83 protein-coding genes, 4 tRNA genes, 1 rRNA gene and 1 pseudogene (1 of these 89 only partly in view) are annotated in these 93,490 nt (G+C 38.0%); 61 read left to right on the forward strand and 28 right to left on the reverse strand.

All coding sequences use genetic code 11. The features are described from left to right. From BQ4443_RS01335 to erpA, 5 genes are all read left to right on the forward strand, one after another. Window positions 1-349: the 3' portion of an IS481 family transposase gene (locus BQ4443_RS01335; protein WP_071057811.1), read on the forward strand. 686 nt of this gene lie to the left of the window's left edge; the window shows 349 of its 1,035 coding nt (coding positions 687-1,035); the start codon falls outside the window, past its left edge; it ends in the stop codon at window positions 347-349. Between the two features lie 313 nt (window positions 350-662). Then, window positions 663-1,091 carry a 50S ribosomal protein L13 gene (rplM, locus tag BQ4443_RS01340; RefSeq protein ID WP_023953361.1) on the forward strand — a complete coding sequence of 143 codons (429 nt, stop codon included), beginning with the start codon at window positions 663-665 and terminating at the stop codon, window positions 1,089-1,091. Window positions 1,092-1,100: 9 nt separating this feature from the next. Then, window positions 1,101-1,493, forward strand: coding sequence for a 30S ribosomal protein S9 (gene rpsI / locus BQ4443_RS01345; protein ID WP_023953358.1), 393 nt, complete (start codon window positions 1,101-1,103; stop codon window positions 1,491-1,493). Between the two features lie 291 nt (window positions 1,494-1,784). Beyond that, window positions 1,785-2,831, forward strand: a complete 1,047-nt coding sequence (gene argC, locus BQ4443_RS01350) for an N-acetyl-gamma-glutamyl-phosphate reductase (protein WP_071057812.1) — start codon at window positions 1,785-1,787, stop codon at window positions 2,829-2,831. Between the two features lie 128 nt (window positions 2,832-2,959). After that, complete coding sequence (erpA, locus tag BQ4443_RS01355; RefSeq protein WP_023953354.1) at window positions 2,960-3,322, forward strand: iron-sulfur cluster insertion protein ErpA; 363 nt, start codon at window positions 2,960-2,962, stop codon at window positions 3,320-3,322. Window positions 3,323-3,495: 173 nt separating this feature from the next. On the opposite strand, the gene BQ4443_RS01360 is transcribed toward erpA, so the two are convergent. Continuing rightward, window positions 3,496-4,608, reverse strand: coding sequence for an anhydro-N-acetylmuramic acid kinase (locus BQ4443_RS01360; RefSeq protein WP_071057882.1), 1,113 nt, complete (start codon window positions 4,606-4,608; stop codon window positions 3,496-3,498). A gap of 156 nt (window positions 4,609-4,764) precedes the next feature. On the opposite strand from BQ4443_RS01360, the gene tyrS reads away from it, so the two are divergent. The 10 genes from tyrS to BQ4443_RS01410 all read left to right on the forward strand — a co-directional run bounded on the left by tyrS (window position 4,765) and on the right by BQ4443_RS01410 (window position 12,713). After that, window positions 4,765-5,988 carry a tyrosine--tRNA ligase gene (gene tyrS, locus BQ4443_RS01365; protein WP_023953351.1) on the forward strand — a complete coding sequence of 408 codons (1,224 nt, stop codon included), beginning with the start codon at window positions 4,765-4,767 and terminating at the stop codon, window positions 5,986-5,988. 29 nt (window positions 5,989-6,017) lie between these two features. Beyond that, window positions 6,018-6,650, forward strand: coding sequence for a YbhB/YbcL family Raf kinase inhibitor-like protein (locus BQ4443_RS01370; protein ID WP_071057813.1), 633 nt, complete (start codon window positions 6,018-6,020; stop codon window positions 6,648-6,650). Window positions 6,651-6,680: 30 nt separating this feature from the next. Further along, complete coding sequence (gene glyA / locus BQ4443_RS01375; protein WP_071057814.1) at window positions 6,681-7,925, forward strand: serine hydroxymethyltransferase; 1,245 nt, start codon at window positions 6,681-6,683, stop codon at window positions 7,923-7,925. Between the two features lie 61 nt (window positions 7,926-7,986). Then, window positions 7,987-8,439, forward strand: coding sequence for a transcriptional regulator NrdR (nrdR, locus tag BQ4443_RS01380; protein WP_071057815.1), 453 nt, complete (start codon window positions 7,987-7,989; stop codon window positions 8,437-8,439). Between the two features lie 26 nt (window positions 8,440-8,465). Then, window positions 8,466-9,614 (forward strand): bifunctional diaminohydroxyphosphoribosylaminopyrimidine deaminase/5-amino-6-(5-phosphoribosylamino)uracil reductase RibD, encoded by a 1,149-nt coding sequence (gene ribD, locus BQ4443_RS01385; protein ID WP_071057816.1) that lies wholly within the window; start codon window positions 8,466-8,468, stop codon window positions 9,612-9,614. 29 nt (window positions 9,615-9,643) lie between these two features. Then, complete coding sequence (locus BQ4443_RS01390; RefSeq protein ID WP_071057817.1) at window positions 9,644-10,258, forward strand: riboflavin synthase; 615 nt, start codon at window positions 9,644-9,646, stop codon at window positions 10,256-10,258. Between the two features lie 49 nt (window positions 10,259-10,307). After that, window positions 10,308-10,395, forward strand: a tRNA-Ser gene (locus tag BQ4443_RS01395). A gap of 386 nt (window positions 10,396-10,781) precedes the next feature. Then, window positions 10,782-11,063, forward strand: a complete 282-nt coding sequence (locus BQ4443_RS01400) for a type II toxin-antitoxin system RelB/DinJ family antitoxin (RefSeq protein ID WP_023953338.1) — start codon at window positions 10,782-10,784, stop codon at window positions 11,061-11,063. Further along, window positions 11,056-11,346 (forward strand): type II toxin-antitoxin system YafQ family toxin, encoded by a 291-nt coding sequence (locus BQ4443_RS01405; protein ID WP_071057818.1) that lies wholly within the window; start codon window positions 11,056-11,058, stop codon window positions 11,344-11,346. Before BQ4443_RS01400 ends, BQ4443_RS01405 begins: the two co-directional genes overlap by 8 nt. Window positions 11,347-11,939: 593 nt before the next feature. Beyond that, window positions 11,940-12,713 (forward strand): helix-turn-helix domain-containing protein, encoded by a 774-nt coding sequence (locus BQ4443_RS01410; protein WP_023949775.1) that lies wholly within the window; start codon window positions 11,940-11,942, stop codon window positions 12,711-12,713. 101 nt (window positions 12,714-12,814) lie between these two features. On the opposite strand, the gene BQ4443_RS01415 is transcribed toward BQ4443_RS01410, so the two are convergent. The 3 genes from BQ4443_RS01415 to BQ4443_RS01425 are packed head-to-tail and all read right to left on the reverse strand — an operon-like array spanning window position 12,815 to window position 15,790. Continuing rightward, the gene (locus BQ4443_RS01415) at window positions 12,815-13,123 is read right to left on the reverse strand and encodes an AtuA-related protein (RefSeq protein ID WP_031274193.1); all 309 of its coding nucleotides are present in this window, start codon (window positions 13,121-13,123) and stop codon (window positions 12,815-12,817) included. A gap of 6 nt (window positions 13,124-13,129) precedes the next feature. Beyond that, window positions 13,130-14,467 (reverse strand): acyclic terpene utilization AtuA family protein, encoded by a 1,338-nt coding sequence (locus BQ4443_RS01420; RefSeq protein WP_023949779.1) that lies wholly within the window; start codon window positions 14,465-14,467, stop codon window positions 13,130-13,132. A gap of 12 nt (window positions 14,468-14,479) precedes the next feature. Then, window positions 14,480-15,790 (reverse strand): CitMHS family transporter, encoded by a 1,311-nt coding sequence (locus tag BQ4443_RS01425; RefSeq protein ID WP_071057819.1) that lies wholly within the window; start codon window positions 15,788-15,790, stop codon window positions 14,480-14,482. Between the two features lie 100 nt (window positions 15,791-15,890). Between BQ4443_RS01425 and BQ4443_RS01430 the strand changes: the two genes are divergently transcribed. The 4 genes from BQ4443_RS01430 (at window position 15,891) to BQ4443_RS01445 (ending at window position 22,360) form a co-directional block, all read left to right on the forward strand. Continuing rightward, a complete protein-coding gene (locus BQ4443_RS01430) occupies window positions 15,891-16,796 on the forward strand; it encodes a LysR family transcriptional regulator (RefSeq protein WP_083331817.1) in 906 nt (301 codons plus the stop codon). A gap of 87 nt (window positions 16,797-16,883) precedes the next feature. After that, window positions 16,884-17,960, forward strand: a complete 1,077-nt coding sequence (hemE, locus tag BQ4443_RS01435; protein ID WP_071057821.1) for a uroporphyrinogen decarboxylase — start codon at window positions 16,884-16,886, stop codon at window positions 17,958-17,960. Window positions 17,961-18,197: 237 nt separating this feature from the next. After that, complete coding sequence (locus BQ4443_RS01440) at window positions 18,198-20,330, forward strand: primosomal protein N' (RefSeq protein ID WP_071057822.1); 2,133 nt, start codon at window positions 18,198-18,200, stop codon at window positions 20,328-20,330. Further along, a complete protein-coding gene (locus BQ4443_RS01445) occupies window positions 20,327-22,360 on the forward strand; it encodes a UvrD-helicase domain-containing protein (RefSeq protein ID WP_071057823.1) in 2,034 nt (677 codons plus the stop codon). Before BQ4443_RS01440 ends, BQ4443_RS01445 begins: the two co-directional genes overlap by 4 nt. A 136-nt stretch (window positions 22,361-22,496) precedes the next feature. Here the strand turns inward: BQ4443_RS01445 and BQ4443_RS01450 are convergent, their stop codons facing one another. After that, the gene (locus BQ4443_RS01450; RefSeq protein WP_023949789.1) at window positions 22,497-22,808 is read right to left on the reverse strand and encodes a DUF4298 domain-containing protein; all 312 of its coding nucleotides are present in this window, start codon (window positions 22,806-22,808) and stop codon (window positions 22,497-22,499) included. A 74-nt stretch (window positions 22,809-22,882) separates the two neighbouring features. Here BQ4443_RS01450 and BQ4443_RS01455 point away from each other — a divergent pair, with 74 nt between their 5' ends. Next, window positions 22,883-23,584 carry a fumarylacetoacetate hydrolase family protein gene (locus BQ4443_RS01455; protein WP_023949791.1) on the forward strand — a complete coding sequence of 234 codons (702 nt, stop codon included), beginning with the start codon at window positions 22,883-22,885 and terminating at the stop codon, window positions 23,582-23,584. Between the two features lie 237 nt (window positions 23,585-23,821). Here the strand turns inward: BQ4443_RS01455 and BQ4443_RS01460 are convergent, their stop codons facing one another. Next, entirely contained in the window at window positions 23,822-24,187 is a 366-nt protein-coding gene (locus BQ4443_RS01460) for a rhodanese-like domain-containing protein (RefSeq protein ID WP_023949793.1), read from the reverse strand. 169 nt (window positions 24,188-24,356) lie between these two features. Here BQ4443_RS01460 and asd point away from each other — a divergent pair, with 169 nt between their 5' ends. The 3 genes from asd (at window position 24,357) to BQ4443_RS01475 (ending at window position 28,499) form a co-directional block, all read left to right on the forward strand. Next, complete coding sequence (gene asd / locus BQ4443_RS01465) at window positions 24,357-25,253, forward strand: archaetidylserine decarboxylase (protein WP_023949795.1); 897 nt, start codon at window positions 24,357-24,359, stop codon at window positions 25,251-25,253. A gap of 70 nt (window positions 25,254-25,323) precedes the next feature. Further along, a complete protein-coding gene (yegQ, locus tag BQ4443_RS01470) occupies window positions 25,324-26,718 on the forward strand; it encodes a prephenate-dependent tRNA uridine(34) hydroxylase TrhP (RefSeq protein WP_023949797.1) in 1,395 nt (464 codons plus the stop codon). Between the two features lie 65 nt (window positions 26,719-26,783). Further along, window positions 26,784-28,499 carry a DUF262 domain-containing protein gene (locus tag BQ4443_RS01475; RefSeq protein WP_071057824.1) on the forward strand — a complete coding sequence of 572 codons (1,716 nt, stop codon included), beginning with the start codon at window positions 26,784-26,786 and terminating at the stop codon, window positions 28,497-28,499. Between the two features lies 1 nt (window position 28,500). Here the strand turns inward: BQ4443_RS01475 and BQ4443_RS01480 are convergent, their stop codons facing one another. From BQ4443_RS01480 to pgaB, 4 genes are all read right to left on the reverse strand, one after another. Beyond that, window positions 28,501-29,694, reverse strand: coding sequence for a sugar transporter (locus BQ4443_RS01480; protein ID WP_023949801.1), 1,194 nt, complete (start codon window positions 29,692-29,694; stop codon window positions 28,501-28,503). Between the two features lie 169 nt (window positions 29,695-29,863). Then, complete coding sequence (gene pgaD, locus BQ4443_RS01485) at window positions 29,864-30,343, reverse strand: poly-beta-1,6-N-acetyl-D-glucosamine biosynthesis protein PgaD (RefSeq protein ID WP_023949803.1); 480 nt, start codon at window positions 30,341-30,343, stop codon at window positions 29,864-29,866. A gap of 8 nt (window positions 30,344-30,351) precedes the next feature. Further along, the gene (gene pgaC, locus BQ4443_RS01490) at window positions 30,352-31,641 is read right to left on the reverse strand and encodes a poly-beta-1,6-N-acetyl-D-glucosamine synthase (protein WP_071057825.1); all 1,290 of its coding nucleotides are present in this window, start codon (window positions 31,639-31,641) and stop codon (window positions 30,352-30,354) included. Between the two features lie 5 nt (window positions 31,642-31,646). Further along, window positions 31,647-33,764, reverse strand: coding sequence for a poly-beta-1,6-N-acetyl-D-glucosamine N-deacetylase PgaB (gene pgaB, locus BQ4443_RS01495; protein ID WP_083331818.1), 2,118 nt, complete (start codon window positions 33,762-33,764; stop codon window positions 31,647-31,649). Window positions 33,765-34,098: 334 nt separating this feature from the next. Between pgaB and BQ4443_RS01500 the strand changes: the two genes are divergently transcribed. Beyond that, the gene (locus BQ4443_RS01500; RefSeq protein WP_071057826.1) at window positions 34,099-35,685 is read left to right on the forward strand and encodes an inorganic phosphate transporter; all 1,587 of its coding nucleotides are present in this window, start codon (window positions 34,099-34,101) and stop codon (window positions 35,683-35,685) included. Window positions 35,686-35,811: 126 nt separating this feature from the next. Here BQ4443_RS01500 and BQ4443_RS01505 read toward each other — a convergent pair whose 3' ends face one another. After that, the gene (locus BQ4443_RS01505; RefSeq protein ID WP_083331819.1) at window positions 35,812-36,324 is read right to left on the reverse strand and encodes an exonuclease domain-containing protein; all 513 of its coding nucleotides are present in this window, start codon (window positions 36,322-36,324) and stop codon (window positions 35,812-35,814) included. Window positions 36,325-36,519: 195 nt separating this feature from the next. Beyond that, on the reverse strand, window positions 36,520-37,554 hold the full coding sequence (locus BQ4443_RS01510) for an IS481 family transposase (protein ID WP_071057811.1): 1,035 nt from the start codon (window positions 37,552-37,554) through the stop codon (window positions 36,520-36,522). A gap of 294 nt (window positions 37,555-37,848) precedes the next feature. Here BQ4443_RS01510 and BQ4443_RS01515 point away from each other — a divergent pair, with 294 nt between their 5' ends. From BQ4443_RS01515 to BQ4443_RS01550, 7 genes are all read left to right on the forward strand, one after another. Beyond that, entirely contained in the window at window positions 37,849-38,334 is a 486-nt protein-coding gene (locus BQ4443_RS01515; protein WP_071057828.1) for a hypothetical protein, read from the forward strand. Window positions 38,335-38,570: 236 nt separating this feature from the next. Then, complete coding sequence (locus BQ4443_RS01520) at window positions 38,571-39,188, forward strand: AlbA family DNA-binding domain-containing protein (protein WP_071057829.1); 618 nt, start codon at window positions 38,571-38,573, stop codon at window positions 39,186-39,188. A gap of 66 nt (window positions 39,189-39,254) precedes the next feature. Further along, complete coding sequence (locus BQ4443_RS01525) at window positions 39,255-40,241, forward strand: Fic family protein (protein WP_071057830.1); 987 nt, start codon at window positions 39,255-39,257, stop codon at window positions 40,239-40,241. A 20-nt stretch (window positions 40,242-40,261) separates the two neighbouring features. Next, window positions 40,262-40,588 (forward strand): hypothetical protein, encoded by a 327-nt coding sequence (locus BQ4443_RS01530; RefSeq protein ID WP_071057831.1) that lies wholly within the window; start codon window positions 40,262-40,264, stop codon window positions 40,586-40,588. 22 nt (window positions 40,589-40,610) lie between these two features. Beyond that, window positions 40,611-41,713 (forward strand): IS3 family transposase gene (locus BQ4443_RS01540; RefSeq protein WP_143000517.1). Its coding sequence is split into 2 segments (ribosomal slippage): window positions 40,611-40,863 and window positions 40,863-41,713, totalling 1,104 coding nucleotides; the frame shifts between segments, so codons are not numbered across the junction. Between the two features lie 48 nt (window positions 41,714-41,761). Next, the gene (locus tag BQ4443_RS01545; protein WP_143000518.1) at window positions 41,762-41,998 is read left to right on the forward strand and encodes a hypothetical protein; all 237 of its coding nucleotides are present in this window, start codon (window positions 41,762-41,764) and stop codon (window positions 41,996-41,998) included. Window positions 41,999-42,535: 537 nt separating this feature from the next. Beyond that, window positions 42,536-43,810: an O-antigen ligase family protein gene (locus BQ4443_RS01550; RefSeq protein WP_083331820.1), complete on the forward strand. Its 1,275-nt coding sequence runs from the start codon at window positions 42,536-42,538 to the stop codon at window positions 43,808-43,810. Window positions 43,811-43,894: 84 nt separating this feature from the next. On the opposite strand, the gene galE is transcribed toward BQ4443_RS01550, so the two are convergent. Further along, window positions 43,895-44,905 carry a UDP-glucose 4-epimerase GalE gene (gene galE, locus BQ4443_RS01555; RefSeq protein ID WP_071057835.1) on the reverse strand — a complete coding sequence of 337 codons (1,011 nt, stop codon included), beginning with the start codon at window positions 44,903-44,905 and terminating at the stop codon, window positions 43,895-43,897. 105 nt (window positions 44,906-45,010) lie between these two features. On the opposite strand from galE, the gene BQ4443_RS01560 reads away from it, so the two are divergent. The 5 genes from BQ4443_RS01560 (at window position 45,011) to wbaP (ending at window position 50,501) form a co-directional block, all read left to right on the forward strand. Next, entirely contained in the window at window positions 45,011-46,252 is a 1,242-nt protein-coding gene (locus tag BQ4443_RS01560) for a lipopolysaccharide biosynthesis protein (protein WP_071057836.1), read from the forward strand. Window positions 46,253-46,263: 11 nt separating this feature from the next. After that, window positions 46,264-47,424, forward strand: a complete 1,161-nt coding sequence (gene pseC / locus BQ4443_RS01565; RefSeq protein ID WP_071057837.1) for a UDP-4-amino-4,6-dideoxy-N-acetyl-beta-L-altrosamine transaminase — start codon at window positions 46,264-46,266, stop codon at window positions 47,422-47,424. 273 nt (window positions 47,425-47,697) lie between these two features. Beyond that, window positions 47,698-47,862 (forward strand): SAF domain-containing protein, encoded by a 165-nt coding sequence (locus BQ4443_RS12090; protein WP_176752440.1) that lies wholly within the window; start codon window positions 47,698-47,700, stop codon window positions 47,860-47,862. A 103-nt stretch (window positions 47,863-47,965) separates the two neighbouring features. Further along, window positions 47,966-48,964: a UDP-N-acetylglucosamine 4,6-dehydratase (inverting) gene (gene pseB, locus BQ4443_RS01570; protein WP_071057838.1), complete on the forward strand. Its 999-nt coding sequence runs from the start codon at window positions 47,966-47,968 to the stop codon at window positions 48,962-48,964. A gap of 127 nt (window positions 48,965-49,091) precedes the next feature. Then, window positions 49,092-50,501: an undecaprenyl-phosphate galactose phosphotransferase WbaP gene (gene wbaP / locus BQ4443_RS01575; RefSeq protein WP_143000524.1), complete on the forward strand. Its 1,410-nt coding sequence runs from the start codon at window positions 49,092-49,094 to the stop codon at window positions 50,499-50,501. Window positions 50,502-50,509: 8 nt separating this feature from the next. Here the strand turns inward: wbaP and BQ4443_RS01580 are convergent, their stop codons facing one another. From BQ4443_RS01580 to BQ4443_RS01590, 3 genes are read right to left on the reverse strand one after another with little or no spacing between them, the layout of a single operon-like run. Then, window positions 50,510-51,508 (reverse strand): glycosyltransferase family 2 protein, encoded by a 999-nt coding sequence (locus tag BQ4443_RS01580; protein WP_071057840.1) that lies wholly within the window; start codon window positions 51,506-51,508, stop codon window positions 50,510-50,512. A 1-nt stretch (window position 51,509) separates the two neighbouring features. Next, the gene (locus BQ4443_RS01585) at window positions 51,510-52,868 is read right to left on the reverse strand and encodes a DUF6418 domain-containing protein (protein ID WP_143000519.1); all 1,359 of its coding nucleotides are present in this window, start codon (window positions 52,866-52,868) and stop codon (window positions 51,510-51,512) included. 8 nt (window positions 52,869-52,876) lie between these two features. Next, a complete protein-coding gene (locus BQ4443_RS01590) occupies window positions 52,877-53,848 on the reverse strand; it encodes a glycosyltransferase family 52 (protein WP_071057842.1) in 972 nt (323 codons plus the stop codon). A gap of 115 nt (window positions 53,849-53,963) precedes the next feature. Here BQ4443_RS01590 and glf point away from each other — a divergent pair, with 115 nt between their 5' ends. Both glf and BQ4443_RS01600 read left to right on the forward strand, forming a co-directional pair. Then, entirely contained in the window at window positions 53,964-55,106 is a 1,143-nt protein-coding gene (glf, locus tag BQ4443_RS01595) for a UDP-galactopyranose mutase (protein ID WP_071057843.1), read from the forward strand. Between the two features lie 3 nt (window positions 55,107-55,109). Further along, on the forward strand, window positions 55,110-55,904 hold the full coding sequence (locus BQ4443_RS01600; RefSeq protein ID WP_071057844.1) for a DUF4422 domain-containing protein: 795 nt from the start codon (window positions 55,110-55,112) through the stop codon (window positions 55,902-55,904). Window positions 55,905-56,017: 113 nt separating this feature from the next. Here BQ4443_RS01600 and pgi read toward each other — a convergent pair whose 3' ends face one another. Then, window positions 56,018-57,574: a glucose-6-phosphate isomerase gene (gene pgi / locus BQ4443_RS01605; protein ID WP_071057845.1), complete on the reverse strand. Its 1,557-nt coding sequence runs from the start codon at window positions 57,572-57,574 to the stop codon at window positions 56,018-56,020. 123 nt (window positions 57,575-57,697) lie between these two features. Here pgi and galU point away from each other — a divergent pair, with 123 nt between their 5' ends. From galU to BQ4443_RS12095, 7 genes and pseudogenes are all read left to right on the forward strand, one after another. Continuing rightward, window positions 57,698-58,537 carry a UTP--glucose-1-phosphate uridylyltransferase GalU gene (gene galU / locus BQ4443_RS01610; RefSeq protein WP_071057846.1) on the forward strand — a complete coding sequence of 280 codons (840 nt, stop codon included), beginning with the start codon at window positions 57,698-57,700 and terminating at the stop codon, window positions 58,535-58,537. A gap of 287 nt (window positions 58,538-58,824) precedes the next feature. Further along, complete coding sequence (gene pseC / locus BQ4443_RS01615; protein WP_071057847.1) at window positions 58,825-59,997, forward strand: UDP-4-amino-4,6-dideoxy-N-acetyl-beta-L-altrosamine transaminase; 1,173 nt, start codon at window positions 58,825-58,827, stop codon at window positions 59,995-59,997. Beyond that, entirely contained in the window at window positions 59,988-60,677 is a 690-nt protein-coding gene (gene pseF, locus BQ4443_RS01620; RefSeq protein WP_071057848.1) for a pseudaminic acid cytidylyltransferase, read from the forward strand. Before pseC (BQ4443_RS01615) ends, pseF begins: the two co-directional genes overlap by 10 nt. A 7-nt stretch (window positions 60,678-60,684) precedes the next feature. Further along, window positions 60,685-61,767 carry a UDP-2,4-diacetamido-2,4,6-trideoxy-beta-L-altropyranose hydrolase gene (gene pseG, locus BQ4443_RS01625; protein ID WP_071057849.1) on the forward strand — a complete coding sequence of 361 codons (1,083 nt, stop codon included), beginning with the start codon at window positions 60,685-60,687 and terminating at the stop codon, window positions 61,765-61,767. A gap of 1 nt (window position 61,768) precedes the next feature. Beyond that, window positions 61,769-62,410 (forward strand): formyltransferase family protein, encoded by a 642-nt coding sequence (locus tag BQ4443_RS01630; protein ID WP_071057850.1) that lies wholly within the window; start codon window positions 61,769-61,771, stop codon window positions 62,408-62,410. A gap of 44 nt (window positions 62,411-62,454) precedes the next feature. Next, window positions 62,455-63,495 carry a pseudaminic acid synthase gene (gene pseI, locus BQ4443_RS01635; protein WP_071057851.1) on the forward strand — a complete coding sequence of 347 codons (1,041 nt, stop codon included), beginning with the start codon at window positions 62,455-62,457 and terminating at the stop codon, window positions 63,493-63,495. Window positions 63,496-63,616: 121 nt separating this feature from the next. Next, window positions 63,617-63,780 (forward strand): annotated as a pseudogene (locus BQ4443_RS12095) (UTP--glucose-1-phosphate uridylyltransferase); the annotation flags it as partial. A 91-nt stretch (window positions 63,781-63,871) separates the two neighbouring features. Here the strand turns inward: BQ4443_RS12095 and BQ4443_RS01640 are convergent. After that, a complete protein-coding gene (locus BQ4443_RS01640; RefSeq protein ID WP_176752441.1) occupies window positions 63,872-64,948 on the reverse strand; it encodes an LPS O-antigen chain length determinant protein WzzB in 1,077 nt (358 codons plus the stop codon). Between the two features lie 201 nt (window positions 64,949-65,149). Here BQ4443_RS01640 and BQ4443_RS01645 point away from each other — a divergent pair, with 201 nt between their 5' ends. The 5 genes from BQ4443_RS01645 to BQ4443_RS01665 are packed head-to-tail and all read left to right on the forward strand — an operon-like array spanning window position 65,150 to window position 71,948. Continuing rightward, complete coding sequence (locus BQ4443_RS01645) at window positions 65,150-66,922, forward strand: ABC transporter ATP-binding protein (protein WP_071057853.1); 1,773 nt, start codon at window positions 65,150-65,152, stop codon at window positions 66,920-66,922. A gap of 20 nt (window positions 66,923-66,942) precedes the next feature. Further along, window positions 66,943-68,454, forward strand: coding sequence for an ABC transporter substrate-binding protein (locus BQ4443_RS01650; RefSeq protein ID WP_071057885.1), 1,512 nt, complete (start codon window positions 66,943-66,945; stop codon window positions 68,452-68,454). 7 nt (window positions 68,455-68,461) lie between these two features. Further along, on the forward strand, window positions 68,462-69,388 hold the full coding sequence (locus BQ4443_RS01655) for an ABC transporter permease (RefSeq protein ID WP_071057854.1): 927 nt from the start codon (window positions 68,462-68,464) through the stop codon (window positions 69,386-69,388). 2 nt (window positions 69,389-69,390) lie between these two features. Then, complete coding sequence (locus BQ4443_RS01660; RefSeq protein WP_071057855.1) at window positions 69,391-70,221, forward strand: ABC transporter permease; 831 nt, start codon at window positions 69,391-69,393, stop codon at window positions 70,219-70,221. Window positions 70,222-70,232: 11 nt separating this feature from the next. Beyond that, complete coding sequence (locus tag BQ4443_RS01665) at window positions 70,233-71,948, forward strand: M14 family zinc carboxypeptidase (protein ID WP_071057856.1); 1,716 nt, start codon at window positions 70,233-70,235, stop codon at window positions 71,946-71,948. 137 nt (window positions 71,949-72,085) lie between these two features. On the opposite strand, the gene BQ4443_RS01670 is transcribed toward BQ4443_RS01665, so the two are convergent. Then, complete coding sequence (locus tag BQ4443_RS01670; RefSeq protein WP_256330842.1) at window positions 72,086-73,507, reverse strand: argininosuccinate lyase; 1,422 nt, start codon at window positions 73,505-73,507, stop codon at window positions 72,086-72,088. Between the two features lie 389 nt (window positions 73,508-73,896). On the opposite strand from BQ4443_RS01670, the gene BQ4443_RS01675 reads away from it, so the two are divergent. Continuing rightward, entirely contained in the window at window positions 73,897-74,637 is a 741-nt protein-coding gene (locus BQ4443_RS01675; protein ID WP_023952957.1) for a glycosyltransferase, read from the forward strand. A 635-nt stretch (window positions 74,638-75,272) separates the two neighbouring features. Then, a complete protein-coding gene (locus BQ4443_RS01685) occupies window positions 75,273-75,884 on the forward strand; it encodes an LOG family protein (protein WP_023952959.1) in 612 nt (203 codons plus the stop codon). 134 nt (window positions 75,885-76,018) lie between these two features. On the opposite strand, the gene BQ4443_RS01690 is transcribed toward BQ4443_RS01685, so the two are convergent. Then, window positions 76,019-76,094: transfer RNA gene (locus BQ4443_RS01690), tRNA-Phe, on the reverse strand. A 199-nt stretch (window positions 76,095-76,293) separates the two neighbouring features. Here BQ4443_RS01690 and hemA point away from each other — a divergent pair. From hemA to BQ4443_RS01715, 5 genes are all read left to right on the forward strand, one after another. Continuing rightward, on the forward strand, window positions 76,294-77,592 hold the full coding sequence (gene hemA, locus BQ4443_RS01695; RefSeq protein ID WP_023952961.1) for a glutamyl-tRNA reductase: 1,299 nt from the start codon (window positions 76,294-76,296) through the stop codon (window positions 77,590-77,592). Between the two features lie 172 nt (window positions 77,593-77,764). Beyond that, window positions 77,765-78,844 carry a peptide chain release factor 1 gene (prfA, locus tag BQ4443_RS01700; protein ID WP_071057858.1) on the forward strand — a complete coding sequence of 360 codons (1,080 nt, stop codon included), beginning with the start codon at window positions 77,765-77,767 and terminating at the stop codon, window positions 78,842-78,844. Then, window positions 78,837-79,688, forward strand: coding sequence for a peptide chain release factor N(5)-glutamine methyltransferase (gene prmC, locus BQ4443_RS01705; protein WP_176752443.1), 852 nt, complete (start codon window positions 78,837-78,839; stop codon window positions 79,686-79,688). The genes prfA and prmC overlap by 8 nt, the downstream gene beginning before the upstream one ends. Before the next feature lie 175 nt (window positions 79,689-79,863). Further along, the gene (gene grxD, locus BQ4443_RS01710) at window positions 79,864-80,193 is read left to right on the forward strand and encodes a Grx4 family monothiol glutaredoxin (protein ID WP_031274248.1); all 330 of its coding nucleotides are present in this window, start codon (window positions 79,864-79,866) and stop codon (window positions 80,191-80,193) included. Continuing rightward, window positions 80,186-80,770 (forward strand): UbiX family flavin prenyltransferase, encoded by a 585-nt coding sequence (locus BQ4443_RS01715; RefSeq protein ID WP_023950010.1) that lies wholly within the window; start codon window positions 80,186-80,188, stop codon window positions 80,768-80,770. The genes grxD and BQ4443_RS01715 overlap by 8 nt, the downstream gene beginning before the upstream one ends. Before the next feature lie 95 nt (window positions 80,771-80,865). Here BQ4443_RS01715 and BQ4443_RS01720 read toward each other — a convergent pair whose 3' ends face one another. From BQ4443_RS01720 to hppD, 7 genes are all read right to left on the reverse strand, one after another. After that, window positions 80,866-82,191 carry a TRAP transporter large permease gene (locus BQ4443_RS01720; RefSeq protein ID WP_071057859.1) on the reverse strand — a complete coding sequence of 442 codons (1,326 nt, stop codon included), beginning with the start codon at window positions 82,189-82,191 and terminating at the stop codon, window positions 80,866-80,868. After that, window positions 82,188-82,715, reverse strand: coding sequence for a TRAP transporter small permease (locus tag BQ4443_RS01725; RefSeq protein WP_023950008.1), 528 nt, complete (start codon window positions 82,713-82,715; stop codon window positions 82,188-82,190). The genes BQ4443_RS01720 and BQ4443_RS01725 overlap by 4 nt, the downstream gene beginning before the upstream one ends. A 69-nt stretch (window positions 82,716-82,784) precedes the next feature. Beyond that, a complete protein-coding gene (dctP, locus tag BQ4443_RS01730) occupies window positions 82,785-83,861 on the reverse strand; it encodes a TRAP transporter substrate-binding protein (protein ID WP_083331822.1) in 1,077 nt (358 codons plus the stop codon). Window positions 83,862-83,890: 29 nt separating this feature from the next. Further along, the gene (maiA, locus tag BQ4443_RS01735; RefSeq protein WP_071057860.1) at window positions 83,891-84,529 is read right to left on the reverse strand and encodes a maleylacetoacetate isomerase; all 639 of its coding nucleotides are present in this window, start codon (window positions 84,527-84,529) and stop codon (window positions 83,891-83,893) included. Window positions 84,530-84,595: 66 nt separating this feature from the next. Continuing rightward, window positions 84,596-85,597 (reverse strand): fumarylacetoacetate hydrolase family protein, encoded by a 1,002-nt coding sequence (locus BQ4443_RS01740; RefSeq protein WP_023953393.1) that lies wholly within the window; start codon window positions 85,595-85,597, stop codon window positions 84,596-84,598. 12 nt (window positions 85,598-85,609) lie between these two features. Next, a complete protein-coding gene (locus BQ4443_RS01745) occupies window positions 85,610-86,155 on the reverse strand; it encodes a VOC family protein (protein ID WP_071057861.1) in 546 nt (181 codons plus the stop codon). Window positions 86,156-86,167: 12 nt separating this feature from the next. Further along, window positions 86,168-87,253: a 4-hydroxyphenylpyruvate dioxygenase gene (hppD, locus tag BQ4443_RS01750; protein ID WP_071057862.1), complete on the reverse strand. Its 1,086-nt coding sequence runs from the start codon at window positions 87,251-87,253 to the stop codon at window positions 86,168-86,170. 136 nt (window positions 87,254-87,389) lie between these two features. Here hppD and BQ4443_RS01755 point away from each other — a divergent pair, with 136 nt between their 5' ends. Then, window positions 87,390-88,295, forward strand: a complete 906-nt coding sequence (locus tag BQ4443_RS01755) for a LysR family transcriptional regulator (RefSeq protein ID WP_218118006.1) — start codon at window positions 87,390-87,392, stop codon at window positions 88,293-88,295. A gap of 247 nt (window positions 88,296-88,542) precedes the next feature. Here BQ4443_RS01755 and BQ4443_RS01760 read toward each other — a convergent pair whose 3' ends face one another. Next, on the reverse strand, window positions 88,543-89,298 hold the full coding sequence (locus BQ4443_RS01760; RefSeq protein ID WP_071057864.1) for an EI24 domain-containing protein: 756 nt from the start codon (window positions 89,296-89,298) through the stop codon (window positions 88,543-88,545). 1,793 nt (window positions 89,299-91,091) lie between these two features. On the opposite strand from BQ4443_RS01760, the gene BQ4443_RS01765 reads away from it, so the two are divergent. From BQ4443_RS01765 to BQ4443_RS01775, 3 genes are all read left to right on the forward strand, one after another. Next, window positions 91,092-92,628, forward strand: a 16S ribosomal RNA gene (locus BQ4443_RS01765). A 75-nt stretch (window positions 92,629-92,703) separates the two neighbouring features. Then, window positions 92,704-92,780 (forward strand) — tRNA-Ile (locus BQ4443_RS01770). Between the two features lie 148 nt (window positions 92,781-92,928). Continuing rightward, a tRNA-Ala gene (locus BQ4443_RS01775) sits at window positions 92,929-93,004 on the forward strand. The last annotated feature ends 486 nt before the right edge of the window (window positions 93,005-93,490 follow it).

Genomic DNA, 93,490 nt, shown 5'->3' on the forward strand with positions numbered 1-93,490 from the left:
ACGCATTCTGACAGATAGAGGAACAGAGTTCTGCGGTAAGGTAGAGCATCATGATTATGAGCTTTATCTAGTTATTAATGAAATTGAGCATACAAAGACTAAGGCTCGATCACCTCAAACCAATGGTATTTGCGAGCGCTTCCATAAGACCATTTTGCAGGAGTTTTATCAAGTAACGTTCCGCAAAAAACTCTATGCTGATTTAGATAGTTTGCAAAAAGACCTAGACGAATGGCTTGATTTCTATAATAATGAACGAACTCATCAAGGAAAGATGTGCTGTGGGCGAACACCCATAGAAACATTGATTGATGGTAAACAGATTTGGAACAGCAAAAAGCTGAGCTAAATCTAATCTGACAGACACCGCTTGTCAAACGGGGAACTGTCAGATGAAGTCTGAACTTCTACAAATAAGCCTAAGAGAAAGTATAAGATTTCTCCAGAAATTGTCTTTTTTTTGCTATCAATTCATCTATTTATTTGTTTTATATAGAAAAATTGAAAAATACGTGTTATATTTACTGGCTAACCCTGATGTACTGTCGAGTTGAAAGATTATTTTCAACACAATAACGGCACGGCATGGCAGTTTTAAAGTAGTTCTAGAGAGCACTTTGGGGCTGTAGGGCATTTTTAAATTTATTTAGGATACTAAAATCATGAAGACATTCGTGGCAAAACCGCATGAAGTCAAACGTGAATGGTATGTTATCGATGCAAAAGGCAAAGTCCTTGGTCGTGTAGCCAGCGAAGTTGCACGCCGTTTGCGTGGTAAACATAAACCTGAGTTCACTCCTCACGTTGATACAGGCGATTACATTGTAATTATCAATGCTCAAGATATCGTTGTAACTGGTAGCAAGTTCGAAGATAAGAAATACTTCCGTCATACAGGTTATCCTGGTGGTATTTACGAAACTAACTTCCGTAAGTTACAAGAGCGTTTCCCAGGTCGTGCAATCGAGAAAGCTGTTAAAGGCATGTTACCGAAAGGTCCTTTGGGCTACGCAATGATCAAAAAACTTAAGGTCTATGCAGGTAGCGAGCATCCTCACTCAGCACAGCAACCTAAACAGCTGGATATTTAAGGATAAATCATGATCGGTAATTGGAATTATGGAACAGGTCGCCGCAAAACTTCAGTGGCTCGTGTGTTCTTGAAAAAAGGTTCAGGTAACATCGTTGTAAATGGTAAAACAGTAGATGAGTACTTTGCTCGTCAAACTGGTCGTATGATTGTACGTCAACCATTAGTTTTAGTGGATATGCAAGAATCATTTGATATCCAAATTAATGTTCATGGTGGTGGTGAGAGTGGCCAAGCAGGTGCTGTTCGTCACGGTATCACTCGTGCATTAATTGATTACGATGCAGAATTAAAATCAGCTTTATCTAAAGCAGGTTATGTTACTCGTGATGCTCGTGAAGTTGAACGTAAAAAAGTTGGTTTACGCAAAGCACGTCGTCGCAAACAGTTCAGCAAACGCTAATCTTTTTGGCGATATTATCAAAAGCCCACAGTGTTTTCATTGTGGGCTTTTTGTTTTTCATCGTTGTGGAGCTGTGAACTAGTGTGAAAACGTGTTTTGGGAGCGCGATAAGCTATGCTTATAAGAGTGATGGTTTTGTTAAATTTGATTATTTCAGACGTTAGATCTGACGTAAGTTTAAAAAAGAATGAAACAGCTATATTGAAAACCAATAGATAGACACTATTTTTGCGAGTATAGTAGAGAAATTAACGTAAAATAAAAATATATTTTTGCATGGAGTTTGTTTTTATGAGCCAAAAAATAAAAGTCGGTATTGTGGGTGGAACAGGATATACAGGCGTGGAGCTTTTGCGCTTGCTAGCGTTGCATCCAAACGTGCAGCTTCATGCGATTACGTCACGCAAAGAAGAAGGCATGAAGGTGGCTGAAATGTTTCCTAATCTTAGGGGAAAAGTAGATTTGGCCTTTTCTACTCCAGAAAATGCTGCGTTAACAGAATGTGACGTGGTATTTTTTGCAACCCCACATGGTGTTGCTATGGCACAGGCTCAAGAGTTACTAGATGCAGGTGTTAAGGTAATTGATTTGGCAGCAGACTTTCGCTTGCAAGATACAGCTGTATTTGAAAAATGGTATAAGATGCCACATGGTTGCCCAGATATCCTAAAACAGAGTACTTATGGTTTAGTTGAAATTAATCGTGAGAAAATTGCTCAAAGTAAAGTGATTGGTAATCCGGGTTGCTACCCCACTACGGTAATTCTTGGTTTGGCTCCTGTGCTAGAGAAACGTTTGGTAGAGATAGATCATATTGTTGCGGATTGTAAGTCAGGTGTCTCGGGTGCTGGACGTAAAGCAGAAGTGGGTACTTTATTCTCAGAAGCATCTGATAATTTTAAAGCATATGGTGTTTCAGGGCATAGACATCACCCTGAGATTTCAGAGCAATTAAGTAAATTAGCGGGTGCTGAGGTAGGCTTATTATTTGTTCCTCATTTGGTGCCAATGATTCGAGGCATGTTATCAACGATTTATGTCAAAATTAAACCAGATGCATTAGCTACGGACTTCCAAAAATTGTATGAAGAACGTTACGCAAATGAGCAATTTATTGATGTGATGCCGGCGGGAAGTTTGCCAGAGACACGTAGTGTAAGGGCGTCAAATCAGCTAAGAATTGCATTGCATAGACCTGGTAATGGTGATACGCTGGTTATCGTTGTGGTGCAAGATAATTTAGTGAAAGGTGCTGCTGGGCAAGCGGTGCAAAATATGAATGTGCTTTTTGGTTTAGTAGAAAATACTGGGCTAAACCATGTGGCGGTATTACCATAGGGATAGATTTATCATGGTAAAAAGCCATAAAGGTAAGAGGCTATAGAGGTCGAATACTTGACTTGTATGGTAAACTATAAATATTAAATTAATATAATTAGTTGGCGATTTATCGTCAGGAGTTAAAAATGAGTGTTATAGAGTCAGTAGATTTACAAATGCCACCATTGTTGGTATTTACCGATGCTGCTGCAGCTAAAGTAAAAGACTTATTAATTGATGAAGGCAATCCAGATTTAAAATTACGTGTGTTTGTCCAAGGTGGTGGTTGTTCTGGTTTCCAATATGGATTTACGTTTGACGAAACAGTTAATGAAGATGATACAACTATAGATAAAGATGGTGTTCAGCTATTAGTGGATCCAATGAGCTTTCAGTATCTTGTCGGCGCTGAGATTGATTACAAAGAGGATATTGAAGGGTCTCAATTTGTGATTCGTAATCCAAATGCATCGACAACATGTGGTTGTGGTTCATCATTTAGTGTTTAAATCCTAATAAACAGATATACAGTAAGTAGCTGTTTATGATGAAAAACCAAGTATCTTTTGGATACTTGGTTTTTTTATGTCTGTGTTTTGAACTGGTATTAAAAAGAGGGAGATCATAAGAGCCCAGACTAAGTTATAGCCGTTTATCTTTTCAATATTACTTTTAATATTACTTATCGTGGGTAGTAAGCACCAGCTATTGTCCTATGCTCAGAGCCGGTTAAAGCAGGAAAATTAAGTGCTTCTTTATGCACAAATGCTTTTGCTAGCCAAGCAAAAGCTAGTGCTTCAATCGCTTGACTATCATAACCATAGTTATCAATAGGATTTACATCGCATTGAAGAAGTGTTTTCAGTTCTTCAATCAGGGCAGTATTTTTACTTCCTCCGCCACAAACAATCAACTCATCAATATCACTTTGATAGCGTTTGATAGCACTAGCAATGCTATGAGTAGTTAGGGCTCTAAGTGTGGCCATTACATCTTCTGGACGTAAAGAGGCGAATGCTTGCAAGTGTTGGGTTAACCAGTCTGGGTTAAATAAGTCTCTACCTGTTGATTTTGGTGCTGGCAGATTAAAATAGGGATCATCTAGAAAATCTTCTAATAATCCGGGAAGGACGTTGCCTGTCGCACCCCATGCACCATTTTCGTCATAGTTCTCGCCACGATAAAGGTGAACCCAGTAATCCATCAACGCATTGGCAGGCCCTGTATCAAAGCCAAGTAGAGGTTGGTTGGGTGTTAGTACCGTAATGTTGGCAATCCCCCCTAAGTTTAGAATTACCCGTTTTTTTTGTGCATCTCTAAATAGAGCTTCATGCAGTAGAGGGGCAAAAGGTGCTCCTTGACCACCAGCAGCCACATCGCGACTCCTAAAGTCAGCAATAACATCAATATTGGTAAGCTCGGCTAATAGAGCTGGCGCATTTAATTGAATGGTAAAATTTAAATCTGGTCTATGTCTAACCGTTTGACCATGAGCACCTATAGCTGTGACTTGAGTAGCGGTAATATCGCTTGATTTTAGCAAGTCATAAACACAGTGTGAGTATAATTGTGCTAATTGGTTAGCGGCTATGGCTGCCTTTTCCAGTTCATTGTTTCCGGACTTATTTAGGCTTAAAAAAGTTTCACGTAAAGACTCTGGCATGGCAATACTTTTAAAAGCCACAATATGTGGTTGTGTTTGTGTTGAAAAAGCCACTAAAGCACCGTCAACGCCATCTGTACTTGTGCCAGACATTAATCCAATAAAATACTGTAGGTCAGATGATGAATTCATAGTAAAACTTCCCTCAAACATAGGTATAATAAGCCTTAAGCAATAAGTTCTATATTGTAAGACTAAAGCCGATGTTTTAAAACTCAATCGCAATGAAATTAAGAGAGTAGGTAACATGGAGTAAGCCTATTCAAATGAAAAGAAGAGTAGAGAGTAATGTCTGAAATTAAGATCAGTACTGAAGTTCAAGAAGATATGCGTACCGTGTTACGTGGTGTTGATGAGTTATTAGTTGAGACAGAGTTTGCTCAAAAATTACAAAAAAGTCGGGATACTGGTGTGCCACTTCGTATCAAATTAGGTATGGATCCGACAGCGCCAGATATTCATCTAGGGCATACTGTGGTACTTACTAAAATGCGTCAGTTGCAAGACATGGGGCATCAAGTGATTTTCTTGATTGGTGATTTTACAGCTGCTATTGGTGATCCTAGTGGTCGCAATTCTACGCGTCCGCCACTTTCACGTGAACAAATTGAGGTTAATGCACAAACGTATTATGAGCAAGCCGCCAAGATTTTAGATCCCTCTAAGACAGAAATTCGTTATAACTCAAGTTGGTGTGATGAGCTAGGGGCCAGAGGTCTGATTAAATTAGCCTCTCAATACACGGTTGCTCGCATTATGGAACGCGATGATTTTACCAAGCGTTTTAAGGGCGGAATCCCTATTTCTGTGCATGAATTCCTTTACCCACTATTGCAAGGGTACGATTCAGTGGCACTAAAGGCTGATTTAGAATTAGGTGGGACTGACCAAAAATTTAATTTATTGGTAGGGCGTGAGTTACAAAAAGAATACGGGCAACCACAGCAATCAGTGTTGACAATGCCTTTATTGGTTGGTTTAGACGGTGTTGAAAAAATGTCTAAATCCAAGAATAATTATATTGGTATTACTGAAGCACCTGAAAGTATGTTTGGTAAGGTGATGTCAATTTCTGATACATTGATGTGGAATTACTATGAATTGCTTTCATCTAAAACGTTAGATGAAATTGCGACACTTAAAAAGCAAACAGAAGAAGGTTTAAATCCACGTAATGTAAAAGTGGCATTGGCTCAAGAATTGATTACTCGTTTTCATAATGCTGCTGCGGCTGAAAAAGCGTTAGCAGATTTTGAGGCACGTTTCCGTGATGGACAAATTCCAGAGGATATGCCAGAGATAACTTTACCCGGCTCGCCTTTAGGGATTGTTGCGGTATTGCGTGAGTCAGGACTTGCTAGTTCAGGATCAGAAGCGACACGCAATATTCAACAAGGTGGTGTCAAAGTTGATGGACAAAAAATTGAAGATAAAAGCATTCAATTAGAAGTGGGTACTTACGTTGTACAAGTAGGTAAGCGTAAATTTGCAAGAATTACAATCACTGCATAATAGTTGTTTTAAACTTAAAGGAATATACTATGAAGCTAACAAGTTTGGGTATTATTAATGGTCAAGCTATACATCCACGTTATGGGTTTGCTAAAAGAGACAAGCAAGGTAATGTCGTTTTGTCAGATAACTTAAATCCTGATTTCGAATGGAATGATGTGCCTGTTGGAACGCGTTCTTTTGCTCTCATTGCCATAGATACAGATGCACCAACAGTACCTGATGATGTCAACCGTGACGATAGAGAGGTACCGGCTTCATTGCCTAGAGCTCATTTTGTTCACTGGTGCCTAATTGATATTCCTGCTGAAACACGCCATATTGACGAAGGTGCTTTTTCTAAAGGTGTTACACCTAAAGGTAAGGCAGGTCCTTTAACCTCACAAGCAACTATGCGTCATGGTCTGAATGACTATACAGGTTGGTTTGCCAATGACCGAGATATGCAAGGTCAATACTTTGGTTACGATGGTCCATGCCCGCCCTTCAATGATGCGTTAGTTCATCGTTACTACTTTACTTTATATGCTTTAGATATTGATACGATTCCTGTAACGGGTGCTTTTACCGATCAAGATGTGCTTGCTGCTATTGAAGGGCATATCTTGGCTCAAGATACTCTTTACGGAACATATACACTTAATTCGCGCTTGATGCCTTAATTAATCACCATTATTTAGGAGTTTACTCTCATGTTTGACCGTTCTTTAATGCTAGATAAGCAAGACCCAGAATTATGGGCAGCGATTCAAAAAGAAAATGTTCGTCAAGAAGAACATATCGAATTAATCGCATCAGAAAACTATACAAGCCCTGCGGTTATGCAAGCACAAGGAACACAGCTAACCAATAAATATGCTGAAGGCTATCCAGGTAAACGCTATTACGGTGGTTGTGAGTTTGTAGACATTGTAGAGCAATTAGCCATTGACCGTTTGAAGCAATTATTTGGTGCGGAGGCGGCTAACGTTCAGCCTAATTCTGGCTCACAAGCAAACCAAGGTGTTTATATGGCTGTGCTTAAACCAGGTGATACTGTATTGGGTATGAGTTTAGCTGAAGGTGGGCACTTGACTCACGGTGCTTCAGTGAATGCTTCTGGTAAATTGTACAATTTCATTTCTTATGGTTTAAATGATAAAGAAGAAATTGATTATGACCAGATAGAACGCTTAGCTAAAGAACACAAGCCTAAGCTAATTGTTGCAGGAGCATCTGCTTACGCTTTACGCATCGACTTTGAGCGTATTGGTAAAATTGCACGTGAAAATGGTGCTTATTTTATGGTGGATATTGCACACTATGCAGGTCTAGTAGTAGGTGGTCAGTACCCTAACCCTGTACCTCATGCAGACTTTGTGACATCAACAACGCATAAGTCTCTTCGTGGTCCACGTGGTGGCGTTATTATGATGAAAGCAGAACACGAAAAAATCATTAATTCAGCGATTTTCCCTGGCATACAAGGTGGTCCATTAATGCACGTGATTGCAGGTAAAGCGACAGCTTTCAAAGAAGCTCTATCACCAGAGTTTAAGGCTTATGCTGAGCAAGTAGTGCGTAATGCAAAAGTACTTGCTGAAACACTGGTTAAACGTGGTTTGCGAATTGTGTCTGGACGTACAGAGAGCCATGTAATGTTAGTGGACTTACGTAGCAAGGGTATTACTGGTAAATTGGCAGAAGAGGCTTTAGGTAAAGCACATATTACTGTAAATAAAAATGCCATTCCAAATGATCCAGAAAAACCATTTGTGACTAGTGGTATTCGTGTAGGTACGCCAGCGGCGACAACTCGTGGATTTACAGAAGCAGAAATCGAATTAACAGCTAACTTAATTGCGGATGTGTTAGATAATCCGACAGACGAAGCTAATTTAGCTGCTGTTCGTGCTAAAGTGCATGAGTTAACTAAACGTTTCCCAGTGTATAAATAATCGAAGGAATCAAGAAAGAATAATATGAATAAAACGGATATTATTCTTTCTTTGCTAGACTATGAAATGTCCATTCTGTGCCAATCCTGATACACAAGTGACCGACTCACGAACATCTGAGGACGGTTTGGCTATTCGTCGACGTCGTCGCTGTGCTAACTGTGATAAACGTTTTACAACCTATGAGCGTATTGAGCTACAACTACCCATGGTTGTTAAGAGAAATGGCATCAGAATGGATTTTGATTTGGATAAACTCAAAGGTAGTATGCGTATTGCCTTGCGTAAAAGACCTGTCTCTGTTGAAAGTTTCGATGCGGCTATTGGCAGAATTCAAGAAAGACTGATTAATCTGCAAGAAAAAGAAGTGAGTACTGATATGGTGGGTCAAATGGTTATGCAAGAATTAAAGGCATTAGATCAAGTTGCCTATGTGCGGTTTGCCTCTGTTTATCAGAGCTTTGAAGATATCCAAGAATTCATCAAAGCCATTCAAGAAATACAGTCTCCTTAGCAATTACCTTTTTGGCTTAGGCATACATGACTATTTCAGAAAATGATTTGCAGTATATGCAACAAGCATTGGCTTTAGCCCAGTCAGTGCTGTATATTACCGACCCGAATCCTCGTGTAGGGTGTGTGATAGTACACAATCAACATATCATTGGGGAAGGAGCAACTCAGCAAGCAGGAGGTCCTCATGCTGAGATTGTTGCTATTCAGGATGCAAAAAATAAAGGTAATGTTGCCCTGTTAAAAGGTGCTACCTTTTACGTGACTTTAGAGCCATGCAGTCATTTTGGTCGCACACCGCCTTGCGCTAAAGCCTTGATTCAGCATCAAATATCACGTGTAGTGATTGCCAGCTTGGATCCTAATCCATTAGTTGGAGGACAAGGAGTTAATCGACTACGAGAAGCAGGGATTCAGGTGGATGTAGCAACACAATTTGTGGAGCAAGCCTTAGCCATAAATCCAGGTTTTATTTCTCGTATGTCAAAAGGTAAGCCTTGGGTATGGAGTAAATTAGCCACTTCTTTAGATGGGAAGTTAGCCTTAAAAAATGGTGTATCTCAGTGGATTACTGGAGAGGCATCAAGAAAGGATGGGCAACATTGGCGAGCGAGGAGTAGCGTTGTTTTGACTGGAATTGGCACCGTGTTAAAAGATAATCCTCAGTTAAATGTGCGCTCATTTATTACACCACGTCAGCCAATACGTGCTGTAATTGATGGAAAATTTCAAATCCCTATTAATGCTAAGATATTTAATGGCGATAAAGTCATTGTGTACACCTATACGGATGATGAGCTAAAGCGTGAGACTTTAGAGCAGAAAAATGTAGAGATTATCAACGCATCTAAAACATCAGAAGGTTTTGTGGATTTACAAGACGTGTGGGCTGATTTTCAACAACGAGGATTTAATGAAGTTCATGTAGAAGCAGGTCCAACATTAAATGGGGCATTATGGCAACAAGGTTTGATAGATGAACTATTAGTGTATATGGCACCAAAAATTATTGGTCCTGGGCAAGAGATGTTTGCATTGAACGCATTAAGTCAATTAGATGGGTTGACACCTTTAACGTGGGTGGATACACAACTTATAGGTACAGATATTCGTTTACGCTTAAGACAAGCAGCTAGGTGGAATGAATTACTCGATGTGATGCAAAGAGCAGAATAACGAATATCAATAGAATTATTGGAGTCAGTATGTTTACAGGAATAGTTTCAGGTATTGGTCAGATTACACATGTGGAGCCTTTAGGTGTTTCAGATCAAGATGGTGTGCGTTTATTTGTTCAAGCGAATAATTTTGATATGAGTCGTGTTAAATTAGGTGACTCTATTGCTATCCAAGGTACATGTATGACCGTAGTAGCATTTGATGAGCATAGTTTTCAAGTAGATGTATCTAGAGAAAGTTTGAATAAAACCAGTGGTTTGAATAAGCAGGGCGAGGTTAATTTAGAGCATGCTATGAGGCTATCAGACACAGTAGATGGTCACTTAGTCTCAGGTCATGTAGATGGGCTTGGTGAGGTAGTTCACTTTAGCCCAGTGGGCGAATCTATGCTATTGAGTATCCAGTTGCCCAAAGAATTAGCACCCTATATGGCGTATAAAGGATCTATTACGGTCAATGGCGTGAGTCTTACAGTTAATCATGTTGAGGATAATACACAAGGTTGTATTGTATCCATTAACCTAATCCCTCATACTGTTGAAGTAACAACGTTAAAGCATTTAAAAGAGGGCAGCCTTGTCAATATTGAAATTGATACCATTGCTCGTTATGTTGAAAGAATGCTAAAATTAAAAACTTAACATATAAAATATCAATACAAGAGACCTTAATTGGCGTCTCTTTCTAGTAGGATCGGTGGCCGAGTGGCTTAAGGCACACGCTTGGAAAGCGTGCATACGGAAACGTATCGGGGGTTCGAATCCCCCCCAATCCGCCATGTATATTATCTAAAAATACTTAGCAAATTAAGCACCTGATAAAAATCCTTGATGACTAATTAATTATCAAGGATTTTTTAATATCACCTTTATTTTCATATGTATTTATTGAATTTGGACATGGTAGAGAATAGGTCTTTTATTTAACCTATATTTCAACATATATACCATATGCTCATGATTAAAGAGATAGATAGTCTTGAACTTCATTCCAAGCGTATCAAAGTGCCAGATATGGAAAGGTTATACTCAGTAGATGATCTGATTTTTCAATATATCATGACGTATTTAATTGGTTAAAAAGTATTAAATTATATATTTTCTTTATTTTTTCTTTATATATTATATAATTTATATATAAGTTCTAATAATCAGGAGGATATGTATGGCTACTAGTCAATTTAATATGAGTTTTGATACCAAAACACGTGAGCAATTTTCGAAAGTATTACAGCTGTATGGATTAACTGTGCCTCAAGCCTTTAAGCTCTTTGCTAATCAAGTCATTCGCACAGGTAAAGTGCCCTTATCTTTTGATTGGGCTGATTTAGAGGTTAAAGATAATATTGCGGCTGTTCTTAAACAAAATGAGCAGGAGAAGCGTCAAGGCAAAAGTACAGTATATAAAAACTTTGATGAATTAATGGATAACTTAAAACATGAGTAAACCACGACAAATTGAGGTTTTTAATTCATTTAAGAAAACGGTTAAAACGCATTATTTACATCTCATTAGTGAAGAGTGTGCAGAAGTCATTTATTGTTTGGTTCACCGTTTGCCATTGCCTGAAAAATATCACGACCATCAGTTAAAAGGTGATCTTAAGTTATATCGTGATTGTCATGTAAAAAATGATTTAGTGTTGTTGTATAAAATTGCAGATAACGATACTACAGTGGAGCTTCATTATTTGGATACCCATTCAGAGATTTTTAAAAACGCCAAGTAAATCACTTTTATCCACAGACACTAAGAAAGGAAGATCTATAAATAACATCAGAGTATACATAGTAATTCTTGGTTTTTATAATCAATCAGAGACATTACAATTCATATGTCAGATGTGATCTGAATTTCTGCATATTATAAATATCAATTAATTTTTTCTTGCGTGCATTTTTTAAAGTGGATTGATAAGACACAGTGATTAGCCCTTTATTTTCTGACTATACCTGCTTTTTTTTACCTATTTTCACAAGCATTTTTATACAAAATCATCCTCATTAACACCGAATTATGCGACTAATGTATCTTTTTTGTTGCATATTATTGAAACTTAAATGATTAAGTAGGATAAAACCATCCTAGTACATAATTTTTAACTATTTGATTTATATAAAATTTATTTATTTTCAAGATTTATTTAAATATAAAACAGTAAGCGTTTTCCTTAATTTGTAAAAAATATTAATCTGATAACATAGATTGAAACAATTTGATTTTAAAGAGAAGCAAAGGAAAAGGTGGGTTCTAATCTTAATGGAATCTATTGATGATAAATAACTTAACTGATGGAAAAAAATAATGTAAAAGGGGAGTGTTATGCGTGAAAAACTAGAATGTGGCGTATTTTATCTTGATAATTATGGTGATTGGTTAGATTCCTATATAGAAGACGTTCAAGCTATCCCAGATAACTTACGATTGTATAAAGTAAATATCAAAGATTACACTGACTGTGACTCGTTTACTGTTGGGGATTATGCTTTCCCTAGTCCCAGAATTTTAAAAGATTTAGAGTTGATGCTAGATCGTTATGACTGTATAGTCCTTCCGGTGACTCAAGATAGTCTTATCTGGACACGTATTTTATTATCACAGATAAAGTTAGAACTTCGCCATATCATTATTGTTATTGCCCATGACATAAAACCAGTTGCCTTTGTAGATTTGACTGGACTTGGTGTTAGTGATTATCTATATGACTTAGAAGATGCTTCTATGTTGAGAATCAAAGTATTGACAGCAATTGAACGAAAAAAATGGTTTAAACATGCAGAAATATTATGGCAACAAACGCCAGTTCCTGAGGTATCAAAACCTAGAGCAATTAAGAATACGAAAAAATCTAAAGGTTCCAAAGCCACTAAAAATGACATACAAAGCTATAACATTCAATATAGTGACTCATTCCAAAGCGCAAAGTCACGGCTGGTAGCTGATTTTGAGCAAAACTATATTATCAAAGCACTAGAGAAAACTAATGGTAATATCTGTGCCGCCGCATTACGAGCCAAAAAGCATCGAAGAGCCTTTTGGGAATTGATGCGTAAGTATAAAATTAATGCTAACGATTATAAAAAAGATCTGGAATGACGGAGAGTTTTCTCTAGAGCAGAATAGATGTAGATTGAATGAATAGAATAATGTACAGTTGTTTCCGTGGTAGGGTATCAACTGTACGGAAAGGATAATGTTTATATTTCCATATTAAGTAAATAAAAACTTAAAGACTTACCATGTGCATCAATTGAAAGAGATAATGTTACACCATAGTTTAGTAGTCCAGTTATAACAAAATTAAAAGCTTTTAATTGTGGTAATTCATAACGATCTACCTTTAATTCTTCATTGGGAACCATAGGTTGGAAGTAATCTTTAACTCGTTCAGGAGTTACTTTTTCTTTTATTAAGTCGTATGATGCTTGATCATATGCAATCAGCGATAGATTAGAGATATTACCCTTATCTCCAGCCCTGGAAGAAGCAAGTTGGTATAGTTTCATAATCATTTATATAAAAGTAACGTTTGTTGTAATAATGTCCTGAGGTATAAAAGTTGATAGTACAGCAACAACTGGCTTTATGCTTTTCATGGCACCTCCTCCCCCAGCGGGACCATTAGTATAAAGTGCTTCGACCTCATTGCCGATTAATTTGGCCAAAGAAATATCCGTAGACCTTGCTGCTACACGAATTCTTATTTCAGGATGATTGAACGTGTTATTTGGGCTAGTAGGGAATAGGGAATTAGCGCCGATATAATCAAATCTAATATCTTCAAAAGCATATTGACTTAATCTTTCTTTTAATATTTCTATAGCTAATGATGCTCTTTCAAACGCTGAAATACCACCATAGGATATTTGTCCTTCACCGATATATCCAGCTTTATAGCCTATAGAAACCTTGTAGTTGTCTGGTTTGGCTTGTCCTGTAGCACCAGTAGCATATATATGATTTTTTGATTTTTCTTCAAAATACACAGCTGAAAAGTCAGCTATGACATCAGGAGTGTAATATTTTTTAGGATCATGAATTTCGTAAAGTAATTGTTCAGTACACGTTTGAGTGGTAATTATTCCTCCGCTATTTTCTACTTTACTGATCTCACAATTTCCGTCGTTAAAAATATCGGCATATGGAAAACCTAAGTGTGCTAGATTGGCGATAGTTTTTTTAGGTGGATCAGCAAAATATCCACCAGTAATTTGTCCTGCACACTCTAGCAGATGACCTATCATTGTTCCTTTACCCAATAAATGGTAATCATCAAAACTCCAGTTAAATTCATAGATAATTGGAGCAAGAAAAAGTGCTGGATCAGCTACTCTGCCTGTAATAACTATATTTGCTCCAGATCTCAATGCTTGAACGATAGGCGATGCTCCTAAATATGCATTGGCAGAAATTATTGAGTCACTAAAGTCTTTGGTGGAGATAGGGCGTTCTAGGATAGGGAAATCGTTATTCATAATAAGATTGGTCACGTCATCACCAGTAACATAAGCAATTTTGATATGCTCGTACCCTAATTTTTTTGTTAAATTTCGAACAAGTTCAGCAGCAGCTTTTGGATTAGCTGCGCCCATGTTTGTAATAATTTTTATTTTATTTTGAATACAAATATCCAAAACTGCTTCCATACGTACTTTTAGTAGAGGGTCATAACCTAAATCTGGATGAATGCTTTTTTCTAATTGAGCTAAAGCGATCGTTCTTTCTGCTAGGCATTCAAAGCATAAATAGTCAATATTACCGTACTTTGCTAATTCAATAGCAGCATCAATTCGATCTCCAGAATATCCTGCACCAGAACCAATTCGGATAAAATTTTTGTTATCTTTCATATTATTTTTTGCCTAAAATAATGGTAAAACTCCGGTAATAACCAATGTAATTGTCATGATGATAGAAATTATAAACATTACAGGGAAGGTATATTTTTGATGATCGGCAAGATCAACGCCAGCTAAACCCACTAATAAGAAAGTTGATGCAGTTAAGGGGCTGATGGCAAAACCTGTTGTCATTTGCCCTACTAAAGCTGCTTGAGCCATTGTAATCGGTTCAACACCAGTGTTAGAGCCAATTGTTGCTAGCACAGGAAGAATACCAAAATAGAATGAATCAGGGTCAAATAATAGGCTTAATGGCACAGATAAAATTGCTAGAATTAGTGCGAGACCTTCTCCCATTCCTTCTGGGACATAACCACCAATAGATTGAGCCATAGCAGTTAACATACCAGTACCTTTCATGATGCCAGTAAACACCCCTGCAGCAAGTAAAAGGGTAGCTAACATTAAAGCAGGGATGGCATGTGCTTGAATTCTATCTTGTTGCTGTTTAAGGTTAGGATAATTGATTAAGAGAGTAAGAGCAGTACCAACCATAAAGCATAAAGCAGGAGAAATTTTACCAACAACTAGGGTTGTTAGCACCGAGATAACAATTAATACATTAAGCCAAAATAGTTTTGGTCTTTTGAGAGCTTGTTGTTCAGGCGTTAAATTGTAAGTTGAAATGGTATCCAATGTATTATAGTCAGTAGATATTAAACCTAACCGTTTTTCTTCACGTTTTCCCATCCACCAAGAGAAAATATAAAGACAAATTAATCCGATGATTTGGGCAGGAATTAATGGTAGATAAATGTCATTCACTGGCAAATGAAGTGCAGATGCAGCCCGAATAGTTGGTCCACCCCATGGTAATGAATTACAGATACCAGCGGCGGTTGCTACTACGCAAGCTAATAATCGTTTATCCATGTTCATGCGATTAAAGAGAGCAAGCATAGGAGGAATAGTAATTAGGAATGTGCTAGCACCGGCACCATCTAGATGAGAAATTGAAGCAAGAATTGCAGCCCCAAGCACGATTCTTGAGGGTTTCAATCCCATAAATTTCAATAATCGATTGATGATAGGATCCAATACCCCTGCATCATTCATGATGCCAAAAAATAGGATAGCAAAGACTAACATTCCAACTGTTGGTGCAATTGATTTAATTCCTTCAAGTACAAATTTATTGGTACTTATCCCAAATCCACCAATAAGAGCAGCAATTAATGGCAAGAGAATTAGTGCCATCATTGGAGATAGCTTCTTGGTAAGAATTAAGAATAAAAGAATGGCTATAGTGCTAAAACCGAGAATAGCAAGCATAGAAAAGTCCCCTAGTTTATATGTTTTAATTAATAAATCTATTATTTAAGATAATATTTAATTTGTAAAACTAAATTAATCAATTAATTAATCGATATTTATGATAAATATAAGTACTAAAATTTTACAGTCTTTTGTAGTATTAGTTGAATGTAAGCATTTTACAAATGCTGCTCAAAAGTTATGCATGTCTCAATCTGCGCTAAGTGCATTGATTCAGAAACTCGAAAGAGATGTTGGAGTCAATCTGTTTGTAAGAAATACTCGTCAGGTTGAGTTGAGTAGAGAGGGGGAACATTTTTATCGGATAGCAATTGATTGTTTGCATCAACAAAAAACACTTTTAAATAATTTTTTTAGAAATGTACAAGGAACATTAGGAATTATTAGAATGGCAGTATTGCCTTCGATTGCTGCCAGTTGGTTGCCGACTGTCGTCGCCCAGTTTAAACAAGAATATCCTGATATAGAAATTGAAATTTATGACTGTCTTTCTGATGAGTGCTTAAAACTTCTCCAATCAGGAATAGTTGATTTTGCGATTGCTGCGCCACGGTATATAAATCTACAAGAATTTATTGGAGAGATTATCTATAAAGATAATTATTATGTGATGTGTTGTGTGGGGCATGAATTAAGTAATAAAAAAATTATTTCATATGAAGATATTCAGGCTTTTCCACTAATATCTCTTTCACAAGAAACAAGTGTTCGGCAATTTCTAGATAGTGAAATCATTAAAGAACAGTTGAAAGCTAGTTATGTTGTAAGAAACGTTTCAACAGTGGCGGCATTAGTTGAAAAAAATCTTGGGATTTCATTACTACCAGGTCTGGCGTGTAATTTATCAAAAGGCAGAAAAATCATTAAAAAAGTATTTATAGATACGACATTACAAAGAGAGATTCAAATAATTCAATTGAAAAGTAAACAGAATCAAATGCCTGCTGCTTCACAAAAGTTCATTTCTCATTTTAAAAAATATCTAGAGCAAAGTAACCAATAAGCTCTAAAGTAGAGGGTTTTAGACGATGAATAGTTTATAATTCCTACAACAATGAATATATATAGTATATAGGCAGGAGTTTTGGTCATGTTTGCCCCTTTACAAAATGATACTTTTTTACGTGCTCTTTTACGCCAAAAGGTTGATTACACACCAGTTTGGTTAATGCGACAAGCAGGAAGATACTTAGCTGAATACAATGCTACACGTAAGCAAGCAGGGTCATTTTTAGGTCTTGCCAAAAATCCTCAGTATGCGTGTGAGGTCACATTACAGCCGATTGATCGCTATCCATTAGATGCGGCTATTTTATTTTCTGATATTTTGATGATTCCAGACGCTATGGGGCTTGGTTTGGATTTTGTGGCAGGAGAAGGTCCTCAATTTGCCTCTCCAGTCCGTACGGAATCTGATGTGGCCAAATTAACAGTACCTGATATGAATGATTTGCGCTATGTGTTTGATGCTGTGACGCTTATTCGTAAAGAGTTAAATGGTCGTGTTCCATTAATTGGTTTTGCTGGTAGTCCGTGGACAATTAGTTGTTATATGGTGGAGGGGCAGGGTTCTAAAGAGTATCGCACTATTAAGACGATGATGTATGCTCAACCTGATTTGTTAAAACAAATTCTGTCTATAGCCGCACAATCTACGGTTTTATATTTAAATGAACAGATCAAAGCAGGTGCTCAAGCTGTCATGATTTTTGATAGTTGGGGGGGCGTATTAGCTGATGGCAAATATCAAGAGTTCTCGTTATATTACATCAAGCAAGTCGTTGATAGTCTTATTCGTTCTCATGAGGGTAATAAAATTCCAGCGATTGTTTTCACCAAGGGTGGCGGTTTATGGATAGAAGAAATTGCTTCTATCGGGTGTGATGCTGTTGGTCTAGATTGGACCATGAATTTAGCTAAAGCTCGCCGTTTAACGGGAGATAAGGTTGCTTTCCAAGGCAATATTGACCCGATGGCTTTATTTGGTACAGAACAATCTATTCGTGCAGAGGCTCGTCGGGTGATAGATGATTTTGGCGTAGTTGGGGCTGGTGGTCATGTGTTTAATTTAGGACATGGTATTTCTCAATTTACTAATCCAGATCATGTGGCTTACTTGATTGATGAGGTGCATACCTATAGCCGTCAAATGCATTTATCAACATAGTTATCCACAATTTATTAATTAAGTAGTTAGGTGGTATATTTCAAGTTGTTTCGTATAAATTAATCATAATTATTTGATTTTTATTAAAATTCTTAAATGGCTTAGAATGATAATCGAAAATTGTGGTAATTAATTACGTCAATATATCACTTTAAAAAGATTTTTCTACAGAGTTATTCACAGTTTTTAGAGTGCTTTTTAAAAACGTTTACAGTACAGCATCATGGGGTATAGTACATGACTTCTTATTGGGTAAGAGTAGCATTAGATGTACCACTTGAGGCTGTATTTGATTATAGAGTACCTGAGGGTATGCCAGTTTGCCGTGGACAGCGTGTGATTGTTCCTTTTGGTGGGAAACAAGAGATTATTGGTGTTATCGTTAATGTACTAACTCAGACGGATATTCCCCCAGAAAAACAAAAAGATGTTATTAATGTTTTAGATGATTTACCACCGTTCAGTGAGCAGTGGCTACAATTCTGTGAGTTTGCGGCGCAGTACTATATGCGACCTATCGGTGAGGTGATTCTGCCAGTGTTGCCTCCACCGCTAAGAAAAATCACTGCTTACACAGGGAAGACAAAGACCAGTCCCGTTGAAAGATTAGATAAAAAGTTAGCTAATCAAGTACTTAAAGCTGAAAAAGAACAAAAAAAACGCTTAAAACAACAGCAGTCATCCACTCACGAAGCGATTGTAGAGGTATCTGTAAAGCCTTTGTTATCAATACCGTTAGTACTTAATACCGAACAGCAACAAGCTGTAAATGTCATTAGTCAGGCAAAAAAGTTTACGCCTATACTATTGCATGGGGTCACGGGTAGTGGAAAGACTGAAGTTTATTTACAGGCAATTGCTCACGTATTAGCCGAAGGTAAGCAAGCGATTTTTCTCGTGCCAGAGATTAATTTAACACCTCAATTTGAACGCTTATTGATTGAACGATTTGTGCCTCTTTATGGGGAAAGAGCAATTGCCATCATGCATAGCAGCTTATCAGATGGTGAGCGCTTGAGTTCTTGGTTACATATGCAAAGACAAGAAGTAAAGGTTATTTTAGGCACCAGAATGTCTATCTTTGCACCGCTAGAAAATCTTGGTCTTATCATCGTAGATGAAGAGCATGATGCCTCTTATAAGCAGCAAGATGGGCTGAGGTATTCTGCAAGAGATTTAGCTGTTTGGCGAGCTCATCAACTTAATATTCCTATTGTGTTGGGTTCAGCAACTCCCTCATTAGAGACGTGGCATCACACACTTTCTGGTAAATACCAGAAACTTAGTTTAACTCAGCGTGCGAAAGAGACTCCTTTACCCTGTATCAAGTTAGTTAATACCAAAAAAATGCGTTTAAATCAGGGATTGTCAGCTGATTTAATTAGCGCTATTGATGAGCGGTTACAACGGGGTGAGCAATCCATGATTTATTTAAATCGTCGTGGTTTTGCTCCTGTGCTACGTTGTTCGTCTTGTGGGTGGACTAGTGAGTGTATGCGCTGCTCTGTACATACTGTGCTACATCAAGTGCCAGGTCAAGTCCCTATCTTACAATGTCACCATTGTGGTTATAGTACGCAAGTACCTACGCATTGCCCAGAGTGTGGTAATGTGGATTTAAGCGCCTTGGGCTATGGCACGCAACGGCTAGAGGATACGCTTATGCGCTTATTTCCTGAGGCAAGGGTTAAGCGTATTGATGCGGATAGTACAAGACTAAAAGGTAGTGCACAAGAGTTATTTCAGCAAGTTCACTCGGGTGATGTAGATATTATTGTAGGCACCCAGATGTTATCTAAAGGGCATGATTTTAAGCGCTTAAGTTTGGTCGGTGTACTAAATGCCGATATGATGTTATTTAGTGGTGATTTTAGAGCACCTGAGCGACTCTTTGCTCAACTTATGCAGGTAGCAGGAAGGGCAGGAAGACATATTAGAGATTCAGACGTATTATTGCAAACAGAATATCTTGATCATCACTTATATCAAGCCTTGATAAGTCATGATTATGATTCATTTGCCAATCAAACCTTGATGGAACGCAAAATGGCACATCTACCTCCTTTTGCACATCAAGTATTAATTACGGCTCAGGCAAAAGACGTGGAGCAAGCATTAGCCTTTTTACAATCTATTATTCAATATGCGAAACAATATTTGGAAGAGAGGTTAAAAGGGGTAGAGATTTATGATCCTGTACCATTAAAAATTGTTCGAATTGCTCATATTGAGCGTGCCCAATTATTAATTGAATCGGTGTCTCGTCCAGCATTACATCGTTTTATGAATGTATGGTTGCATCATATATACCATGAATTGAGAACACATAAAGTGAAGTATTTTGTTGAGGTTGATCCATTAAGTATATGATAGAAAGTTTAGGTTTAAATCAATCGCAACAGGAAGCTGTTTTGTATTTGGATGGTCCTTGTTTAGTCTTGGCTGGTGCAGGCAGTGGTAAGACTCGTGTGATTACACAAAAAATTGCTTATTTAATTAATCAATGTGGGTATGATGCTCGTTCTCTAGTGGCACTGACATTTACGAATAAAGCCGCTAAAGAGATGGTCGAGCGAATTTCACATATTGTAGAAAAGAAAAATAGCAAAGGCTTAACCGTTTGTACATTCCACTCATTAGGGGTTAGATTTTTGCGTCAGGAAGCCAAACATATTGGACTTAAAGATACATTCTCTATTCTTGATGCTCATGATGCAGGACAAATTATTCAGGAAATGTTGGCGACAACGGATAAGGGGCGTATTAAAACAGTACAACAACAAATTTCATTATGGAAAAATGACTTGTTAGAGCCTGATGATATCGTACCCACGACTCCAGATGAGAAGGATGCTCAACGAGTATATCGAAACTATAATGCTACGCTTAAAGCCTATCAAGCGGTAGATTTTGATGATTTAATCCGTTTGCCAGTCCTCTTGATGCGAGAAAATGAAGAGGTTAGGGATAGATGGCAAAAAAGAATTAAATACTTACTGGTTGATGAGTATCAGGATACCAATGTATGCCAATATGAATGGGTAAAACTACTCACGGGGTGGCATCAAAAATTCACGGCTGTTGGAGATGATGATCAGGCGATTTATGCTTGGCGAGGGGCAACGATAGAAAATTTGGCAAAACTGACGAAAGATTATTCAAATTTAAAGGTTATTAAGCTTGAACAAAATTATCGTTCAGTAGAGACTATCCTTAATGCGGCTAATAAAGTTATTTCTAATAATCCAAATCTTTTTCAAAAGACACTATGGTCAACGCTTGGTAAAGGTAGCAAAATACAAATCATTAGTATGGATAATGAAGAGGCAGAGGCAGAAACTATTGGGATGAGAATTTCAGCGGATCATTTCAATAAAAAGGCACAATGGAAAGATTTTGCGGTGTTATACCGTGGTAATCACCAAGCCAAAGTCATTGAACAAGCTTTTAGACAATTACATATCCCCTATAGTATTTCAGGGGGGCAAAGTTTTTTTGATAGGGCTGAAATCCGGGATATTTTGGCGTATATGCGCCTGATTGCTAACGATCAGGATGATCCAGCGTTTATTCGTGCAGTAACAACACCCAAAAGAGGTGTGGGACAAACAACATTACAGCAATTAGGCGAGTTTGCAGCGAGCAATCAGCTATCTTTATTTGAAGCTATTTTTGCTTTAGAAATTAATGAGGTTATTGCTGAACGCCAGCTCAAACCCTTAATGGTATTTGCTCAATTTATTCAGAGAATACAGGATCGTGCGCATAAACCAGTACATCAACAATCTCCTAATGAGTTGCTAGATGAGATGATGAGCTATATTCGTTATGAAGATTATCTTTATGATCACCATGATGAACGTGCTGCGTTGTCACGTTGGCAAAATGTACTGGACTTATTGGAGTGGTTAAAGCGTAAGGCACAAGAAGACGATATGCGTTTTATTGATTTAGTACAGCATATAGCGTTAATTACCATGCTAGAGAGGAATGAGCAAGAACAAGAGCAGGATGCGGTGACATTGACAACCTTACATGCATCTAAAGGCTTAGAATTTCCTTATGTTTATATGGTGGGTGTAGAGGAAGGACTCTTGCCTCATATGGGTAAAGAGGATGAATATGGCGATACGAATAAAGATAATGAAGAATTGTATGTCCAGCGAATTCAAGAAGAACGTCGGTTAATGTATGTGGGTATCACACGGGCACAATATGAATTAACATTAAGCTGGTGTAAAAAACGTCGGCGTGCTAGAGAAGAATTGATTAGAGAACCCTCTCGTTTTATTAGTGAAATGGGAATAGATAGTGGCTCGCAAACTATTCAAGACCCATTTAAAGATATGAGTCCCAAAGAGCGTCTTGCGCAACTTAAGCAGATGTTGACAGGTGGCTAGATGTGAATAAGGATTGTGACTATTTGGTTTAAGAGAATTTGTAGTTGCATCAGATTTGATTTATATCGTTATACGAAGTGCTTTATTGATAAATGAGTATCAAGTATCAGAGGATCATATTAAGCCGTTCTAAGTATCAGTCCTTTGGATCAACCACTTGCATCCCTAGCCTGATCCAATCCCAAGCTAAACTGTGTTGCTCTCCTATGGCGTCAAATATCGCATCTTCACTCATAATGCTATATTCACCTTCGGTAGCTAATGAAACATTTACGTCTTGCTTCTCGATTTGTTCGTAATAGTGTAGATAGTCACGCTCATAAAAATCTTTTATCGTTTGCATAATTTGCATACTGTGTCGCCACTCTTCTTGTGCTGCCTCAAGTTTTGGTTGAAGAGCTAGCCATTGACGATACAGTTGTTGAATTTCATTGATTTTTTCTTGCATATGTTTCTCCTAAACATATCGTTATTGTAGAGTAAAATACAATTCTCACCAAGCCCCTTTGTTTAGGATATATTATGAACACGACTTTATTATTTGATGCCCCACCACCGGTCTTACTTCCTATAAAAGGCAGTGATCAATTATTCCCCGTAAACCGTGCTTTTTGCATTGGGCGTAGTTATGCAGCTCATGCGGCAGAAATGGGGTCAAGTGTGGATAAAACTAAACAAGATCCTTTTTTCTTTCTTAAAGCGGCAAGCCATATTATTGGATCAGGTAAGACAATTCAGTTTCCTACTGAAACGGCTAACTTACACCATGAAGTAGAGTTAGTAGTATGCTTTGATAAACCAGCTTTTCGAGTAACACCAGAGCAAGCCCTTGCTAGTGTGTATGGTTATGCGGTGGGTCTGGACTTAACACGTAGAGATTTGCAAGCTAAGGCAAAAGAAAAAGGTTTGCCTTGGGATTATGCAAAAAACTTTGAAGAAGCTGGTGTGGTTGGGCTAATTACGCCAAAAACACAAGTGCCTGCGATTGAGCAATCTCGTATTAGTCTGGAAATCAATGGTCAAGTGCGTCAAGATGGTAATACCAACGATTTGATTTGGAGTTTGGCAGAGTTAATTAGTTATATCTCTAAGTTTTACCATATCCAAGCCGGTGATTTATTGTTCACTGGTACGCCAGAAGGTGTAGGTGCTATCCAGCCGGGTGATAGCTTAGTGGGTAAAATTGATGGGCTGGAGAATTTAACGCTTCAATTTGAACGTTAAGCGAGATTATCCATTTACGATTTAACTTTTTGTGAAAGAGGGCTTCTTAGTTAGCCCTCCTCAAACGCAGTGACTTTTTCTTGTTTTGACGTTGACGTGTAGCTTTTTAAGTATCAACTCATTGATCAAGTATGTGCTTACAATCATACAGTCTGCACGTCAAAGTACTACTTATAGAGAGCCTGAAAGTAACCTCTCTATTGTGGTAATAAATAAACGTGGTAACAAATAAACCGTTTATTCAAAACCTGCTTTTTTAAGATCCGCAAAACCACCAATATTATGTACTTGTGTATAACCTAGGCTTTCAAGAGTCTCTTTGGCACGTTGCGAACGATTTCCTGTTCGGCAGTATAGATAAATAGGGGCGTTTTTATTGGTTGTGATGGTATGGATTTTATTGGCAATATCATCTACTGGAATATGGATGGCTTTATTTAAATGACCTTCCTCAAATTCTGCTTGTGTACGAACATCAATGAGATAATTTGTTTTGATAGCCTCTTTAGTTTCTACTGATGGTGCTTCTACTTGGGCATTTACCACAGGTGTTGTGAGGAATAGTCCTGACACAATAAGACTGGCGATAACTAAATGTTTCATAATGGCCTCCTCCCAAAGAGTATGTGAATAGAATAAACATATTGTAGAAAAAATGTCATCATCATGGCGAAAATAGATTGTTGTTAGTAATTATTTTTCTCTGGAAAATAATCATCCTATACGTTATACAATATGCCTATATGCTTTTATATGAATGAAGGAAATGGATATGTCAATGTTAAATCCCTATGCTAAGCCTAGCTATGTACAACGTTTAAAAATAGCTTTGCATTATGTGCTACCACAATTAGCTATTACTCAATTAGCAGGGTGGTTTGCAAATAAACAATGGGGATCATTGACACATACGGCGATTAAGTTATTTGTCCAAAATTATAAAGTCGACTTATCCGAAGCGGTTAAGCAGCAGCCTAGTGATTATGCGAGTTTTAATGAGTTTTTTATTCGTCCACTCAAGGAAGGGGCGCGTCCAATAGTGCAGGATCCACAAGACTTGTGTTTGCCTGCTGATGGTCGAGTAAGTGAGGTTGGTGAGATTGTGAATCATCAATTAATTCAAGCAAAAGGACATTTTTTTACCTTAGAAAGCTTATTGGCGGATGATAAGGAATTGGCGCAGTCATTTGAAGATGGAGAGTTTTTAACTATTTATTTGTCTCCTCGAGATTATCACCGTGTACATATGCCTTGTGACGGAACATTACGCAAAATGATTTATGTACCGGGAGAGTTATTTTCAGTCAATCCTTTTTTAGCCGAACACGTCCCGAATCTATTTGCTCGTAACGAACGCGTTATTTGTGTATTTGATACGGCTTTTGGCCCTATGGTTCAAATTCTTGTAGGAGCAACAGTAACGGCAAGTATGAGTACAATATGGGCTGGTATTATTAATCCACCACGAACTCAAGATGTTAGAGTATGGGACTACCCTTCAAGTGGAGACGGTGTTGTTGCCTTGAAAAAAGGACAAGAAATGGGAGCCTTCCAATTGGGCTCTACCGTGATTAATCTATTCCCTAAAAATACTATTGATTTAAATCTTAATTTGCGTGCAGGCGTCCCCACAAAAATGGGTGAAAGATTAGGTACCTTAAAGTCTTAATTTTGTGTAAATGCTAAAATTAAGCATCAGTCGAAATCCCTTCGATTGACTTGCTTATAGATATTTATATATGAAATCTCCAGAATTACTATTACCAGCAGGTGGCTTGGATCGTATGCGAGCCGCTTTTGATTTTGGCGCGGATGCTGTTTATGCAGGTCAGCCCCGTTATTCTTTGCGTGCAAGAAATAATGAATTCGTTCGCTTTGACAAAATGAAACAAGCGATTGATGAAGCACATGCACGAGGAAAAAAATTCTTTGTGGCGAGTAATATTCTCCCGCACAATTCTAAGCTCAAAACCTATCTTGATGATTTAGTGCCTATTATGGAAATGAAGCCTGATGCACTTATCATGGCAGATCCAGGCTTAATTATGAAGACGAAAGAGCGTTGGCCAGAGGCGGTAATTCATTTGTCGGTACAAGCCAATACGACCAACTATTGGGGGGTTCAATTTTGGCAAAAAATGGGCGTTGAGAGAATTATTCTATCGCGCGAATTATCTCTTGATGAAGTTGAAGAAATTCGTCAAGAATGTCCTGATATGGAGCTCGAGGTCTTTGTTCATGGGGCATTATGTATTGCCTATTCTGGACGTTGTTTATTATCAGGTTATTTTAATCAACGAGATCCTAACCAAGGAACATGTACTAATTCCTGTCGCTGGGATTACAAAGTTCACCCAAGCCAAGAGAGTGACGCTGGTGATGCACAACTATTAGGTGGATTTGATTTTAATAAGATGCAAGAAGAAGCAAACGCTAGCTTTGCTGCTTGTGGTGGTGCAGAGCGTCATCCTTTAGCGGATCAAGTTTATCTATTAGAGGAAGGCAATCGCCCAGGTCAGTATATGCCGATTATGGAAGATGAGCATGGTACTTATATCATGAACTCAAAAGACTTACGTGCTATTGAACAAGTAGAGCGATTAGTCAAAATTGGTGTAGATTCACTCAAGGTTGAAGGGCGTACTAAATCCATTTATTATGTTGCACGTGTTGCACAAGCTTATCGTAAAGCGATTGATGATGCCGTAGCAGGGCGTTCGTTTAACCCTGAATTATTGGCTGATCTTGATGGCTTAGCAAATCGTGGCTATACACCAGGCTTTTTAGAGCGTCATCAAACCCAAGAATATCAAAACTACTTACACGGTTACTCGATCTCTAAGCAAAGTCAGTTTGCAGGTATTGTGACTGATGTCGATGCAGACGGATGGGCGACAGTAGAGGTCAAAAACCGTTTTGCTGTTGGCGATACATTAGAGGTTATTCATCCCCAAGGCAATGAGCTTATTAGAGTTGAGCAGATTATCAAGGATGATTTACCCATAGATGTTGCACCGGGTAATGGTATTCAAGTGCGTATCCCTCATATGCAAGGTAAGGAAAAAGCAATATTGGCGCGTATCCTTGATGATCAGGCTAAAGCGAAAGTCGAAGAGCTGATTGCGGGTAAATAATTGAGAGTTTAAGGTCTCCCACGGTTTAATTTCAATCAATATATCCAATTTATGAGGTACTTAAAATGACAAGTACAAATTTTAAAACGGAAAATAATACGTTTCGAAAATTAATAGGAAATGGTCTAGTCTATCGAATTCCTAGATTTCAACGTGACTATAGTTGGGAATCAGAACAGTGGGAGGATTTATGGGAGGATATATTAGCTGTTGTTAATAAGCAAGAAAATGCTCATTACATGGGTTATTTAGTTTTGCAGTCTAATGATGATAAGGTTTTCGATGTTATTGATGGTCAGCAACGATTAACAACCTTGAGTATTGTTGTATTAGCTATTCTTAAAAATATACAAAGACTAGTTGATGAAGGAATCCATGCGGGGGCAAATAGTCAACGATTAACTCAAATAAGTCAAACCTATATTGGTTACTTAGATCCAGTTACTCTTGTTGCTCGTCCTAAACTCACACTTAATAGAAATAATAATGACTATTTTCAGACTTATTTAGTTCCGTTAAGAGAGTTGCCTAGGCGCGGTTTTCGAGCCTCTGAACATTTGTTACGTAGGGCTTTTGAATGGTTTGATAGACAAGTATCTAACTATATTAAAGGCTTTTCTGATGTAGATGTTGGCCAGACACTTGCTCAACTTGTAGAGGATATTAGTGATCGTTTGTTCTTTACGGTGATTACGGTGGCTGATGAATTAAATGCTTATAAAGTGTTTGAAACCTTGAATGCTCGAGGAGTAAGGCTATCCTCGACAGATTTATTAAAAAACTATTTGTTTTCTGTATTAGATAAACCCACTGAGCATCCTCATGAGATAGATGCTTTAGAGGCAAGATGGGAGGGTATTGTTAATCGATTACAGTCAGATAATTTTTCTGATTTTTTAAAGATTCATTGGAATAGCCGTTACAAGTTTGTGAGGCATCAAGATTTATTTAAAACTATTCGAAGTTTTATTAAAGATAGAAGAGATGTGTTCTCTTTACTAAAAGGTATGGAAGATGATTTGGATAATTATTTAGCATTAACCTCTCCTGAGCTATCTTCTTGGAGTACCGAAGATAAAGAGTCAGCAACTATCCTAAAAATGTTGCGTGTTCGGCAGCCATTCTCCTTACTATTGGTGGCAAGAAATAAATTTAATGATAAGAGTTTTACACAGTTATTTAATGCTATTGTGATTATTTCACTACGCTACAATACAATTGGTGCTTATAGTCCAAATGAGCAAGATAGGGTCTATAATGATATCGCAGGGAGGTTAAGTTCAGGGTCAATTGATTCCATTAATCAGGTATGGAGTTTTTTAAAGAAAATCTATATTGATGATAAGCGGTTTAAGAATGATTTTTCTGAAAAATCTATAAAAACAACGGATTCTCGTAGTAGAAAAATTGTGAAATTTATCTTATGTGGTATTGAACGACATATATCAGGTAGTGATTTGGATTATATGAGTGATAACTTGACGATTGAACATGTGTTGCCACAGAATGCTTTTGATGATTGGGAGGGTTTTAATCATCAGCAAGTAACAGAGATGATTTATCGTCTTGGTAATTTATTGTTATTGCCTGCTTCAGTGAATACGCTGTTGGGCGACGATAGCTACATCAATAAACGAGAGAAGTATTTACATAGTTCTATAGGATTAACTCGTCAATTTGCACAAGAAAACGAGAGCTGGTCACCAGAGAAGATGGCTGCTTGGCAGACATGGTTAGCTAAACAAGCAGTATCTATTTGGCGAGTTGATCAATTAGCGTAGATTAATTGTTGTTCTTCAATACCCATATATGCCTTGTCACCATTAAGAAAAAGACGAGAGCAGTAAAGACAAAAACAGCACCGACATGAGCCGTATGTAAAACACCGAGATGGTCTAATACCAAACTACCTACAAAAGCCCCACCACCAATACCGATATTAAATGTACCAGAGTAGATGGCGGTAGCTAAATCGGCAGCATCAGCTGCCACTTCAAGCACTTTTGTCTGTAGGCTCATGGCAATCAGCGTGATGGCAATACCCCAACCAAGGGCCACGAGTAGCATTGTCCATGCATGACTTTGTGCATATTCTAAACAAAGTAAGCATATTAAGAGAAGTCCAGCACCCATTGTATAGGTATGAATAGCTGTCTTACGAATGAGTTTTGTAAATAAAATACTGCCAAAAATACCTGCCACACCCATCGTAAATAAGATAATGATGACAAATTGCTCATCAAATCTACCCACTTCTCGCAGATAGGGGGTGATATAAGTGTAAGCAGCAAAATATCCCGTAATGGTTAATGCAGTAAGCAAAAAGGCTTGCATTAATGTAGCTCGTTTTAAAAGTTTAGGGAGAGACTTTAAATCGCCTGCATTTTGGCTAGGGGCTTTAGGGAGATATTTGATAAGTAGTAACATTACCAGAACAGCGATACTTGCAATGCTATAGAACGTGATACGCCAACCAAAATGTTGCCCAATAGCAGTGCCAAGAGGAACACCTAAAATGGTGGCTAGTGAAGATCCTGTCACAATAAATGCTAATGCTTTAGCACGATTACCTTCTGGCGCAAGTCGCATAGCAAGGGGAATACTGATTGACCAGAAAATGGCATGAGCACATGCAATGAGGAGACGACTCAGAGTCAGAATATTATATGACCATGCTACAGCTGAGAAAATATGGGCAATGATAAAAATAATGAATAAACTAATTAGTAATTTTTTGCGCTCTACCGTACCTACGGCTAGTGTGAGTGGAATAGAGAGAATAGTCACAGACCATGCATAGATAGTCATTAGTAGCCCTGTTTGTGACTCAGGGACATTGAGTGATTGAGCAATACTGGGCAATAAACCAATCGGTACAAATTCAGTGGTATTAAAAATAAAAGCCGCAAAGGCAAATAAAGCCACTACAAACCAAGACTGATTGTTTGGGGATGATGGATTAACAGGGGAAATCATTGGATGACGTAAATAAAGGTGTGATAAGAGAGAATCACTTATAAATAATAAACTTAATTAAATTGAATGAATAGAAGTTTAACGCAAATTTGTTTAAGGAGAGTTAAAAGTAATCCTAGGAACTAGGCTTGTATATGCATTGCTAACGATGTTTCACATGGATAGTCACCTATTTCTGTACTGGTGTTCCAATCTCAAGATTGATAATTTTACCTGAATCATCATGATAGATCGTGATAGTCTGAGCATGTTGTGCATTGTTTAAGTTGTCTGTCTTAAGGTCAAAATAGTTAGCATAATCTTCTAGTTTATAGACAGTCTTATGGTAATCACGTTGACGGCGACTGATTTTATTAATAATAATTAACAATAAAGAAGTACCTATTAGCATCTCTAAGGCATGGGTAAATGTCAGCGAATCAACTTGATTGAGGATACTATTAATCAACTTATCCTCATCTTGATCTACCTTAAAAATTTTCCATAGAATAAGGAAAAAAGGTTTCCACAAATATAACCAAAAACACCAGAGCAAAATGGTCAATATATCAGAATACAAACGTTTTTTATAAGGTAAGGACTTACGCTGATTAATAATTAATGCATTGTTTTTTTCAGGAGTCTGTAGAGAAGAGTTATGTTCTTTCATGATAATCTCTAGTGGTTAATGGTTTGATGTGCACCACGATCTGGACTAACCCAGCGAGCCCTTACTTTTTTGCCAAATAATACTTTGGGAAATGCCCAAAAAGTTGTACTTAGACTAATCATCCAATAAACAATAGGATACCAAATCATCCAGAAATAATTTTTGCCTAAACCTTGATCATAGTGTGAGTCTATCCATTTACTGACGGCAAATTGGAGTAAACAGGTGCTAATTAAAATCACGCTAGTTTGGTTAGGAAGAATAGGGGCATTTGTAAATAGTAAGTCTAATTCAGTATTTGTAAATGTCGTAAAGAGATAAAGAACGCCTACAAGAACCATAGCATACGTCCAGATTAAACTTAGCACTAATTCAACCATTAGCGGCCACATAAAACTTTGACGAGGGTGTAGTAGGACAAAAATGTTTTTGAACATGACTTGAATGCCACCCATTGCCCAGCGTAAACGTTGTTTCCATAGACCTTTGAGTGTTTCTGGCATAAGAATCCAGACTAAGGCACGAGGCTCAAAACGGACATCCCATCCAGCACGTTGTAGTTTCCAAGTGATATCAATGTCCTCGGTTAACATATCAGGACTCCAATACTTCACTTGATGGACGGCAGATTTACGAAAGGCAGTGATAACGCCTGATACAGTGAATAGTCGCCCCAAAGTACGTTGTGCACGTTTGATAATCCCAATGATTGATGAAAACTCACCGACTTGAATTTTGCCAAGTAAGGTAGTGCGATTGCGAATGCGAGGATTACCTGTCACTGCGGCCACATTTGACGCTTCTATGAAATGACGTACCATCCAGTAGGCACAATTTTTATCAATCAACGCATCGCCATCGATAGCGATCAAAAATTCATATTGAGCCACTAGACTACCTGCTTGTAATGCCATTGCTTTACCTTGATTGGCAGCGAGATTGACTACTTTTAATTTGGGGTTGTCAGGCATCATACTGAGTAAGATTGCAAGCGTATTATCTTTACTTCCATCATTAACGGCAATGACCTCAAAAGTAGGGTAGTTAAGTGCTAGTGCGTGAGTAATTGTCTCTTGAACATTAAGCCCCTCGTTATAGCAGGGTATTAGAATACTCACCCCCGGTAAATTGTCTGGTAGATTTTGGGGAAGATCTTGCTTTAAGGAACGATACTCATTTCTAAAATAAAAAAATATGGCACCAAACATCCATAAAAAGGACATAAAGAGGGGATAGAAAAAAATAAAACCAAGCAGATAATGCCAAACAATTTGTAAAACATGAGAATTAAAAAGCATGGTGACTACCCCTTCTTGTTTTTAGGTGTTTGACTTATACGATATGGTCTTTCAGCAAAGACATCAAAGGTCGCTTTTTGATTTGGGTTATTAATAAAGACATTATCTGGATAATAGGCAATATGATTAATTCCCATGTCATATAAATCACGGATAGTTTGAGTAAATTCTTCCGTTGGTAATGGTTGACTATCCTTTCGCCAATCAACAGTTTGTAATTCCATCACTGTTTTTTCAACACCACATTTTTCGGCTTTAACTCGATCGACAATATCTTTATAAAACTGTTTATGATCTTTTGCCTGTTCCATATACGGCATAGCCATAATGGCGGTAAAGTCATAATGACGAATAGATTTTGATAGGGACTGTGCATACCATTCAGGCGCATTAGGGTTAAGGGCTACTTGTGCATATAAATTACGTGCTGTTTTTAATCCCGGTTGCTCAGTGGCTAGTTTTTTAGCTAAATGGTTAGCAAAACGATCAAGATAATCAATTTTCAAATTTGTCCACCGGGCAAAACTTTTTTTGTCTGCTCGAATACCAGCAACAGTACTAGGTAAGCCCCATTTTTTGTATTGTGCTCTTGCCCATGGGCTATCATCCTCAAAGTCAGAAAGTGTTATATCATCATGGAAAAGCACACCATTAATAGAGCTATATCGTCCTAAACTTTGATAAACCTTGGTAATTAACTCACGTACTTCAGGAGAAAAAGGACTTAAGCGTGGATAACCCATATTTAAATGCTGGCCATCTTTACCTATAGCAACAACTTTATTCTTGGAAATAGGGTTATTTTTAGGTAATTCCCATGCAATTAATGGCATCCATGCATATACCTTACTTACAGGTGTACGTGTTTGAATTTGCCAAGCAACCCGATTAAATAAATCCTGTTTCATGGGAATATAAGGGTTAGGGAAATAAACAGCATCTGCCGCACCGTTCGCATCTGCATCCGCAAAGGCTTGTAAATAAACAGTATTTACGCCCAACCCTTGTAAACGATCCAAAAGAGCACTCAGATTTGTTTCTTCTTGCTCAGGGTTGGGGTCATAAATATAGTCTAAGTCAATATGAGCTGCTCTAACAACACGATCCTCACTATTAGAATTAGCATTCCGAAAATTAATTTCGTCTTTTAATCCTTCAATGGTGAAATCTTTTTCGACTAATACTCGGCGAAGCCCCCATAAAGGAGTATGAACCGTATTACTACCGTCATCCAAAGTTAAGCCAGCAGGCATACCTAATTCAGCGGCAATTGTGCGAGATTCGATATTATAGCGTCCATAAGGCCATACCACGACTTTAGGCACATGACCCGTGTATGACTTTAAGAAATCATTATTTTCTTTAAGGTCAGCAGTGATTCGTTTTTTGTAATTAATTTCACTTTCATAGTGACCATTGCTATATTGCCGTGTAGTGACGGCTGGTTGCAAATTACCTTGCGGATTACCTTGGATACCGTCATGCATCGCAAAAGTATGACTACCTAAAGTAAGCAAACCACTTTCAAGCATTTCTTTTAACTGAGTTTGTGAGAGAAAGAAATTTCTGTCCGTATGACCTTTATCAAAGTTTTTCACTAAGCCAGATTCCACTTTTAACCATGAACCTACCAAGGCATCCACAAAGGGAATATGGAATTTTTTTAGGACTGGCCAAGCATTATCATAGACAGAACGATAACCGTCATCAAAGGTAATCATGACGGCTTTAGTTGGTAGGGGGGTATGATGCATTTTATAAGCAATGACGTCATCAATACTCACAAAATGATAGCCATTGTCATGTAACCATTGCATCTGAGCAGCAAAATTTTCAGGGGAAACCGCATAGGTGGTATCAATTGCTTTATCTTCTGATGTTATTTCATGATAACTCAGGATAGTGACTTCATTGGGGCTCTGGTCGGGAGTACAAACATTACTAAGAGTTTCGTCAAACTCTAATAAATTGTCATCATTCACATAAACAGCTTGATCTGATGCTGTGTTAGCAGTGTTAGCTATGTTAGCGTCATCAATAGTGGTGGCAAATACGGAATTTATCAAAAGGCTAGTGCTGATAACAGCATAAATGCAAGACACTTTTAGTGCATTTTTGAGCATAAAAATCCCTGAAAAAGGAGTGTGGATTGTGTATAAAAATTACTCAGATTTTAGCAATGAGATTTTATATGAAGACATAAAAAAGTGATATTTTATTTTTTGAGATTTGTTGTATTTGTAGTACGTTGAAATGAGATTTTAATACGTAGGATTTAGCTCGAGGAAATAGGGATATTTTTTCTGATTATTTTTATGGTGATTATGAAAAACGCATTGATTGAGAAACAAAATTCAACTTGTAGTGAATAAGCCTCTAAAAACGAAATGATTTTTCAACGCTAAGGCGATAAATACAGTAAAATATATGACATCTTGTTTCAATAAGACCTCATTTATGAAAACGACTACAGCCACACAAACACCCCCCATTGTTAGTTTTGCTTTTGCTGCCGCCTTAATTGGTATGGTGGCTTATTTTTTATTCTGGGGTTTAGGTTATACCAATGGCAACCATCCTACGCTGTTTGTTTTAGCGACATTGTTTGGCGTATTTATGGCATTCAATATTGGTGGCAATGACGTTGCTAACTCTTTTGGAACGAGTGTTGGTGCTGGTACATTAACGGTTCCTCAGGCCTTAGGTGTCGCCGCTGTATTCGAAGTATCAGGTGCTGTTATTGCGGGTGGTGAGGTTACTAAAACTATTCGTTCGGGAATTGTTGATTTACAAGCATTACAAGTCCAGCCAATGGACTTTATTTTTATCATGATGTCTGCTTTACTCGCGGCGGCATTGTGGTTGTTGTTTGCGACTAAAAAAGGTTGGCCAGTTTCTACGACTCACTCTATTATTGGTGGGATTGTAGGAAGCTCATTGGCATTAGGTTTTTTATTGACAGATGGTTATTCTAGTTTGTCCATAGTGAAATGGAACAAAATTGGCGAAATTGCCATTTCTTGGGTATTGTCACCAGCCTTAGGTGGCATTATGTCATTTATTCTTTTTAAGCAAATCAAAACTTATGTATTAGATTACAACGATAAGGTTGATTTACAACTCAAAGATTTAAAACGAGAGAAAAAACAGCATAAAGAAAATCACCGTATTAAATTTGAAAATTTATCAGCTCATGAGCAAGTAGTGGTCGCTTCGGCAATGGCTAGAGATGCACAAACCTATAGTGAAAGAGATAATTTAGAAGAGGAAATAGAATTAGAGTCTGAATACTATAAAGGGTTGTATGCTCTAGAGAAGCGTCGCGTTTCACTCGATGCTTACAAGGCATTGCAACACTGGGTACCATTAATTTCTAGCCTTGGTATTATGATGATTGCTGCCATGCTATTGTTTAAGGGATTAAATAATCTTCAATTAGGCCTCACAGTATTACATAATTTCTTAATTGTTGGTATGGTGGGTGCTTTGGTGTGGATGGCAACCTATATTTATGCGAGAACGCTCAAACACAAAGACTTAGCTAAATCGACTTTTATTATCTTTAGCTGGATGCAAGTATTTACCGCTGCAGGATTTGCATTCAGTCATGGTGCTAATGATATTGCTAATGCTATTGGTCCTTTTGCCGCCATCATGGATGTGATCCGTACAGGGGAAATATCTTCTAGTGCTGCCATTCCACCTGTTGTCATGATTACTTTTGGTATCGCATTGATTGTGGGGCTATGGTTTATCGGTAAAGAAGTAATTCAAACAGTAGGAACAAACCTAGCCGCGATGCACCCAGCGTCAGGCTTTACCGCAGAACTAACAGCCGCTACCGTGGTGATGTTGGCGTCTTTATTGGGCCTACCAGTATCTAGTACGCATATCTTAGTAGGTGCCGTGCTGGGTATTGGTATGGTGAATAAGAATGCCAATTGGCAATTGATGAAACCCATTGCGACAGCATGGGTAGTGACCTTGCCATCGGCTGCTATTATTGCGGTGCTTGTATTCCTAGGATTAAGATCAGTATTTTAATTAGCATGGGTATGACAGAGAGCCTTGCTACACTATGAATAATGCCTAATTGATAGGTTAATGAAAGTACAAGGCTACCTACTGCTGGCTCTTTTTTCTATTATCAAGCCCAAGCGAGTATAGATTCTATTTCCATACCGTTAATGACGTATCGGCTTCATAAAGAGCTTCGCAGAGAATTTCGCCACAAATAATGGCATCCTCTAGAGCATTATGATGCTTTTCTTGCTCCAGACCTAAAAATTCCGCCATTTTATTTAAGCTATAGCCACCTTTCGAAAATTGAGGCCACACCTTGCGCACAATCGTGGTGACATCATACCAATGAGCGACTTCAAGATCAGGATAATTACGTCGCATGACCTGTTTATCCAATAAACCATAAGAGACTACTTGCTGCCCCGCTAAATAGTGGGTTAAACGTTCAGATAACTCAGATTTCTTGGGGGCTTTATACGTTTGCCGTGCCGTAATGCCATGAATCTTGATATTAAAAGGAGAAAATAACTCTTCAGGATTGACCAATGTCTCCCATGTGTCAATAATATTGCCCTCTTCAAAAATCGCAATACCCACCTGACAAAGAGAGGTGAGGTTGTTATTGGCCAGTTCAACATCAATGGAGACAAAATGAGTCATTGGGTGATAAGGGAGATGGTTGTTAAGAAGATGTGAGTATTTTACGCTGATTTAGGGGGGTGAGGGTGAATATTAGTATGAGAGAAAAGGAATAGAAGTCCTTTTGTGAATATTACTTAAATAGTCTTAATGTGTAGAAGTTCAGACTTCATCTGACAGTTCCCCGTTTGACAAGCGGTGTCTGTCAGATTAGATTTAGCTCAGCTTTTTGCTGTTCCAAATCTGTTTACCATCAATCAATGTTTCTATGGGTGTTCGCCCACAGCACATCTTTCCTTGATGAGTTCGTTCATTATTATAGAAATCAAGCCATTCGTCTAGGTCTTTTTGCAAACTATCTAAATCAGCATAGAGTTTTTTGCGGAACGTTACTTGATAAAACTCCTGCAAAATGGTCTTATGGAAGCGCTCGCAAATACCATTGGTTTGAGGTGATCGAGCCTTAGTCTTTGTATGCTCAATTTCATTAATAACTAGATAAAGCTCATAATCATGATGCTCTACCTTACCGCAGAACTCTGTTCCTCTATCTGTCAGAATGCGTAATACAGGTAAATCATGCTCTGCATAAAAAGGTAATACACGATCATTAAGTAAGTCTGCAGAAGTAATAGGGGTTTTAGAGGTGTATAGCTTACAATGCGCTACTTTACTGTAAGTATCGACATATGTTTGCTGATAAATACGTCCTACCCCTTTTAAATGCCCCACATAAAAGGTATCTTGTGAACCCAAATAGCCAGGATGCGCGGTTTCAATCTCACCCATGGCTTGCTCTTCATCTTTCTTGCGTTCAAGAGCTTGTATTTGTTGCTCATTCAGAATAATTCCTTCTTGCTGTACTTTCGCCTCTAAGGCGTTTAGACGTTTGGTAAAGTTCTCCAAGTTGTGCCGCAACCAAACGGAACGAACACCACTAGGTGATACAAATATTCCCTGTTTACGCAACTCATTGCTAATTCTTAGTTGACCATAGGCAGGATAATGAATCGCCATCTCTATCACCGCTAACTCAGTGGCTTCGTCCACTCTATTTTTAAGGTTAGGCACCCGTCTATTACGATCAATGAGTGCCTCTATACCGCCTTCTTCAACCAATTCTTTATAGCGATAAAATGTATCCCTCGATACGCCCATAATTTTGCATGCTTGCGACACATTTTTTAATTGCTCTGCTAAATTAAGCAGTCCTGCTTTATGTTTAATCACATTATTGGTAGTATGTAACATGAGAGTTTCCTTTTGTTTGTTTAAAAGATTCGCACCTCTTATTCAAACGGGAAACTCTCTTTTTTGCAACTCATTTGTCAGATTTGGTCTGAACTTCTACACTTTAATGCCATTACAAATTGATTCATACAATGAACAGTAGAGAAGATTGAAGGCTAGGTAAATGAATAAGGTATTTATTAGTCAAAAGGATTTAACACTTTATTGGTTAGTTTAAGATAGAGATTGAAATGTATTATCTACTCATCTATTATTTTAAAAAGTAGATGTAATGATTTGAAATAAGGGGGAGTTATGCTAGATTTGTTGATGGAGCCAGTCAAAATATTTATTAAAGGTGGCGTCGAAAAATTTTTGAAATCCAAAGAGTTAAAAAATATGCAAGTAGCTTATGTTGCTATGCTTTTACGAGAAACACGATTTAATAAAGAAGTGTTAAAAGAAATCACTGCTGATCAATCAGAAGATAAAACAGAAATTGCTCCTTTGGTGAATTGCTTAAAAACAGAAGCGTTTGATGCACTTAATAACAGTCTTCTTCCTTTAAATTTAGTTATTTCAGGTGACCTTAAATGTCAAAAAGACTATTTTTGCAAGGATGAAAAATACTTAGAGTGGATAAAGAGTGACAAAACAATAAGTGACCTTTTAGAAAGAACCTATTTCAGATTGCACATAACAAAGACCTTGGTAACTATTAGTAATAAGAAATGGGACTATGGTTATATTTCCTTTTTACTGAATTGTTTACAAAAAGAATTACTCTCTTTTTATAAGTAATTAATAGTGTTTTGTTTCCATCGCATCATATTTCGTTCATCTAAGAATATTTATTTTTTATTTAAATATGCCTTAGGGGAAGTTGGTTACAGTGCTAATGATTATCCAACCTTACAAATATAATCTACGCAGTAAGGAGGCCAAATGAACTCCTGATAAGAGGAGTATTGTAGTTAAGAAAGATCACGATAGCCTAGTATAATTTTACTTAGATACAAGCAATTCTTCGTAATGATATGAATATTGAACAATTATTTAAAAGCCTCCAGCAAGGCGAAAATGATGAGATAGAGTTTAAACAAGCTAAAGGCAAATCAGGAAAAGGTGAGTTGCCTAGGGAATTTTGGATAAGCTATTCTGCTATGGCTAATGCATACGGCGGATGGATTGTTTTGGGTGTTAAAGAGAGTAAGGGGCAATTTTCTATTGATGGTATTCAAGATATAGAAAAACTTAAAACAGATTTATTTAACTTATTAAATAATCGGGAATTTATTAGTGTGAATTTATTATCTCCTGATGATGTAGTGATACATGAGATTGATAAGCAGCAAGTATTAGTGATTAGAGTGAGACAAGCTTCTCGTAAAGAAAAACCGGTTCATTTAACTAAGAATCCTTTAGGACATACCTATATCCGAGTATTTAATGGTGACAGGTTATGTAGTGATGAACAAATTAAGAGGATGCTTTCAGAACAATTAAATGATAGTTTAGATAAGGAAATTTTACCGCTCTATTTTTCATTTGAGGAAGATATTGATAAAGATTCATTAACTGCATATCGCAATCGCTTATCAGCATACAAACCAGATCATCCTTTTTTGGACTTGGATATATTTGCTTTTTTTTAAAAAATTGGGGCATGGAAAAAAGATAGAAATACGGGGCAAGAAGGATTGACGGTCGCTGGCTTATTAATGTTTGGTAAATTTGAATCAATTACTGAACGCTTCCCAGGTTATTTTTTAGATTACCGAGAACCATCAGAGAATAGGTGGGATGAGCGTATAGTTCCAGATGGAACATGGTCAGGTAATTTATTTGATTTTTATCGCTTAGTGTATAAACGTATAGTGGCAGATATTAAAGTGCCTTTTTTATTGCAAGGTGATCAACGGATGGATGAAACAGTTGTCCATGAAGTGTTGAGAGAGGCTTTAATTAATACCTTAGTGCATGCCAATTATGCAGAGAATACGCCTGTATTAATTGAAAAGTTCAGCGATTCATTTCGATTTAGAAATCCAGGTATTTTACGTATTACGAGAGATGAGTTTTTTGCTGGTGGTGTACATGATTGCCGTAATGCATTACTACATCAGATGTTTCTCTTGATAGGCTTAGGTGAGAGGGCAGGATCAGGTGTTCCTAAAATTCTAAAAGGTTGTAATTTAGCACATTGGGATATGCCAGTATTAGAGGAAAAATTAGAACCTCCTCAATATACGGTATTAAGCTTATTAAATAACAATGGTTTTTCTAATAAGGTAGAGTCAGTAGCTCCCCAATTGGGACCAAGATGGGAGCAAGAGGGGACTAAGAGGGGACCAAGAGGGGACCAAGAGGGGACCAAGAGGGGACTAAGAGGTGACCAAGATGGGACCAAGTCGGGGGAAAGTTGGGATCCAGTAGATAGTCCACATATTGATGATAGGGGTCAAACGAGGTATTCTGTCGGTGATGCATCGGTCAACTCATCCATCCCTTCTCATTTACAAGAGTTATTGCAAATCTTAGACGGTGATTATTCTATTCAAGAGTTGATGCAAATAGTAAATAGAAGTAATAGAACTAAATTCCGTCGCCAATATTTAAAACCACTTATAGAGTTAGGTTTAATTGAAATGACAATACCGGATAAGCCAACGAGTTCTAAGCAGCGATATAGAAAAGTGATGAGGTAAAAAAGTTGGGAGTTGATTAAATGAATAAAGAAGTATATATACCTCGTTATGTAATTATTCAGAATCGTGAATCAGAAAGAACTCATCAAGATACACTTCTAAAGTCAAAATTTTATGAGAACGGTGAACATGTACATGAGAATTCAGCAACTTCTCGTATTGCGAGTAGGTTAAGATTGCTATTTAGGGATAAAAATATTGATATTACAGTTGAGCAGCGATATCAAGATCAGAGTAGAAGTGATATTACGCTTACGCTGTTGGGATCCCAGAAACGTCTTATATTACCAATTGAAGTAAAAGGACAGTGGGTAATCTCCCCTCAGAACCGTAGTGATTTAAGGTAGAATTTTCTATAAAGGAAATTCAATGCGTAAATCAAGATATACCGATAGTCAAATTTTAGCGATTCTTAAGCAGGCAGAGGCCGGTACGCCGCTGCCTGCGCTTTGTCGTGAGCACGGCATGAGCAGCGCCACCTTCTATAAATGGCGTGCCAAATATGGTGGCATGGACACCTCCATGATTGCCCGTCTTAAGGAGCTTGAGGCGGAGAATAAACGCCTCAAGAAGATGTATGCCGAAGAACGCCTGAAGGCAGAAATCATCAAGGAGGCGATGGAAAAAAAGTGGTAGCGCCATCTCGGCGTAAAGAGATGACGCAAAAGGCTGTCCAGTATCGTGGTGTCAGCATCCGCTTAGCTTGCCAAGCCTTCGGCATCAGTCAAAGTTGCTACTATTACCAAGCCAAAGGGCGTGAGGAGAATGAGCTCATCGCCGATTGGCTGTTAAAACTAGCTGCTGAGCAGAAGACGTGGGGCTTTGGTCTTTGCTTTCTCTATCTTCGCAACGTTAAGGGTTTCAAATGGAATCACAAGCGAGTCTATCGCATCTATCGGGAGTTGCAACTCAACCTGCGCATCAAGCCGCGCCGTCGCATAAAACGAGATCGTCCGGACACTTTAGGAACAGCCACAGGCATTAACCAAGTCTGGTCGATTGACTTTATGCACGATACACTCTCTAACGGGCGCACCATTCGTTTGCTGACCGTGGTGGATGATTTTAACCGTGAAGGCTTAACTATCGAGGTGGACTACTCTCTACCCTCTGAGCGCGTTACACGCGCTCTGGATCAGGTAATGGAGTGGCGAGGACAGCCTGCTTGCATACGCATGGATAACGGGCCTGAACTCATTAGCAATCACATGGTGTGTTGGGCGAAGGAGAAGCAAATAACGCTTTTACATATCCAGCCCGGTAAGCCACAACAAAATGCGTATGTGGAGAGGTATAATCGAACCGTTCGTTATGATTGGCTGGGGCAACATCTCTACGACGATTTGGAAGAGGTGCAGCAGGAAGCCACGCGTTGGCTCTGGACTTACAATAATGAACGCCCGCATATGGGCATTGGTGGCATTACCCCACAACAAAAGTTAGAACGATTTTTTAATACTGTTTCTACCTAAAATTGCTACTAAAAATGGGGGGACTACAAGTGGAATTCTGATTTGTATGTGGCTATAGGAAAACAGTTAGTTGGAAAGTATTCTGCTCATCCTGATGCCCATTCACAAGGTATCTACTTGGTTTTGTGGTTTGGTCAAGATGGGTTAATCGCAGGGCGATCAAATAAAAAAGCAGATGGAAGCTATCGAGTTACTACGGCGATGCAGTTAAAGGGAGAAGTTGAATCTACAATACCAAATGAATTAAAAAATATGATTGATGTATTTGTGTTAGATTTGTCTTAATATGATTAATATTGAATATATAAGATTTTGTATCTTACAGTGTGTATCTTTCAGAGGCTTATGATTGGCATTAAACTTTACCGATACCATGCTGACAAATAAGGGTGGGTAATGGTTTTAGCTCAATATCCGCTGATGTAATTTTTCCAACATTTTCTAAATGAAATGTCAAGTTTAACCTGTATGTTAATTAAGCTAGTTTTGTCACCAAAGTAATGAAAGGGTGATTTTATGACTTTTATTCCTCCCCTTAAGTTAAGACACATCGGAAATAGATTGTTTTGTCTTTAAACATCAATCATAAGGATATAAGACATGCAATTCTTTCTGAACTATAGCTTGTTTTAAATTTCTAATTCAATGAACGTTATAAAAGTAGGATTAAAAATAGACGACAAAAATTTAGTTGTTTCTTTGTCACACTAACAGTGAGGCTAATTGCTATAATAAGCGTAATTTTAGAATAGGTGTGTTGTTGCCTATTATTCTAGAGTGTTTTAGAAATAACAACATCCAATACTTGTTAAGTTGAGTCTCATGCGAATAAAAGAGCTTTTTACTGCCTCTAATTTTGTCCATTTAAGTATATTTATCTTCTTCGTCTTCGGGATGATTTTTAAAACTAGTTATAGTGTTACTACTGTCTCACTATTACTAATCAGTATTTATATTATCGTTCGATATAGACAAGACATAGATTTTAAGAAAGGACATCCGATAGCTGTAGTTTTTTTGTTATATGCCTGTACTGTGACAATAGTGAATCTATTTGGATGGCATGATGCGAGAGATTATGAACCACCATTACGGTTCTTTTTAGCTGTACCTATCGTTTACGCAATGACTTATATCAAAATTAACCGACTATTTATTATGGTTTGCATTGCAATAGGCGGAATAGCTATGAGTGTTTTAGCTGTATATCAAGTGTATGAGTTGAATTTTGCCAGAGCGGGTGTTTATTATATTCGTTTTGGAAATATTGGGATATTGACTGCATTTTTTTGTCTAGCGAGTTTTTTGTTTATTCCGCAGAATTTTCGGTCAAATCAACAGTTATTACTAAAATTACTTCTATGTTTGGGGATAGTTGGAGGTGTGATATCTTCTGTTTTATCTGAAACTAGAGGAGGATGGGTGTTACCCATATTCGCCATTCCATTTATATTATTTTTGCTCTTCAAGCATTCAAAAAGAATCATTAGAGATATTACATTGATGGCATTAGCTTGTAGTGTTGTTATGGCTGGTTTGTATTTTACACCGCTGACAGGGATTCAGAAGCGTATTTCACAAGCAATTACTGAAGTGGAAAAGTACGGACCTAATCAATCATCTTCCCGCACATCTGTTGGTGCGAGGTTGGAGATGTGGCGATTAGTCACACAGGTCATACAAGAGAAACCCTATGTTGGTTGGGGGGTAGATGGGTATCGTGATAGGATGAAACAGTTTGTGCAAGAGAAGCAGGCTAAATCAACGATTTTACATAGACATCCACATAATGAAATTTTAAATGAAGCTAGTAAAAGAGGTGTTTTTGCTGCGTTATGGGTGATTTTAGGGTTTTATATTTTTTATTTTGCGAATTACTCTAAAAGACTCAATCATCCAGATATAGCTGTCAGGTATTATGCTACCTTAGGTTGTTTGGTTATTATGGGTTGGTTTAGCTTCGGTTTAACAGATGTTTTTTTAGAGCACAGTCAGACAATTAGTTATTTTATTGTTTATATGTCAGTATTTTGGGGCGGGCTTGTTCAGAGTGAAAAACAATCTCAGACTTCAGATAACCTTTCACTTACGTCATGACCTTTTGATGAACTGACTATTGTTATGGAACATACCTAAATGGCGAAAGTCAGTTCATAAATAAAAAATGGAAAGTCCCTTTCATTAAAAACCATCAGGATTGAGTTGTTGCCATTTCCAGCTATGCTTCACCATGTCTTCTAATGTGTATTGAGCTTTCCATTTTAACTCTGTAATAGCTTTAGTTGGATTAGACCAGTATGCAGCAATATCACCGGGACGTCGAGCAACAATTTTATAGGGTATCTTGACATTGTTGATTTGTTGAAAAGTATTCACAATGTCTAATACAGAGTAACCGTGACCAGTACCTAAATTCCAAATGTGGTAACCATGATTTGTATTTAAAAAGTCTAGTGCTTTGAGATGCCCATTAGCTAAATCTACGACATGAATATAATCTCTAACCCCTGTTCCATCTTTGGTATCATAGTCATTGCCAAAAATGGAGAGTTGTGGAAGTTTGCCAATTGCTACCTGTGTTACATAAGGCATTAAATTATTAGGAATGCCATTTGGATTTTCTCCAATGAGACCACTAGGGTGTGCACCAATTGGGTTAAAGTATCGTAGAATTCCGATAGACCATGAGGAATCAGAGTTGGCTAAATCCTCTAAAATCTGCTCTACCATCAGTTTCGATGTGCCATAAGGGCTAGTAGGACGAGATGTAGGGCATGTCTCTGGAATAGGTACTATAGCAGGTGTGCCATATACTGTTGCTGACGAACTAAATACAATGCGACGAACGTTGGCTGCTTTCATGGCTTCTAAAAGGGTAATGGTGCCTGAGACATTATTGTCATAGTATTCAAGAGGTTTTTGTACGCTTTCTCCAACGGCTTTCAATCCTGCAAAGTGGATTACTGCATCAATTTTATGTTGCGTAAAAATCTGATTTAAACAGTTTCTATCACGAATATCACCTCGGATTAGTGTGGTTTTTTGTTGTGTAATAGCCTCTACCGTTGCAAGTGCTTTAGGAGAACTATTACAGAAGTTATCTAATACAAATACAGAATGATGCTGATTAAGTAATTCAACAACAGTATGAGAACCGATATAGCCAGCTCCGCCAGTAACGAGAATGTTCATAATTTTAAAAGTCAAAAATATTTACGGATAAAAGTCATTTTACGCTTTTTTTGGCTTTTTCGTTTAATGTTACAATGACAATGATGATTATATTTTTCTTCTCATATGTCTAAAATAATTAATGTTTTTCTGCGCTTATTAACCTTACTTGGAAAGTTTTGTTTAATTTTTTTCTTAGCACGTTTGCTTTCCCCGTCAGAAGTGGGTTTATATGGTTTGTTGGTTGCGACTATTGCATATGGTTTATATTTTGTAGGCTTGGACTTCTATACATTTAGTACTAGGGACTTGTTAAAAAGGCCAATAAATGTTTGGGGTGAGTTTTTAAAAAGTCAGGCAGTATTGTATGTTGTTACATATACTCTTTTTTTACCATTAAGTTTATTTCTATTTGTAAGAGAAATTCTGCCTTGGTCTGTATTTATGTGGTTCTGGATAATTTTGGTTTTGGAGCATCTTAATCAAGAAATTAGTCGATTATTAATTGCAGCCACGCAACAGTATAAAGCTAGCTGGTTGTTATTTCTTCGATCTGGGGCATGGTGTTTTATTGTGATTGCAGTAATGGTTATTTTACCTGAGTCTAGACATATGGAGCTCGTTTTATTTCTGTGGATGCTGTCTGGTTTGATAGCAGTATGTTGTGGTTTACTGTGGTTGTCGAGGATGGGGCTAGGAGGTTGGAGTAAGAGTATCAATTGGGTATGGATATGGCAAGGAGTGCGGGTGGCTTTGCCGTTTTTAGTTGGGACATTGGCCTTGAGGGGTATTTATACTTTAGATCGCTATTGGATTGAACACTCGATAGGTTTAGACTTACTGGGTGTTTATGTTTTATTCATTGGAATGAGCAATGCACTCTTAGCATTTCTGGATGCTGGTGTATTCGTATACGCTTACCCTGCAATGATGCGTGCATATAATAATCATGATGAAGAAGGTTTTCACAAAGAATTAATGAAAATGCTCAAGCTGACAGTATTATTTTGTATTGGTTTTGCAATAGGAAGTTATGTGGCCTTACCCATTTTATTAAACTTGCTTAATAAACCGATTTATGTGGAGAACCAGTATGTTTTTTGGTGGTTATTAGCATCTACGGTAGTTTTTGCTTTAGGGATGATTCCTCATTATGCCTTATATTCAAAGGGTTATGATGGGATTTTAGTATATAGTAATATTGGCGGTTTATTAATTTTTATCGTGGCTGTTCTGGCATTACAGAATTATGATGCACTATTAGCAGTTCCAATAAGCTTAATAATTGTTTTCTTTCTTGTTTTGTTGTTTAAGAGTATGATATTACTTCGTTTACAAGACAAAAATTCTTTACCGGATTTATCTTAGGAGCGGTTCAGATGATTCCTTATGGTCGTCAAGATATTTCTCAGGCTGATATTGATGCCGTTATTCAAGTGCTCCAGTCGGACTTTCTGACTCAAGGTCCTATGGTACCCAAGTTTGAGTATGCAGTAGCTAGCTACACAGGTGCTAGATATGCATTAGCAGTAAATAGTGCAACATCTGCTTTGCATATTGCATGTTTAGCATTAGGACTGGGAGAAGGTGATTATTTGTGGACTACGCCAATTACTTTTGTGGCTTCCTCTAATTGCGCATTGTATTGTGGAGCGCAAGTTGATTTTGTAGATATTGATCCTAAAACTTATAATATTAATCCTTTGGCTTTGCGTGAGAAATTAAAAAAGGCCAAGGAAACAAATACTTTACCTAAGATTGTAGTTGCAGTTCACTTATGTGGGCAAGTTTGTGAGATGGATAAAATTCATGCTTTAGCGCAAGAGTATGGATTTAAAGTGATTGAGGATGCGTCGCATGCGATAGGTGGTACATATCAAGGAGTGCCAGTTGGCGCTTGTCAGTATAGCGATATTACAGTCTTTAGTTTTCATCCTGTAAAAATTATTACTACTGCTGAAGGCGGTATGGCTTTAACAAATTGTGCAAATTTAGCACAAAAAATGGACTTGTTAAGAAGCCATGGGATTACTAGAAACCCACAATTAATGACAAAACAGCCTGATGGCTCTTGGTATTATCAGCAAATTGATTTGGGTTTTAATTATCGTATGACGGAATTACAGGCAGCGTTAGGTGTTAGTCAAATGCATCGATTAGATGAGTTTATTTCTAGGCGTCATCTTTTAGCAGAGCGTTATGATAGTCTATTAGCCGATTTGCCGGTGATTGTACCGTGGCAACATCCTGATAGTTATTCGGGATTGCATTTATATGTTATTCGCCTGTCTCTAGATAAAATTAAAAGAACGCATAAACAAGTTTTTGAAAGATTGAGAGAATTAGGTGTGGGCGTAAATTTACACTACATCCCTGTGCATACACAACCCTATTATCAGACATTAGGTTTTAAAGAAGGAAGTTTTCCTGAGGCGGAAAAATATTATACAGAAGCTATTAGTCTGCCTATGTTTCATACTTTATCATTTGAACAACAGGATACTGTTGTAGAGGCACTAAGAAAGGCACTATATGAATAATGCTATTGTTATTATTCCTGCATGTATGGGGTGAATATTTAGTGATTCTATGTATTGTGTGAGTGGATTTCAACTCTTGGAGCGATGATTATTTAAAAAATTTTACCTCGTATCGTGATGGTGACGATTTGAATGACTGTTTTTTTGGGATTTTAGGATTTGGTTGAACTGTCTCAATTAAGTAAGATAGCATTGAGATCGTTCGATTAGGTAAATTATGGACGTAAAACTAGCAAATAAGGAAATGCTCAGTTTCATTGCTCATTGCATTTTGTGAGGCCACTGAAAGCAGGTGATATAATAGATGCAGTCGGTATCTGTAGTGTTCGCTTGAACTTTGGCTTAGCACCAAAGTTTTATGAACAAGTACTAGGTAAAAAAGTCACACAGAATGTTGAATATGCGACACCAGTTACTCTGGATAATGTGGAATTATAGAAGTTAAATATTAAGAAACGTAATGAATGTTGCCGTTAATTAGAGAGTGATATAAATAGTCGTATAATATGGAAGTTTCTAGATTTTAGAGAAAGAGAAAATTATGTTAACAAATAAAACGATTTTAGTGACCGGGGGTACTGGTTCTTTTGGCAATACTTTTGTTCCTATGACATTGGAAAAATATAACCCGAAAAAGATTATTATTTTTTCTCGTGATGAGATGAAGCAATGGGATATGGCAAAGAAGTATCAGAATGATCCACGTATTCGTTTTTTTATCGGGGATGTTCGTGATAAAGAACGCTTAATGCGAGCGTTAGATGGTGTTGACTATGTAGTACATGCTGCGGCAACTAAAATTGTTCCTACAGCGGAATATAATCCTTTTGAGTGTGTAAAAACTAATGTGCATGGAGCAATGAATTTAATTGATGCTTGTATTGACAAGGGGGTGAAGCGAGTTGTTGCGCTATCTACGGATAAAGCAAGCAGTCCAATTAATTTGTATGGCGCTACAAAATTGACTTCGGATAAGTTATTTGTAGCTGGTAATGCATATTCTGGGGAACATGGGACAAAATTTGCTGTTGTGCGTTATGGTAATGTGATGGGGTCGCGAGGATCGGTAATTCCTTTCTTTATGTCTATTCGAGAGAAGGGTGTTTTACCTATCACTGATGATCGTATGACTCGCTTTATGATTTCCTTAGAGCAGGGTGTCGAGTTAGTGTGGCATGCATTTGAAGATATGTGTGGTGGTGAGATTTATGTTAAGAAAATCCCATCGATGAAAGTGACGGATTTAGCTAGTACTATTGCACCGGAATGTAAACAAGAGGTGATTGGTATTCGTCCCGGAGAAAAGTTACATGAGCAAATGATTAGTGCGGAGGATTCTTATTATACTTTTGAATATCCAGAACATTTTAAAATTTTACCTGTAATCAATGACTGGGCAAATAGTCCAGAGCGTATTAAAGATGGTAAGAAAGTACCAGAGGGATTTGTTTATTCCAGTGATAATAATACAGAATGGATGTCGTCAGAGGATTTACAAGCTTGGGTAGAAGCAAATAAGAATAAGATTGGTAATATTTAATTTATTCTTTTTCAAAAGTGAGCAAAGAGCTTTTTAGGAAGGTTGTTTGCTTTATTCATTTCAGATATATGGTGTAATAATGGGCGATGCCTCACGATTCAATAAAAAAGCACAAAAAAGAAACTCTATGATTTCTCAGGTGGTTTTGGCTATCAGTGACTTTTTTGCTTTCAATTTGGGGGCTGTTTGTGCATTGCTTTTTGTTACGTTATGTCTTGGAAATATTGATAACTATATTCCTAAAAATGAGCAGCATACTAGAATTTATGCTCATATGTTTCTCTCTGTTGTATGTGTGGCTTGGTTTTGGGTGCGATTAAGGCATTATACGTATAGGAAACCTTTTTGGTTTGAATTGAAAGAAATATTACGTACAGTTTTAATTTTTGCTGTTATTGATTTGGTCATTATTGCATTATCTAAATGGGGAATGTCTCGTTATGTATGGTTTGTAACGTGGACGAGTGTAGCTGTATTATTGCCTGTTCTGAGATTCTCTACTAAAAATATTCTTCGTAAATTAAAAATATGGAATAAACAATGTGTAATTATTGGTACAGGTGCTAATGCTCTGGAAACTTTGTATGCTCTTCGGAGTGAAGAATCGTTGGGATTTGATGTACAGTATTTTTTCGCTGTAGATACGACAGATGTATCACAGAATGCTATAGAAGGTATCCCTATTTTATTTGATGAAGATTGTTTATGGGCAGAAACTAGTCGTCGTCATACTCAATATATTATTGCATTAGAAGACGGTCAAGGTAAAATTCGTGCGCATTGGTTAAAAATTCTAGCTATGAGGATGTGTCGAGCTGTGTCGGTTGTTCCTACGACTAGAGGGCTGCCATTAAATAGTACTGATATGTCATTTATTTTTAAGCATGAGATATTGCTTCTACGTATCAATAATAACCTAACTAAAAAGAGTGCAAGGTTTATTAAGCGGTCTTTTGATTTGCTTGTGGCATCAAGTATTTTATTATTAATCTCTCCAGTATTTATTGCTCTAAGTTTGATGGTAAAAAAAGATGGTGGACCGGCTATTTATGGGCATACTAGAATTGGACGTGATGGTCAGCCATTTAAATGTTTGAAATTTCGTTCTATGGTGACTAACTCTAAAGAGGTTTTAGACGAGCTTTTAGCGACCAATATAGAGGCTAGGGCTGAGTGGGAGAAAGATTTTAAATTAAAAAATGACCCCCGTATCACAAAAGTTGGGTATTTTCTGAGAAAAAGTAGTTTAGATGAGTTGCCTCAGCTCCTTAATGTTATTAAGGGTGAGATGAGTTTAGTTGGTCCTCGTCCTGTGATTCAGGAGGAGGTGGAGCGATATGGTGAGCATAAAGAATATTATCTTATGGCAAAGCCAGGTATGACGGGGTTATGGCAGGTGAGTGGTCGCAATGACGTAGACTATGAAACGCGAGTCTATTTTGATGCGTGGTATGTTAAAAATTGGTCTTTATGGAATGATGTAGCCATTCTCTTTAAAACAGTAAATGTAGTTTTAAAGAGAGATGGAGCTTATTAGTCAGAGCCCTAGTTAGCAAAGCCATATTTTTTATCATTAATAGCTACTATTGGAGATAATAGTTTTTCTAATATTAATAATGAAATTGGGTATCTGGCAAGAACAGACAATATCTTAAATTTCCAGTACGAGTGGCTACCTAATATTTCAGAGTTATTGAGTTTTTGGTATTGCTGGAGGATAATTTTTCTATATGTAGCTCTCTTTTGTTTTGGAATTCTTACTAGACTTACTAAGCAAGATTGAATGAGGTTGACTAGTGCGCTATTGACTAGTTTCTTATCTACTAACCCTTGTTCCTGTCGATGTTGAAGAATTTCCACTGCTTCGAAAAGTTTAAACTGTTTTTCTGCCGATCCTGAAGTAATTGAGTGTTTACGCTTTCTGTAACCATACATTGGTGTTGTAATGTGTGCAATGGTTTGGGCTTGTTGCGTTAAGACTGGGCTAGTAACTAAATCTTCATAAATGACATTGGGAGGGAATTGATTGTTTGAGTATAGTTCCCTTTTGGCAATTCTTGCCCAAGCAAAGTTGGGTTCTTTCGCTAAGGTTCTTTTATTTATCAATTTAAAAGAATGGGCTGATGAATTTGTAGGGTGATTTACAAAAAGATTCTTGTAAGTCTCGTCTAGATGGAACTTTATGAAAGGTATGTAAATTAAATCAGCTTTCCTGGTAGTCAGTATCTGATTGAGACTTTCGATAAGTATTGGATTGATAACATCATCAGAGTCGACAAAAATAATATACTCCCCTTGTGATAAGGACAGACCGTAATTGCGAGCTTCAGACAACCCTTTATTGGGTTGGTTGTACAATTTAAAGTTCTTATGCTTTTGGCAGAATTGTTCCGCTAAAAACTTTGAGTTATCAGTTGAACCGTCATTGATAATAATGCATTCACAGCAATCTTTTGTGCTAATTGCAGAGTTAATGGACTCTAAGCATTCTATAAGGTAGTTTTCGACGTTATATACCGGGACGATGATGGAGTATCTAGTCATATTAGATAGTTTTGGTTTTATTTAAATAGTAAAAATAATAAGAAATTATTGTGTATAGAATAAATACGCATACTGTTAATATTGCTTTCATCGATAGCAAGTAAAAGCCATCTCCCATGACAATAGCACGAAAAATAGCATCAACACCTTTAAGAGCAAGAAACATTAATACTATGTCTTTTAATAAAATAGCTTTGCATAATATTGAGTAAAAAAATCCCAAAATGATGCCCATAAGAGATGCTATAAGGGGAGACCAATAATACCCGAAAAAATAAGCAAGATTAATTGGACCGCCCATCGTCATATTAATTTCTTGGTCTACAAACCATGAATATACATTTTCTGGGCTAACCAAATACATAATAAAGAATATTCCTTGCGTAAATTTATCTGGATTGTCTACTCCTAAGAAATTGGTTTTGATTATCTGTAGTGGTTGTCCATTAAAAGAAGTTAGTTGGTCAAGAGACCACCACAGTTGAGACTGTAATGCTAGACGATCAACAAAACGTGAAGCTGCCACGTCAGAGCCACTGATGCTCGCATAACTGAGGTATATATTTATAAAAAGAAATAGACTGAAAATAGAAAGAATTACTAAAAATTTGACATCTGTAATGAGTTTGAAAAAGTTTATATGTTTTTTGCTTAGAACAACGATTGGGATGCAAAATGTGAGAGAAGTAAAGAATATTCCAGTAAATTTTTCACCGACAAGTGCTAGAGCACATAATCCTAATAGGAAGATAAAAATGTATTTTTTTCTTTTTGTCAATGAAAATAGTAGACCGATGAAAATAGAGAGTTGAGTGCTTAAGAATTTTAAGTATTCAATCCATTTGGGAGCAATATGATTCCAGTAATAAAATCTATCAACGTTGTAGTCATTTGGATGACCGTAGATTACAAAGGTCAGAATTAATATATAAATAATAAGTATATATACATTGAGTAGAAAGTATAAAAGTAATTTGCTTATTTTGTGAGGAATTATAGGGGTTTGTGGTGAAATTGTTTTGATTTTCTCAAATACAAGAAAGGATTGTAAGGCCGAAAGGACTATGAATGCACACAGGGAAATTGTGCGACTAAGTGCTCCAGTAGGTGATGCCTCCTGTCGAATTTCGCTTAGAAATAATGAGTTGTTTTCTACAAAGAATGTACTAATTCCTGTAAATGTAAAACCAAATAATATGGGTATAGCTAAAATGGTAAAGTTGGTTTTTTTGGGTATAACATATACCATAGTGCCAAACCACATTAATAACGCTAAATAGTTTAGCGTTAAAGGGGCACCGTTAGGCAAAATGGCATAATAAAATAATACTAGCCAGAGGGAAAACAGAATACTGGACATATTTAATGCTAATCAATGTTATAGGCTGGATTGCTACAATTTTCTAAAAGAGCCAGTGTATCATAAAGTGAATCCTTAAGTAGTTTGCTTGTTACAGGGAAAATGTTAATGCCTTGCGTATTTAATAGATTGAATTGTGCGCTGCTACCAAAACCATAAATGTTAATATTTTGATATTCTTGGGTTAATTGTAAAATATACTCTTCAGCAATTAGGTTGTTTTTTAGTGTGATAATACCCTTGTGTATATTACTAATATCCTCTCTAGGGTGAGGAATATAAATATATTTATGAGTAAATTGTTCGAGTAGTTTTATAACAGAGGCTTGTAATCTTAGGCTATCTCTTTGTGACTTGGTCGCTTCTGAATATACAGTTCCAAGAAAAATGTTAATGGTCTTCTCATTTGTTGCTGGTGTGGGTTTGTCGAATAGAGAAATATAATGTGTTTTTGGAACTGCATTTGTATATCCAGGATAAATTGAATAGTGTTTAAACGTTTGTCTTTTTATTTTGTCAATAGAGTACCTGTTTCCCATTAAATAATGTGCAATTTTAAGGAAAAACCCTCTTAAAGGAGGTTTCTTTATCCCCACAAAGAAAGAGCTAGATGGTATAATGTTCGCTGTACCGTCATCGAAAGTGACTAGTTTTTTCAATTTTATAAAAGAAAGAGCATAGTGCCACAGTGTGTCATCAATATTAGCCATATATGCATTATATTCTTGGTTAAAAAGAAAACGACGTAGTTGAAGTACAGTGGATAAGGTTCTTCCAGAAGATATATATATGCTGTTCTTTGTCCCTTCGGCAAATTTTAGAAAATATTTCTGATTGATTGTATTATCATTAAATGCTAGATAGATAATATCGCAGAGTGACTTGTCAATATTTTCTTCTTTGATAATTTGAGTTGCTATGAGTGTTTGTAACGGTGTGGCACAAATAAAAAGATTTTTTGGTGGGTACGATGTCGTCATATGGTTTGGGGAATGGTGTTGTGAGCAATAGAAAATTGCAAATGATTATTTGTAATCGTGTTTTGTTAATAAACTAAGAGTAATGTCGCTATTTTACAATATAATCAGAGGAAATATGAATATCTTAATAATAGGAGCAGGTTTTTCTGGTGCAGTGATTGCGCGGTTACTTGCAGAAAAAGGACACGTTGTTGCCGTTAAAGATTCGCGTAATCATATTGCGGGTAATTGCCATTCTGAACGTGATGCAGAGTCTGGTGTCATGGTGCATAAATATGGTCCTCATATCTTTCATACAAATGAGAAGAAAGTATGGGATTTCGTGACGTCATATATGGAATTTATTCCATACATCAATCGGGTTAAGTCTACGGCCAAAGGTGCTGTATATTCTATGCCAATTAATTTACATACAATTAATCAATTTTTTGGTAAAACATTTAACCCTGAAGAGGCAAAACAGTTTATTACCAAACAAGGCGATAACAGCATCACTGAACCAGCAAATTTCGAAGAGCAGGCTCTGAAATTTGTAGGAAAAGATATTTATGAAACTTTCTTTAAGGGATATACCGAAAAACAATGGGGGTTAGATCCTACACAACTCCCTGCAAGTATCCTAAAACGTTTGCCTATCCGTTTTAATTATGATGATAATTATTTTAATCATCCTTACCAAGGGATGCCTAAAGAAGGCTACACAGTATTAGTAGAACGGATTTTACAACATGACAATATTACCGTAGAACTTAATGCTAAGGTTCTACGTAATGATGCGCTACAATTTGATCATGTATTCTATAGTGGGCCTATTGATGAGTGGTTTGGTTATAGTGAAGGACGCTTAGGTTACCGTACGTTAGATTTTGAAGAAATTCGTGGAGATGATATTCAAGGCTGTGCAGTCATGAACTATCCTGATTCTGAAGTGCCATTTACACGTATAGCAGAACATAAGTATTTTGCTCCTTGGGAACAGACGAAGTCATCAATTGCATTTAAAGAATATAGTCGTGCTTGTGAGGAAGGTGATATTCCTTACTATCCAATTCGTTTGGTTAATGAACAAGAAATGCTCAAGAAATATATAAATCTGGCTCGCCAAGAGCAAAAAGTAAGCTTTGTTGGCCGTTTAGGTACATACCGTTACTTAGACATGGACGTCACTATTTTAGAAGCTATGAATACAGCTAAAGAGTTTTTAGCAAAACTAGAAAAAAACGAACCTATTCCTGCTTTTTTTGTTGAGCCAATTTAAAATATGATAGAGCAAAAAATTGCTATTATGGTAGCAACCCATAAACCATATACTTTTCCGGCTGATAAAGGTTATTTACCTGTACATGTTGGGAAGGCTTTAAATAATAAAGACATTGGTGCTATTGGCGACAATACAGGAGAGAATATTTCTTCTCTGAATCCTTATTTTTGCGAACTTACAGGTCTATATTGGCTATGGAAAAATGTTAAAGCAGAATTTTATGGTCTAGCACATTATCGTCGCTATTTTAGACCATTATCGTCCACTGCAGAATCAGAAACGATTAATAAACAAGCCATTGCTAGTGCTGATAGCTTAGTAACAGTGTTAGATAAATACGATATTATGCTATCAAAAAAACGTAACTATTGGATAGAAACAGTACAACAGCATTATGAGCATGCTCATTATAAAGATGATTTGGAAAAACTGTATCAAATAATCCAAAAAAAATATCCAGATTATGTAACTAGTCTTGAACAAGTTCTCAAGGGGACGTCCCTATCGCTATACAATATGTGTGTTATTCGTGCCGATAAGTTTAATGATTATTGCACCTGGTTATTTGATATTTTGATAGATTTAGAGCCACAAATTCCATATCAAACTTATGGTAATTATCAAAAGCGAGTCTTTGGTTTCCTTGCTGAGCGTTTGTTAAATGTTTGGGTTAAACATAATATCCCTAATGAAAAGGTATTATATGCATCAGTTGTTAATATTGAAGGTGAAGACTTAATTGATAAGGCAAAAGGGTTATTGAAACGTAAGTTTTTGGGTAAAAAATTAGATTAGACTTTTTGCTTTATTTGGGTTAAAGCTCAAAAAGAATAATGAAACATAATTTAAGGGGAATACTTTAATAAGTATTCCCTTTAAAATTGCTATTTCTAGTGATGAGAGCAAGATTACATTTTGAGCTTGTTAATCCAATATTTTGTAGATTCGTTATGCTTAGAATTAATAGGTGCCCCAGATAACTCTTTATCAATTCCTTTTGCAAGCACCTTACCTAATTCTACCCCCCATTGATCAAAAGGATTTAATCCCCAGACTATACCTTGGACAAATACTTTATGTTCATATAAAGCCAGTAGGGCACCTAATGCAAATGGGGTTAATTGTGGTAGTACGATTAAAGTTGATGGACGTCCACCAGGCTGTTTACGATGTTTTGCTAAGGCTTTTGCTTCTTTGCTATCAAGTCCAGCCTTGATATTTTCATCATATGCTTCTTCTTCCGTTTTTCCATTAAGTAGGGCTTCTCTTTGTGCTAAACAATGGGCGAGTAGTTGACGGTGATGATTTGCCCAACGATGATCTTCTTTTGCACAAACAATAAAATCAACGGGAGCACCTTCTGTACCTTGATGGAGCCATTGAAAAAATGTGTGTTGTGCATCGGTGCCTGGCATTCCCCAAACAACAGGGCTTGTAGGCACAATAATAGGGTTTCCTTCTATATCAACAGACTTACCTAGTGATTCCATTTCTAATTGTTGTAAATATGGAATTAGGTTGGCAAGCCGGGAGTCATAGACGGCTAGATTGAGAGACCCATATCCTAAGGCACTACGGTTAGCTAATCCAGACATTGCTAGTTGGATAGGTGCATTATTTTCTATAGGGGCTGTTAGGAAATGTTGATCCATAGCGTAAGCTCCACTTTGGAGACCAGCTAGGACGCTAGAACCAACAGTTAATCCTGCTGCTACTCCTACGGCTGACCACAAGGAAAATCGTCCTCCGACCCAATCCCAAAATTTGAATATATGATAAGGAGGGATTCCCCATGCATGAGCCGCATCTGGGTTAGCAGTAACAGCGATAAAATGATTCATAGGGTTACTGATTTTAGCTGCTTTTAGCCATTCTAGAGCACGTTGTGCATTTTCCATTGTTTCTGCAGTGGTGAATGACTTAGTAGCAATAACAATAAGCGTTTCGCGTGGATCAAGACCAGCTAAACCTGCCTCAATAGCGTGACCATCAATATTGGCGACATAACGAATATTCCGCCATGTTCCTGCATAACCGAATGCTTGTGTTGCTAGACGGACGCCCCAATCGCTTCCTCCAATACCAATGTGGACGATGTTATGCCATTGACGATCACTATCTGTGCGACGAACAAATTCCAGAACTCGTTTCCGTTCTTCCGCTACCTCAGCAATGGGTTGGGGTTCTCTGAGCATTGTGTGCCATGCAGGACGATTTTCAGTTGGGTTGCAAATTCCTCCTGCAAATAATGCTTGTCGTTGAGCATCAAAGTTACGCTCGGTTAATAAATTGCAAATTGCATGTTGCCATTTAGAAGAACAACGCTGAGTGCTTAAATCTACCGTTAATCCAGCGGCTTCAATTAGTCTTAGAGAGTTTGGATTTAAGGGAGCGTTTTGTACTGTGGCTACAAATTGAGGCCAAGATTTAAGTAGGTGAAGAGGAGTAATTGTTGTTTTTGTCATATGAATTTACAAAAAATTAGAATCTAGCAAGAGTACTCACTGTTGTCAAAGAGGAATAGTGCTATTATAAAATGAATTCAGTTATTGTGAATGTTAATTTTTATTATCTAAGGTTTTATATTTATGAATCCAATTAGAAAAGCGGTATTCCCTGTTGCTGGACTTGGGACTCGATTTTTACCCGCGACTAAAGCTATGCCAAAAGAAATGTTACCTGTAGTGGATAAACCATTAATCCAATATGCTGTTGAGGAGGCTGTAAAAGCGGGTATTACCGATTTAATTTTTATTACTGGCCGTCATAAACGTTCGATTGAGGATCATTTTGATCGTATGCCAGAGTTGGAGGCAGAGTTAGAGAGTAAAGGTAAAATAGCGTTATTAGATACTTTAAAAGATATTCTTCCAGAAAATGTTAACTGTATTTATATCCGTCAATCAGCACCATTGGGCTTAGGGCATGCCGTGTTATGTGCAGAACCTGTCGTTGGGAATGAGCCTTTTGCTGTATTATTAGCTGATGATTTGATTGATGCGGATGTTTCAGTCACTCAACAATTAATCCAAGTGGCACATGCTCAGGGGGGAAGCGTATTAGGTACGCAAGAAGTTCCTTTAGCGGATACCAAAAAATATGGAATTATTGCAGGGGATGTATGTGCTGATAGAACAATGCGTGTGGATAGTATCGTGGAAAAACCAAATCCAGATCAAGCACCGTCACGTAATGCTGTTGTAGGGCGTTATATATTAGAGCCAGAAATCTTTGAACACTTACGTCATATTGGTCGTGGTGCTGGTGGTGAAATCCAGCTGACTGATGGTATTGCTTCAATGTTAAAAACTCGTCCTGTATTTGGTTATAACTATGAAGGTGTGCGTTATGACTGTGGGAGTAAAGAGGGATTCTTTAAGGCAAATATTGCTTTAGGTCAGAAATACCATGGGTTAAGTATTGATTAGCCTAAAAAGCTAATGGATATAAAATACAAAGACCTTTTGAAAACATTTTTCTTTGCAATCGTATAGTCATATAAAATGTGTATTTTTGGGGTTCAAATATGTATTAATAGGCTAGAAAGTATCTAAAAAGAATCGTAGTTTGATTAAATCGTTATGGATAAAAAATATTAGTTTCAGGAACACTTATTATTATGAAATATAAACATATTGTAGAACACAATCCTGATGAATGTATCAAATAAATATGCATGGAGAGTAAAACCTTATTGAGTTTTGAAGTGTAAATTATGAATACATCATTTATTCCTTATGGTAAACAAGACATCAATCAAGCAGATATTGATGCAGTTGTTGAGGTTTTAAAATCAGATTTTCTTACTCAAGGTCCAAAAGTTCCTGCCTTTGAGCAAGCAATAAAAGATTATTGTGATGTCGAATATGCATTGGCAGTAAATAGTGCGACATCAGCATTGCATATAGCCTGTTTGTCGTTAGGTTTGGGTGAAGGTGATTGGTTATGGACAACACCAATTACTTTTGTGGCCTCAGCAAATTGTGGTTTGTATTGCGGTGCTAGAATAGATTTTGTTGATATTGATCCTAAGACTTATAATATCTCAGTTGAAAAACTTGCAGAGAAATTAGCGATTGCTAAACAAGAAAATCGTTTGCCTAAAGTTGTTGTACCAGTTCATCTCACTGGGCAGGTTTGTGAGATGGATAAAATCCGTGAATTATCAAAGCAGTACGGGTTTTATGTAATTGAAGATGCTTCGCATGCGATTGGTGGTAAATATAAAGGTAAGCCTGTGGGTAGCTGTGAATATAGCGATATTACAGTATTTAGTTTTCACCCTGTAAAAATTATTACGACGGCAGAAGGCGGTTTGTGCACAACCAATAATTCAAAGCTTGCTGAAAAAATGGAGTTATACCGTAGTCACGGTATTACTCGGAATCCAGAACTGATGACAAAAGAGCCGGATGGTTCTTGGTATTATCAACAAATAGATATCGGCTATAATTATCGAATGACTGAATTACAGGCAGCATTAGGTGTGAGTCAGATGGTTCGTTTAGATGAATTTATTGCTGTACGCCATGCATTAGCTAAGCGTTATGATGAATTGCTTACAAGCCTACCAGTAACAATACCATGGCAGCATCCCGATAGTTATTCTGGGTTGCATCTATATGTGATCAGGTTGAAATTAAATGAAATTCAGAAAACACATAAACAGGTATTTGATGAGCTTAGATCAAAAAATATTGGTGTGAATTTACATTATATTCCTGTGTATTCCCAACCGTATTATCAGCAATTTGGTTTTAAGGTGGAAGATTTTTCAGAAGCAGAGCAATATTATCAAGAAGCAATTAGCTTACCGATGTTTTCGTCTTTGACCTTTGAGCAACAAGATGTGGTAATTGCTACATTAAGGGAAGTTTTATGCGTTTAGCCGTTATTCCTGCTCGAGGGGGGAGTAAGCGTATTCCTCATAAAAATATTAAAAATTTTTGTGGTAAACCAATTATTGCTTATTCTATTGAGGTAGCTATCCAGTCGGGCTTATTTGATAAGGTTATTGTCACTACGGATAGCTCAGAAATTGCACAAGTAGCGGAGCAATATGGAGCAGAAATCCCATTCATGAGACCCCAAGAGCTCTCAGATGACTTTACGGGGACTGTGCCAGTGATTGCTCATGCTATTAGAGCTATGCAAGAGTTGTGCTATGATGTGAAAGAAGCGTGCTGTATTTATGCCACTGCACCTTTTATTCAAGTCACTGATTTACAGAAAGGTTTCAAGTTGCTTAGTGAGTATCAAGCAGATTATGCTTTTGCCTGTACCAGTTTTCCATTTCCTATTCAGAGGGCGATTAAATTATCTGAACAAAATGCAGTTAGTATGTTCTCCCCAGAGTATGAACAAACTCGATCACAGGATTTAATTGAGGCGTATCATGATGCAGGTCAATTTTACTGGGGGATAGCAGAGGCATTTTGTAAATTAAAACCACTGTTTACTGGTAATAGTAGAGCAGTTGTATTGCCTCGCACTCGAGTCCAAGATATTGATACATTAGAAGACTGGGATCGTGCTGAGTGGTTATATAGATCCATGAGTCGAGATTGAGAAACATATGAAATTTGTTTTTAGAGCAGACTCGTCTATTGATATTGGGTCTGGTCATGTAATGCGTTGTTTGACTTTGGCATCGTATTTAGTAGGAAAAGGTCATGAATGTTACTTTGTTTGCCGTGCACATCAAGGTAATATTATTGATCTCGTTATACAACGAGGTTTTACTGTATTTACTCTACCCAGAGTCACTGAGTTAATGGCTAGAGAACAAAAACTCTTTCATTCTCATTGGCTTGGTGTATCACAGAAAACGGATGTTGAACAGACGATTTTAGCATTAGAAACAAATCGAATTCTTCCTGATTGGCTAGTAGTTGATCATTATGCGTTAGATGAGGATTGGCAAGTTTTATTTAGTAGACAATATCCAACGGCTAAGATTTTAGTTATTGATGATTTAGGCGATCGGAATCATCAGTGCGATTTATTAGTTGATCAGAACTTGGATGCATCTAGTGAAAAGTATCAATCGCGAGTTACAACCACCAGAACTCAAATATTAGCTGGGGTTGAATATGCTTTACTTCGTCCTGAATTTGTACTTTGGAGAGTTAAAAGTTTAGCTCGTCGAGCCAAACCAGAGCTTAAGGAAATTTTGCTTAATTTAGGTGGCATTGATAAAGATAATCTTACAGGGCAAATTTTACAGGCTTTAGAAAAAGCTAACTTGCCTTCTGATTTACACATTACAGTTATAATGGGAAAAACAGCACCTCATATTGCGCAAGTTAAAGCACTGGCACAACAATCGCGTTTAAATATTAATGTTTTTGTGAATGTAAGTAATATGGCAGAGCTTATGTCAAATGCCGATTTAGCAATAGGGGCAGCAGGAAGTACCTCTTGGGAACGATGTTGTTTGGGATTGCCTACATTATTAGTAGTATTGGCTGAGAATCAAAATAAGATTGCCCAATCGTTGGAAGTATCTAATATCGCTAAGATTGTGACTGTAAAGAATATTGCTGAAATTATACAAGGATTAACTCTTGAAACTTTGAAAGTAATGTCTGGTAAGTCGTCATCTTTAGTAGATGGGTTAGGATGTCAGAAAATTGTTGATAGAATGTATGAGTTGTAGAATGAAAATAACTATTTTATGTAGTAATAAAGATCATCCTATTTATCCTTACTTGGTAAATTGGATGCTTAAAAATATTAAGAAATATGAGATCTCTTTAGTAAGCTCTAAAAGAGAAGTGCGTGAAGGGGATATTCTGTTTTTGATTTCATGTAGTGAAATTATAGGAGAGGATATACGACAAAAATTTAAAAATGTTCTAGTTATACATGCTAGTGATTTGCCTTATGGTCGAGGGTGGAGTCCACATATATGGGAATTAGTTAATGGGGCGAAGAGAATAACAGTTAGCTTATTAGAGGCTGAGGATAAAGTCGATAGTGGCAGAATATGGCATAAATTATGTTTCGATGTTGAAGATCATGAGTTATGGAGTGAAATTAATCAAAAGTTATTCTTAACAGAGTTGGAATTGATGAATTATGCACTAGATAACTATGAGAATATCATTCCCTATAATCAACCAGATGATGTCGAGCCTACATATTATCGTCGACGTCAGCCAGATGATAGTATGCTAGATCCAAATCAGAGTATATCTTCTCAGTTTAATTTAATAAGGGTATGTGATCCTGAGCGCTTTCCTGCATTTTTTTATTTAAATGGTTATAAGTATGCTTTGACTTTAACCAAAATCTCTTAATAACTAGGAATTCTTTTAGTTATAAGCTAACTAGGAAGTTCAATATGAAAATTAAAAACTTTGAAATTAATAAAAATAGTCCTACATTTATTATTGCTGAATTATCTGCTAATCACAATGGTAGCATTGAAACTGCGATTGAGACTATTCGTGCTGCTAAACGGGCAGGTGCAGATTGCATTAAGTTTCAAACATATACAGCAGATACTATTACGATTAATTCTCGAAAAGAGGACTTCTTAATTAAGGGAACAATATGGTGTGGTAAGCATTTGCATGATTTATACCAAGAGGCATATACTCCTTGGGAATGGCATAAACAATTATTTGAGGTAGCAGAGGAAGAAGGGTTGATTTATTTTTCTTCTCCATTTGATAAAACAGCTGTTGACTTTTTAGAATCGTTAAATGTACCAGCATACAAAATTGCTTCGTTCGAAATCACGGATATTCCATTAATAGAATATGTAGCCTCAAAGGGGAAACCCGTTATTATTTCTACGGGTATAGCTACACTGGAAGATATAGAACTTGCTTTAGAGGCTTGTTATCGCATGGGGAACAGAGATGTGGCTTTGTTGAAATGCACATCTTCCTATCCCGCCCCGATTGATGAAGCGAATATGGTAATGGTACAAGATTTTGCTGACCGTTTTGGTGTAATTGCTGGATTGTCTGACCATACAATGGGAAGCGTAGTGCCTATTGTAGCTACTTGCTTTGGTAGTAAGATAATTGAAAAACATTTCATTTTAGATCGCTCAATTGGTGGTCCAGATGCCTCTTTTTCGATGAATGAGCAAGAGTTTGCTGACATGGTTAGAGCTGTGCGGGATGCTGAAAAAGCAATTGGTAGAGTGGATTATCAACTGACTGAGAAGCAGCAAAAAGGTAAAGATTTTGCTCGTTCTCTTTATGTGGTCAAAGATGTAAAAGCCGGGGATGTTCTTACAGAAGAGAATGTGCGTTCAATTCGTCCTGGTTATGGATTGCATCCTAAACATTTAAAAGATTTATTAGGTAAAAAATTTATTCAAGATGTTGAAAAGGGAGAAAGAATGAATCTTGAATTTATTGATAGTTAGAGATCACGTAATAAAAAACAAAAGAGTAGACTTCCAGAATATGCAGAAGTCTACCCAGTATTAGGAGTTGGGAGAAGTCTCTATATTAGTCACTATTAAGGAAAGTATTGTGATTGTTGTTGGTGGTGAAATCCAGCTGCTGATGGTATTGCCTCAATGTTAAAAACTCGTCCTGTATTTGGTTATAACTATGAAGGTGTGCGTTATGACTGTGGGAGTAAAGAGGGATTCTTTAAGGCAAATATTGCGTTAGGTCAAAAATACCATGGGTTAAGTATTGATTAGACTAAAAAGCTCATGGATATAAAATACAAAGACCTATACTGAGAGTATAGGTCTTGTTTTTTGTCATTTCTAAAAAGTAGGTAAGAATAAATCAGTTACTTGCTAATTGACGACGTCGTTGAATGACATTAAGCACTAAGGCAGCTATACAGCCCAAAATAACTCCAACCAAAGCACCAGCAACAAGAATTAAGGCTTTGCGAGGCTTGTCTTTCATTAATGGTAGAGAAGGTGTTTGTAAATAGTCAAATACTACGCCACTTGGCTTAACAGTTAGAATTGGTTTTAGTCCTTCAATGTTTTGTAAATGACGATAATATGCCGCGGGGTAAATAGTAGGGTTGTTTTCCCACGCAGTTAATTGAGCTTGTAAATATTTAGTTCCCAACATAAATAATGCACTGTTGTTATTAAAATCAAGTAATAGATTGGCGCTAGGAGTTTGTCCCACAGGATCTACTATATTGGCTGTTTTGGCAGCATCTAGTGCTTGTTTGAGCGTCAAAATATAATTGGCTTTATTTTGTTCAGTATCTTTTTTTGTATTTATAGCAAGTTGTTGCAAGGTAGCAATACGCTCGCGAGTTCGTTCAAAAAGGTTTTCAAAAATCTTTGTTTGCGTGAGGCTATTGGTGTGAGTTAAATATTGCTGTAATGTGTTTTGAGCATCTCCTGCTGTATCAGCAGTAAATGTTACTTCCAATATGTCCTTAACTTCTTTATTGAGAGGTTTAGGCGAGAGATTTTTTTCTACTAATTGGTTGATTGTTAATTCTTTGTCAATCTCATTATCTAAATTAGCAAGAACTTTTTGCCCATATACAGAGTTTTTTAAGAATTTTTGTTTGTTATCGCCAGACTGCAGTTCTAATAAGAAAAGTCGAAAAGAATTATTAAGTGCATTAGTAACATCAACATCTGTACCCATGTCACTGAAGCGAGCATAACGACGTTCAGCCTCCAAATATGATCCTAGCTGAACAGCCTTTGGGGCTACAATTTGTGCTTTACTGGTCCATTCTTCTTTTGCTGTGAATGCATAAATTGCCGCTAGGATAATGCTCAATAAAGTGACAGCAATAATCAAAAGCTTCTTTTTCCATAGGACGGCAAAGAGTTCAAATAAATCAATCTCATCATCTTGACGAGAAACTTGTTGTGTCTGCATAAGAATAGTCATTTTAATAGTTAATGATGACCTATTTTACACGAAATTGAGAAAAGCATGGGTAGAAATAAGAGTTACAATATGGCACCAAAATAGTGCGTTTATTTGGATGTTGCTCATCTCTTATTAGGAATATACCTAGTATATTGATTTTTTATTAAGGTCTACACTGTATCTTTTATTGCTTAGGTAGTATCTACTATGACCAATGTGTTGTCGGTCAAAAATTTGAGTGTCACTTTTGCTGAGAAAGAGGTTGTCCGTAATATTTCGTTTGATGTACCTAAGGGGCAGACGTTAGCTATAGTGGGGGAGTCTGGATCAGGTAAATCAGTCACATCCTCTGCGATCATGCAGCTCTTGCCATGGTTGGGTGGCAATATTACCTCAGGTTCTATATGCTTTGAGAGTCAAAATGGTTTATTAGATATTGCACAAGCACCACCGGAACAAATGCGTCATATTCGTGGCAAAGAAATTGCCATGATTTTCCAAGAACCGATGACTTCTCTAGACCCTGTTTTCACAGTGGGATACCAAATTAAGGAAGTCTTGTCCTTACATAGAGGACTTAAAGGTGTTGAGGCGGATAGAGAACTGATTCGTTTACTGGACTTAGTGCGTCTTCCTAATGCAGCACAGTTAGTTAATCGATATCCTCATCAGCTCTCAGGTGGTATGCGTCAGAGGGTGATGATTGCGATGGCTGTTGCGTGTCATCCGACATTACTTATTGCTGATGAACCAACTACGGCATTAGATGTGACCGTACAAGCTCAAGTGTTGCAGATTTTACGTGATATGCAAGCTGAACTTGGTATGTCAATGATTTTCATTAGCCATGATATGGGTGTTATTTCTGAGATGGCTGATGAATTATTGGTGATGAAACGAGGAGAGCAGATTGAATATGGTCATGCTCGAGAGATCATTCTTAGCCCAAAGGCAGAGTATACGCAACAACTCTTAGCTGCTGTGCCCAAAATTGGTGCTATGCAGGGAATAGCATCACCTAGGAAATTTCATATTCCAGGCCAAGAGGTGGATATTGAAGAACATGTATCTAATGTGGTGATGGATAAACCTTTGGTGTCGTTGGACAAGGTTTCTACTCATTATCCAATTCGTGGTGGTTTTCTCGGGAGAGTCACTCATAAGGTATATGCGGCAGAGAATGTATCGTTGCAGATTTATCCGGGAGAGACATTGGCTTTAGTAGGCGAGTCTGGTTCTGGAAAATCAACGATAGGCAAAACATTACAACAATTAGTTAAACCAACGAGTGGTAGGATTTTATTTAAAGGTGAGAATGTTTTTGGTCAGCACCATGAGCAGTTTAAAAAAGAAATCCAATATGTTTTCCAAGACCCTTATGGCTCTTTGAATCCTCGCAAAACAATTCGAGAGAGTTTGTTGGAACCTATGTATGTACATGGACTGGTTAAGAATCCTAAGCAACAAGTGGCCTCATTATTAGAGAGTGTGCATTTACCTGCAGATGTGGCAGATCGTTATCCCCATGAGTTTTCTGGTGGTCAGAAACAACGAATTTGTATTGCTCGAGCCTTATCTGTAGAACCATCATTAATTATTGCTGATGAAGCCGTATCGGCATTAGATGTATCAGTGCAAGCACAAGTGATTAATTTATTAATGGATTTGCAGGCAGAGCGAGGATTAGCCTATTTGTTTATCAGTCATGATATGGCTGTAGTAGAGAGGATTAGTCATCGTGTTGCGGTGATGTATTTAGGACAAATTGTAGAGTTAGGTTCGCGTCGACAAATCTTTGAAAATCCACAACACCCATACACTAAGCGCTTATTATCAGCTGTACCAGTGATGGATCCCAATAAGGAAATAACGCGAGTAGAGTTCACGGGAGATATTCCTAGTCCTATTCGTGCGATAAATAACCCACCAAGTCAACACACTTATCAAGAAGTGAGTCCAGGACACTTTGTGGCGATTTAATGTTAAATAAAGGAGCTTTTATGTTTAAAAAATTATTCTTAAGTGCTGTTGTGGCATCTACGTTTGTTGGGGGTGTGGTACAAGCGGCTCCTCATGAATTAACTGTAGCACAACGCCAAGATCCTGGTAGTTGGGATCCTATAGATACATTTTTAGTCGCTTGGTCTTCAGCGGGTAGTGGTTTATTTGATGGATTGATTCTACGTGATGAATCGTTGAAATTACAGCCAGGACTGGCAGAGAAATGGGAAGAGTTGGATAATGGTTTACGTATTCGTTTTACCTTACGTCAAAATGTGAAGTTCCATAATGGCGAACCTTTTAATGCAGATGCTGTGAAGTTTACATTTGAACGATTATTAGGTGATGAAGGTAAGAAAGGACCTCAACGTTCTAATTACACAGCTATTCAAGAAGTTAAAGTGATTGATGCAAATACCGTTGATTTTATTTTAAATAAACCTGATCCTGTATTACTCACTAAACTGTCAGGCTATGGTGCGATGATTGTGCCACCTAAATATATTGCCGAAAAAGGGGATGCTTATTTTAATGAACACCCTGTGGGTACTGGTGCATTTAAATTTGAATCGTATAAACCAGGCGATCGTTTAGTACTGGTGCCTAATAATGACTATTGGGGAGGAAAACCTAAGCTGCAAAAATTAACGTATCGTTTTATTAAAGAAGATGCGACGAGCTTAGCGGAGTTGCAGTCAGGTCGTGTAGATGTGTGGCATGATGTGGCTATTTCAGCTGTTCCTATTATTGAAAAAAACAAAGATAGTAAAGTAGTTGCTGAAAATGGTCCAACGATTATGTCACTACAACTCGATGTATCAAAAGGTGTGACTAAAGATGTTCGTGTGCGTCAAGCACTCAATATGGCAATTGATAAAAAAGTAATTATTGATACCTTCCTGATGGGGCAGGCAGAGCCAATCGCAAGTCTACAAGGGAAATTATCATTTGGTTATGATGAAAATCTAAAAGATTATCCTTATGACCCAGAGCAAGCGAAAAAATTATTAGCAGAGGCAGGGGTAAAACCAGGCACTAAACTTACGATTGATTACCGCGGAGCGAACTCTACTTTTGCTGAAGTGACACAAGCGTTAACAGCATTCTTTGGGAATATCGGACTAGATGTTGGTTTAAGACCTGTAGAAGATGCTGTTTTCTTAAATGATATCGTGCCTCAAGGTAAAACAAATGAGATGTTCCAATTTAACTGGGGTGGCTGGACATTTGACTTTGACAATACAGCCTATTTGGTGTATCACTCAGGTGAAAAATGGAATCCATATCTAAAATCTGAGGAAATGGATAAGTTGTTAGAAAAGCAACGTGTTGCAGTGGATAAGGATGAGCGACTCAAGCTTTTACGTGAAGTGGCTAAGTTAGCTCATGATCAAGCCTACCATATTCCTTTATATAACAGTAAAACACTTTATGGTGTTAGCAATAAAGTAAAAGACTTTTTGCCTGCGCCTGATGTGCGAGTGCGTTATATCAACACAGATGTAGAGTAGTTATTTTATGCCAATATTATCCTATCTAAGTAAAAGAGCATTACAAGCTTTTTTTGTTATTATTGTGGTCTCTTTATTAGTTGCTTTTGCTATACGGCAAACAGGTGACCCAGCAACAATGATGTTGAGTCAAAGTAGTAATGTGACACAAGAGGACATCAAAAACATACAAGATGCTTTAGGATTAAATCAATCTTTTTGGGTGCAATATTGGCATTTTATGAAAGGCCTGCTAGTGGGCGATATGGGCAATAGTTTTTTTCGAGGCCCAATCGCTCCATTGATTGCTGATGCACTTAAGTCAAGTGCATTGTTGGCTTTTTTGTCTTTAGGTATTTCTTTAGTTATTTCGATTCCTCTGGGTATTTATGCGGCTTGTCATAAAGGCTCATGGGCTGATCAACTCATTCGAGTATTCTCGCTAGCCGGACTTTCTTTCCCTAACTTTTGGTTAGGAATTATGTTTATGCTGCTCTTTGCTGTTACGCTAAGATGGTTGCCAGCCTCAGGGTTTGATACATGGTCTGGGTTAGTTTTACCTGCTATAACAATGGGGTTGATTTTGACTGCGAGTAATGTAAGGTTAGTCAGAACAGCGATGTTGGAAGCATTGTCTAAGCAGCATATTATGGTGGCAAGGGCCAAAGGCTTAAGTGAGCACTCTGTTGTGTATAAACATGCGTTACGGAATAGTGCGATTACGATTGTGACTTATTTGGGATTACAATTTGGTGCCTTAATGGGGGGGATGGTTGTTATTGAAATGGTCTTTAATTGGCCAGGGATGGGGACGTTGGCGATAGAGGCGATTTCTCAACGAGACTATCCGATTCTGCAAACAACTATTACTGTGTTAGCGATAATGATTGTGTTAATTAATTTATTAGTGGATTGTGCCTATGTTATTTTAGATCCACGCATTCGTTTGGGGTAAATATGATGTCATCTTTCAAACGATTTGAGTTTATTGTTGGTTTATTTCTACTGTTGATGATGGGTGGGTTGGTCATTTTTGCACCCGTACTATTCCCTGACGGTGGTAAAACAATGAATTTTATGGCTCGTTTAACACCACCATTTCATGCACAATTTTGGTTAGGCACAGACCCTATGGGAAGAGATGTATTAGCACGTGTTGCCACAGGAGGAAAGGTCTCTTTTATTGTAGGATTGGTTTCTGCGGTTGGTGCTGTGTTAGTGGGAACCGTGATTGGTTTATTAGCAGGTTATTACAGAGGTTTTTGGGATGCTTTATTAATGCGTTTTGCTGATATTCAATTGGCACTTCCATTTATCCTATTAGCTATTACGGTTATCGCTATTACAGGTCCCGGTCTAGATAAAATTATCATTTTAATGATTGTGGCACAGTGGGTGCAGTATGCAAGACTGGTGAGAGGATCAGTATTGTCTTTGCGAGAAGCTGAGTATGTACAGGCGGCTAAAAGTTATGGACTATCGAATTTTAAAATTATGTTTAGCCATATTTTGCCAAATGCGTTAGGCCCTTTGGTTATTCTGATGATGTTAAATGTAGCGAATAATATTTTATTGGAAAGTAGCTTGACCTTTTTGGGTTTGGGTATTGACCCATTAACACCAAGTTGGGGTGGGATGCTGGCTGATGGTCGTAACTATATTCAAACCGCACCATGGGTAACTATCTTCCCTGGTGTGGCAATCATGCTAACGGTATTAGGATTGAATCTATTAGGAGATTGGTTGCGTGATCGATTGGATCCTTTAGGTAGAACAGAAAAAGCATAAGGCATCAACGTATGAAAGAAATTTTCTCTAAAAAATATCAGGACATTTTTCCTGAAAATAGTAAAACATTATGGTTATTTGCTCCTTTATCTATACGAAGTAAGTTGAAAGTAGCGCTAGAAAAAATGATAAATGAGGGAGAAGAAACTGGTCATTTTATTGAGGTTAAAAGCGCTTATAAAACTTTGTTATGCGAGATTAGAGAGAAAAATCTACTCAAAAATTGTCAAGATGTGCTGATTCGATATCCTGTTGTTGAAGGGGATGAGCCTTTACGATTTAGATTAGAAACTTACCCATTAGAAAGTCTTTATCCTCATTGCAAAATCCTATATGAACCATTTCCTCAAGAGGCAGACCAAGGTGTTTATTATGAGGTAGTGCTTGATGGTATAAAAACAGAAAAAGTTTTTGTCCCTGTTAAATGGAAAGATAAACTAAACGGGAAAAGAGAGTTAAATGCTTGTGGCTGGATTGAATATATAGATGGTACATCAACCTCTTTCTATACGGCTTATGAAGCCATGTATGATGAGGCATGTCAATACCTGATGCAGCTTCCTTTAAGTTTGAAAGAATGTAATCCCCATCAAATTGTGTACGACATGAGTTTAGAGGGAGAAGATGAGCCACTAGGGATTGGGCACGAAAGTCTTTCCTTGGCAGAGGCAATGCATGAAGATGTGTACTTCAGTGCATTGGAAATTTTTCAACATCGCTTAGGCTTGATTTCTGGGGATAGGACACTTAGACCAGGTCAAGTATTGCCTAATGTTTATTATGGCAAAGAGAATGAGTTAACGATTTTGTCTGGGCAATGGGCAGCCACACGAGAAATAGGCATGGATGAATGCAATACTGATTTAGCTAGTGTTGAGTGTTCATTATCAGAGGAAAAGATTTTCTCCTATTTAGATAGACTGGGTGGGGGGCGCTTTGAGGCCACTAGTTTGCAAGGCAGACCTTTAAAAGGAACGGTAATTAAGGGCGTTAGTAATGTTGAAATTGCTTTATCAGCAGGGCAGCATGCCAATGAGTCTTCTGGTATTGTTGGTGCATTACGTGCTGCAAAAACTTTAGTAGATAATGGTGAGGTGAGTTTTACTTTACGCCCTTTAGGTAACCCTGATGGGTATGCTGCTTTTCGCAAGCTTAGTGAGCAATCACCAAATTATATGCACCATGCAGCGAGGTATACAGCGGCAGGTTGCGATTTAGCTTATGGTGATGTGCCTGAGAATGCTTTTACTAAAAAGGCTTTAACAGAGTTACCGAATGCGTTAGTACATTTAAATTTACATGGTTATCCGGCACATGAGTGGACGCGCCCACTATCTGGGTATGTACCGCGAAATTTCTCACGATGGACCATTCCCAAAGGATTTTTTCTAATTTTACGCTATAAACCTGGTTTTAAAGATTTGGCTGAAAAAGTGTTAGATGTTTCAATCAAAGCATTAATGGATTACACAGAGCAAGCTCAACAAAATCAGCAAATGATCAAGCAATATCTTGCTACAGTAGGCAGTGCCGATTTTCCTATTGCGTATCAAACTATCCCATATAGCATTGATGAATATACCAATCAAGATTATCCTGTTGAGTTAATTACCGAGGCACCCGATGAAACGGTGCAAGGAGAATGGTTCCGTATCGCACATGAAAGTCATTATCGTGTAGTGATGGCAGTGGTTGAAGCGTTGAAGGATATACAGGTGAGAGTGTAGGGACAGGGTTGTTAAGAGATAAAAGTGGCTTAGTACTTAAGCCACTTTTGTGATAAAGTTGATAGATTTTTTTTAGTTATATAAGTACATTAGTAAAACTTCTGGGAGAATAATTTTTATGGTAAATAAGATATTTATTACATTAACGAATTAAACGCTTGTTCTAGGTTTTGGTCTGCTGCATTGAGCTTTTGTCGCGTTTGTTGAATCCATTGAATGTCAGCACCCAATTTATCCTTTGCCTCTTTTAGCATTCTCTCTACTTCAATTGCTTGTGGCCCCCCTAAACCTACACGGGTTTCCACCATATATTTAGGTGATAGTGTTTGACGAAAAGCTTTTTCGGATAAGGGTAACTCAGGGGAACTTAATTTAAATTTTTCAATTGCTTCTATATAAAGTTCTTTGGCTTTTTCAAAAGGGAATTCGCTTGGTTTCCAGCCATTATTTCTTGCCTCAGTAACGATACTTGAGGCAAAGTGATGGCCTACTCGGAATGGTATAGAAAAATCTTTTTGTAATGTTTCTGCTAATTCCATAGAGGTCGTCCAATCATTTTCTAACTCTTCAATGGCTCGTTCAGGATTGATCTTAAGTGCTTTGATGACAACAAGAGTATTGCCTAGCATTTTCATTGTTTCGGGAAATAAATTTAAATCATCCCATGCTGATTTGTAGTCGGTCATACCTGGAGTAACATTATGATTTCTTATTGATACTGCTTGAACCAGTCCAAGAACATTAGAAGCAGATTCCCTTGCTCTCATAATAACGCCAGGGTTTCTTTTTTGAGGCATTGCACTACTGGTGTAGGTGCTACTTTCGTCTAATAAAATCCATGGTTTAACTTGATGGTATTGTGTATGAATATCATTAAGTAACATGCCAAGACGGATAGCTGTTGATGCAGGTAAATTAGATGCCTCAAATGCAATATCAGAAGGTGCAATTTGGCTCGCATCATAACTATTTTCAATTGGACCATCAAAACCTAATAGATTAGCAAGTCGTTGGCGATTCAGAGGCCAGCTAGAGTTAGCGAGTACTGCAGTACCCATAGATGCTTTGTTCATACGCTGATAAAGCGAGATAAAACGTTCTTGATCTCTGGCAAAAGAGGCATTAAAGGCGAGCAGATAGTGTGCGTAGCTTTGAGGCATAGCTTGAACTCCATTGGTATATGCTGGCACTATCGTATGAATATGCTGAGAGGCAAGGTTAAGAATACTAGCTCGGAGTTTAAGTAGGGTTTCTGCATAATCGAGAGATTGGTTACGTAGTTTTGCCATTCGATAGGTCGAATACATATCTTGACGACTACGTCCAGTATGGATAAAAGAGGCATCAGGACCAATTTTGTCTTGGATGATTTTTTCAATCTGGAGTACATCTTTAGGGCGTTTGCCATTAGGCTGTATAGATTGTTCATTTGTATAAACTATCCCTTCAGCTAGTTTTTTTGCGAGTTCAGAAGAGATGATTTTTTCTTCTTTTAGCATCACAGCAGATGCTTTATTGATTTTTTGTAACCAGTAGAACTGATCTTCTTTTTTTATCATTTTCACTTGTGAAATCATTGTTCTTTAATGAGGCTATTCCAGCCTTAGCAACTTGTGCTAAACACTCATCAGTTGTTTTGCAACCTTTGTCTGCAGGGTTATCAGCGTAGCTTTGATTCACTAAGATAGAGAATAAGATAAAAGAAATTAGTTTAAATTTGAACATATTTTTCCCTCTGTATAAAATATTTTATCTATTTAAAAAGGATACTCCCTTTTATTTGTAAACAAAATAATGGTTTATCAGGAGTAAAACATCCCCCACAACTTATAACTCTCTCCCAATACACTATCTCTCTATATGAACTTTATATGACAGGCCTTATATCTTAAGCATGAAAAATATTTTGTTTTTAGAATAAGTAAACCAATTAATAAGGCTAGTTTATATGCACCCTAGAAATAATCTTAGCGTCATTATTATTACGCTGAATGAAGAAAGAAATTTACCTAATCTTTTAAATGATTTAATAGCGCAATCTTATCAGCAATTTGAAGTAATTGTGGTTGATAGTATGAGTACTGATAGTACGGTAAGTGTTGCTGAAAGTTATAAGGATCGTTTAAGTCTTTCTACGGTTGTTATGTCAAGCAGGGGGGTGAGTTTGGGGCGTAATACGGGGGCAGCAAATGCGAATTGTGAAAGGCTTCTTTTCCTAGATGCTGATGTTCGATTAAAGCCAGATTTTCTTGAGCGGTCACTAAATTATTTGGAGAAGAAGCAGTTACTTATTTCTGGTGGAAGGATTGGTAGCTGTGGTAATGATGGATGGGAGATTCGTGCAGGTATGGCTTTATTTGATTGGGGAATGATGGTGATGCAATATGTATTTCCTACCTCAACAGGTGCATGTATTTTTAGTAGCCGTATCGTGCATGAAAAAATAGGAGGATTTGATTTATCTATCCAGCTATGTGAAGACTGTGATTATGTTAGTAGAGCGAGCAAGTCTTTCCGTTATCGTATGCTTCCGTATCATTTTGGCTTTAATTCTAGACGATTAAAACAAGACGGTCTCATAAAAACAGGTTTTACATATTTACGTGCAAATACTCGACGTTTGTTTATCGGTGAATTAAGAAACAATGAAATTGAGTATAAGTTTGGACATTATAAAGAAAAACAATAGCTTATCCAGAGACAAAAAATTAGCATTTTTCTAGAAAAAAGCGTAATATGTACGGTTTCTAGACGTAAGCACATAAGCACAGATTGTCTGGTTAAGTAGTGTTTTCGGCGTGCAGGTTTTTCAGAGCCAAACGTAATTTGTTGATTTTTGTAGTAGAGGCAGAAAAACCTGCACGTCAAAATCGCCAAATTGAGATAATGCTCATGAAGCAAGTGTTTTCGGCGTGCGGGTTTTTCAGAGCCAAACGTAATTTGTTGATTTTTGTAGTAGAGGCAGAAAAACCTGCACGTCAAAATCGCCAAATTGAGATAATGCTCATGAAGCAAGTGTTTTCGGCGTGCAGGTTTTTCAGAGCCAACTTGATTGGTTGATTTTTTGTGGCTGGGGCAGAAAAACCGGCACGTCAAAATCGCCAAATTGAGATAATGCTCATGAAGCAAGTGCGCTCACGAAGCAAGTGTTTTCGGCGTGCGGGTTTTTCAGAGCTAAACCTAGATTATTGATTTTTTGATATCTGTGCTGAGAATCTGTACGGCAGAATTCTCAAAAAGGTTTTCCAATATCTGTGCTTATAAGGCGTAAGTGCATTGAACGTATATTGAGCTTACGAGACGTAAATATATAAGAAGAATAGCATGAATAATTTAAAAAATATCACGGTTTATTGTGGCTCAAATTTTGGTGAAATTCCTGATTATTATGAAGAAGCTAAGCGACTTGGTGAGCTGATGGCTAAAGAGGCTATTCAGCTTGTTTATGGCGGTGGCAAAATTGGTTTAATGGGAGCTCTCGCCAATAGTGTATTGCAGCATAATGGTACTGCCATTGGTATTATGCCGACTTTTTTAAAAAATAAAGAAATGGCTCATACTGGCTTAACTGAGTTAATCGAAACACCTACGATGTCAATTCGCAAAGATAAAATGATGGAAATGGCAGATGGTTTTATTGCGATGGCTGGAGGCATTGGTACGTATGAAGAATTGTTTGAGGTATTTTCTGCACTACAGCTTAAGCAACATACTAAACCTGTAGGTCTTTTAAATGTAAAAGGTTTTTTTGATCCTTTATTAACTATGTTAGAAAGTACGGCTAAGCAAGGGTTTATGCCTTTAGCAAATATGAATTTGTTGTGTGTGGCTGATAACGCAGGTGAATTGATTGAAAAAATGAGAAATTTTCAGTTTGTAGATGTACCTAAATGGGTAACTCCTAAATGGGTAGAAGAGATGAGAAAAGGCGTATAAGCCAGAGATCATTGCTAAAGAGTAGTTAATAAAAGAGTTAATACTAAATAAAAAATTAATAATAAAAAGATAACGAGCAAAAGAGCATACTAAATCAAAAAGCCCGTACAGCATATGCTCTACGGGCTTAAATCTGGTGGCCTGGGGCGGAATCGAACCGCCGACACAAGGATTTTCAATCCTCTGCTCTACCGACTGAGCTACCTGGCCTTGAAGAAAATAATATTAACCCAAAATTTCAAAAAAGCATAGTCTTTTTTTATTTTCATAATAGGTATTTTGAATTGTCCCTTGAAAACATAGGTCTTTTTTATAAAAACAGTTGTTTTTTTGATACAAATTGCTGTAAGACTAGGAGTATAATACTCAGTTAGAAATTACGATTGTCGCGAGTTAGCTAGCAATACTTATGGTAGATGTCTTTACTTTCGGTCTAAATCATCACTCAGCACCTGTATCTGTGCGTGAGCGTGTATCTATGTCTGGAGATTTAGTGCGTCCGGCGTTAGATGCGTTGCGCTCTGCTTTTGGCTCTCGTCTCAAGGAAGCGACTATTCTCTCTACCTGTAATCGTACAGAGCTGTATTTAGCGGCAAATCCTGAGATTGTTGAGCATGTTCCTACATGGTTGGCTGATTTTAATACGCTAGACTCTAGTTTAATAACTCCTCATTTATATCAATACAATCAAGATCAAGCTGTGCGTCATGCTTTCCGTGTGGCATCAGGCTTGGACTCTATGGTGCTTGGTGAAGCACAGATCTTGGGGCAAATGAAAACAGCTGTTCGAGCCGCTAATGAGGCAGGAGCCTTGGGGACTATGCTGAATCAGCTGTTTCAAAAAACATTCTCTGTCGCTAAAGAAGTACGAACCCAGACAGCAATAGGTGCTCAATCGGTTTCAATGGCTGCTGCTGCAGTACGTCTAGCCGAACGCGTGTTTGGTGATATCGCAGATACCAAGGTGTTATTTGTGGGTGCTGGTGAGATGATTGAATTATGTGCAACACATTTTTCTGCGCATAATCCTAAATCAATTATGATTGCAAATCGTACTTTAGAGCGTGGTGCTTCGTTAGCAGCACGTTTTGATGCACAAAATATGCGTTTAGTGGATTTGCCTGAGCACTTGCACGAATATGATATTGTGGTATCGTGTACGGCCTCTGCTTTGCCTATTTTAGGCTTGGGGATGATTCAAAAAGCCTTGCGTCAACGTCGCTTTAATCCTATGGTGATGGTAGATTTGGCTGTGCCACGTGATATTGAGCCAGAAGTAGGCTCTCTTAGCGAAGTCTATTTATATACTGTGGATGATTTGGGTCGTGTTGTACAGATGGGAAATGATGCCCGTCAAGCCGCTGTTGTCCAAGCTGAAGCTATTATTGATAGCCGAGTTCAAAGTTTTATGCATTGGATGCAAAATCGCAATGTTGTTCCTATTATTCAAGGATTGCATAGCGGTTCACATAAAATGGCAGAGTTAGAGCTTGAAAAAGCTCGTAAGTTATTAGCCAAAGGTGTTAGTCCAGAAGATGCATTAGAGCGATTAGCCAAGGCATTAATTCAAAAGTATATGCATGCACCAGTGCAAGTGCTCAATCGCAGTCAAGATGAAGAGAGAGCAGTAATGGTAGATATATTGCCTAAGTTGTTCCCTTATCAAGAGACTGAAATTGCGGCACTTATTGAACAAAACGAACATTAGCAAGTTTGTTTCTTTTCCATAATTATATTGAATGTTTTGTGAATAGCTAGATATAGTCATAAGAGATTACTTAAAAAATAAGCATTGATTTTCAAGCGGCCTAGTTATTTTAAATTTAAAATTTTAAGCATTCTATCTTTTTTAAATATCAATTATTTTATAGAGAGTTATTATGAAATCATCTATGCGTTCACGCTTAGAGCAATTGAGTCAACGTTTGATTGAGGTTGATGCGATCTTGGCAGAGCCAGATACAGTAGAGGAGATGGATCGCTTTCGTAAGTTATCACGTGAGCGAAGTGAAATTGATCCTATAGTTGCTTTATTTAAAACCTATACAAGCACAGAGGCTGACTTGGCGACGGCACTTGAAATGATGGCAGACCCTGAAATGAAAGAGATGGGGGAAGAAGAAATGAAAGCAGCTAAAGCTCGTATTGAAGAGCTTGAAGCCCAGTTACAGTTAGAGTTACTTCCTAAAGATCCTGATGATAATCGAGGGGTATTCTTAGAAATTCGAGCAGGAACAGGTGGTGATGAGAGTGCTATCTTTACGGGCGATTTGTTTAGAATGTATAGTCGTTATGCAGAGCAAAAAGGCTGGCGTGTTGAGTTGATCAGTGAGAATCCTTCAGAATTAGGAGGGTATCGAGAGGTGATTGCTCGTATTGAGGGTGACGGTGTTTATGGACGCTTGAAGTACGAATCAGGAGCGCATCGTGTGCAACGAGTACCAGAAACTGAATCTCAAGGCCGTGTGCATACCTCAGCATGTACAGTGGCTGTATTACCTGAGGCAGATGAATTAGCTGAAGTAGTATTAAATCCTGCTGACCTACGAATTGATACTTTCCGTGCGAGTGGTGCAGGGGGGCAGCATATTAATAAAACGGACTCTGCTGTACGTATCACACATATTCCTACTGGTATTGTGGCTGAGTGTCAGGATGATCGTTCTCAGCACAAAAATAAGGCAAGAGCCATGAGTGTTTTGGCTGCACGGATTAATGATATTCAGCGCCAAGAACAACAAGCCAAAGAGGCGGCAGAACGTAAAAGTTTAGTGGGTACGGGTGACCGTTCTGAACGTATTCGTACGTACAACTATCCTCAAGGTCGCGTGACCGACCATCGTATTAATTTAACCTTGTATAAATTAGCACAAATTATGGAAGGTTCTTTGGATGAGTTAACAGGTGCTCTCATTGCTGAACGACAAGCTGAATTATTAGCGGCATTGGGTGATGATTAATCCGTGTATTAACCTTAAACAATTTTTTGCTTTATCAGGGTTACCTTTATTGGAAGCAAAAATGTTGGCTGAGAAAGTATTGGGCGTTAATCGGGCTTGGTTGATTGCCCATGATACAGATCAATTAAGTGAATCGGTACAACAAGCGCTACAGTCACTGGTAGAAAGACGATTAGCAGGTGAGCCTATGGCATATATTCTTGGTGAACGAGAGTTTATGGGATTGCTTTTTCAGGTTAATCCCAAAGTGCTGATTCCAAGACCTGATACGGAAACGTTGGTAGAGGCTGCTATTCAATGGGTAGAGCAACATCAGCCACAAGCAAGAGTGCTTGATTTGGGAACGGGTAGTGGGGCTATTGCTGTATCCATTGCTCATTATTGTCCTAAAGCGCAAGTAAGCGCTATAGATATTAGTCCTGATGCCTTGGAGGTTGCAGAAAGGAATGCTATTTCTATCGGTGCTAAGGTTAACTTTATTCAAAGCCATTGGTTTGAGGTATTTCATCAACAGGTAGAGTATTTGTCCAAGCCAACATTTGATTTAATTGTCTCTAATCCACCGTATATTGAGAAGCAAGATCAACATTTGAGTCAAGGTGATTTGCGGTTTGAGCCTGATATTGCGCTTACTGATTTTGCAGATGGTTTAACTTGCTATCGAGAGATTATCGCTCAAGCACCTGAGTTCTTAAATCCTAATGGGGTGTTAATGGTAGAGCATGGTTGGAATCAAGCAGATTCGATTAGGCATCTTTTAGAAGAGAATGGTTTTAGTGAAATAGTTTCTTTAAAAGATTTATCTGGAGTAGAGCGTGTTCATATTGGTGTATATAGAAAATAACCCTAAAACTCACTCACTAGGAATAGATTATTCTGGAAAAATAGGTAAAATAGGGCTTTAGTTAGAATTAACGGCATCACATACTAGATTAGTTGAAAGTAGTGTAGATAATAAGCTATATCGTTAGATGGTGTGATGCGTGATTGATGTAAATTATTTTTTTAAAGGTTTTAAGATGAGCGACGTTCAAGAGTTTATTCGTCAAACAGTGACAGAGCATCCAGTAGTATTATTTATGAAAGGTTCTGCACAATTTCCACAATGTGGTTTCTCAGGTCGTGCTGTACAAATTTTACGTGAACTGGGTGTTAAAAAATTAGTGACAGTTAATGTACTAGAAGATGCAGAAGTTCGTGATGGCATTAAACAATATTCAAATTGGCCAACGATTCCACAACTTTATGTAAATGGTGAGTTTGTTGGTGGTGCTGATATCATGACTGAAATGGCGGCTAGTGGTGAGCTTAAAACAGTTCTAGAAGAAGTAGGCGCTTTTAATGACTAAAAAACTAGTGATTGGTATAACTGGAGCTACAGGTTCTATTTATGCCATTCGGCTACTAGAGCATTTACGTGATGTACCTGATGTGGAATCTCATTTAGTTATTTCCCCATCAGGTCTTTTAAATATTAAGTATGAGCTTGATATGAACCGTCAACAGGTGAATGCTTTAGCGGATCATGTTCATGGCTTCCGTGATGTGGGGGCAACATTGGCGAGTGGTGCATTTGATACCACAGGTATGATTATTCTCCCTTGTTCAATGCGAACGTTAGCGGCTTGTGCTCATGGGTTTTCGGATAATCTGATTACGCGTGCGGCTGATGTGCATCTTAAGGAACGCCGTAAGCTTGTATTGGCTATCCGTGAAACGCCTTTTAATTTAGCACACTTACGCAATATGACGGCAGTTACAGAAATGGGAGGAATTATTTTTCCTCCGTTACCTGCTTTTTATCATCATCCAAAAGATTTGAATGAGATGATCGATCATACTGTAGCTAGAATGTTAGCCATTTTTGATATTCATATTGATGGACCTAAGTGGCAGGGTACGAAGTCGGACTTAGTAACAGAATAGTTTTTGTTTAACAGCAAGTATATATGAAACCCCACTTATCTTAGTAATGAAATAAGTGGGGTTTGAGTTTATGATGCCATATCCACAAGTTCGACTTATCCGTTAAGCAAATGCACTAAAAATAGCGTTAAGCTTGGGAAAAATACTAGCAATATAATACGAATAAAGTCAGAGCATAGGAAAGGAATAATTCCTTTATAAGTTTCTCCCATAGGAATGTCTTTGGCTAAGTTGTTAATAATAAATAGATTCATGCCAACAGGTGGAGTGATTAGTCCAATTTCTACAACCATCAAGGCTAAAACACCAAACCAAATAGATTTATCGTTAACATTCATTCCCCAAAAATCTAAGCCTAAAATAATAGGGAGAAATACGGGGATAGTGAGTAGAATCATTGATAGACTATCCATGATACAACCCAAAATAATGTAGAGAATAATAATTAAGAATAAAACCATTAAAGGTGGTAACCCAAGGCTTGAAACCCATTCAGCCATATTGCTTGGTAATTGTGAGAGGGCAAAAAAGGCATTAAGTAAGTCAGCTCCTAAGAGAATTAGGAAAATCATGGCTGTACCAGAAGCGGTATCAAAAATAGCTTTAGTGAATTTCTCTTTTGATAGTTCTTTAGATAGGAAAGCAATAATAGCAACACCTATGGTTCCAATGGCTGCGGCTTCTGTAGGCGTAAAAATGCCCCCATAAATTCCCCCAAGTACTAGTAGAAAAATTAATAATACCGGCCATACTTTCTTAATAAGACTCCAACGTTCTGACCAAGATAATCGTTTAATAGCTGGGCCACTGTTGGGAGCGAATCTGACATATACTATAATGGCAATGCAATATCCTGCTAAAGCAATGAGTCCCGGGATTAATGCAGCCATAAACATGGTAGAGACATTTTGCTCTGCTAGAACAGCATAAATAACTAGAATAACTGAAGGAGGAATGAGAATACCTAGCGTACCTCCTGCAGCGAGGGAGCCTGTGGCTAAGGCAGGGGAGTAGTTAGCACGTTTGAGCTCTGGAATAGCTACTTGTCCCATAGTTGCAGCAGTCGCCAGAGAAGAACCACAAATAGCACCAAAACCTGCGCAGGCACCAACAGCACTCATGGCAACTCCTCCACGGTAATGCCCAAGGAAAGCATTTGCTGCTTCAAAAAGGCGACGTGCTAGTCCTCCTTGAGAGGCTAGATTACCCATTAATAAAAACAGTGGCACAACGGATAAGTCGTAAATTGAATATCTAGCAAAGGCCATAGTTTTTAAATAATTAATTAATGGTAACCATCCGGAAACAGCGACATACCCAATAGCACCAGCAATAAACATGGCAATGCCAATATGTACACGAATAACCAGTAATCCGATAGCTAATAAGCCAATTAATAAACTAATAGTAAGGGTACTCATGCATGCATCCCTTTATTTTCTTTTAATTTAAGGTAGGTAGTATAGAGTGCAGTAAGACTCAAAAGTAAAAAGCCTGGGGCAATAGTGAGATGTGCTAACCATTCAGGCCATCCTAAAATCATCATTGATGTATTTGATTTATAGCTACTGATAGCACCTGCAGCACTTCGCCAAGCTAATAATGCAGATACAATGCATAAAAGTATTCCGGCAAACGCATCTAGCAAGTTTCTAATACGAGGGGAGGCTTTTATAGTAAAAAAATCAACAATAACATGAGCATTTTTCATTTGTGCATAAGGTAAAAATGCAGAAATGGATAGGGCACAAGCAATCTGCACTAACTCTACATCACCAGTAATTGGACTGTTAAATAGCCAACGATTTAGAACACTGAGTGCAGATATGATGCAAATAAGTAAAAGAAGAACGGCAGCGATAAAGGCAGAAAGTTGTGACCATCTGAGTAAGAAAAGTCCTACTTTATCTTTAGGTTCATCATGAGTAGGTATATGTTCAGACATAATATAAACGCTATTAATGGGCTCAACATATGAGGAAAATATATTGAGCCCTTCATACTTCCTGAAAAATTAATTATATTTTGCGATTAATTCTTCAGCTTTTTTCAGAATTGCTTCACCGTCATAGCCTTTTCCAGTGACTTCTTTGACCCATTCTGTGCGAACATTGTCAGCAGCTTGCATAATAGTTTTTACACCATCATCTGAAATAGTATTAAATGCGTTACCTCGTTCTTCGGCTTTTTTACGTGCATCAGGAGCAGAAGAGTCCCATGCCTTACCGATAAGAGCAGAGAAATCAGCACCTGAATTTTTATCAATCACTGCTTTTAAATTGTCCGGTAAGCTTTCATACTTTTGTTTATTCATAGCAATGGTGAATAATGTTGAATATAAACCGGGCTGAGGAGGATTGATTTCAGAGTGATATTTCGTCATCTCATGTAGTTTCATTGTAGGAACAACTTCCCAAGGCAAGATGTAGCCATCAATAACGCCTTTAGAAAGTGCATCAGCTAAGCCAGGCATAGGAATATTAACAGGAGATGCGCCCATAGCGGCTAAGAACTTATTGGTTAAGCGAGTTGGTGCACGCATTTTTAACCCTTGTAAGTCTGCAACAGTGGTAATAGGGTGTTTGTTGTTATGAATTTGTCCTCTATCGTGGATATTAAAGGCAAGAGGTTTTACGTTTTCGAAGTCTTTTTTACCATATTGCTCATAAATTTCCCAAGCAACTCGGCTACCATTTTCTGCACCTTTAGCGAGGAAAGGTAATTCCATTACTTCCATTGAAGGGAAACGTCCAGCGGTATAACCGGGAAGAGTAAATACAATATCAGCAACACCGTCAATAACTTGATCAATGAGTTGTGGAGGTGTACCACCTAGTTGCATCGCGGGGTAGAATTGACAACTTAATTGTTTGTTAGATTCGCTAGCGATTTTTTCGCACCAAGGCTCTAGGACTTTTTTCTGTGCTAGAGCGGTTGGTGGCCAAAAGTGAGCTACTTTCAGTACGATTGTTTCAGCTGGTTTTTCGGCAGTGTTAGCCGTTGGTTTTTTTGCTGCGTCTGAGGTTGAGTTATCGTTACAACCTGCTAGGGCAATACTTAATGCCGCTAACGTGAAAGCAAATTTTTTCATAAGGAGTCTCCTAAAGAATAATACAAAAATTATGTGGCGTCAGGTTGGTGCTCTGGTGCTGCTTTAACAAATGCTTCTAGAGAGTTGCAGCGTTGGGTAACTCGAGTGATTGTTGGATAGTTACTTAAATCACATTCAAATCGTTGTGCATTAAAGACTTGAGGGATTACACAGCAATCCGCTAGTGTAGGGGTATCGCCAAAGCAATATTCTCCAGCCGTTTGTTTTAACATCATTTCTAACGCATCGAAATTAGTATAAATCCAATGTTTATACCAAGTGTTTTTTTCTTCTGGAGATACTTCTAGGGTATTTTGTAAATACTGAAGCACTCTTAAGTTATTAATTGGATGGGTATCACAAGCAATTAATTGTGCAATAGCACGTACCTTTGCTCTTTCAATTGGCGAGCTTGGTAATAGTGGGGGGGTAGGATATACTTCGTCTAAATATTCGATAATAGCAAGAGATTGGGTGAGTATTTCATTATCAACTACAAGAGCAGGAACAAGTTGTTGTGGGTTAATCTTTTGATAATCGCTAGAGTGATGCTCCCCTCCATTTTTTACTAAATGCACAGGAATAATATCTGTAGGTAGTTGCTTTAAATTTAAAGCAATCCTAACTCGATAAGCCGCAGAGCTTCTGAAATACGAATAAAGTTGCATATATACTCCACAGATGGGGAGTATATCCCCATCTATTTTAGATTTTGGTAATGTGGTTAGTAATTATTAGTATTGGGTGTTAACTTTGTTCGTAATCGTGCCAAAGATATTGTTGCCTTGTTCATCTAGCATTTCAATACTCACAGTATCACCATGATTCATAAACGGTGTTTGAGGCTTTCCGGTTTCAATAGTTTCGTACATACGCACTTCCGCTAGACAGCAGTAACCTACACCACCATGCTCAACAGATGAACCATACAGATTATCTTGCTTATTAGATACAGTTCCTGATCCCACTAAAGTACCTGCTGCTACATCACGTGTTTTGGTGATATGTGAGAGTAGTTGCGCAAAGTCAAACGTCATATCTTGCCCTGCATTTGGAAAGCCAAATAACTTGTCGTTGAGTGTCACACGTAAAGGTAAATGAAGTTTATTGTCTTTCCATGCATCGCCAAGCTCATCAGGTGTAACCGCCACAGGGCTGAAAGCGCTAGCTGGTTTGCTTTGGAAAAACCCAAAGCCTTTAGCTAATTCTGCGGGGATTAAATTCCGTAAGGACACATCATTAACTAGCATAATTAAACGAATAGATTTTGCTGTTTCTGCTGGTGTTGCGCCTTGTTTTAAATCACCACTTACCACGACCACTTCAGCCTCAAAATCAATCCCCCATTCAGGCTGTGCATGAATCTCTGCTCGAGGTCCGATAAAACTATCAGATCCACCTTGATACATAAGAGGATCGCTATAGAAAGATTCTGGAACCTCAGCATTTCTTGCTTTACGCACCAGCTCTACGTGGTTTAGATAGGCAGAGCCGTCCGCCCATTGGTAAGCACGAGGGAGAGGTGAGTAACATTTTTCTGGGTCAAAGCTTTCACCAACTGACTTATCCTCATTTAATTGCTGGTAAGCTGCTTGCAGTGCAGGAGTGGCTGTATCCCAGTTATCCAATGCAAATTGTAATGTAGGTATATCTGTAGTGGTGTAACGAGTTAAATCTTTGCTGACAACGACTAGCTGACCGTCACGCGAACCATTATTTAATGTAGCTAATTTCATTTATCTTATCCTTTATTCTGCTGGAGGCTCAGAGCCGTCATGTAACCATCGAGCATGTTGAGGTGCTTTTTTAGTGCGATCCCATTCGTCCAACATATCCCATTTAACTTTATCGAGTGCTTTATTCATTCTCGGTGTAGAGGTATCGCACGCAAGCTCAATACGGTGACCACTTGGGTCAAAGAAATATATTGATTGAAAAAGAGTGTGGTTAACAGGACCAAGTACTTCAATCCCGTCTGCTTCCATTTTGGCTTTGGCAGTCAACATTTCTTCCACGCTATTAGCTTTTAATGCAAGGTGTTGTGTCCAAATCGGTGTATTGGGATCACGTCCCATCTCTGGTTTTGTGGGGAGCTCAAAAAAGGCAAGAATATTTCCACCACCAATATCAATGAAAATATGCATGTAAGGATCTGGCTCGCCCGTAGAGGGAACTTTATCCTCAGCGATAGCTAGTACAAAGTCTAAACCTAAATATTTTTGATACCACAATACGGTTTCCTTGGCATTTTTACAGCGATAGGCGACATGATGAACGCCGTTAGTAATTCCCATTTTTTACTCCGATTATTCTTCAGTTGCTAAGGCACCACGACGAATTTGATCGCGTTCCATTGATTCAAAAAGAGCTTTGAAGTTGCCTTCCCCAAAACCTTCACGGTAGTCACCTTTTCTTTGGATGAATTCAAAGAACACCGGACCTAATAATGTTTCAGAGAAGATTTGTAGTAATAAACGAGGATGACCACCTTCAGTTGTGCCATCTAATAATAGACCTCGAGCCTTTAATTCTTCAACAGGCTCTCCATGACCAGGTAGGCGATCTTTTAGCATGTCATAGTAAATATCATTAGGACGAGTCATCAGCGGAATACCAGCGGCACGGAGCTTATCTATTGTCTCCAGCAGGTTGTCGCTTAGTAAGGCGATGTGTTGAATACCTTCGCCATTAAACTGCATTAAGAATTCTTCAATTTGACCGCCACCTTGTTTTGATTCTTCATTGAGTGGAATACGGATTAAACCGTCAGGAGCTGTCATCGCACGGCTAGTTAAGCCAGTATATTCGCCCTTAATATCAAAATAACGGATTTCTTTAAAATTAAATAATTTTTCATAGAAACCAGCCCAAAAATCCATGCGACCACGATAAACGTTATGTGTAAGGTGATCAATGATTTTTAGACCATGGCCAATGGGTTTGCGTTCAACATTTGGTAGGAATTCAAAATCAATATCATAAATGGATTCGCCTTCGTTAAAGCGATCAATTAAATAAAGAGGTGCACCACCAATGCCTTTAATAGCAGGTAAACGTAGCTCCATTGGGCCTGTTGGGATATCAATTGGCTGAGCCCCAAGCTCTAACGCTTTTTGGTAGGCATGGTGAGAGTTTTTCACTCTAAATGCCATCCCACAAGCTGAGGGGCCATGCTCAGCGGCAAAATAGGCGGCATGACTTTTGGGCTCTCTATTGATAATAAAGTTGATATCACCTTGTCTATACAGTAATACATCTTTAGAACGATGCTTTGCAACAAGAGTAAAACCTAGTTTTTCAAAAAGTGGTTCAAGTACATTAGGTGTTGGAGAGGCAAACTCCACGAATTCAAAACCTTGTAAACCCATGGGATTTTCGAATAAATCGGCCATTTAGTGTCTCCTGATCATTATGAGTAAAGGGATAACTTAAATTTTTGCCAAATTGGCTTAAGTTAATATACCTTTATAATAAAATAGCTTTGATTATTAAGACAATCAGTTTTTTATCATTTATTTATTAGAAAATATGATGAATATAAGTTTGCGGCAATTAAAGGCATTTGTAACAGTAGCTGAGTCTGGTAGCTTTACTCAAGCAGCAACACGTTTGCATCTTACTCAATCAGCATTGAGTGGTTTAATGAAAGAATTGGAGTCACAAGTAGGCTTCCGATTATTTGATCGGACAACACGACAATTAAGTTTGTCTGGAGCGGGAGTACGCTTGTTGCCGTTGGCTGTTCAAGTTTTAAACGATATTGCTAGTTTTGAGGATGAAGCGGATAAGTTAAAGGATGGGCGGTTAGGGGACATTAGTGTGTCTGTTTCTCAGCAGTTGGCCGCTTCTTTTATGCCTTATTTTTTGGCAGACTTTAAAAAAACTTATCCGGAGACGAAAATTCATTTGCAGGATTGTTCTATTGAGCAAGTTATTCAGCAAGTACAAAGTGCTGAGGTAGACTTTGGTATTGGTCCAGATAGGGTGTTACCAGATGATGTGGAGGCAACGCCATGGTTTTCTTTGCCATTTTATGCAGTTGTCCCTAAAAATCACCCTACGGCACGGCAACAGAAAGTTAGTTGGAGGACTTTATTTAAGGAGCCTTTAATTAGTTTAACAGGCTCTTTTAATAGGCATTTATCGGAGGAATTACCTGCGGATTTATCCGAGCGAATTATGGCGCCTGATTATGAGGTGAATTTTTTATCAACAGCGTTAGGTATGGTTCATAATGGTCTAGGTGTAAGTTTATGTTTGCCGTATGCTGGTGACTGGGTGAGACAACATGATTTAGTGATGATGCCTTTGGTAGAGCCAATCATACATCGCCGTTTTTATTTATATAGTCGAAAAAATAAAAGTCTATCTACTATTGCGGTATTGTTTAAAGACTATTTACTTAATTTGTCTGAGAGCATGTTTTATCGCTAGACGGTTTTAGTATGCTTATGGCGCAAGTTCCTATTTGGTTATATCCGTTATTTTTTACAATAAACAAATAGGAACCTCACGAAAGAGAGTTTAGCCGTCCAGTTTGGAGAAATAACTTATTGTACTCATATGATGGGTATCTAGAACGCTTAATTTTTGGATGAGTTCAACATCTTAATTAAAAAAGCCGCTAAATAATGGATAGCGGCTCAGGAGGGTAGTCGTTAGTTTTTATTGCTACATTTACTTAAGTGGTTTGGTTAATCGTTTTGGACTGACGGTAAGTTTCAAGCGCTTTTAGCCCATAATGTGTACAAACAATAATTGAGAATACAGGCATTACTAATCCCATGAATGGAATTAGCGTGAGTAGGGCGCATACTAAACCAATAAACCAAAACCCTTTTTTATGGTTGCTCAAAATATAACGTCGTTCTTCGGCAGTGGCATGTTCCACGATGGCATCTACTTGAGACATGTGTGAAAAGGCATAGGCTCCCCAGAAGACCGAAAGAATAATCGACATAAAGGGAATAAACCATAGCGGTAGCGTAATTAACCAACCAATAATAAAGATGGCTGATACTTTGACCGCATTATAAATACTTACGGAGTTGGCGTATTCCCCTTTTTTCTCTAAATGAGGGAAGTAGTGTGTACTAATATACTTGACAGCAAGTGGTGTCACCATAATGGCAGCAGCGGCTAAACCAATAATAATACCAATAGCCGTTAATGAGATAAAAGAGAGTAGACCAGCTAACCAATCACTCATGGTTGAAAATCCCCAACCCCCTAGTGAGCTCTGTGCCTTTTGGAACCAAGACCAGTTGCTTGCGCTGCTAAAGAACCAATTGTCCAATGGATTCCAAGCGAAAATTAATAAAAAGATAATACTAATAACAGCAACTACTAAAGGCATAATGACAGCAAATAGCATGCGAGGTTGTAGCTGGGTGGCAATTCCTTTGCTAAATGATTCTGCTGTGCTTAAGTAAGACATGGTGATTTACCTTAAAGATAAAGAGTTAATACTGAATGCAATACTATATAGAGATAAACTCAAGTGTATCAAGAGATAATGACAATAAGATATATCAAAATATTGCATGTGCTAAAGGAAAAGAATTGAACATAGGGTATTTTGGAGTTTTGTTTGTTTTGGTTATGGTGAGGTAATACAGGTAGAGGTCGAGGATAAGCAGTTAAAAAAAAGAGGATAAGAGGGATAAGAAAATAGACGATATAGGTAAAAGCCATATAAAGGATAGGCAGAAAACAGAGTATATCTATTTAAGTATGTATATTTCCAACAGTTTTGCTAATTATGGTTGCTGCAAATAAATGCGGTAAATGAGAAAACTAGGGTGAAAATAAAAAAATTAAAAGCAGATAAGTCCGAGTGAAAAAATAGCCAAAAAGCAACAGGTTGAATCGAAGGGTAGTGGTATTAGGAATAGGTACCTGTGAAAGGAGGGGGGGAAGAGGGGGATTGTTGCAAAAGCAACACATTGGCATATATGGGGGGAAGAAATTGTGACTAAGGAAAGTATGGTGGAGTAGGTGTTGGGTGTTGTCGTTTTGGTTATTTTGAGGAGGGCGGGCATGTTACATTTTTACGACAAAGCACCTAAAAAAAGTCCTTTTTTGAGTTTTTTTAGGTGGCTGGGTATTGCCAAAGGGTTGAAAGGGGGTCATAATGCTAATCTTTCCTGCTGAGGCAGCGATTAGTCAAGTCGATAAGTTGCTTGATGGTTGGTTGAAGAGGCGGGGGNGTATTTTGGAGTTTTGTTTGTTTTGGTTATGGTGAGGTAATACAGGTAGAGGTCGAGGATAAGCAGTTAAAAAAAAGAGGATAAGAGGGATAAGAAAATAGACGATATAGGTAAAAGCCATATAAAGGATAGGCAGAAAACAGAGTATATCTATTTAAGTATGTATATTTCCAACAGTTTTGCTAATTATGGTTGCTGCAAATAAATGCGGTAAATGAGAAAACTAGGGTGAAAATAAAAAAATTAAAAGCAGATAAGTCCGAGTGAAAAAATAGCCAAAAAGCAACAGGTTGAATCGAAGGGTAGTGGTATTAGGAATAGGTACCTGTGAAAGGAGGGGGGGAAGAGGGGGATTGTTGCAAAAGCAACACATTGGCATATATGGGGGGAAGAAATTGTGACTAAGGAAAGTATGGTGGAGTAGGTGTTGGGTGTTGTCGTTTTGGTTATTTTGAGGAGGGCGGGCATGTTACATTTTTACGACAAAGCACCTAAAAAAAGTCCTTTTTTGAGTTTTTTTAGGTGGCTGGGTATTGCCAAAGGGTTGAAAGGGGGTCATAATGCTAATCTTTCCTGCTGAGGCAGCGATTAGTCAAGTCGATAAGTTGCTTGATGGTTGGTTGAAGAGGCGGGGGAGGTTAAGCGAGTTAAGTTGACGATAGTGAGTGGATTTAACAACGGTTTAAAAATAAATTAAAAACTATTTTTAAAAAGTGCTTGACAGGATGTGGTGAAGTAGTTCATAATTACATTCTTTGCTGCTGACAGCAACGACGATTAAGTAAAACAAGATTGTCGAGACAGTCAGACGAATTTACGATGGTAAGTTTGGATGTTCTTTAACAACTAACAGCCGATAAGTGTGGGCGCTTGGAATGAGAGAGCCATCCTATCACGGGATGAGCTAATACATTATTTTAAGTGCTTACACTACATACAGAAATAAGGTTTTTTTACAAACGTTATTTCTTTGAGTATAAGCAGCGATAGTATCTACGGATACTACAATTAAACAGGAATTGAACTGAAGAGTTTGATCCTGGCTCAGATTGAACGCTAGCGGGATGCCTTACACATGCAAGTCGAACGGCAGCATCAGAGAGCTTGCTCTCTGGATGGCGAGTGGCGAACGGGTGAGTAATGTATCGGAACGTGCCCAGTAGCGGGGGATAACTACGCGAAAGCGTAGCTAATACCGCATACGCCCTACGGGGGAAAGGGGGGGATCGTAAGACCTCTCACTATTGGAGCGGCCGATATCGGATTAGCTAGTTGGTGAGGTAACGGCTCACCAAGGCGACGATCCGTAGCTGGTTTGAGAGGACGACCAGCCACACTGGGACTGAGACACGGCCCAGACTCCTACGGGAGGCAGCAGTGGGGAATTTTGGACAATGGGGGCAACCCTGATCCAGCCATCCCGCGTGTGCGATGAAGGCCTTCGGGTTGTAAAGCACTTTTGTCAGGGAAGAAAAGTTCGAGGTTAATACCTTCGGACGCTGACGGTACCTGAAGAATAAGCACCGGCTAACTACGTGCCAGCAGCCGCGGTAATACGTAGGGTGCAAGCGTTAATCGGAATTACTGGGCGTAAAGCGTGCGCAGGCGGTTCGGAAAGAAAGATGTGAAATCCCAGGGCTCAACCTTGGAACGGCATTTTTAACTCCCGGACTAGAGTATGTCAGAGGGGGGTAGAATTCCACGTGTAGCAGTGAAATGCGTAGAGATGTGGAGGAATACCGATGGCGAAGGCAGCCCCCTGGGATAATACTGACGCTCATGCACGAAAGCGTGGGGAGCAAACAGGATTAGATACCCTGGTAGTCCACGCCCTAAACGATGTCAACTAGCTGTTGGGTTCTTCGGGACTTAGTAGCGCAGCTAACGCGTGAAGTTGACCGCCTGGGGAGTACGGTCGCAAGATTAAAACTCAAAGGAATTGACGGGGACCCGCACAAGCGGTGGATGATGTGGATTAATTCGATGCAACGCGAAAAACCTTACCTACCCTTGACATGTTCGGAAGGTCGAAGAGATTTGACTGTGCTCGCAAGAGAACCGGAACACAGGTGCTGCATGGCTGTCGTCAGCTCGTGTCGTGAGATGTTGGGTTAAGTCCCGCAACGAGCGCAACCCTTGTCATTAGTTGCTACGCAAGAGCACTCTAATGAGACTGCCGGTGATAAACCGGAGGAAGGTGGGGATGACGTCAAGTCCTCATGGCCCTTATGGGTAGGGCTTCACACGTCATACAATGGTCGGGACAGAGGGTTGCCAAGCCGCGAGGCGGAGCTAATCTCATAAACCCGATCGTAGTCCGGATTGCAGGCTGCAACTCGCCTGCATGAAGTCGGAATCGCTAGTAATCGCGGATCAGCATGTCGCGGTGAATACGTTCCCGGGTCTTGTACACACCGCCCGTCACACCATGGGAGTGGGTTTTACCAGAAGTAGTTAGTCTAACCGCAAGGAGGACGACTACCACGGTAGGATTCATGACTGGGGTGAAGTCGTAACAAGGTAGCTGTAGCGGAAGCTGCAGCTGGATCACCTCCTTTAAGAGCATGCTCTCGAAGCGGAAGCGTCCACGCTTATCGGTTGTTTATGACTATCATTAAACACGAAGCTAGAATGGGTCAGTAGCTCAGTCGGTTAGAGCACCGTCTTGATAAGGCGGGGGTCGCTGGTTCGATTCCAGCTTGACCCACCAAAGAGTTGGACTGAGGGTGTCGCCTTTATCGTCGCGAAAGCAAGGGTAGGGAGATTATCATCAGATGCAAGGAGTGGTAGACGCAAGCGATGACGTGTACAACGAGGTACACGACGAAGCGACGCAACAACCCAATCCGATGCATATTGGGGGATTAGCTTAGTTGGTAGAGCGCCTGCTTTGCAAGCAGGAGGTCATCGGTTCGATCCCGTTATCCTCCACCATGACAACTAGTGCCGTGGCAATGATAGAGAAAACAATCAACAGGTTTTAAAAAAGGTATTGTAGTGCTGAGCGATCAGTGCGATAATACACGGCTGTTCTTTAACAATTTGGAAGAAGCACAACAAGTAATTCAAATGCGTAATTTTATCTCTTTTCAGGAAGAGGTGAAATGACAAATTTATTTATGGGTTGTGATTGCATTATTATTTTTGAAGTTCTCAACGTATATCGAAAGATATGAATAAACATTGATGAACGGCATAAACACGCAAACTCAAGCATAGGGTGTATAGGAGGGCGAACCAGTCCGAGAAAAGGCCTATATATCCTGGTGATAGAGATATCACCGAAGATAAAGTTAGCTTAATCATAAAACGTTTATTTGCTTAACCATAAGCCGATAAAGTTATAGGATCAAGTAACTAAGTGCACATGGTGGATGCCTTGGCGATCACAGGCGAAGAAGGACGTTATAGCATGCGAAA

Origin of the sequence: Pelistega sp. MC2 (assembly GCF_900099475.1) — a bacterium.
Classification (GTDB): domain Bacteria; phylum Pseudomonadota; class Gammaproteobacteria; order Burkholderiales; family Burkholderiaceae_B; genus Taylorella; species Taylorella indica.

Excerpts from the sequence above, each read along its gene's own strand:
- BQ4443_RS01360 (WP_071057882.1), bottom strand. The coding sequence starts at position 4,608 with ATGAATTCATCATCTGACCTACAGTATTTTATTGGATTAATGTCTGGC.
- BQ4443_RS01755 (WP_218118006.1), top strand. The coding sequence starts at position 87,390 with ATGATGAATATAAGTTTGCGGCAATTAAAGGCATTTGTAACAGTAGCT.
- BQ4443_RS01720 (WP_071057859.1), bottom strand. The coding sequence starts at position 82,191 with ATGAGTACCCTTACTATTAGTTTATTAATTGGCTTATTAGCTATCGGA.
- grxD (WP_031274248.1), top strand. The coding sequence starts at position 79,864 with ATGAGCGACGTTCAAGAGTTTATTCGTCAAACAGTGACAGAGCATCCA.
- rplM (WP_023953361.1), top strand. The coding sequence starts at position 663 with ATGAAGACATTCGTGGCAAAACCGCATGAAGTCAAACGTGAATGGTAT.
- pgi (WP_071057845.1), bottom strand. The coding sequence starts at position 57,574 with ATGACAAAAACAACAATTACTCCTCTTCACCTACTTAAATCTTGGCCT.
- BQ4443_RS01455 (WP_023949791.1), top strand. The coding sequence starts at position 22,883 with ATGAACACGACTTTATTATTTGATGCCCCACCACCGGTCTTACTTCCT.
- BQ4443_RS01650 (WP_071057885.1), top strand. The coding sequence starts at position 66,943 with ATGTTTAAAAAATTATTCTTAAGTGCTGTTGTGGCATCTACGTTTGTT.
- BQ4443_RS01460 (WP_023949793.1), bottom strand. The coding sequence starts at position 24,187 with ATGAAACATTTAGTTATCGCCAGTCTTATTGTGTCAGGACTATTCCTC.
- BQ4443_RS01420 (WP_023949779.1), bottom strand. The coding sequence starts at position 14,467 with ATGAAAGATAACAAAAATTTTATCCGAATTGGTTCTGGTGCAGGATAT.
- BQ4443_RS01640 (WP_176752441.1), bottom strand. The coding sequence starts at position 64,948 with ATGCAGACACAACAAGTTTCTCGTCAAGATGATGAGATTGATTTATTT.
- BQ4443_RS01725 (WP_023950008.1), bottom strand. The coding sequence starts at position 82,715 with ATGTCTGAACATATACCTACTCATGATGAACCTAAAGATAAAGTAGGA.
- pseC (WP_071057837.1), top strand. The coding sequence starts at position 46,264 with ATGATTCCTTATGGTCGTCAAGATATTTCTCAGGCTGATATTGATGCC.
- BQ4443_RS01515 (WP_071057828.1), top strand. The coding sequence starts at position 37,849 with ATGCTAGATTTGTTGATGGAGCCAGTCAAAATATTTATTAAAGGTGGC.
- BQ4443_RS01660 (WP_071057855.1), top strand. The coding sequence starts at position 69,391 with ATGATGTCATCTTTCAAACGATTTGAGTTTATTGTTGGTTTATTTCTA.
- hppD (WP_071057862.1), bottom strand. The coding sequence starts at position 87,253 with ATGGCCGATTTATTCGAAAATCCCATGGGTTTACAAGGTTTTGAATTC.
- pseI (WP_071057851.1), top strand. The coding sequence starts at position 62,455 with ATGAAAATTAAAAACTTTGAAATTAATAAAAATAGTCCTACATTTATT.
- BQ4443_RS01745 (WP_071057861.1), bottom strand. The coding sequence starts at position 86,155 with ATGGGAATTACTAACGGCGTTCATCATGTCGCCTATCGCTGTAAAAAT.
- BQ4443_RS01525 (WP_071057830.1), top strand. The coding sequence starts at position 39,255 with ATGTTTGGTAAATTTGAATCAATTACTGAACGCTTCCCAGGTTATTTT.
- asd (WP_023949795.1), top strand. The coding sequence starts at position 24,357 with ATGTCAATGTTAAATCCCTATGCTAAGCCTAGCTATGTACAACGTTTA.
- BQ4443_RS01675 (WP_023952957.1), top strand. The coding sequence starts at position 73,897 with ATGCACCCTAGAAATAATCTTAGCGTCATTATTATTACGCTGAATGAA.
- glf (WP_071057843.1), top strand. The coding sequence starts at position 53,964 with ATGAATATCTTAATAATAGGAGCAGGTTTTTCTGGTGCAGTGATTGCG.
- BQ4443_RS01645 (WP_071057853.1), top strand. The coding sequence starts at position 65,150 with ATGACCAATGTGTTGTCGGTCAAAAATTTGAGTGTCACTTTTGCTGAG.
- pseG (WP_071057849.1), top strand. The coding sequence starts at position 60,685 with ATGAAATTTGTTTTTAGAGCAGACTCGTCTATTGATATTGGGTCTGGT.
- BQ4443_RS01585 (WP_143000519.1), bottom strand. The coding sequence starts at position 52,868 with ATGTCCAGTATTCTGTTTTCCCTCTGGCTAGTATTATTTTATTATGCC.
- BQ4443_RS01510 (WP_071057811.1), bottom strand. The coding sequence starts at position 37,554 with ATGTTACATACTACCAATAATGTGATTAAACATAAAGCAGGACTGCTT.
- nrdR (WP_071057815.1), top strand. The coding sequence starts at position 7,987 with ATGAAATGTCCATTCTGTGCCAATCCTGATACACAAGTGACCGACTCA.
- hemA (WP_023952961.1), top strand. The coding sequence starts at position 76,294 with ATGGTAGATGTCTTTACTTTCGGTCTAAATCATCACTCAGCACCTGTA.
- BQ4443_RS01410 (WP_023949775.1), top strand. The coding sequence starts at position 11,940 with ATGCGTGAAAAACTAGAATGTGGCGTATTTTATCTTGATAATTATGGT.
- BQ4443_RS01630 (WP_071057850.1), top strand. The coding sequence starts at position 61,769 with ATGAAAATAACTATTTTATGTAGTAATAAAGATCATCCTATTTATCCT.
- dctP (WP_083331822.1), bottom strand. The coding sequence starts at position 83,861 with ATGAAAAAATTTGCTTTCACGTTAGCGGCATTAAGTATTGCCCTAGCA.
- BQ4443_RS01760 (WP_071057864.1), bottom strand. The coding sequence starts at position 89,298 with ATGTCTTACTTAAGCACAGCAGAATCATTTAGCAAAGGAATTGCCACC.
- BQ4443_RS01500 (WP_071057826.1), top strand. The coding sequence starts at position 34,099 with ATGAAAACGACTACAGCCACACAAACACCCCCCATTGTTAGTTTTGCT.
- galE (WP_071057835.1), bottom strand. The coding sequence starts at position 44,905 with ATGAACATTCTCGTTACTGGCGGAGCTGGCTATATCGGTTCTCATACT.
- erpA (WP_023953354.1), top strand. The coding sequence starts at position 2,960 with ATGAGTGTTATAGAGTCAGTAGATTTACAAATGCCACCATTGTTGGTA.
- BQ4443_RS01370 (WP_071057813.1), top strand. The coding sequence starts at position 6,018 with ATGAAGCTAACAAGTTTGGGTATTATTAATGGTCAAGCTATACATCCA.
- BQ4443_RS01590 (WP_071057842.1), bottom strand. The coding sequence starts at position 53,848 with ATGACGACATCGTACCCACCAAAAAATCTTTTTATTTGTGCCACACCG.
- BQ4443_RS01475 (WP_071057824.1), top strand. The coding sequence starts at position 26,784 with ATGACAAGTACAAATTTTAAAACGGAAAATAATACGTTTCGAAAATTA.
- maiA (WP_071057860.1), bottom strand. The coding sequence starts at position 84,529 with ATGCAACTTTATTCGTATTTCAGAAGCTCTGCGGCTTATCGAGTTAGG.
- BQ4443_RS01480 (WP_023949801.1), bottom strand. The coding sequence starts at position 29,694 with ATGATTTCCCCTGTTAATCCATCATCCCCAAACAATCAGTCTTGGTTT.
- BQ4443_RS01400 (WP_023953338.1), top strand. The coding sequence starts at position 10,782 with ATGGCTACTAGTCAATTTAATATGAGTTTTGATACCAAAACACGTGAG.
- prmC (WP_176752443.1), top strand. The coding sequence starts at position 78,837 with ATGATTAATCCGTGTATTAACCTTAAACAATTTTTTGCTTTATCAGGG.
- BQ4443_RS01685 (WP_023952959.1), top strand. The coding sequence starts at position 75,273 with ATGAATAATTTAAAAAATATCACGGTTTATTGTGGCTCAAATTTTGGT.
- BQ4443_RS01450 (WP_023949789.1), bottom strand. The coding sequence starts at position 22,808 with ATGCAAGAAAAAATCAATGAAATTCAACAACTGTATCGTCAATGGCTA.
- BQ4443_RS01670 (WP_256330842.1), bottom strand. The coding sequence starts at position 73,507 with ATGATAAAAAAAGAAGATCAGTTCTACTGGTTACAAAAAATCAATAAA.
- BQ4443_RS01390 (WP_071057817.1), top strand. The coding sequence starts at position 9,644 with ATGTTTACAGGAATAGTTTCAGGTATTGGTCAGATTACACATGTGGAG.
- BQ4443_RS01405 (WP_071057818.1), top strand. The coding sequence starts at position 11,056 with ATGAGTAAACCACGACAAATTGAGGTTTTTAATTCATTTAAGAAAACG.
- BQ4443_RS01665 (WP_071057856.1), top strand. The coding sequence starts at position 70,233 with ATGAAAGAAATTTTCTCTAAAAAATATCAGGACATTTTTCCTGAAAAT.
- prfA (WP_071057858.1), top strand. The coding sequence starts at position 77,765 with ATGAAATCATCTATGCGTTCACGCTTAGAGCAATTGAGTCAACGTTTG.
- BQ4443_RS01715 (WP_023950010.1), top strand. The coding sequence starts at position 80,186 with ATGACTAAAAAACTAGTGATTGGTATAACTGGAGCTACAGGTTCTATT.
- BQ4443_RS01425 (WP_071057819.1), bottom strand. The coding sequence starts at position 15,790 with ATGCTTGCTATTCTCGGTTTTAGCACTATAGCCATTCTTTTATTCTTA.
- glyA (WP_071057814.1), top strand. The coding sequence starts at position 6,681 with ATGTTTGACCGTTCTTTAATGCTAGATAAGCAAGACCCAGAATTATGG.
- BQ4443_RS01445 (WP_071057823.1), top strand. The coding sequence starts at position 20,327 with ATGATAGAAAGTTTAGGTTTAAATCAATCGCAACAGGAAGCTGTTTTG.
- BQ4443_RS01530 (WP_071057831.1), top strand. The coding sequence starts at position 40,262 with ATGAATAAAGAAGTATATATACCTCGTTATGTAATTATTCAGAATCGT.
- BQ4443_RS01560 (WP_071057836.1), top strand. The coding sequence starts at position 45,011 with ATGTCTAAAATAATTAATGTTTTTCTGCGCTTATTAACCTTACTTGGA.
- BQ4443_RS01550 (WP_083331820.1), top strand. The coding sequence starts at position 42,536 with ATGCGAATAAAAGAGCTTTTTACTGCCTCTAATTTTGTCCATTTAAGT.
- tyrS (WP_023953351.1), top strand. The coding sequence starts at position 4,765 with ATGTCTGAAATTAAGATCAGTACTGAAGTTCAAGAAGATATGCGTACC.
- argC (WP_071057812.1), top strand. The coding sequence starts at position 1,785 with ATGAGCCAAAAAATAAAAGTCGGTATTGTGGGTGGAACAGGATATACA.
- BQ4443_RS01740 (WP_023953393.1), bottom strand. The coding sequence starts at position 85,597 with ATGAAATTAGCTACATTAAATAATGGTTCGCGTGACGGTCAGCTAGTC.
- BQ4443_RS01430 (WP_083331817.1), top strand. The coding sequence starts at position 15,891 with ATGATAAATATAAGTACTAAAATTTTACAGTCTTTTGTAGTATTAGTT.
- BQ4443_RS01505 (WP_083331819.1), bottom strand. The coding sequence starts at position 36,324 with ATGACTCATTTTGTCTCCATTGATGTTGAACTGGCCAATAACAACCTC.
- pseC (WP_071057847.1), top strand. The coding sequence starts at position 58,825 with ATGAATACATCATTTATTCCTTATGGTAAACAAGACATCAATCAAGCA.
- BQ4443_RS01600 (WP_071057844.1), top strand. The coding sequence starts at position 55,110 with ATGATAGAGCAAAAAATTGCTATTATGGTAGCAACCCATAAACCATAT.
- hemE (WP_071057821.1), top strand. The coding sequence starts at position 16,884 with ATGTTTGCCCCTTTACAAAATGATACTTTTTTACGTGCTCTTTTACGC.
- wbaP (WP_143000524.1), top strand. The coding sequence starts at position 49,092 with ATGATTTCTCAGGTGGTTTTGGCTATCAGTGACTTTTTTGCTTTCAAT.
- galU (WP_071057846.1), top strand. The coding sequence starts at position 57,698 with ATGAATCCAATTAGAAAAGCGGTATTCCCTGTTGCTGGACTTGGGACT.
- BQ4443_RS01415 (WP_031274193.1), bottom strand. The coding sequence starts at position 13,123 with ATGAAACTATACCAACTTGCTTCTTCCAGGGCTGGAGATAAGGGTAAT.
- yegQ (WP_023949797.1), top strand. The coding sequence starts at position 25,324 with ATGAAATCTCCAGAATTACTATTACCAGCAGGTGGCTTGGATCGTATG.
- BQ4443_RS01580 (WP_071057840.1), bottom strand. The coding sequence starts at position 51,508 with ATGACTAGATACTCCATCATCGTCCCGGTATATAACGTCGAAAACTAC.
- BQ4443_RS01655 (WP_071057854.1), top strand. The coding sequence starts at position 68,462 with ATGCCAATATTATCCTATCTAAGTAAAAGAGCATTACAAGCTTTTTTT.
- pseB (WP_071057838.1), top strand. The coding sequence starts at position 47,966 with ATGTTAACAAATAAAACGATTTTAGTGACCGGGGGTACTGGTTCTTTT.
- pseF (WP_071057848.1), top strand. The coding sequence starts at position 59,988 with ATGCGTTTAGCCGTTATTCCTGCTCGAGGGGGGAGTAAGCGTATTCCT.
- BQ4443_RS01520 (WP_071057829.1), top strand. The coding sequence starts at position 38,571 with ATGAATATTGAACAATTATTTAAAAGCCTCCAGCAAGGCGAAAATGAT.
- BQ4443_RS01440 (WP_071057822.1), top strand. The coding sequence starts at position 18,198 with ATGACTTCTTATTGGGTAAGAGTAGCATTAGATGTACCACTTGAGGCT.
- pgaC (WP_071057825.1), bottom strand. The coding sequence starts at position 31,641 with ATGCTTTTTAATTCTCATGTTTTACAAATTGTTTGGCATTATCTGCTT.
- rpsI (WP_023953358.1), top strand. The coding sequence starts at position 1,101 with ATGATCGGTAATTGGAATTATGGAACAGGTCGCCGCAAAACTTCAGTG.
- pgaD (WP_023949803.1), bottom strand. The coding sequence starts at position 30,343 with ATGAAAGAACATAACTCTTCTCTACAGACTCCTGAAAAAAACAATGCA.
- pgaB (WP_083331818.1), bottom strand. The coding sequence starts at position 33,764 with ATGCTCAAAAATGCACTAAAAGTGTCTTGCATTTATGCTGTTATCAGC.
- ribD (WP_071057816.1), top strand. The coding sequence starts at position 8,466 with ATGACTATTTCAGAAAATGATTTGCAGTATATGCAACAAGCATTGGCT.